Here is a 96,842-nt window from a genome sequence, read left to right on the forward strand (position 1 = left end):
GAGCGCGAGGGCGGCCTCGGGCGCGCCCCAGGCCGCGCAGAAGCCGGCGAGCGGCGGTGACGCGAGCGTCGCGACGGCCCGCGCGAGCTCCAGCGCCGCATTCGCGCCTGCCAGGTGCTGCCGCGGCACCAGCTGCGGCACGATCGAGAAGGCCGCCAGCACGCCGGGCACCACAGCGGAGGCCGCGAGAAAGGCGGCGAGCGCCAGCCAGCCCGCATCCGGCGCGGCCATCGCGACCAGGCACAGCAGCGTGGCACCCGCCGCCGCGCCGAGCAGCACGCGGGCGCGCGGCGCCCGATCGACCAGCACGCCGGCCGGCAGCGCGACCAGCAGCCAGGCCGCGCCCTGGGCCGCAACCAGCGCGCCCACGGCGCCGGGACCCGCGCCGAACGACAAGGTGGCGATCAAGGGAAGGGCCGCGAGCGCGATCTGGTCGACGGCATGCAGTCCGAGTAGCGTGAGGAGAAGCGGCTTGGGCGCGGTCTGTGACATGATCATCGGGGTCCTCGTTGCCACCGAATCTTCGGCCGCGATCGGTGCTGTCGGCCTTCCGCAAGTTGCCGTGACACGCACGCCCACGCAACTTAACCGAAACTCAGTTAACTGTCGTATTGCATTGCAATAGAAGGGTTTTCATTCCGCCCGCATCCTTGCGGTTTGCGGTCCGAGACCTTATTCAAGGGCCAAGAGAGTTCCATCAGACGGGAGGAGCGGCCGCATGGCCCAGGGCAGCGACACGGCAACCAAGCGCCGGGGCAAGGCAGCACCGCCCACCAATGCCAGCCGGGACACCCTGTTCCGCGCCTACCGCGACATGCTGCTGATCCGCCGCTTCGAGGAGAAGGCGGGCCAGCTCTACGGCATGGGCCTCATCGGCGGCTTCTGCCACCTCTACATCGGGCAGGAAGCGGTCGTGGTCGGCATGCAGATGGCGCTGCAGCCGGGCGACCAGGTCATCACCTCCTACCGCGACCACGGGCACATGCTCGCGACGGGGATGGAGGCGCGCGGCGTCATGGCGGAGCTTACCGGGCGCATCGGCGGCTATTCCAAGGGGAAGGGCGGCTCGATGCACATGTTCAGCCGCGAGAAGGGGTTTTTCGGCGGCCACGGCATCGTGGGTGCGCAGGTCTCGCTCGGCGCCGGCCTCGCCTTCGCCAACATGTACCGCGCCGATGGGCATGTCGCGCTGGCCTATTTCGGCGAGGGTGCGTCGAGCCAGGGCCAGGTGTTCGAGAGCATGAACCTCGCCGCCCTGCTGAAGCTGCCCTGCGTCTTCGTGATCGAGAACAACAAGTACGGCATGGGCACCTCGGTGGAGCGCGCCTCCGCCTCGCGCGACCTGTCCAAGAACGGCTCGCCCTGGGGCATCCCCGGCGAGCAGGTGAACGGCATGGACGTGCTCGCCGTGCATGAGGCCGGCGAGCGCGCCGTCGCTCACTGCCGCGAGGGCAAGGGCCCCTATCTGCTGGAGATGCGCACCTACCGCTACCGCGGCCACTCCATGTCTGACCCCGCAAAATACCGCACGCGCGAGGAGGTGCAGAAGATGCGCGAGCAGTCGGACTGCATCGAGACCGCGCGCAAGCTGCTGATGGAATCGCACGGCGTCACCGAGGCCGATCTCAAGGTGATCGACGACGAGGTGAAGGACATCGTCACCGACGCCGCCGAATTCGCGCAGTCCAGCCCGGAACCGGATGTGAGCGAACTCTGGACTGATATCCTCATCGAAGGGACCCGCTGAGATGGGCGTCGCGATCCTGATGCCGGCGCTCTCGCCGACCATGACCGAGGGCAAGCTCGCCCGCTGGCTGAAGAAGGAAGGCGAGGCGGTGAAATCCGGCGACGTCATCGCCGAGATCGAGACGGACAAGGCGACGATGGAAGTCGAAGCCGTCGACGAGGGCACGCTCACAAAAATTCTTGTCCCCGAGGGGACCGAGGGCGTGAGCGTCAACTCGGTCATCGCCGAGCTCGACGGCGGCACCGGCGACGCAAAGCCCGCACCCGCCGCCAGCCCGCCCGCGGCCGAGGCGCCCGCACCGGCGCCCGCCGAGGCATCGAAGCCCGCGCAGGCTTCGGTGCCCGCCACCGTCGCGACTGCCGCGCCCGAAAAGGATTGGGGCGCGACGGCGCCGATCACCGTGCGCGAGGCGCTGCGCGACGCGATGGCCGCCGAGATGAAGCGCGATTCCGACGTCTTCCTGATCGGCGAGGAGGTCGGCCAGTACCAGGGCGCCTACAAGATCAGCCAGGGCCTGCTCGACGAGTTCGGCCCCAAGCGCGTCATCGACATGCCGATCACCGAGCATGGCTTCACGGGCATGGCGGTCGGCGCGGCAATGACCGGCCTCAAGCCGATCGTCGAGTTCATGACCTTCAACTTCTCGATGCAGGCCATCGACCACATCATCAATTCGGCGGCCAAGACGCTGTACATGTCCGGCGGCCAGCTCGGCTGTCCGATCACCTTCCGCGGGCCCAACGGCGCGGCCTCGCGCGTCGCGGCCCAGCACAGCCAGTGCTACGCGAGCTGGTATGCGCATTGCCCGGGGCTGAAGGTTCTGGCGCCGTGGTCGGCCGCCGATGCGAAGGGCCTGCTGCGCGCCGCCATCCGCGACCCGAACCCGATCATCTTCCTCGAGAACGAGATCCTCTACGGCCAGACTTTTGATTGCCCGACGGATCCGGAATTCATCCTCGAGATCGGCAAGGCCAAGGTGGAGCGCGCGGGCACCGACGTCACGCTCGTCGCCTTCTCGGTCATGGTCGGGATGGCGATGCAGGCGGCGGACAAGCTCGCCGAACAGGGCATCAGCGCCGAAGTCATCAACCTCCGCTCGCTGCGCCCGCTCGACATCGAGACCATCGTCACATCGGTGAAGAAGACCAACCGCGTCGTGACGCTCGAGGAAGGCTGGCCCTATGCCGGCATCGGCGCCGAGATCGCGATGCAGATCATCGAGAACTGCTTCGATCATCTCGACGCGCCCCCGGTCCGCGTGCATGGGCTCGACGTGCCGATGCCCTATGCCGCGAACCTCGAAAAGCTGGCGCTGCCGCATGTCGACCACGTGGTCGATGCGGCCAAGCGCGTCACCTATCGCTGAGGGGTTCGCACCATGGCCACGAACATCCTGATGCCCGCCCTCTCGCCCACCATGACTGAGGGCAACCTGGCCCGCTGGCTCAAGGCCGAGGGCGACACCGTCAAATCCGGCGACGTGATCGCCGAGATCGAGACCGACAAGGCCACGATGGAGGTCGAGGCCGTCGATGAGGGCGTGCTCGGCAAGATCGTCGTCGCGGCGGGAACCGAAGGCGTGAAGGTCAACGCCGTGATCGCGGTGCTGGTGGAGAAGGGCGAGGCGGTGCCCGATGCCGCGCCGCCGCCCGCGCAGGCACCTGCCGCCGCGCCCGCTCAGGCGCCGGCTGCGGCTCCCGCACCGCCGGCTCCGGCTGAGAAGGTCGCGCTCAATCCGCAGCCGATCCCGCCCAAGGCGAACGGGCATGATGCCGGCGAGCGCGTCTTCGCCTCGCCTCTCGCGCGCCGCATGGCGCAGCAGGCGGGGCTCGCGCTGGATGGCATCAGCGGCTCCGGCCCCAACGGCCGGATCGTGAAGTCGGATGTCGAGGCCGCACTCGCGAAGCCCGTGCCAGCTTCGGCCTCCGCACCCGCCGCCGCGCCCGCCGCTGCACCGGCGCCGAAGCCCGCAGCACCGCCGGCCATCACCGCGCCGCACACCGCGATCCCGAACAGCTCGATGCGCAAGGTCATCGCGCGCCGCCTCGCGGAATCGAAGGCGACCATCCCGCATTTCTACGTGACGATGGACATGCAGATCGATGCGCTCCTGAAGCTGCGCGCCGATCTCAACGCCCGCTCGTCCAAGGACGGCCCCGGCGCCTTCAAGCTCTCGGTCAACGACCTGGTCATCAAGGCGACGGCGGCGACGCTCAAGCGCTACCCGGGCTGCAACGCGACCTGGACCGACGAGGCGACGATACAATACAGCGACGTCGACATCTCGGTCGCCGTCTCGATCCCCGACGGGCTGATCACCCCGATCATCCGCAAGGCCGACCAGAAGGGCCTCGCCGCCATCAGCGCGGAGATGAAGGACCTGGCCGCGCGGGCCAAATCCGGCAAGCTCAAGCCCGAGGAGTTCCAGGGCGGCGGCTTCTCCATCTCCAACATGGGCATGTATGGGGTGAGCGATTTCTCCGCCATCATCAACCCGCCCCAGGCCGGCATCCTCGCGGTCTCCGCCGGCGAGCAGCGCCCGGTGGTCAAGGACGGCGCGCTCGCGATCGCCACCGTGATGACCTGCACGCTCAGCGTGGACCACCGGGTGATCGACGGCGCGTTGGCCGCCGAGTTCATGCAGGCCCTCAAACGCACCATCGAGGACCCGCTGAGCCTGATGCTGTGAGCGGGTTCGGAGGGACGGTCATCCCTCCCGCCGCGCCCCTGGACATCGTCGGCGGCCCTGCGCATGCTAGGAAATTAATCCGTTCTTTTAACCGTACATCCGTGTCAGACCGCCTTTCCGCCCCAGGTGGGGAATATGTCCGAAAGCTGCATCGCGATGCGCTAGGGAAGTCTGAAAGTAAGGCGATCTCACTTCCTCTATTTCAAATTCAGAGGGTTACGCGGTCACCTTTGGCGTGGGCACCCTCGCCGTGACCTCCTTCACCCTTCGCGACGCGACGCCGGCCGACGTGCCGACCGTCGTCCGCCTGGTCCGCGCCCTCGCCGAGTACGAGAACCTCCTCCACGAAGCCCAGGGCACCGAAGCCGAGTTCCACCGCGCGCTCTTCGGCGAAACGCCCCGCGCCGGCGCGATGATCGCCGAGGTCGCCGGCATCCCGGTCGCGCTCTGCGTCTGGAACCGCACCTTCTCCACCTTCACCGCCCGCCACGGGATCTGGGTGGAGGATGTCTTCGTCGAACCCGCCCATCGCGGCCAGGGCATCGCGCGCGCCATGTTCAGGGCGCTCGCACGCCGCGTGCTCGACGAGGGCGGCGCCCGCCTCGAATGGAACGTGCTCGACTGGAATGCGCCCGCCATCGCCGCCTATCGCGCCATGGGCGCGCGCCCGCTCGATCCCTGGACCATGCAGCGCGTCGATGGCGCTGCGCTGAAAACCCTCGCCGGAGACTGACCCATGGCCGAGCAAACCTTCGACCTCATCGTGGTGGGCGGCGGCCCCGGCGGCTATGTCGCGGCCATCCGCGCCGCGCAGCTCAAGATGAGCGTGGCGCTGGTCGAGCGCGCGGAACTGGGTGGCATCTGCCTCAACTGGGGCTGCATCCCGACCAAGGCGCTGCTGCGTGCGAGCGAGATTAACCACACGCTGCACACGCTCGACGCCTATGGCTTCGCGGCGGACAATATCCGCTTCGATTTCGCGAAGGTGGTGAAGCGCTCGCGTGCGGTCGCGGGGCAGCTTTCGGGCGGGGTGAAGCACCTGTTGAAGAAGAACAAGATCACCGTCTTCGACGGCCATGCGAAGCTCGCCGGCGCCGGCAAGCTCACCGTGACCAAGGACGGCAAGCCGGTCGCGGACTTGGCCGCGAAGCACATCATCCTGGCCACCGGCGCCCGCGCGCGGGTGATCCCGGGGATCGAGCCGGACGGCAAGCTGATCTGGTCCTACCGCGAGGCGATGGTGCCGACCGCCATGCCGAAGAGCCTGATCGTCATCGGGTCAGGGGCGATCGGCGCGGAATTCGCCAGCTTCTACCGCAACATGGGCGCCGAGGTGACGCTGGTCGAGGTGATGGACCGCATCCTGCCGGTCGAGGATGCGGAGATCTCCGCCTTCGTGCAGAAGGCCTTCGAGAAGCAGGGCATGAAGATCCTCGTCAACGCCAAGGTGCAGGGTGTGCGCAAGGAGGGGGACGCGCTGACCGCCATCATCGAGACCGCGAAGGGTGTCACCGAGATCAAGGCGGACCGGCTGATCTCCGCCGTCGGCATCGTGGGCAATGTCGAAGATCTTGGCCTCGAGGGCACCAAGGTCGAGGTCGAGCGCACCCATGTGAAGATCGATGCAATGGGCCGCACCGGGGAGCCGGGGGTCTACGCCATCGGCGACCTCACCGGTGCGCCCTGGCTGGCGCACAAGGCGAGCCATGAGGGGGTGATGACGGTCGAGGCGATCGCCGGTCTGCACCCGCATGCGATGGACGCGCTGAACATCCCAGGGTGCACCTATTGCCGGCCGCAGGTGGCCTCGGTGGGCCTCACCGAAGCGGCCGCCAAGACCGCGGGCCATGAGGTGCGTGTGGGCCGCTTCCCCTTCATCGGCAACGGCAAGGCGATCGCCATGGGCGAGCCCGAGGGCTTCGTGAAGACGGTGTTCGACGCCAAGACCGGCGAGCTGCTGGGCGCGCACATGGTCGGGCCGGAGGTCACCGAGATGATCCAGGGCTACGCCATCGCCCGCACGCTGGAGACCACCGAGGCCGATCTGATGCACACGGTCTTCCCCCACCCCACGGTCTCGGAAGCCATGCACGAAAGCGTGCTTGATGCTTACGGGCGGGTGATCCACATCTAGCCCATGCGCGTAGAAATCGACCACAGGACCAGACCCGCTGCGGAGCCGCAAACCGTCAGGACCGGCGCCGAGCGGCACCCCGAAAAGGCCAACCGCCCGGACAACCCCATCCAGCGCAAGCCGGACTGGATCCGGGTGAAGGCGCCGACTCACCCGATCTACAAGGAAACCCGCGACCTGATGCGGGAGAACCGCCTGGTCACGGTGTGCGAGGAGGCCGCCTGCCCGAACATCGGCGAGTGCTGGTCGCAGCGCCACGCCACCATGATGATCATGGGCGACACCTGCACCCGTGCCTGCGCCTTCTGCAACGTCGCCACCGGCATCCCCCGCGCGCTCGACGCCGACGAGCCCCGCCGCGTCGCCGATGCGGTCGCCAAGCTCGGCCTGCGCCATGTGGTGATCACCTCGGTGGACCGCGACGACCTGGCCGATGGCGGGGCGCGCCACTTCGCGCAGACCATCCTGGCCATTCGCGCCGCCACGCCCACCACGACCATCGAGGTCCTGACCCCCGATTTCCTGCGCAAGGACGGGGCGATGGAGGTGGTGGTCGATGCCCGCCCTGACGTGTTCAATCACAATCTGGAAACCGTGCCTGCGCTATACCCCTCCATCCGCCCGGGTGCGCGCTACTACCACTCGCTTCGGCTGCTTGACCGCGTGAAGCAGCGCGACCACACGGTCTTCACCAAATCCGGCATCATGGTGGGCCTGGGCGAGACGCGGATCGAGGTTCTGCAAGTCATGGATGATCTGCGCAGCGCAGATGTGGATTTCCTCACCATCGGGCAGTACCTGCAGCCCTCGGTGAAGCATGCCGCGGTGGACCGCTTTGTGCCGCCCGACGAGTTCGACAGCTATGCCATTACCGCCCGTGGCAAGGGGTTCCTGCTGGTTTCGGCGACCCCACTGACGCGAAGCAGCTACCACGCGGATCGCGATTTCGCAGCACTCGCGGAAGCCCGCCGGTCGGGGGCGCGCGCCTGACATGCCGACACATGCCGAAAAGCGCATCCTCCGCGCCACGCCGGAGCAGGTGTTCGACGTGGTCGCCGATGTGCGCCGCTACCCGGAATTCCTGCCCTGGTGCGTGGGCGCGCGCGTCATCACGCGCACCGACACGGTGCTGACCGCGGACCTTACCATTGGGTTCAAGGTGTTCCGAGAGACCTTCCGCAGCGAGGTGACGCTGGACCGGCCCGGCCATGTGCAGGTGCGCTACCTGAACGGGCCCTTTCGCTATCTGAACAACCAGTGGCGCATCAGCCCGCACGCGCAGGGCTGCGAAGTGGATTTCTTCGTCGACTTCGAGTTCCGCTCGCGCCTGCTGCAGGCGGTGATCGGGACCGTCTTCAACGAGGCAGTCCGCCTGATGGTGCGCGCTTTCGAGCGGCGGATCATGGCGCTGCACGGCCGGGCTCTGGTTCCGAATGCGCCGCCGGAGCCGCTGCCGCAGGGCTAGCCCATCAGCTCGATCAGCGCCATTGCGGCTGCGGGGTTGCTCACCTTGTGGCCGCTGATGACGTAGACATAGATGTCCCGTCCCGCAGCCTTCGCCGCCGGTTTGCCAACGCGCTCCAGGCCCTTCGGCAGCTCGCCCTTCGCCCAGCTGCGTGCCCGCTCCGCCCAGAGTTTCAGGGTCGCCGCGGGATACCCGGTCGGCTCGCCCTCCTTCGTGCCCAGCAGCCGGGCATAGACGAACGGTGCGGTCAGGTCCGCGATCAGCGGGTATTCACCATCGAAGTCGGCGACGATCGCGACGCCATGCTCGCGCGCGAGCTCGATGAATTCCGGCGCGCGGAAACTCTCGTGCCGCACCTCGACGACGTGGCGCAACGCCTGTCCGTTGCGGCTCGACGGCAGCAGCTTGAGGAAGGCCCCGAAATCATCGGGGTCGAAGCGCTTGGTCGGCATGAACTGCCAGTTGATAGGACCGAGCTTCTCCTTCAGCTCCATCACGCCGCCGCCCAGGAACCGCTCGATGGTGTCGCCGGCCTCGGCGAGAACCTTGCGGTTGGTCGCATAGCGCGGCGCCTTGACGGAGAACACGAAGTCTTTCGGCGTCTCCTCGCGCCACTTGGCAAAGGTCTCGGGTTTTTGGGAACCGTAGTAGGTGCCGTTGATCTCGATCGAGCTTAGCTTTCGGCTCGCATAGGCGAGCTCGTCCTTATGCGGGTGCTTGTCGGGGTAGAACGCCCCGCGCCAGGGCTCGTAGGTCCAGCCCCCCACGCCGATGCGGATGTTTCCGGGTTTTGCCATGATGGCTCCTGAAATCAGCCAGGCCGGCGAAAGTTGCCCGGCCGTTTACCGTCTGCCGGATTGCAGGCTAGCCTGCGCGTCATGGTCCATGCCCCCTCCCGGCCACCCGCCGGCGCCCCGCCCGTCCGCATCAACCTGTATTCGGACACCCAGACCCTCCCGACGCCGGCCATGAAGGACGCCATGATGCGCGCCGAGCTGGGCGACGAGCAGCATGGCGACGACCCCACTGTGCACGCGCTCACCGACCGGATGGCAGCACTCCTGGGCAAGGAGGCGGCGATGTTCCTGCCCTCCGGCACGATGTGCAACGTGATCGCCATCCTCACCCATTGCCGCAAGGGCGACGAGGTCCTGGCGCATGAAACGGCCCACATCCTGTCCAGCGAGGGCGGCACCCACGCTGCGTTGACGGGTGCGCAGATCTACCCGCTGAAGGGTGCGCGCGGCCTGTTCACGCCGGAAACGCTGCGCGCCGCCATTCGCCCGCGCACCCGCTACGCGCCCCCCCAGCGCCTGCTGGAGGTCGAGCAGACCGCCAATATCGGCGGCGGTATCGTCTGGCCGCTGGAACAGCTCAACGCTGTCGCCGACATCGCCCATGGCCAGGGCTGGGCGACGCATATGGACGGCGCGCGGCTGATGAATGCCTGCGTCGCGGCCGGCATTCCGGCTTCGGAAATGGTCGCGCAATACGACAGCGTCTGGCTCGATTTCACCAAGGGCCTGGGCGCGCCGCTCGGCGCGGTGCTCGCCGGGTCCAGCGAGTTCATCGGCGAGGCCTGGCGTTGGAAGCAGCGCCTAGGCGGCTCCATGCGCCAGGCCGGCATCGTCGCCGCCGCCTGCCTCTATTCGCTGGACAACAACATCGACCGTCTCGCGGACGACCACGCGAATGCGAAGGCGCTCGCCCGCGGCCTTGCGCAGATCGAAGGCTTCAAGGTCGAGGCACCCGAGACCAACCTGGTGTTCTTCGACACCACCGGCGCCGGCTTCACCGCCGAGCAGCTCTCCGCCGCGCTGCGCATGGAGGGCATCATGATCTCCGGCCTCGGCGGGCGGCTGCGCGCGTGCACTCATCTCAACGTGACGGCACCGATGATCGAGGACGCGCTCACCGCCATCCGCGGCATCGTCGCGCGCGGGCATTGAGGCGCGTGGCCACCGCCGCCGAACGCCTCATCGAGTTTCTCGCCGACCAGGGCATCGACCGCGCCTTCTGCGTCCCCGGCGAGAGCTACATCGCGCTGCTCGACGCGCTGCACGCGCACCCGCGCATCGACCTGGTCATCGCCCGTCAGGAAGGCGGTGCGGGGTTCATGGCCGTCGCGGATGCGAAGCTCACCGGCCGCCCCGGCGTGGTGCTGGTCTCGCGCGGCCCCGGTGCATGCAATGCCGCGATCGCCGTGCACACGGCGGAGCAGGATGCCGTGCCGTTGATCCTGCTCATCGGGCAGGTCGAGAAGCGCGATCTGCGCCGCAACGCCTTCCAGGAAATCGACTACGCGAACATGTTCCGCGGCGTCGCCAAATGGGTCGGCGAGGCGACTGACCCCGAGCAGGTGCCGGAACTCATCGCTCGCGCCTACGCTGTGGCCATGCAGGGCGTCCCCGGCCCGGTGGTGCTCTCGCTGCCCGAGGATATCGGCGCCATGTCCTGCACTGCGCCCCCTCTGCCCGCGACGCTTGTGGCCCCTGCGCTCGCCGACGCCACGTCGATCGCCGAGGCGCTGCGTCGCGCCGGGCGCCCCATCCTGCTCGCGGGCTACGGTTTTGAAGCGCCCGGCGGCCGCGACGCGCTGCTCGCCCTCGCCGAACGCTGGCACCTGCCCGTCGCGGTCAGTTTCCGCCGCCAGGACCTCTTCCCCAACGCGCACCCGCTCTATGCCGGCGACATGGGCCTGCGCAATCCGGACGCGCAGCGCGAAGCCTTCGCCGAGGCGGATCTGGTGCTGGCCCTCGGGACGCGGCTGACCGACATCACGACACAGGGCTGGACCTGGCCCGCACCCGGCCAACGCCTCATCCATGTCTGCGACGAGCCGCGTTTCCTCGGCTGGCAATTCCCGGCGGAGGTTGCGCTGGCGGCCAACCCGCTGGCGGTGGCGCAGGCGCTGCTCGACATGCAGCCGGGCGCGCCGGCCACCCGCGTGGGCTGGAACAAGCGCCTGCGCGATCTGCAGACCGCCGACAGCCAAATCGGCACGCGCAGCTTCGATGACGGCATCGCCTTCGCGAAGGTCGCGGCATTGATCCATCGTGTCGCACCGGCGGATGCGATCGTCACGCTCGACGCCGGCACCTTCGGCGCGCCGTTCTACCGCAAGCTGCCCTGGGCGCCGCCGCAGCGGCTGCTCGCGCCCATCTCCGGCGCGATGGGCTTCGGCATGCCCGCCGCCGTCGCCGCCGCGCTGCGCCATCCGGAGCGCACGGTGATCTGCGCGCTGGGCGATGGTGGCGCGCTGATGACGGGCGGCGAATTGGCCGTCGCCGTCGCGCGCGGTGCCGCCATCAAGATGGTGCTGTCGGACAATGGCAGCTACGCCTCGATCCGCATCCACCAGGAGCGCCAGCACCCGGGGCGCGTCTCCGGCACCGACCTGGTCAATCCCGAGTTCGCCACCTGGGCCGCCGCCTTCCACGTCCCGGTGACGGTCGCCTCGACCGAGGCGGATTTCCCCGCCATCGAGGCGGCGCTGCTGGCACCCGGCCCTGCCGCGATCATCGTGAAAACCTCCCTCGCCGCGGTGCTGCCCTGACCCTGGACAGGCGCTCCCCTCGCTCCTAATCCAGGGGCAACGGAGGACCCGACCATGGACCAGCCCCTCATCGCCGCCGACCCGCATGCCGAGATCCGCGCCGAGGTCACCAAACTGTGTGCGCGCTTCCCGGGCGAGTACTGGCGTGAGCTCGACGCGCGTCGCGGCTACCCCACCGAATTCGTCACCGCGCTGACCGAGGCCGGCTACCTCGGCGCGCTGATCCCCGAGGAATTCGGCGGCGCCGGTCTGCCCCTCTCCGCCGCGGCTGCGATCCTGGAGACGGTGCACGCCTCGGGCGGCAATGGCGGTGCCTGCCACGCGCAGATGTACATCATGGGCACCATCCTCAAGCACGGGAACGCCGCGCAGAAGCAGGCCTACCTGCCCAAGATCGCGACCGGCGAGCTGCGCCTGCAGGCCTTCGGCGTCACCGAGCCGACCTCGGGCACCGACACCACCGCGCTGCGCACCACGGCGCGTCGCGAGGGCGAGAACTACATCGTCAACGGCCAGAAGATCTGGACCAGCCGCGCCGAGCATTCCGACCTGATGCTGCTGCTCGCACGCACCACGCCGCGCGATCAGGTGGCGAAGAAGACCGAAGGGCTGTCCACCTTCATCGTCGACATGAAGGCGGCACTCGGGAACGGTCTGACCATCCGCCCCATCCGCACGATGATGAACCACAATTCCTGCGAGGTGTTCTTCGACAACATGGTGGTCCCCGCCGAGAACCTGGTCGGCGTTGAGGGCAGGGGGTTCCGCTACATCCTCGACGGGATGAATGCCGAGCGTCTGCTGATCGCCTCCGAATGCATCGGCGACGCCAAGTGGTTCACCGAGCGCTCCATCGCCTACGCCAAGGAACGCGTGCTGTTCGGCCGCCCGATCGGGCAGAACCAGGGCGTGCAGTTTCCCATCGCCAAGGCCTATGCCCAGATGCGCGCTGCCGAGGCCATCGTGCAGAAGGGTCTCGAGAAGTTTGAAGCCGGCCTGCCCTGCGGCGAGGAAGCCAATATGGGCAAGATGCTCGCCGCCGACGCCAGCTGGGCCGCCGGCGAGGCCTGCATCCAGACCCATGGCGGCTTCGGTTTCGCCGAGGAATACGACATCGAGCGCAAGTACCGCGAGACGCGCCTGTATCAGGTCGCCCCGATCAGTACGAACCTGATCCTGAGCTACATCGGCGAGCACGTGCTGGGCATGCCGCGGAGCTATTGATTGCCATGCAAGCGACCGTCGCCATCGCCTATGATTTCGACGGGACCCTGGCGCCGGGCAACATGCAGGAGCATCGCTTCCTGCCGAAGCTTAGCATCGACGCTGTTGATTTCTGGAGGCGATCCACCGAGCTCGCTAAAGCGCAGCAGGGCGACCCGATCCTCACCTACATGCACTGCATGATCGAGGGCGCGCGCTACGCGGGCCTGTCAATGCGGCGGGAGGATTGGGTGGCACATGGGCGCGACCTTCCGCTTTTCCCCGGCGTCGAGACTTGGTTCGCGCGCATCAACGCCGCCGCCTCGGTGCGAGGCATCACCATGCAGCACTACGTCATCTCCTCCGGCCTACGCGAGATGATTGACGGCACGTCTATTCGGCCGCATCTCGGCGCCGTGTTCGCGTCGGGCTTCCTGTACGACGGATCTGGCGTCGCGGTCGGCGCTGCGGTCGGGGTCAATTACACCACCAAAACGCAGTACCTGTTCCGCATTAACAAGGGCGCCCTCGATCTCTCGGACAATGAGGCGGTCAATGCTTACCAAGCGCCCGAGGATAGGCCCGTGCCGTTTCCGAACATGATCTTCATTGGCGATGGCGACACCGACATCCCCTCCTTCCGCACAGTGAAGGAGATGGGCGGCCACTCCATCGCCGTCTTCCCGCCCGACGACGAGGCGCGCGCAGCCAAGGGTGCGAAACTCATCCACGAACAGCGCGTCCACTGCGCCGTGCTCGCCGACTACACCGCGGGCGCCGAGCTGGAGCGCCGCGTGCTGGCCGTGCTCGACCTCGTCGCCGCCCGCGCCATCGTCACCGCACCGTCCTCCGGTACCTCGGCGTGACGCCAGCGGCCGGCGCCTGGCTGCAATGGGTGATGGCGGTAGGCGGGGCGATGATCGGCGGGGTCGGCGTGGCTGGCGCGCTGTTCGGCGAAGGGCCGGTGCCATCCTACGTCCTGCAGATCTTCGCCGGCTGGTGCGTGCTGACGCCCTACTGGTGGTACTACGAGTACCGCACGCTCGCCCCTGCCGATCCCGCCGCGCTTGCCGAGTTCGAACGGCGCCAGCGCCATTCCCGCACCGTCTGGCTCGGCGTCGCCTTTGCCATGGGCGTGCTGATCCTGGCACACGCGCGGTGAACCCGATCAGCGCTTCGGCATGGATCCCAGCCCGATGAGACTGTCGCGCACCGCCTGGTCCAAAGCCGTGTGCGGCTCCGCCCCGAGCAGCGCCACGAGCCGCGCATTGTCGAGGCGCAGCGGCTCCTTCCAGAGATAGCGCAGCTCGCGCACCTCTCGGAAGAACGTGTTGAATGGCGCTCCGAGCGTCATCAGCCACCACGGAAAACGCCCCAGCTTCAGCGTCTCGTCGCCGACGGCGCGACGCACTGCGCCGGCCATCGCCGCGTCATCGACGAAGTGCCCGGCGAAATGCAGATCCTCCATCGCGCCGAGCTCCGCCTCGCGATCGGCGAGCAGGGCAAAAGCCTCGGCGAGGTCGGGCAGGTAGGCGAAGGCGTGGCCACCGCCCGTCACGCCCGGCCAGGTGATCCGCCGCACCGGCTTGCCGCCCTCGATGATGGCCTGGGAGAACCAGGAGCTTCGCGCCTCGGGACCGAAGAAATCCCCCGCCCGCAGCACAAGGGCGCGCGTTCCGCGCGCCGTCGCCGCGTGCAGCAGCGCCTCCATCTCGGCGCGCACCTTGCCCTTGCGCGTGAGCGGGTTTTGCGGCGCGCCCTCATGCAGCACGGGCCACGCATCGGGCCCGAAATTATAGATGGTGCCGGGAAAGATGAGCCTCGCACCGTGCGCCTCGGCGGCGGCGATGCTCGCGCGCAGCATCGGCAGGGCGAGGCCGCGCCAGTTGCGATAGCCGGGCGGGTTCGCGCCGTGGAAGATCACCTGCGTGCCCTCGGCGGCGGCGATGACATCGGCCGCGACCATGGCATCGCCGCGCACCCAGTCGATGCCGTTCTGTACGGGGGGCGCATCGCGGCGCGTCATCGCGCGCACCTGCCAGCCGTGTCGCAGGAGGGCGGCGGCAACCGCGCCGCCGATGCCGCCCGTCGCCCCGATCACCAAAGCCTTGCGTTCCGTCATGACCTGTCTCCTTCGTGCAGGTCCGCAGAATGACGTCCGGGCCGCATCAACGAAATTGCATATTGTCCTTCATCAGATATACAATTTCGTATGACCAACGTCGCTCCTGGATGGGAGCTCTATCGCTCCTTCCTCCATGTCGTCCGCGACGGCAGCCTCTCCGCCGCGGCGCGCGGGCTCGGCCTGACCCAGCCCACCATCGGCCGGCACGTGGAGCAGCTGGAGGCCGCCCTCGGCACGCCGCTCTTCACCCGCTCGCCGCAGGGCCTGCTGCCGACCGCTGCCGCCCTGGACCTCAGCCCGCATGCCGAGGCGATGGCCGATGCCGCCGCCGCCCTTCTGCGCGCCGCTTCCGGCGAGGCCGGCGCGGAGCATGGCACGGTCCGCCTCAGCGCCAGTCAGATCATGGGCGCCGAAGTGCTGCCGCCGATCCTGGGGCGCTTCCGCCGCGACCATCCCGGCGTCGTGATCGAGCTCTCGCTCTCCAACCGCACCGAGGATTTGCTGCGGCGGCGGGCGGATGTCGCGATCCGCCATTTTCGGCCCACCCAGACGGGGCTCGTCGCCCGCCGCCTCGCGACCGTCGCGGTGCATCTCTACGCGCATCGCGCCTATGCCGAGGCGCATGGCCTGCCCGAGACCCCGCCCGATCTCGCCCGCCACACGCTGATCGGCGACGACCTGGACGGGCAGACGCTGCGTGCCAGCGGCGGCCTCGGCCTGACGCGCGAGAGCTTCGCGATCCGCTGTGACAATGACCTCGGCAAGCTCGCGATGATCCGCGCCGGACTCGGCATCGGCGGCTGCCAGGCGCCGGTCGCGGCGCGCGACCCGGCGCTGCTGCCGGTGCTGGCCGACCGGCTGCGCTGGCCGCTGGAGATCTGGGTCGTCATGCATGAGGATCTCCGCGCCAGCCGTCGCGTGCGGCTGCTGTTCGACCACCTGGCCGCGTCGCTGGCGGCTTGACGGGTCCTGGCCGCGGACGGAAACACCCGGGCATGATCAGCCCCGCCGATGCCCGCAGGGACAGGGCCACCGCCAAGGTCGCGCCGCTGCGCGCGGGCGTTGCCGCGGCACTGCTGCTGCTGTTGGCCAGCCTGGGCGCCGTGGCGGGCGAGATCGAGACCGCCGTCGCCGATCGCGCCGCGGCGATCCAGGCCACGCGCGGCACGCGGCCGCACCATCGTAGCTGGCCCGATTGCCCGCCGCTCGGCGCCGCGTTGACGGAGTGGCGCGACGCACGCGGCGTCGTTCGGCGCGCCGTGCTCGCCCATGGCAGCGAGGACAGCGCGTTCCGTGTCGAGATGTTCCGCGACGGCGCCGGCCATCCGCGCCTGGCGCTGATCAGCGGCGGCGCGGTTAACGGCGCGCGCCTGGTCCAACGCATCGTCTTCGGCCCGAACGGGCGCCGGGTGCGCGAGGCGCGCAGCGTCTCCGATCCCGGCTACACCTTCCCCAATCCCTGGCCGGACGCGCTTCTGCCGCGCCCGCGAACTCCGGCCGGGCGCTGCCCCTGGCCCGAGCAAGGATGATTGATTCGGCCGCACAACCCCTCGCCGGCCTTCTCGTCATCGCCATGGAGCAGGCCGTCGCCGCCGCTCGCGTCATCAAGATTGAGCGACGCTGTGCATCTCTACACTCATCGCGACGACGCCGAGGCGCACGGGTTGCCCCAGAGACCGCCCGACCTCGCCCGCCACACGCTGAGCGGCGATGACCAGGATGGGCAGAGGCTGCGCGCCAGCGGCAGCTCGGCCTGCCGCGCGCGAGCTTCGCGCTCCGCTGCAACAATGACCTCGGCAAGCTCGCGATGATCCGCGCCGGACCCTGCATCGGCGGCTGCCAGGCGCCGGTCGCGGCGCGCGACCCGGCGCTGCTGTCAGTGCTGGCCGACTGGCTGCTGGCGGCTGGAGGTCTGGGTCGTCATGCATGAGGATCTGCGCGCCAGCCGTCGCGTCCGGCTGCTGTTCGACCATCTGGCGGATACCCTCGCCATGCCGCCGCTTGACGGCGCCTGAAGGCGGTCGGAAACAGAAACACGACACTTTGAAAGAACAGGGGCGGATCCAATGGCGACGGTGGCTGAGAACATGCACGGCGTCGGCGGCGTCGGCGCCTATATCGCCAAGCATTGGCGTGGTGGTTTCTCGCTGGGCTTTGCCTATTGGATAAACGGCGTGCTCGTCGCTTTGGTCAGTGTGGCGGTGCTGTACGGCATCGGCACCCTCATCGATGCGAACGCCGACTCCCTGAGCCTGAACCAGATGCGCGCCGCCGTCATCGGCTTCACCGCGTTGATGCTCGTCTCTCCCATCTGGCAATTTGTTGGCATCTGGCGCTCTGCTTCGGCGCATGTGTCGCGTGGCGGCAAGCAGGCCTGGGCCATCGCCGCCAAGCTCGCGGTGGCTGCGGCCGTCCTGCGAAACCTGTCGGAGCTGATCACCTTCGGCCGCGAGATTGCGCCGCTCTTCACCTGACCGCGCACGCCGCGCCGCCGCCCACACGAGGCTGACCCCCATGGACACCCAAGCCAAACCCCTCACCGGCCTCCTCGTCATCGCCATGGAGCAGGCGGTCGCAGCGCCCACCTGCTCCATGCGACTGGCCGATGCCGGCGCCCGCGTCATCAAGATCGAGCGCCGCGAGGGCGATTTCGCGCGCGGCTACGATCGCGCGGCGAAGGGGCAGTCGAGCTATTTCGTCTGGCTCAACCGGGGCAAGGAATCGGTCACCATCGACCTGCGCGACGATGCCGACCGCGCGCTGCTGGAGCGGCTGATCGCGCGCGCCGACGTCTTCATCCAGAACTTTGCCCCCGGCGCGATGCAGCGCGCCGGTCTGGGTTCGGCAACGCTGCGGGAGAAGCATCCGCGCCTGATCACCGTCGATATCTCCGGCTATGGCGAGCAGGGCGAATACGCGTCGATGAAGGCCTATGACCTTCTGGTGCAGGCGGAATCGGGCCTCTGCTCGGTCACCGGCCGCGCCGAGGGGCCGGGCCGGGTGGGGGTCTCGCTCTGCGACGTGGCGTGCGGGATGAATGCCCATGCCGCGGTGCTCGAGGCGCTGATCGCGCGCTCCATCACCGGTCGGGGCGCCGGCATCGCCGTCTCGCTGTTCGACGGCATGGCCGACCTGATGAACGTGCCGCTGCTGTTCCAGGAAGGCACCGGCGCCGCGCCGGCGCGCATCGGCCTCGCCCATCCCTCGATCTGCCCCTATGGCGCCTTCGCCACCGCCGACGCATCGCTGGTGCTCATCTCGATCCAAAACGAGCGCGAATGGGGGCGGCTGTGCAGCGTCTTCCTCCAGCAGCCGGACTTGCCGAGCCGGCCGGGCTTCACCCTCAATGTCGACCGGGTCGCGAATCGCGCGGAGGTCGACGCCCATGTGGGGCGGACCTTCGCCACGCTGACGCGCGAGGCCTGCGCGGCGCGGCTGCGCGAGGCCGATATCGCCTATGGATTCGTCAACGAGGTGAGCGACCTCGCGCGGCATCCGGCGCTGCGGCGGCTGCCCGTGCACACGCCGGCCGGCACGGTGGAGGTCGCGGCACCCGCCGCCATTTTCGCCGGGATCGAGCGCAGCTATGGACCGGTGCCGGCGCTGGGCGAACACGACGCCCAGGTACGGGCGGAATTCCTGGCGCCGGCGCCCGGCTGACCGGATTGGAGCTTCAGCAACATTTCGTTTCGTATTGCACCGCAAAAAAACGCTTGCATACGAACGATGGACGCCCTAAATAGGTTTCAGCAGCGACGGGCTTGCCCGTTCTCTGCTTTCTTGGACGTTTCCTCCCTAAACTTGGCGGTGCCCTCGGGCGCCGCCACTTTTTTTTGGCCGGGTCGCAACGCCGCGGACGCTCAGCTTCGCGCCAGGAAATCCCAATCCGTCGACGCAAGGGCCGCGATCACGGCGCCAAGGTCCCGGCGCAGCCGCGGAAATCCTGCATTCCGCTCGATCAGCGCCTCATCCATGTAGAGCGACCGCGCAACCTCGATCTGCAACGCGTGCTGGCCCTCGCGCGGGCGCCCGTAGTGGCGAGTGACATAGCCGCCCGCGTAAGGGTCGTTGCGGCGCACGCGGTAGCCGAGGTCCGACAGCAGCTCCTCCAGCAGCCGGGTCGCGCGCGGGGCGCAGGCGGTGCCATGGGCGTCGCCCAGCACGATGTCAGGCGCCGCGGCGCCATGGGCCGGGTGGGCCGGCATCGAATGGCAATCGATGAGCAGGGAGGCGCCGAATCGCGCCCGGGTCGCCGCGATCAGGTCCGACAGCGCGGCATGATAGGGCTGCCAGGCGGCGCGGACCCGCTCCTCGGCCTCGGCGAAGCGCAGCTTGCGGCGATAGACTGCCTCGCCGTTCGCGACCACGCGGGCGATGGTGCCGAGCCCCGCGCCGACCCGCACGCTGGCGCTGTTCACCCAATGCGGCAGCGGGCCGTCGAACATGGTGGGGTCGAGTTCCCAGGGCTCGCGATTCACGTCGCACCAAACGCGCGGGAAGCGGGCGGCGAGCAGCGGCGCGCCTTCGCCAGGTGCTGCGCCGAACAATTCCTCGACGAAGCTGTCCTCGCTCCGGCGCAGCCCATGGGCGTCGAGCCGCGCCGCGGCGAGCAGGGCAGGGGGGTATTCGCGGCCGGAATGCGGCGAGGCGAAGATCAGCGGCATCGTCTGCGGCGCCGGGCGCAGCAGCGAGTAGGGCTGGGGGTCTACGGGAATGTCCATCGGTAACCTTGTTCAAACCACAGCCGTGGTCTCATGTCATCCGGGCGCTCGACGCCTCGGCGCGTTTGCCCCAGAGGAATGGGCGAAAGGTTGGGACCAGAATGGCAAATATGCTCTCCCGCAAGCGGGTTCTCGTCACTGGCGGCGCCGGGTTCATCGGCTCGCATCTTTGTGCGCGGTTGCTCGCCGAGGGCAACCAGGTGCTCTGCGTGGATAATTACTTCACTGGCAGCCGGGACAATATCGCGACCCTGCTGCAGCACCCCCGCTTCGAGGCGCTGCGCCACGACGTGACCTTCCCGTTGTTCGTCGAGGTCGACGAGATCTACAACCTGGCCTGCCCAGCCTCCCCGGTGCACTACCAGTTCGACCCGGTGCAGACGACCAAGACCTCCGTCCATGGCGCGATCAACGCGCTTGGCCTCGCGCGGCGCACCCGGGCCAAGATCCTGCAGGCCTCCACCTCCGAGGTCTATGGCGACCCCGAGATCCATCCGCAGCCCGAGACCTACCGCGGCAACGTCAACCCGCTCGGGCCCCGCGCCTGCTACGACGAGGGCAAGCGCTGCGCCGAGACGCTCTTCTTCGACTACCACCGCCAGCACGCGCTGCGCATCAAGGTCGCGCGCATCTTCAACACCTATGGGCCGCGCATGCACCCCAATGACGGGCGGGTGGTGTCCAACTTCATCGTCCAGGCGCTGTCGGGCGACGTCATCACCATCTATGGCGACGGCAGCCAGACGCGCGCCTTCTGCTACGTCGATGACCTGGTCGATGGCCTGATGCGGCTCATGGCGTCGGACGACAGCGTCACCGGCCCGATCAACCTCGGCAATCCCCACGAGATGACGGTGCTGGAACTGGCCGAGCAGGTGATCGCCATGGTCGGCGGCAAGGCTCGGATCGAGCGTCGCCCGCTGCCGCAGGACGACCCGACGCGGCGCTGCCCCGACATCACGCTGGCGCGGAAAACGCTGGGCTGGGAGCCGCGCGTGCCGCTCGCTCAGGGGCTGGAAAAGACGGTCGCGTATTTCCGCCACCTGCTCGATGAGGGCCTGCCTGTCTGAGGCCGCTTGTCGGGCATGAAATTCCCGCCTAGAAGGCCGCTCCCCGGCTATGGGCGCTTAGCTCAGCGGTAGAGCACTACCTTGACACGGTAGGGGTCACAGGTTCAATCCCTGTAGCGCCCATGTTTCCAAGGGGTTAGGCGCGACGCAGCGCGCCTTTATCCGATGTCATCGCGCTGAACTTGTGACGCCGGGACCGGTCGGGTTCCCTCCGGCGCATCGTCGTGGAAACCACTCATGTCCAGCCCGCCGCCCACCATCCGGTCCGGCCAGATCGCGGCGCTGCGCCTGTTCGACATCGCCTATGCGATCGACCTCACGCGCGCCGAGACCCTCGCGGCCCGCCCGGGCGGTGAGCGCGCGCGCCTCGCCTCCACCCCGCCAAAGGCGGTCGCCTTCGATGTGCCGCCGCTGCTGCTGCCGCTGGGCCCGGCGACGCTCGAGCTCGACGGCACCCAGCACCAGGCCCAGGCGCGCGTGCGCCTGTACGATTTCGGCATCGCCGCCTTCGAATTGTCGCTGGCCGTCACCGACCTCGCCTGGCCCGCCTTCGTGGACCGCGCGAATGCCTTCGACCGCGCGGTGGGGCCGGCCGCGAACGCACCCGTATGGGCCGGCCTGCTCGCCACCCTGCGCGCCGAAATCGGCCCCGCGCTCGACCGCGCGAGCAGCGCCATCCTGCAGGAGGACTACCTGCTCGCCACCATCCACGCCTTCGACCCGCCGCTGAACGCAACCGAGGCCGAGGCGCGCATCGACCTCATCCCGCTGCTCTCGGGCGAGACCCGCCCGCTCTCGGCCGCCGCGCGCCAGGGCCTGCTCCGTCAGCGCTTCTCCTATTTCGAGGATGACCTGGTCATCCTCACCTGGGACCGTGCGGTCCTGATCGAGCCACGGCGCGAGACCGACGTCGCCGACGTGCTGGAGCTGGTCAACGCCCAGCTGCTCGAGATGCGCTACTACGACGAGCGACTCGATGACGAGCTGCCGCGCATGTACGACCTGGTCGAGGCTGCGCGCCGCACCACATCGCTGCTCGCCGCGCGCCGCTACGCCGCGCTGGCCCGCCGGCTCACCTCGATGGTCGCCGAGGTCACCGAGGTGACCGAGAAGGTCGACAACGCCCTGCAGGTCACCGAGGACGTCTACCTGGCCCGCGTCTACGCCGCGGCCATCGACACGCTGCGGGTGCCCGCGATCGGTGCCGCGGTGGACCGCAAGGTCGCGATCATGCGCGACACCTACACCGCGCTGTACAGCGAATCCCACGCCAACCGGGCGGAGGTGCTGGAGATCTCGATCCTGGTGCTGATCGCGCTCGAAATCGTGCTGTCCATCGTCCGCTAGAAAACCCCCGATGCGGGCGCGAACCGAATCGCGTTCCGCACCGCTTGGCGATAACCTTCACGGCCATGAAGGTGCTGTTCCTCGAAATCGACACCGAGAGCGACTGGGCCGTGGCCTCGCTCGGCCCCGGATTTCTCGCCGCGACCTTGCGCGCCCACGGGCATGAGGCGGCGTTCCTGCGCCTGGGCATCGCCATGGGCCTGCCCGACATCCTCGCCGCGCTGCGCGAGGAAGCGCCGGACCTGATCGGCATTTCCGCCACCACGCGGCAATGGCTGCGCGCGCGGGCCCTGCTGGTCGAGCTGCGCCGGGTGTCCAACATCCCCACCATCCTCGGCGGTCTGCATGCGACCTTCGCGCCGGAGGAGGTGCTGAAATGTCCCGGCGTGGACTATGTCTGCCTCGGCGAGGGCGAGTCGGCGTTGCTCGACCTCGTCGCCGCGCTCGCCGAGGGCGGCGATACCACGGCGATCGGGAATATCTGGGCCAAGGGCATGCCGCGCCCGAAGATCCGCCCACCCATCGAGCCCATCGACAGCATACCCTTTGCCGCGCGCGACCTGCTCGATGAGCGCTACGGCGTGGTCCATGTCTCGACCCAGCGCGGCTGTCCGTTTCCTTGCACCTACTGCGCCGCGCGGATGTATGACCAGCTCTATGCCGAACAATCCACCGGCGCCTATGGCCGAAGGCGCAGCCATGAGAACGTGCTGGCGGAACTGCGCGCCATCCGCGCGAAGGGCCCGCTGAACTACGTCATCTTCCTCGACGACACCTTCACCATCCACCATCCCTGGGTCACCAAGTTCTGCCGCGTCTATGGGGACGAATTCCGCACGCCCTTCTCGCTGCATGCGCGCGTCGAGACGGTGAACCAGCGCATGCTGGGCGAGCTCGCGGAGGCCGGGTGCAAGCACATCGTCTACGGCGTGGAGAGCGGGTCCGAGAGGGTGCGCCGCCAGATCATGCAACGCCACGCGACCAACCAGCGCTTCCGCGACGTGTTCCGCTGGACCAAGGAGGTGGGGATCATGGCCACCGCCAACTACATCATCGGCACGCCGGGCGAGACGCTCGCCGAGATGGAGGAGACCATCGACCTCCACCATGAGCTGGACCCGGTCGATTTCGGCTATTTCGTCTTCTACCCCTATCCCGGCACGGCGCTGTTCCAGCTCTGCCGCGACAAGGGCTACCTTCCGGAGGACTACCTGGAGCGCCCGGCCGTCCATAGCCGGTCCATTCTCAACCTGCCCGGCGTCACGCCCGAGCAGATCGAGGCCGTCTATGCGTGCTGGACTGCGATCCGCGCCGCCAAGACCCTCTCCCGCGCACCCACCGCCACCGCACCGCAGCGCGCCGAGGCGGTCGCGATGGTCGAGCATCGCGCCCGGCTGGGCTGACGACGCATCTTGCCAAGGCCGCGAACGTCTCCTTAATCCTCTCCGTCCAGATCGCGGCCGAGCGCCGTTGGAGTCTTCGATGCCGAGCCTGCAAGACCTTGGCCACGCGATCGCCCGGCACCCGAACCCGGTGAAGATGATCTTCCTCGGCTTCGACCTGTGGCTGGAGGTCCTGGGCTCGGGCAAGGTGAAGACCACGCTGTTCAAGAAGGGCGGCCTGCCGACCACCGAGGAAGAGCCGATCAAGACCGCCAAGGTCCCGTTGATGGCGGTGGGCGAGCACATGGTCGTCTCGGTCGACATCACACTGCCGCCGGATGGATTTCGCCTGGCGCCATGATGCACGGCGCGGCGGAGGACCACGCGCGCCCCCGCGCCGCGCTCGGCCTCGCTTTTTCGGTACGGTCCCGGTAGGCTTCGCGCAGGAGAGTGTCCCATGGGTATGCCGGCCGCACGTCTGACCGATCTCGTCCTGCAGGATGCGCCGCATTGCCACGCGCCGATCCACCCGCCCGCACCGACGCCGACGCCCGTCCCACACCCGGCCATGCCGCTGGCCATCGTCGCCCCCGGCGCGCCCACGGTGCTGATCGGCAGCATGCCCGCCGCACGCTCCACCGACATGACCGTGCCGTGCATGCTCATCCCCTGCGTCCCCGCGGGTCCGGGGATCATCGTCAAGGGCTCCGCCACGGTCCTGATCCTGAACCTTCCCGCCGCGCGAGCGAACGACCTGACGGCGCATGCCTCCTGCGTCGCGCCGATCCCTTCGCCGACCGGCAAGATCCTGCCGCCCTGCTGCCCAACCGTGCTGATCGGCGGCTGAGTGCGCCTGGGCCATTTCGAGGCGCTCGCCCCCGTCTGCCCCCGCTGCCGGCTCGAAGCCCGAACTGATCGCGCCCTCAGCCTCGGCAGGATCGACCGGCGCGATGGCGAGGTCATCGAGCACGGCACGCTGCTGTGCGCGGCGGCGGAGTGCCAGTGCGAATTCCCCATCATCGATGCGATCCCCATCCTGGTGCCGGACCCGGCGCGCTTCCTGGCCGACAGCCAGGCGCAGATCCTCGCGCGCGAGGACCTCATGCCCGACACGGTCTCGGCACTCGGCGACGCCATCGGGCCAGGTACGCCCTTCGAGGCGACGCGCCATCACCTCGGCGCCTATGCGCATGACCATTGGGGCGAGTTCGACCCGGAGCTCGGCACGCAGCCCTTCCCGCCCGGCAGCGTGGCGCGCGCGCTGCACGCCGGCCTGGTGCTGCTGGGTGAGGGGCTGCCCACCGGGCCGGCGCTGGATATCGGCTGCTCGATCGGTCGCGCGACCGCCGAACTGGCCGCGGGCGGCGACGGGCTGGTGCTCGGCGTCGATCTTAATTTTTCCATGCTGCGCCTGGCCGGCCAGGCACAGCGCAACGGGCGGGTGGCCTTCGCCCGGCGCCGCATCGGGCTGGTCTATGACGCCGTCGCCTTCACCATCCCAACGCCGCATGCCACGCGGATCGATCACTGGGCCTGCGACGCCATGGCGTTGCCCTTCGCGGCGGGGACGTTCGGCCGCATCGCCGCGCTGAACGTGCTGGACTGCGTGCCCTCGCCGGTGACGCTGCTGCAGGCGATGGTGGCGCTGCTGGCGCCGGGCGGCGGCGCGATCCTGTGCTCACCCTATGACTGGTCGCCGACCGCGACGCAGCCGCCCTACTGGATCGGCGGCCATTCGCAGCGTGGGCCGCACCGGGGTTCGGCCGAGTCCCTTGTCCGTGCGATCCTCACCGAGGGCGCGCATCCGCAATCCATCGCCGGCATCACCATCGCCGGCGAGATCGCCGACCAGCCCTGGGCGGTGCGGCTGCACGCGCGCTCGACCATGGTCTATGCGCTGCACCTGCTCGCACTCCGCAAGGACGCGGCCGTCGTTCAGGACCTGTAGCGGTAGCCGATGACGAAGGTGTTCGCGCCCTCGTAGACGGCGTTGAACAGGCCGAGCACGCCGCTGCAATGGATGTAGCGCAGCGAAATTGCGTTCCGCGGCCTCGCGATGCTCAGGATGCTGCGACGTCGCGCCACGACGATCTGTCAACGTTTGCCGCCGAGAGCCGCGGCTGCGGTCCTGAGACGGGCATCTTCCGGCGGCGTGGACGGCCACCGCAACAGCGGGGCGTCCGACAGTGGCAGCTGCGAGGGCCGCAGCACCGGTGAAGCGGCGTAGCCAAGGCCGCCAGGCGTCGCGGCTAGGCCGCGAGCGCCATCTCGCCATCCAGCACCGCGGCGGTCGCATGCACGACCGAGGCGATGCGCACCGCAGCCTGCACCTGCTCCTTCCCGAGGCCGCCATGCAGGACGACCTTCTCGTGGCTCTCCATGCACATGCCGCAGCCATTGATCGCCGAGACCGCCAGCGACCAGAGCTCGAAATCCACCTTTTCGACACCCGGCTTGGCCATGACGTTCATGCGCAGCCGCGCCGGCATCTGCGCGTAGTCGCCGCCGACCAGGTGGGTGAAGCGGTAATAGACGTTGTTCATGCCCATGATCGCCGCCGCCGACTTCGCCGCGACCAGCGCCTCGGCCGAGAGCTTCGGGGCGAACTCCGCCAGGATCGCCTGGATCACCGCCGCGTTGCGCGAGGCGAGGGCGGAGGCCACGAAGGTGCCGGCCAGCTGCTGCTGGCTCAGCACCGGCTCGGCGGCGAGGCTGCCGAGGTTGAGCTTCAGGTCCTTGGCATAGTCGGGCAGGGAATTCCGCAGGGCTTCAAGCGACATGGCCGATATCCTTCACGCGATCCGAAGAAAGGGCAGGGGGCATCGCCCCCCCGCCGGTTTGCTCACGCCGCCGCGGAGAACAGCTCCTGCGGCTTCAGCGCAGCCTGGCCCTTTTCCCAGTTGCAGGGGCAGAGCTCATCCGTCTGCAAGGCGTCGAGTACGCGCAGCACTTCGGCCGGGTTGCGCCCGACGTTCAGGCCGTTGACCGAAGCCCATTGGATGGTGCCGTGCGGGTCGACGATGAAGGTCGCGCGCAGCGGCACGCCCGCGTCCTTGTCGAGGATGCCCAGAGCGGAAGACAGCTCGCGCTTGATGTCGGCGAGCATCGGGATCGGCAGGTCGCGAATGTCGTCATTGTGCAGGCGCCAGTTCAGATGGACGAACTCGCTATCCGTGCTGACGCCGTAGACCACCGCGTCGCGATCGGCGAACTCGCCGGCGAGCTTGCCGAAAGCCGCGATCTCGGTCGGGCAGACGAAGGTGAAATCCTTCGGCCAGAAGAACACGATCTTCCACTGGCCCGCATCGGAGGCCGAGGTCACGTCGGTGAAGGACACGCCCGGACCACCGAGCCCCTCGGGGCCGCCCTTGACCGCGGTGAGCGCGAACTGGGGGAACTTGTCGCCAACGGTGAGCATCGGAATCATCCTTTGGTTGTTTGCCTACAAGTGACATAGTGCGGTGCAGCAATGCCGGCCAATGAATAGTTTTCGGGAAAACGATCGCTGGAATCGATGAAGACCCTGGCCTCCGGGCCGCTCCCGAGCCCGCAGCAACTGCGCTACCTCGTCACCCTGGGTGAGTTCGGCCATTTCGGGCGCGCCGCCGAGGCCTGCGCGGTGACGCAGTCCACGCTGTCCGCCGGCATCATCGCGCTCGAGCGCCAGCTCGATGCGCCGCTGCTGGAGCGCCGTGGCGCCAAGCGCCCGATCTTCACGCCGCTCGGCCTCGACATCCTGCGCGAGGCGCGGCACGCGCTGGCCGCGCTCGCCTCGGTGACCGAGGCGGCGGCCGCCGCGCGCGCCCCACTCAGCGGCCCGCTGCGACTCGGCGTCATTCCGACCATCGGGCCGTTCCTGCTGCCGCGGCTGATGCCGGCGCTGCGCGAGAATTTCCCGCGCCTCAAGCTCTGGCTGCGCGAGGACCTGACCGACCGGCTGCTCGACTCGCTCGCGGCCGGCAAGCTCGACCTGCTGCTGCTCGCCTTGCCTGTCGGAACGGCCGCCGATATCGACACGCTCGCGATCGCCGAGGATCCCTTCCTCGCGGCACTGCCCCTGAACCACCCGCTCGCTTCCCTGCCACGCATCCCGAGCACGGCGCTGGGTGGCGAATCGCTGCTGCTGCTTGAGGATGGGCATTGCCTGCGCGACCATGCGCTGTCCGCCTGCGGGCTGCCGGGCGCCTCGGCGGGGGAGGGGTTCTCCGCCACTTCCCTGCACACGCTGGTGCAGATGGTGGCGGGCAATCTCGGCATGACGCTGCTGCCCAGGCTCGCGGTCGATGGCGGCGTGCTGAGTGGCGCCGATGTCTGCCTCCGCCCCATCGATGGCGATCGGCCGAGCCGGACCATCGGCCTTGCCTGGCGCGGGCGCAGCGTGCGCGCCGGGGAGTTCAAGGGCCTGGCGCCGGTCATCGCCGCGGCGCTGCGACCGGCGCCGTGACGGAAGGCCGAAGGGCTAGTCGCGCGGCCGCGCCGCGGTACCGCCGGCGCCCCAGATCATCAGCCGCTTGGCCGGCCACGCCCAGGCGACGCCGACCACCACGAAATACAGCAGCTGGACCAGCCAATGCAGCGGCAGCACATGGTCGGCCAGGGCCACCACGGCGCCGACATAGAGCAGGAAGCCGAGAACGCCGGCGAGGCCGGCCACCGCGATGCGTGACATGGCGAGGCACATGGCACCGAAGTGCTGCATCGCCAAGCGCTTCGCTTGAGCAACAAATTTCCGCCATCCTTCAAAGCAAGGATAACATCCGTGGTGCGAATCATGCATGAACCAGGACTTGCAGCGCGCGACCCCCGGCGCCTTGTTACCATGGCGCCCGATCTCCCGCTTTCCCGATTGTCACGGACCCATTTCACCATGAATGACGATTTGCCCAGCCAGGCTGGCACCGCCGATCTGGACCTCAAGGCGCACATCCGTGGAATTGCGGATTTTCCGAAGCCGGGCATCCTGTTCTACGACATCTCGACGCTGCTCGCGCATGCCGCGGCCTGGCGCGCGGCGGTGTCCCGCCTCGCGGCGCTGATCCGCCCCTACGAACCCGAGCTCCTGGCCGGCATCGAGAGCCGTGGCTTCCTCGTCGCCGCCCCGCTGGCGCTTGAGCTCGGGCTCGGCTTCGTCATGCTGCGCAAGCCGCGCAAGCTGCCCGGCGAGACCATCGGGCTCGACTACGCGCTCGAATACGGCTCCGACCGCATCGAGATGCAGGCCGATGCGGTCGCGGCGGGCAAGCGCGTCGTGCTGCTCGACGATCTGCTGGCCACCGGCGGCACCATGGCGGCTGGCGTGTCGCTGCTGCGCCAGGCGGGTGCGGTGGTGCCGGCGACCGCCGCGCTGATCGAGCTCAGCTTCCTCGGCGGCCGCCAGCGCCTCGACACGCCGTTCGAATCGCTCGTCGCCTACGAAAGCTGAACCGGTGCGCGTCGTCACCCCGCGGCCGGACCCCCAGGACCTCGCCGCCGAAGCCATTGCCCAGGCCGAGAACGCGACGCTGGCCGCGGCGGTCGCCGCCGCGCCCACCGGGGTCGTGCTCGCCGATCCCCGCCAGCCGGACTGCCCGATCACCTTCGCAAACCCTGCCTTCCTGGCGATGACCGGTTACGCTGCGGAGGAGGTTCTGGGGCGCAACTGCCGCTTCCTGCAAGGACCGGGCACCGAGCCGGGCAAGGCGCTTGAGATCCGTCGCGCCCTGTCCGAGCGTCGCGCGATCGAACTCACGATCACCAACCACCGCAAGGATGGCAAGCGCTTCGTGAACGAGTTGCTGATCTCGCCGCTATTCGACGCCGACGGATCACTGCGCTGCTTCCTGGGCATCCAGCACGACGTGACGCTGCGCGAGAAGGCACGCCGCGCCGCCGACCGCGCCCGCCGCGATGCGCTGCGCGCCCATGCCGAGAAGACCGGTTTCCTCGCCTTCATGAGCCATGAGGTGCGGGTGCCGCTGAACGGCGTGATGGGGACGCTGGCGCTGCTGCTCGAGACCGGGCTCAGCGCCGAGCAGCGCGCCTATGCCGAGACGGCGCGCCGCTGCGGGCTGACCCTGCTCGACACCATGAACGACGTGCTCGACCTTTCGCGCATGGAAGCGGGCAAGTTCGTCATCGCGGCCAAGCCGTTCCGGCTCGCCGGCCCGGTGGCCGAGGTGATGGAGCTGCTCCGCCCGGCCGCCGACGAGAAGGGCCTGGCGCTGACCAGCTTCGTGGACCCCAAGCTGCCGGAGGGCGCAGTGGGCGATGCGCAGCGGCTGCGCCAGGTCCTGCTCAACCTCGCCGACAATGCGGTGAAGTTCACCGTGCTCGGCGGGGTTCACATCAGCCTGCACCTGACGCCGGAGGGGCGGATGCGCGGCGTGGTGAAGGATAGCGGCGTTGGCATCGCCCCCAAGGTGCAGGCGCGGCTGTTCCGCCGCTTCAGCCAGGGTGCCCAGGACATCACCCGGCGCTACGGCGGCACCGGCCTCGGGCTTTCCATCTGCAAGCGCCTGGTGGAGATGATGGGCGGGGCGATCTGGGTCGAGAGCGAGGCCGGGCACGGGGCCACCTTCACCTTCGACCTGCCGCTGCAGCCCATCCAGCGCGGCGCGCTGCCGCGCCTGCCCGCACCACCCGCAAGCCAGCCGCACCCGCTGCCACGGCGAAGGACGGCGAGCATGGCGGGGCGTATCCTGCTCGCCGAGGACGGCATCTCGAACCAGCTCGTCGCAGCGGCCATCCTGCGCAAGGCGGGATACGAGGTCGACCTTGTCCATGATGGCGACGAGGCGGTCGCGGCGGCGCGCGGCGGCGAATACGACCTGATCCTGATGGATATCCGCATGCCCGGCCGCGACGGCATTGCGGCGACGACGGCGATCCGCGCCCTGCCGGGGATTGCCGGACGGGTGCCGATCGTGGCGCTGACCGCCTCCGCCCTGCCCGAGGATCGCGAGCGGTGCCTTTCCGCCGGGATGGACCGGCATATCGCCAAGCCGATGGACCAGCACCAGTTGCTCGCGGTCGTCGCTGAACTCACCGCGCTGCGCCTGCCGCGGCCCGACGCGAGCGAGCCCGAGCCGCCGACGCGCCCGATCCTGCTCGACCGGCAGACGCTGGAGGAACTGCGCGCCGCCGTCGGCCCCGGCCAGTTGCCGCGCCTGTTGCGGGTCTTCGCCGAGGAGACGCGCGAACGCCTCGCCCGGCTTCTGTCGCTGCGCGACCTCGGCATGATCGAGGACGAGGCGCATGGGCTGAAATCCGCTGCCGGCACCTTTGGCGCGATCGCACTCCGGGATGCGGCACTCCAGATCGAGCTTGCCGCGCGGGCCGGAGATCGCGCCACGGTGGCGAGGCTGCTCGACGCGCTCACCGCGCTCACCGAAAACAGCCTTGCGGCCTATCCGCGGCCCCCGCCGCGGCCTGACGCGGCCTAGGCCGCGCAGCGCTCCGCCAAGGCGCGCTCGGCGAGCGAGGCGTGAATGCGGCTGGGCACCTGGCGATGCGCCTTGGCGCGCGGGATCGTCATTTCCTGGATGCTCGGGAGATGGCCGTAGAACGCCTCGTGCTCATTCCAGTTGTCGAAGGCGCAGCGGGCGACATTGTCGACGAAGGTCTCGGCCGGCGCGCCCTCCGCGAGGACCAGGCTGTGATCATGCAGCTCGATGTGGTGATAGGTGAAGGTCTCCGGCACGACGGGCTCGCGGGTGATGGAGGTGCCGTTCACCAGGGCGCCGGCTTGGATCAGGATGCCGTCCACGAGCATCGCGTGGTCGGGCGAGACGAGCAGGTCGCGCTCGGGCACCCCATCGGCGAGAGCGCCAGCGCGGATGCGGATGGGCAGGACGCGCAGGGGATCGCCGAAGCGGGTGGAGACGGTCTGACGGCCCATCCAGCGCACCCGTGTGGCGATGCCGGCGCTGGTGAGCACCAGGTCACCGATGGCGAGCTGCTCGACCGCGCAATGGCCGGCCGGGGTGGTGATCAGGGTGCCGGGATAGAAGCAGATGATGTCGAACTGGCGTGGCGCGTCGCCGGCATCGGGCGCGGTGCCGTCGGTGTCCTGGCTGCCGGGGCCGCCCTGTGTGATCCAATAGCCCTGGCTGGCTTGCGTCGGCGTGTCCTGGGTGCCTGTGACCGGTGTGGTGCCGTTGATCGCGGCCAGCGCCTCGGCGCGGCTGGTCGCCTGGTCGTGGCTGTTGTTGAAATCGGTCGGGCCCACGTAGCGCGCGACATCGACGCTGCCGGTCAGGCCCACCGCGTTGACGCCGAGCGTCAATCCCGTGTTGTCGAGCGAGCCGGCCGACTGGTTCGAGAAATTGTTGTTGGAGATGGCCGAGAGGTAGGTCGTGGGCGTCGTGTTGCTGGTGCCTTGGAATGCGTAGAGCGACTCGTCGGTGCCGCTGGGGTTGAAGCCGCTCGTCGCGGTGATTGAACCGGACGAGACGCTGCGCGTCCCGAGGATGACGTTGGAGAAGACAACCTCCTGGCCGGGCACGACGCCGCCGGCTGGCGCCGTCCAGGTGAGCGAGCCCTCGCTGGTGTTGAGCGATCCGAGGGCATTCGGCTCATTGTCGGTGAAATGGATGACGGTGCCGGCGGCGATCGCATCGACCGCGACGAAGGCGAAACCCTTGTTGCCGTCCGCGTCGAAGAAGGTGAACGCGATCGAGCCGGCGCCGAGGGATTGGGACATGGTCGCGACACTCCGGACAGGACGCCCCACAGCCCATCCGCCGCGGGCGGATCGCCGCGACCGAGGATGCCGTAAAGCTCTATGCCCGCTTGTGTCGTCAAAGACGCGGCCGCGAGAGACCGCGATAACATGGTGAAACGATTAAGCTTTCAGGACTCCGCGCCGAGTGCCGCGGGCTTCGGACCGCCTGCCATCCAATCCAGCAACTCCACCGTGTGGATCGTCGGCAAGCCGCCGCCGGCAAGCTGGGTGAGGCAGCCGATATTCCCCGCCGCGATCGCGTCCACGCGCAGCCGTGCGATATTGTCCAGCTTGCGCGCCTTCAACTGTCCCGCGATCACCGGCTGCATCAGGTTGTAGGTGCCCGCGCTGCCGCAGCAGAGATGCCCCTCCGCCGGTTCCTTCACCGCAAAGCCCGCCCGCTTGAGCAGCGCCTTGGGTTCGGCCGTGATCTTCTGCCCGTGCTGCAGCGAGCAGGCGGCGTGGTAGGCGAGCGTCAGCCCCGGCGCCGCGCGCGTCGGCGCGTAGCCGAAGCGCACCAGCACCTCGGTGACGTCGGCGGCCAGCGCGCTCACCTGCGCGGCTTTCGCGGCCAGCGGCGTGTCGCGGAACATGAAGCCGTAATCCTTCACCGTGGTCCCGCAGCCCGAGGTGTTCACCACCACCGCGTCCAGGCCCGCACCAGCGATCTCGCCCGACCATGCCTCGATGTTGGCGGCGGCCAGGCGCATCGCCGGGTCGTGGTGGCCCATGTGGTGATCGAGCGCGCCGCAGCAGCCGGCACCGCCGGCCACCACCACTTCGATGCCCATGCGCGTCAGCAGCCGGATCGTGGCCTCGTTGATCGAAGGCGCGAGCACCTGCTGCGCGCAACCGGCGAGCAGGGCCACGCGGCCGCGGCGCTCGTCCTGAGCCGCATGCACGCGCGCCCCGGCGAGCGGCGAGGCCGGCGGCACGCGCGATGGCGCGAGGGCGAACATGGCACGTAGCCGCGCCGCCAGCATGGACGTGCCGGGGATGAGTCGCGCGAAGGGGCGGCCAAGGCGCGCGCCGGACAGCGCCACGCGGAAGCGCGCGGGGTATGGCAGCACGAAGGACAGCACCCGGCGCAGCGCGCGCTCCGGCCACGGGCGCGTGTAGGTCTCCTCGATATGGCGCCGCGCGTGGTCGACAAGGTGCATGTAGTTCACGCCCGAGGGGCAGGTCGTCATGCAGGCGAGGCAGGAGAGGCAGCGGTCGACATGCTTGACCACATCCGGTGTCGCCGGCGCGTTCTGCTCGAGCATCTCCTTGATCAGGTAGATGCGCCCGCGCGGGCTATCCAGCTCGTCGCCCAGCAGCACGAAGGTGGGGCAAGTGGCCGTGCAGAAGCCGCAATGGACGCAGGTGCGCAGGATGGTGTTCGACTCGCGCGTGTCCGAATCGGCGAGCTGCGCTTCGGAGAAATTCGTCTGCATTCTAAAAGCCTGCCTGCATGCGCCCGGGATTGAACAGACCGCGTGGGTCCAGCGCCGCCTTCACGCGGCGCGCGATCGTGGCGAGCGCGGGCGCATCGGGCTTGATCACCGGCACCGCGGCGCGCAGCGCATCGGGCGCGCGAAACAGCAGGAAGGCGCCATCTTCGGCGGCCGCCATCACCGCGCGATGCGCAGCCTCGGTCGCTGGTCCGGCCACCCAGACGAGGCCGCCGCCCCAGTCGAGCATGAGCTTCGCATCGAAGGCGGTGCGCAGCGCGGCCGCGAGGCGCGGCCCTTCGCTGGGCTTGACCGAGACGCGCCACACCGCGTCATCCGGTGCGAGGTCGAGCGGCGTCGCCTCCGCGACGTCGCGCCACAGCGCGCGGCTCGCCTCGCCCTCGATGATCTCGGACGCGCCGTGTTCGGCCAGGTCTTGGCGCAGCTTCGCGATACGGTAGGCGACGCTCTCGGCGAAATCCTCGATCCGCAGCAGCGCGCGATGGCCGACGATCGCTGCGCCGCTGACGCCATAGGGCGCGCCGAGGCCGGCCGAGAGCACGCGCTGACCGGTGGCGAAATCTGCCGCGTTTACCGCGAGCGTCGCAGTCGCCTCGGGACGCGGCAGCACCTTCAGCGTCACCTCCGTGATGATGCCGAGCGTGCCATGGCTGCCGGTGAGCAGCTTGCACAGGTCGAGCCCGGTGACGTTCTTCAGCACACGGCCGCCGGAATGCATCACCTCACCCGCGCCGTTGACGAATCGAACACCCATGACGTGGTCTCGCATGGCTCCGCCGGTGATCCGGCGCGGGCCGGAGATGCCGGCTGCGACGGCACCGCCGATGGTGGCGTTGCCGGCGCCGAAGATGCCGGCATAGGAGGGCGGCTCAGCGATCAGCATCTGGCCCTTGGTCGCGAGCATCGCCTCGACCTCCGCCACCGGCGTGCCGGCGCGCGCCGAGATGATGAGCTCGGTCGGGCGATGCAGCGTGATGCCGGTGAGGTTGCGCGTGGAGATGGTCGCCGCCGCCTGCACCGGGCGCAGCATGGCGCGCTTGGTGCCCTGGCCCTCGATGGCGAAGGGCGCATCGGCAGCGGCCACCAGCGCGGCGAGCGCTGACTCCGTGTCGGGCGTCAGCATCGCGCGGCCTCAGCCATGCGCGCCGGCCACCAGCGGAAACACCTTCGCGCCATTCAGCAGCCACCCCGGATCGAAGGCCGATTTGATCGCGCGCTGCTGGTCCAGCTCGGCCTCGGAGAACTGCACGCCCATCAGGTCGCGCTTCTCCACGCCCACGCCGTGTTCGCCGGTGAGGCACCCACCGACCTCGACGCAGAGCCGCAGGATATCCGCGCCGAATTTTTCCGCCCGCGCGAAGCTGGAGGGATCATTCGCGTCGAACATGATCAGCGGATGCAGATTGCCATCGCCGGCGTGGAAGACATTGGCGACCTGCAGCCCGCACTCCGCGCTCATCTCGCCGATCCGGCGCAGCACGCGCGGCAATTCGCCGGTCGGGATCGTGCCATCCATGCAGAGGTAGTCGGGGCTGATCCGCCCGACGGCACCAAACGCGCCCTTGCGGCCCTTCCAGATGGCGGCAGATTCCTCCGGCGTCTGCGCGACCTTCATGCTCAGCGGCGCGAAGCGCGCGCAGATGTCGCGGATTTTTCCGAGCAGCGCATCCTGTTCGGCCACGCTGCCCTCGACCTCGATGATCAGCATCGCCTCCGCATCCAGCGGATAGCCGGCATGGGCGAAGGCCTCGCAGGCATGGATGCAGGGGCGGTCCATGAACTCGAGCGCCACCGGGATCACCCCCGCGCCGATGATGGCATCCACCGCCTCGCCGGCGACCTGGATCGAGTCGAACGCCGCCAGCATAGCGCGCGCCCCTTCCGGGCCGCGCAGGATGCGCACCGTCACTTCCGTGACCATCCCCAGCTGCCCTTCGCTGCCGGTGATAAGGCCCAGCCAGTCGTAGCCACCACCATCCAGATGCTCGCCGCCGATGCGCACCACCTCGCCCTCGATGGTGACGAAGGTGAGACCCAACAGGTTGTTCGCGGTGACCCCGTATTTCAGGCAATGCGCCCCGCCGGAATTCATCATCACGTTGCCGCCGATCATGCAGGCGAGCTGCGAGGACGGATCGGGCGCGTAGAAGAACCCATCGCCGGCGACGGCCTGGGTGATGCCGATATTGGTCACGCCCGCCTCGACCACCGCCAACCGGTTCTCGTAATCGACCTCCAGGATCCGGTTCATGCGCATCAGCCCGATCACCACCGCATCGGCCAGCGGCAACGCGCCGCCCGACAGCGACGTCCCCGCCCCGCGCGGCACCACGCGAATCCCCATCCGGTTGCAGTACCGCAGCACGTCGGCGACCTCGGCCGTCGTGCGCGGCAGAACCACCGCGAGCGGCACCTGCCGGTACGCGGAGAGCCCATCCGTCTCGTAGGGCTTGAGGCGCACCGGCTCGCCGATCACCGCATCCTCCGGCAGCATGGCGCGCAGCGCCGCAAGGATCGCGTCACGCTGGGCGAGGATTTCGGCCTTGGGCGGGGGCAGGGCGATCATGGGCGTGGCTCCGACGACACCGCCAAGATGTCCATCCTGCGACACTTCCACAAGCAGGCCGGGCGCGCCCTTGCCGAACGCCCCGCCGATGCACCAGTCTGGCGTCGCATCGAACGCCGGAACAAGGGCCAAACCCATGCAGCGCCTCCTGCTTGCCGTCATCCTCGCCGCAGTCGCCGCCGCGCCGGCCCTGGCGCAACGCTCGGGCACCTACGCGGTCGAAGGCGCGTCGCCCGGTGGTGCGCGCTACGAGGGCGCGCTGCAGCTGCAGGCGACCGGTCCGCAGACCTGGCGGATGATGTGGACGATCTCCGGCACCACCACGGTGGGCGTCGCGATCACCGCCGGCAGCACGCTGGTCGTGGGCTACTTCACCGAGGGGCAGCCGGGCGCGGCTTCCTACGAGGTCCAGCCTGATGGGCGCCTCGTCGGCCGCTGGACGCAGGGTCTGCAGGGCGGCGTCGGCACCGAGACGCTCACCCCGCGCTGATCATCGCCGCACCGGAGACCGCCGACCATGCGCCGCACCCTCCTTGCCCTGCTTTGCACCCTGGCATTCGCCATGCCTGTCTTTGCCCAGGCGCCCGCGCCGCTCAGCCTTGCGCCCGCGCCGCTGATCCGCTCGGGCACCTACGCGGTCCAGGGCACCGCCCCGGATGGCACCGCCTATGAAGGCGCGCTGGAGCTGCAGGCGACCGGTCCGCAGAGCTGGCGCCTCACCTGGCGCATCGCCGGCGACACCACGATCGGCGCTGGGCTCAGCGTCGGCGACCGCCTGGTCTTCGGCTACCGCTCGGAAGGCGAGGTCGGCACCGGCTTCTACGAGCCCCAGTCGGATGGCCGCATCACCGGCCGCTGGACCCAAGGCGCGCAGGGCGGGGTCGGCACCGAGGTCCTGTCGCCGCGCTGACCTGGGCCTTAGGCGCCGGCCACCGGGCGCCGTTGCATGGATGCGACGAGCGCCAGGCTGCCCAGTCCCACCAGCACCAGGCCCGCCGCGGCCGGCCCCAGCGCCTCGAAGCCGAAGCCGCGCAGGACCTGGCCGCCGGTCACCGACCCGACCGAGCCGCCGAGGTAGATCGCCGCCGCGTTCAGCGCGAAGAGCACCGGCGTGAGTGGCGGCGCCAAGGCCGCGAGGCGCGCCTGCTGCGGCACCATGAAGGCCCAGCAAGCCACCGACCACAGCAGCACCAGCACGAACAGCCCTGTCATCGGCAGCGGCAGCAGCGTCATCGGCAGCAGCGTCGCGATCTGTGCGCACCCCAGCAGCACCAGCGTGCGCAGCGGCCCGATGCGGTCGCTGAGAAATCCGCCCAGCGCATTGCCCACCACCGCACCCACGCCGAACACAAGCAGCAGCGCAGTGACGCCGTCGCGCCCGAGCCCGAAGCGCTGCTCGGCGAAGGGCCCGAGGAAGGTGAACACCACATAGGCCCCGCCCAGGAACAGCGCCGTATAGGCGACGGCGAGCACCAGCACCGGCGAGGCGAGCACGGCGCCGAGACTGGCGAGCGTGGTGGGCGGCACAGCGATGGCCCGCGGCAGGCTGCGCCAGAGCAGGCCCGCGCAGAGGAAGGTCATCACCGCGACCAAGCCGAAGGCGAAGCGCCACCCCAGCGCATAGCCGATCCAGGCGCAGGCCGGCACGCCCAGCGCCTGGGCCAGCGTCAGCCCGCCGAACACGATGGCCAGCGCCCGACCGCGCTGCTCGGCCGGCACCAGCGCAACCCCGATCGAGGCGCCGACCGGGGTGATGAAGCCGCCGCCGAGGGCCATGAGGGCACGCGCCACGAGCACAGTGGTGAAATCCGGCGCCACGGCGGCGAGCACGGCGCCGAACGCGAACACGACCAGGCCACCGGTGAGGATGAAGGCGCGGTCGAACCGCCCGGTCAGCGCCACCAGGACCGGCGAGGTGAGCGCATAGACGAGCGCATAGAGGCTCATCATCCACGCCGCCTCGCTGGGCGGGATCGCGAAGGCACCGGCGACCGGCGTCAGCAGGCCGATCACGCCGAAGGCGCCCATGCCCACGGCGAAGTTCCCAAAGGCGATCAGCAGCAGGACAGGGTTGCGCATGCGGTGCCTCGGGCTGTGTGCCCGAGCATGTGCGCGCAATGCCGCCCCCGGCAACCGCTCGTCGCCAGGGCGCTGCTATTCCGCCAGCTTCAGACCGACGATGCCCGCAAGGATCAGGCCGATGCAGGCAATCCGTGCAGCGCTCGCGGCTTCACCAAACAGCGCAATACCGATGATGGCGGTGCCGATGGTGCCGATCCCCGTCCAAACGGCATAGGCGGTGCCGATCGGCAGGGTGCGCAGCGCGAGGCCGAGCAGGCCCAGGCTCGCCACCATGCTGGCGACCGTGAGCAGGGTCGGCACGAGGCGCGTGAAGCCGTGGGTGTACTTCAGGCCGACGGCCCAGCCGATCTCGAGCAGTCCGGCGAGGAGGAGGGTAAACCAAGCCATGGGGAAAGGATCCCTTCACGTTGCCAGGACGTCCCGGCCGGAGAGGGATGGCCGCACGGTCGTCCGCGCGGGAGGATAAGGCATCGGACCTTCGGCCCTGACATGGAGCGGGGGGCCTGCGCCCCCCTCAGTCCCCGCTGAGCTGACGCTCTGCGTCAGCCTCTGCGCCAAGCCAACGCTGCTGCGCAGCCTAGCCTTGGCGCGCCTTGAGCCGCGGGTTCTTCTTGTTGATCACGTAGACACGCCCGTGCCGGCGCACGACGACGCAGTTCTTGTCGCGGATCTTGGCGGTCTTCAGGCTGTTGCGGATCTTCATCACTCAGGTCCTTGCGAGGGGCGCTCTCTACGGGCGACCACCTTCCCTGTCAACCGCCCAGCCGCGCCTCGATCGCACCCGCCGCCGCGCGATCGAGCTTCAGCGCGCGTGCAAGTGTGTCAAGCCAGCTGCGCTCGGCCTCGCTGATGGTGCCCATCGCGGCATAGGCGCCGGCGTAGAGCTGGGCCGCCTGCATCGGGTCGCGCACCTCCTTGGCCAGTGCGGCGGGCGTCAGCGGCGCGTCGAAATCGGCGAGGACGAAGTCGCGCTCGCCCGATGTCAGCCCCGCGGCGTCGAGCTGGCGCGCGATCGCCGCGCGCTCGGCCGCATCGATGCTGCCATCGGCGCGCGCGGCCGCGATCATGGCGCGGATCATCAGCAGCGCCTCGGCGGTCTCGGCCTCCGGCGCCGGGGAGGGAGGCGCCGGGCGCGGCGTCCAGGGCGAAGCGGCCGGACCCGTGTTCGGCACGCTTCCATGTTGCGCGGCCGGAGGCGGCGCAGAGGGGGCGGGCGCGCGCAGATCCGGCACCGGCCGGCGCGGCGCCGGGTCCGGCGGCGGCGGGCTCTGCCTATTCGACAGCGCCTCCATCGCGACCGTGGCCAGCCCCGTCAGCGCGCGCGCCAGCTGCGCATTGCTGGATCGCGAGGTGCCAAAGCCCGGGATGCTTCGCGCCCGGCTACCGCGCGTGGTGCGCCGCGGCGGCTGCACCGCGCCCTGCAGCACAGCGCCAAGAATGCGGGAGAAATCCATCGCGAAACTCCTCGGCGTGATCGCCCGGCACAGTCGATACTCCGCACCGGACGGTCAAGCCGGGCGCATCAGCCCAGGAACGGGTAGTCCGTGTAGCCCTTGGCACCACCGCCGTAGAAGGTGCTGCGGTCGTGCCGGTTGAGCGAAGCACCGGTCCGGAACCGCTCCGGAAGATCCGGATTGGCGATGAACAGCCGGCCATAGGCGATCGCGTCGGCGTTGCCGGCCGCAACCGCCGCCGCCCCGGTCTCATGCGTGAACCCGCCGGCCGCGATTACCGGGCCGGAAAAAATGCGCTTGAAACGCGAGGCCGCATCCGGCGCATCGGCGTGCAGGGCGTTCACGTCGCTGGTCTGGTCCGCGCGCGGCTCGACCAGGTGCAGGTAGGCGAGGCCGCGCGGGGCCAGTGCGCCCACCACATGGTCGAACAGCGCGCCCGTGTCGCTGTCGCGCATGTCATTGAAACTGCCCCAGGGGGAGAGGCGCACGCCGACGCGCTCGGGGCCCCAGACCTCGGCCACGGCATCGACGACCTCGAGCAGGAAGCGCGTTCGGTTCTCGAAAGACCCGCCATACGAGTCGCTGCGCTGGTTGCTGCCGTCGCGCAGGAATTGGTCGAGCAGGTAGCCATTCGCACCATGCACCTCGACGCCGTCGAAGCCGGCATCCTTGGCGTTGACGGCCGCCTGGCGGAACTCGGCGACGATCGCCGCAATCTCGCTCACGCTCAGCGCGTGTGGCGTCTCGAAGGCCACGCCCTCGCCGCGCGCATTCACATGCCCGCCCGCGGCCGCGATCGCCGAGGGTGCCACCGGCACCGACCCGTCCGGCCGCATCGAGGAGTGCGAGATGCGGCCGCAATGCCAGATCTGGTTGACGATCAGCCCGCCCTTCGCGTGTACCGCCGCCGTCACCAGCCGCCAGCCCGCAATCTGCTCGGGAGAATGAACCCCCGGCGCGCCGGGATAGCCGCGCGCATCCTCGGCGATGTCGGTCGCCTCGGTGATCAGCAGCCCGCCCTGGCTGGCGCGCTGGCCGTAATACTCGGCGTTGAGCGTGGTCGGGATGTCGCCGGGCTGGGCCGAGCGCAGGCGCGTCAACGGCGCCATCACGACGCGATGGTAAAGCTCGAGCGCACCGAGGCGCGTCGGTTCGAAAAGGGGATCGCTCATCGGGATCTGCTCCTGGGCACCGCCCGGGATAGGGCGGGGGCCATGTTGCAGTGCAATATATGAGGCGCGGGGTGGGTTTGAAGACCCGGGCGGCAACCCGCAGGAACCCTGGTCGGAGTGAGAGGATTCGAACCTCCGGCCCCTGCGTCCCGAACACAGTGCTCTACCAGGCTGAGCTACACTCCGAACCTTGCGGGAGCCGCGCTATAGCCCGCCCCCCGCGGCCCCGCAACACCTCGCGTCACATTCGCGCGCTTGAACAAGCACACGACTTGCTGCGAGGCTGTATCGCGCCGGCAACATCCCGGTCCATGGAGAGCAAACCCGATGCGGCTTCGCCTGATCGCCAGCGCCCTGCTGGCGACCCTGTCCCTCACCGGTGTCGCGCTCGCGCAGACCGAGGTCATCACCGCCCGACGGGAGGGTCTCCGCGGTGTCGGCGCGCACATGGAGGCGATGAAGGCGATCGCGGATGCGCGCGGCAATCCCGCACCGGCCGTCGAACGCATCGACGCGATGACCGCCTTCTTCACCACCTTCCCCACGCGCTTCCCGCCGGGCTCCGACGTGCCGCAGGGCACCAACCCCGGCCAGACCCGCGCGCTGCCGGTGATCTGGACCGACAATGCGGGCTTCCTGCAGGCAAACGCGAACATGCTCACCCAGATCACCGCGCTGCGCGGTGCTGCGACGGGTGGCGACCCGGCGGCCTTTGCAGCGGCCTTCCAGCAGACCGGCGCGACCTGCGGCGGGTGCCACCGCACCTACCGGGCACGGTGAACGGGATGGTCGTTCAAGGATGACCATCACGAGGCATCCAGGCATGAGGCAGCGCAGCCTCAGCCTGGCTGCCTTGTTGTGCCTGACCGGTGCGCTGCTTGCTTTCGCCAGCGATGATCGACTGGAGCCGGGCGCAAGGGATCAGCCCTCCGCTGAAGCGGCGGCGCACCGCGCCGGTACGCTCGACAGATATGCCCGCGCCCTGATCGAGCGCGCGAGCGACGAGCCTGTGACGCTCGGCATCCGCGCCGTGCGACGATGGGTAGGATCTGGCACCTCGATTGCGGCTGACGAGCGCATCGTCTTTCGACTGCGCGCGGCCGCGATCTCGCTTATCGACCTCAACGACCTGCGGGCTACCAATCAGCGGATTGGTTGGACATTTTGGAGCCGCAGCCTCGATCCGGTGCGATCCGACACGGAAGTCGATCGCGCCGCCTGCGCGCCGACGAACGGGGCCTGTCTCGCCCAGGGCCGTGTCTTCGCCCGCCGCCAAGGCTGCGAGTACGAGCTCAGAGTCGAGCTGACCGGCGTCATCGGAACAGCCGAGAATCGGCAGCGCGTGCTTTGGGCGCAGTCGGGCATGCGTGAGGGCGGTCACACCCGTTTGTACGGGCCCTGTGCCCACCGGCACGACGCTGCGCTCGACATGCTCTCAACCGATGAGCCGCTCGATTCGAGAGCTGCACAGGCGTGCCAGCTCAGCGGGTTCGTCGGTGTGGTCGGTCCGGATGGCCGGCGTCACCGTCCGGCCAACTTCCTCAAGCTCGAGCCCGACGGCACGCCCCGCTTCGTCGTGCGGTGCCAGGCCTATGTGCGCGATGCACCCGACGGCAGGGGAAGAACGTGCGAGCTGCAGGGCTATTTCGGCATCTGGCCCCTCTTCATGTGGGTGCCGAGCAATCGCGCCGCCGAGTGGAACGAGACCTTTTTACGCGTGCGCGACCACCTCGCACGACACGTCGTCAGCAGATCCGACCGATGATGCAACCCGCTGGAGGGCTTTCAAGCCGGCGAGCAGGCGCACGCCTTCTGAGGGCATGGTCCTCGGCGACGCCTTCGCGCCGACCGCCCGCCGACTGAGGCCATACACTACGCCCCGGCGCCGTACCGGCTGAGCGCCACCACCGCGCCGGCGATCACAGCGAAAATCACCGCGCCCCGCGCCATCGACACGATGCGCGGCGCCGCGACATCCGGCGGCAGCTTCTTCCGACCCGTCAGCATGGCCGCCACCAGGTCATGGCCCTTGAAGACGCGGTAGGCGAAAATCGCCGCCACATGCACGCCGACTGCGATCAGCAGCAGGTTGAAGTTGCGTGCGTGCAGCCCGTAGGCGGCGTAGCTGGTGGCGGCGTCCACCATGCGCGCGAACGGGCCGCGCACCACGAAGTCATCAGGGTCGGCGATGAGCCCGGTGCCGACCTGTGCGAGCAGCAGGAGCAACAGTCCCACCACCATCCAGGCGCCGGCGGGGTTGTGCGTCACATGGAGGTCCGGCCCCGGCCTGCGCACCTCGCGCAGATGCGCAAGCGCGCGCAGCGGCGTGCGCACGAAGTGGCCGAAGCGCGCGGATTGGGACCCGAACACCCCCCAGGCAAGGCGGAACAGCACCATGGTCAGGATCATGTAGCCGGAGAAGAAATGCAGCTTCCAATTGCCGCTCTTCGCCGAGCCCCAGGAGAGCAGCAGCAGCAGCACGACCGACCAATGGAACAAGCGCACCCAGCCATCCCAGACCAGCACGTAACGCCAGGCGCGATCCATCCAGGGCTCCTCTTCGCCGAATGCCGCAGCGCAGCACGACAGGGATCGCGGCGCCACCCCGCATCGGGCAATGTCGCGCCATGAGCCTCGATTCCCTCTGGACCCAGGCATGGCCGTGGCGCGGCAGCCTGATTGCGCTGCTGGTTGCGCTCGGCTGGGCGGCGGGGCTGCGGCTCGCGCGGCAGCCGGCGCTGGGGCCGGCGGCGGCGGCGCTGGGGCTCGCGGTCGGCTGGGTGGTGACGATGGGCCTGGTCACCGCATCGCCACGCCAGCTGGCCGAACGGCTTCCCGTGCTCGGCCTCGCGCTGGCCGTGCTGGCGCTGGTGCTCGCCGGGCTGCTGCGCGGCCGCGCCGGCGTGATCGGCTTGCTGATGGCGGCACTCGCCGTCCTGGGTGCGGCCTGGTGGATGGCGGGCGCCCCGATGCATGGGCCGAGCCTCGTCGCCGCGCTGCCGGTGCTGGCGGGCGTCGCCGCCTTCGGCGGCGCGATGCTGCTGCGGCTGGACGATGCGACGGATGGCGCGAAGGCGGCGCTTGCCTTGCTTGCCGGGCTGCTCGTGGCCGGCGGCTTCGGGCCGCAACCCATGCTCGCCGGCTGCGTGGCGGGTGCGGCGATCGGCGCGGCGCTGGCCGGGGCAGGGGGCGGGCCGGCGGTACGGGCTGCCCTCGCGCCGGCGATTGCGGCACTCGGCGCCTTGCCGGTGATCGCGCGCGGGCAGCCGTCGGACTGGGCGGCCGCTGCGGCGCCCTTGCTGGCGCTGTGGCTCGGCCCGGTCATCGGGCGGCGATTGCCGGCCCGGCTGGGGCCGGCCTTGGGCTGGGCGATCGCGGCGGCACCTGCGATCGGGCTCGCTTGGTACCTCGCACCCGGCCGCCGATGAGCGCCCTTGCCCGCAAACCCCGGAAACGGCTAGATTTTGAGCGGACTCGCGCGCTTTGGCGCGGGGCGGAGGCGTGATGCTGATCGGTTCTGTGCCGAGATTTCTGTTGCTCGGCCTCAGCGGGGCCATCGCCTTCGGTGCGACGGCCGTTGTGATGCGCGGCTGCACGCCCGTGGCGCCCGAATTGGCCGTCCCGCGCCAGGTTGCCGAGACGGTTCCGCCGGTCCTGGCGGCGCGTCCACCGGCCTCCGCCAGCGCCGCCGCGCGTGGCCCGGCGGCCGAGGCAGGTCCCTCCATCCCGGAGCGCCGCGCGGCGCTTCCGGAAACGCGCCCGGCCGAGCCGCAGCGCCAGCCCTCCGCGCCAGAGTCATCCAACCCGGCCCCGGCCGCGCGGCCCGTTCCCGCCGCCCCTCCGGCCGCCGCGGTTACGACCATTACCCCCGTGCCCTCCCCCACGCCGCGCACCACGCCACCCGTCGAGGCCACCGCCCCGGGCTTCCCAGCGCCACGCTTCGACGTGGTGCGGGTCGGCGCTCGCGGCACCGCGGTGCTCGCCGGGCGCGCCGCGCCGGGTGCGGAGGTGCTGCTCTTCGCCAATGGTGATCGCGAACTCGCCCGCACCCGCGCCGATCGGCGCGGCGAGTGGGTGCTGCTGCCGGCCGATCCGCTCGCGCCGGGGACCTATGTGTTCACGCTCCGCGCGCGTCTCGCCGGCACCGACATCGCGGGTCCGGATTCCGTCGTCGTCGTGGTTCCCGACGCCGCCCCGCCCGCGAGCGATCCGCCGCGCACCATGGCCGGCGACCCGGCGCGGCCGCCTGCCGCGGCTGGCGGCGCACTCGCCGTGCTGATCCCGCCCGGCGCCGATGCCGCGACGCCCCGCCTGCTGCAATCGCCAGGCACGCCCGCTACTGCCGCTCGCGGCACCACGCCGTCTCCGGCGCCGGCCACGACCGCGCCCAGCCGCCTCACGCTTGAGGCCGTGGACTATGCCGATGCGGGTGCGATGCGCTTCTCCGGCACGGCGCAGCCGGGTGCGGCGGTCCGCGCCTATGTCGGGGATCGCCACGCCGGCGACGCGGTGGCCGATGCCGAGGGCCGCTGGACGCTGGTGCCGGCGCAGACCCCCACCATCGGCCGCCACACGCTGCGGCTGGATCAGCTCGCCGCCTCCGGCACCGTCGCCGCTCGTGTCGAACTGCCCTTCCAGCGCGACCAGATCGCCGAGGAGAGTTTCGCGGGCGGGCAGGTGGTCGTGCAGCCGGGACAGAGCCTGTGGCGCATCGCGCGCCTGAACTACGGGCGCGGCGTCCGCTACACGACCATCTATGAGGCGAACCGCGCCCAGATCCGCGACGCCGCGTTGATCTTCCCAGGGCAGGTCTTCTCCGTGCCGGCCGCCGAGCCAGGCCCGCAGGCCACGCGCTAGCCGGCGCGCGGCTTGTCCTCACCGGGCCGAAACACCATAAGCTTCGCCCATGTCCATCCTGAACAGCATGAAACTCGTCCTGGCGCCGCCGCACCCCGCGGGCGCCCCGTTCCTGATCGGCGGCGCCGTCGTCGCGGTCGTCGGCGGGATCTTCGCCGGGGGCTGGCTGTTCTGGCCCGGCGCGATCTTCCTCGCCTTCTGCCTTTACTTCTTCCGCGACCCCGAGCGCGTGACGCCGCCGCGCCCGGGGATCGTCGTCGCCCCCGCCGATGGCCGCATCGTCAACATCGGCCAGTATCCGCCACCGGCCGAGCTCGACCTCGGCAGCGAGCCGCGCTGGCGCGTGGCGATCTTCCTCTCCGTCCTCGACGTGCACGTGAACCGCGCGCCGTGTGATGCGGTGGTGACGCGCATCGCCTACCATCACGGCAGCTTCCTCAATGCGAGCCTGGACAAGGCGTCGGACGAGAACGAGCGCAACGCGCTGGCGCTGCAGCTGCCCGATGGGCGGACCATGGCAGTGGTGCAGATCGCGGGGCTGATCGCGCGGCGCATCCTGTGTTCGGCGAAGGTCGGTGGCAGCCTGCTTGCCGGCGAGCGCTTCGGCATCATCCGCTTCGGCAGCCGCACGGATCTCTATTTGCCGCCGGGAATCCGACCGCTGGTCGAAGTCGGACAGACGATGATCGGGGGCGAGACCGTCATCGCGGAGCTGCGCGCATCATGAGCCGCGATCCACTCCGCCCCGACCCGATGCGTCCCGAGCTCCCGCGGCAAGGCCCGATCCGCCGCCTGCGTCGCCGATTCCGCCCGCGCACCCGGCCGCGCTTCGATGGGCTTTCGTTCAACCGGCTGATCCCCAACCTGATGACCATGCTCGGCCTCTGCGCCGGGCTCGTCGCGATCCGCGCCGCCATGGAGGACCGCTTCGCCATGGCCGCGGCACTGATCGTCGCGGCCGCGGTCATCGATGGCCTGGATGGCCGGCTCGCGCGGCTGCTGAAGGCCACGTCGCGCTTCGGGGCGGAGTTCGATTCCCTGTCGGATTTCCTCTGCTTCGGCGTCGCACCCGCACTGATCCTGTACCTGTGGACCATGCAGGATGCGCGCGGCATTGGCTTCGTGCCCTGCCTGCTGTTCGCGGTGTGCATGGCGCTGCGTCTCGCGCGCTTCAACGCTACGATCGATGTCGGGCTTACGCCCAAGCCGGCCTATGCCTACAACTTCTTCACCGGCGTGCCGGCCCCCGCGGGCGCGGCCGTCGCGCTGTTCCCGCTGTTCGCGGGCCTCGCGATCAATGATTGGGGGCAGGGCGCCTGGGTGCACCTGCTGCGCAACCCGATCTTGGTGGGCCTGGTGCTGACCGTCACCGCAGGGCTGCTGGTGAGCACGCTGCCGACCTGGAGCTTCAAGAACTTCAAGATCCCGCGCGCCGCGGTGCTGCCGGTGCTGCTCGGCGCGGGGCTGTTCCTCGCCTTGCTGCTGAGCGAGCCCTGGGCGGCGCTCGCGGCACTCGGCCTGCTCTATATCGGGATGCTGCCCTTCTCGGTGCGCAGCTACCAGCGTCTCAAGCGCGAGGCGGAGAGCCTGCTCGAGCCTGTTGTGGTTTCCGAAACGCCGCGCCCGCCTGCCTGATGCCCGCACTGCGGCTGCGCGGCGCTGCCACGCTGGTGGTTGCCGGGCAGGGTGTCCGCATCTCCGGCGGCCCGTTCGACGCGCTGCCGCCGGGCGCGAACGGGCTTTGCCTGGAAGCGGGGGCCGCGCGCATCGGCGAAGCGCGCTGGCGCCTCGATATTCCCGACTACCAGGTGCCCGAGCCCGAAGCACTGCGCCTGGTGCTGGGGTCCATGCTGGTCGCGATGACCACCGCGCCAGATGCGGCCTATCACATCGGCTGCCTCGCCGGCCTCGGCCGAACCGGACTTGCGCTGGCCTGCCTCGCGCGCATGAGCGGCATCGCGGGTGACCCGGTCCTATGGGTGCGCGCGAACTATCATCCGAAGGCCGTGGAGAACCCGGCGCAGGAGGCGTTCGTGCGCGGCTTCACCGCCTGAACACCCGCCCGTCGATCAGCGCGAGACCCGCCAGGATCAGCACCAGACCGGCGCCGTGCCGTGCCAGCACCGCCTCGCCGAGCACCAGGATGCCGAGCAGGATCGCGACCGGCGGGATCAACAGCGTCACCAGCATGACGTTCTGCCCGCCCGCCAGCGCGATGATGCGGAAGAAGATCGCATAGGCCAGCGCGGTGGATGCGAGCCCCAGCCCGAGCAGCGCCAGCACGGTGTCCATCGGCGGCAGGGCCGGCACCCCTTGCCAGAACGCCACGGGCGCGAGCAGCAGCGCCGAGGCCGTCACCTGCCCCGCCGCGGCCGCGAGCGGGGCAATGCCGTCCCGCGCCACCCGCCGTGCCCAGAGGCCCGACAGCGCATAGGAGAGCGTCGCACCCAGGATCAGCGCCACGGGAAAGGCTTCCGCCGCTGATGGACCGCCCATCAGCACCACGACGCCGAGCACGCCGCAGACCATGCCGGCGAGTCGCAGCGCGCCAGGCCGCTCGCCGAAAAACACCAGCGCCAGCAGCACGCCCCAGACCGGCGTGGTCGCATTCAGGATCGAGGCGAGCCCCGCCGGCATGGAGCGCTGCGCCAGCGCGATCAGCGTGAAGGGGATGAGGTTGTTCAGCACCGCCATGCCCGCCAGGGTGACGATCGCGGCGCGACCGCGCGGCAATCGCACGCCCAGCGCCGCGACCACGGCCCAGAGTGCCACCGCCGCAATCGCGACGCGCGACCACACGATCAGCACCGGCCCGACGTCGCGCAGCGCCAGCGCGGTGAACAGGAAGCTGCCGCCCCACAGCACGGCGAGGCCCAGCAACAGGGCCCAGGCGCGCGGCGGGATCATCTCGGGCATGGCGGTGGCGTAGCAGGGGGATCGGGGGTCGGCCATCCGCATCGTGCGGCCGCGTAACCTCGAAGTTGTCGCTGGCGAAGATGTCCGACACCCGGCTAGCCTCCGCTCCATCGCAATCCAGGGACGCCCCACATGACGCTCCGCCGAAGCCTGCTTGCCGCCGCCGCCCTGCTCCTCGCGCTGCCGGTCCAGGCCGCCGATCCGCCCTCGCCCGATGCGATCGTCGATGCGTTCGAGGCGGTGCTCGGCCCGATCACCAATTACCGGCCGAGCCATCCCAAGGGCACCTGCGCGGTCGGCCACTTCACCGCCACGCCCGATGGCACCCGCCTCACCGTCTCGCCGGTGTTCAGCGGCCAGCGCATTCCCACGTTGATCCGCTTCGGCGTCGGCGGCGCGAACCCCAACGCATCCGACGTGGCGCGCTCCACGCGCAGCCTGTCGATCCGCTTCGACACGCCGAGCGGCGACGTGTGGGAGATGGCCAACATCTCCGCCCCGATCTTCGGCGCGCCGACGCCCCAGGCCCTCGTCGATGGCCTGCTCGCGCGCCGGCCGGACCCGGCGACGGGGCAGCCCAATGCCGAGCGCGTCGCGGCCTTCGTCGCGGCCAACCCGGCGACAACGCTGCAGGGCCGCTGGCTTGCCGCAAACCTGCCGCCGGCGAGCTGGGCCACGACCCCCTATTGGGGTGTGAACACCTTCATGTTCCGCGGCCAGGACGGTCAGGTGCGTCCCGCGCGCTGGGTGTTCGAACCGCGCGCCGGCGTGCAGCGTCTGACCGAGGAGCAGGTCCGCACGATCGGCACGAATTTCCTCGCCGACGAGATGCGCCGCCGCGTGGCGACCGCGCCAGTCGAATTCGACATGGTGCTGCAGTTTCCGGGGCAGGGGGATGACCTGCTGAACCCGACCATTGCCTGGCCGGACGACCGGCCCCGCACGGTCGTCGGCCGCCTCGCGGTCACCGAGGTGTCCGCCGGCCCCGGCGGCCCCTGCGACCCGGTCAGCTTCCTGATCCTGGACCAGGCGCCGGGCATCACGATGAGCGACGACCCGACGCTGCAGGCGCGTGCCTCGGCCTATGCGGTGTCGCTCTCGCGCCGCACCCGGTAGCGCTCAGCGACGGCGTGCTTCCACGAGCACGCCGTCGCGCGCCAGCGCCTCAATCTCGGCCTCCGAGAATCCGCGCGCGCGCAGCACGCTCGCGCCGTGTTCGTTGAAGCGAGGCGGCTTGGTGCGCGCGCCACCGGGCGTGCGGCTGAGCTTGATCGGCGTGCCAAGGCCGCGGAAATCGCCGATATCGGTCACCATCTTGCGGTGCAGGGTGTGCGCCGCGGCCATCGCTTCGTCGACATTGAGCACCGGCCCCGCCGGCAGACCGGCGGCGAGCATCCGGCGGGTCAGCTCATGGCCATCCTCATCGGCGAAGCGCGCATTCAACGCCTCGGTCAGGGCGGGCTTGTTCACGACGCGCGCGCCGTTGGTGGCGAAGCGCGGGTCACGCGCCATCGCCTCCAGGCCGAGGAAGGCACAGAATTTCTGGAAGGCGGGGTCGTTGCCGGCGGCGACAAAGATCTCGCAGGTCCGCGTCTGGAATTTGGAGTAGGGCGCGAGGTTCGGGTGCGGGTTGCCGGTCGCCGCCGGACGCTTGCCGTTGAGGAAGAAATTCGCCGCGTGCGGATGCAGCAGCGCCATGCCGCAATCATGCAGCGTCATGTCGCAATACTGCCCCTGGCCGGACCGCTCGCGCTCATGCAGCGCCATCAGGATGGCGATGGCGGAGAACAGCCCCGTCGCGATGTCCACGATCGGCGTGCCCATGCGCGTGGCGCCGGAATCCTCGGTGCCGTTGATGGACATCAGCCCCACCATCGCCTGCAGCACCGCGTCATAGCCGGGAAACCCGCCCAGGGGCCCATCCGCGCCGAAGCCGGAGACGCGGCAATGGATGAGGCGCGGAAAACGCTCGCGCAGCACGTGGTCGTAGCCGAGGCCCCATTTCTCCATGGACCCTGGCTTGAAGTTCTCGACCAGCACATCCGCGTCTTCGAGCAGGCGCAGCAGCACCTCGCGCCCCGCGGGCTTGCCCAGGTCCAGGCCCACGCTCTTCTTGTTGCGGTTCACGCCAACAAAATAGCTGGCATCGCCATCCGCATTGAACGGAGGCCCCCAGTCGCGCACCTCGTCGCCCTGCGGCGGTTCGAGCTTGATGACTTCCGCGCCGTGGTCGGAGAGCAGCATGGTGCAGTAGGGGCCGCCCAGCACGCGGGTGAGGTCGATCACCCGCAAGCCGGCAAGTGCGCCTGACCCCTGCGAGACCCGCTCGCCCGGTTGCGCCATGTCATCCATCATCGGTGCATCCTGAACATTCGGAGAAGAAAACTGCCTGACCGCGCGCGGGTTGTCGAACCTCACTTCAGACCGATCAGGACGACAATGCCGCCCATCGCGGCAGTGATGCCGGCCAACACATGCTCCAGAGGGCCGATATGCCACCGCAGCGCCAGCGGATCGCCCGGCGGGTGGGTCACGCGCACGCGTGTCCCCGGCGATGGTGTGTAGTCCTCAGACCACCGCAGACTGCCAAACCGCTTCGGCTCGCCGAGACTGACCGTCACGAGGCCGGCCGCGGGGCTGTACGCGATCACCACCGCCTCTTCCTTGACCCAGCTTCGGCGGGTCCGGGCGCGCCAGAGCCCACCGACGCCGGCAAGCAGAAACGCACCGCCGATCAGCAGGGTGCCTAGCGTCACGCAGCCTGCGCTCGGCCCCAGACGCGCGCACAGAATTCGGGATAGGTTTCCGCCATCTCATCGCAGACGGCGCCGCGCAGGATGGCGAGTTCGGCCTCGCTCGGCTCGGGTGCCGCGGCGAGGCCAGGGGCCACGTCGAAATCGAACCCTGTCGCCGCCCGCACGCTGGCCTCTGTCTCGCCCGGCATCAGAGACGCCAGCGTGAAGCGCGCGCGCGCCGCGTCGAAGGTGAAAACGCAGCGTCCCGTTACCAGCGCCTGCGCCGTGCCGCGCCGGAACACGCCCGGCGGCGACACGCCTGGCGCGGAGATCATGTCCACCTTCTCGACCAGCACGCGCGGCGAGTGCTCCTCGCGGAACAGGATGGTGCGCGGCGTCATGAAATACATGAACGCGCTGCCAAAACTGCCGGGGAATCGCACTCCCGTGCCCGGCCATTCGCCCGTGCCGACCAGGTTCAAATTCGCCTGCCCGTCGATCTGCCCGCCGCCGAGGAAGAACAGATCGATCCGCCCCTGCCCGGTGAGATCGAACAATTCGCGCGAGCCCTCCGTAAACGGATTGCCGCTGCGCTTGTGCAGCAGCGACAGCCGCACCGCGTGCCCCTGCTTCTTCACCAGCCAGCAGGCCGCCGCCGGGATGGGCGACGCCGCGCCCACGGCGATGTGGCGGGCCGGTGGTGCCGCCGGGTCCAGGATCAACCGCGCGAGTGCGCATGCCAGGCGCTCTTCCGGCTGCACGCTCATTCGGCGGCGGCCTGCAGGTCACCGAACACGTGCTCGGCGCACCATTCGGCAAAGCCCGCATCGGTCTTGGCCATGCGCGCGTAGTTTGCGACATAGGCGGCGTCGACGCCGTATTCATCCAGCAGCGCCACCGGCTGCGCGCCGCGCTCGGCGATCGCCACCGCCTCGACGTATGTGCCGCTGATGGTGCCCGGCGCAAGGCGCTCATCTTCGAGGAAATTGCCGGCGACCACGCGCTCCACCGTCACCAGCGCGCGCTTGGACGCATGCGCCACCGTCGCGCATTCGCGCCGCCGCCCGACCCAGACATTGCCTTCCGCATCGGCCATCACCGCGTGGAACACCGCGATATGGGGGCTGAGCGCGGGCAGCAGCAGGATCTCATCCGGCGCATCGCTGAAGGGGTTCTGGATCACCCGCCAATCCGGCCGGTGGGCGAGGATGTCGGACCCGATCACCCCGCGCAGCGGCATGAACGGCACGCCCTTCTCGGCGGCCTGGAGCATGGTGTGGATGGCGGGGCAGGTGGCATCACGCACGGTGATCGTCCCGGCCTTCAACGCAGCCGAGAAGCGCGGCGCGAAGCCCGCCTCGCCCAGCGACACGGCCGAGGTCTGCACCTCCACCACGCAGCCCGCACCGATCAGCACGTCGGTCGCGAAGCCCGAGACCGGTACGCCCAGCAGCCGCAGCCCGCGCGCCCCGCGCCGCACCAGCGCCTTCGCGAGTGCGACGGAGGGCAGCGAATTGTCCGGCGGCAGCGCGATCAGCGCGCCATCGGGCACGCTCGCGGCCATCGCTTCGAGGCTGATCGGGTCCATGGTCTTCTCCTCCGCCCCCCTCCATAGCCCCATGGCGGCCAGCGAGGCTAGGTTGCGCCACCATGGACCAAGTGACCCTGCAAGGCCCGCGCCTGATCCTCCGCCCCTGGCAGGCGGGAGACACCGAGCCGCTATACATCCTCAACGGCGACGCTGACGCGATGCGGCATTTTCCCTTCGTGCCGACCCGGTCCGAAAGCGACGCCTGGGCCGCGCGGCTGCAGGCCCATATCGCCACCCATGGCTGGGGGTTCTGGGTCGCCGCGCACCGCGCGACCGGCGATTTCCTCGGCGTGGTCGGGCTGATGCATGTCGCCTGGGAGGCGCGCTTCACCCCTGCGGTCGAGATCGGCTGGCGCATCACGCCGGCGCAGCAGCGCCACGGCTATGCCGAGGAAGCCGCGCGCCTCGCGCTCGGCTTCGCCTTCGACACGCTGCGGCTGCCCGAGATCGTGGCCTTCACCATCCCCGCCAACGAGCCCTCCTGGCGGCTCATGGAAAAGCTCGGCATGCGCGCGGATGGGCGTTTCGAGCATCCGCGTGTCGCCGAGGGACATCCTAAGCGCGAACATCTGCTCTATCGCAGCGCCATCATGCCAGGCGCAGCCGCCCCGCGCTGAGCCCCGCCTGCGCGGCCTCGGTGAGGATGCGCCGCCATTTTGGCGCGGTATCCTCCCAGCTGCCGCGACCGGCGATGTCCAGGCGCCGGCGCGTGATCCGTTCCGCTTCGTTTGCGGCGGCATTGGGTAGCGGATCGACCACGAGCAACCGCGCCTGCGTGCCGGGAAGGTAGGCGTCGAGCGCTGCGAGGAGCGCCGCATCGTCCGCCGCGGGCTGGCCCTTCTGCACGAACAACACGGGTGCGCCGGCCGCGCTGAGCGCAAACAACCGCGCCGCGAGTGCCGTGTATTTCTCCGCAACTCGCGGCGCGTGCGGCCGGAACTCGGGCGTGTCCGGGAAATCATGGTGGAACTGCGTCCCGGTCGCCGAATCGATCACGATGTGCCGGTCACGTCCGAGATTGGCGTCGTGCACCGCGCTGGCTTCGAGCGCCGCACCGTTCACCATTGCCGCGCAAGCATTGCGCAGATGCGCAATCACGGCCGTGGGCGGCACCACCAGCCAGTCGAACGGATAGGCCTGCGGCTGATCGAAGATGTGGCGGATCGCCCAAGCCACCTCGCAATCGCCGCCGAGGCTGATCACGTGGGTGAAGGCCGGCGGCTCGGTCCTGGGGTTGGCGAACGTGTCCTGCATGCCGGCGCTGGTAACGCGATCGGCGCGGCGGCGGCAAGCCGCTGCCTTCAATCGAAGGGGCTGGCGCCTAGCGCCGCCAGCGCGACCCAGGCCGTCGCGCCCAGATGGGCGCGGTCGGGATAGGTGAAATCCGCCACACCCGGCGTGATCCCGGTCTCCAGCCCCGTCGTCAGCGCCGGCACGCTCGCTGCCCGCACCCAGCCCGCGCCGGTCATGTGCCGCGCGATGGTGGCGGCGTATCCGCGCGCCTCCGCCTCGCGCCCCAGCCGGCGCAGCAGCAGCGCGGCCTGCGCGGTCCCCTCCAGCCAGGCGCCGTCGCGGTCCTGGTCGAAATCGAGCCCGCCCGCCGCGCCGTGCCGCGCCAGCACCCAGTCGAGCGCCGGCGCGAAGCGCGCCTCGCGCGGCCAGGCGAGCAGCGGGAACAGGTTGGCGTCGAGCGCGGAATGCCCGTTCCGCGCGCCGCTCGGCGTGAGGCCCGCGACGAAGCGCGCTTCGGCCGGCTCCCACATGGCGCGCACGAAATCGGCGGCATGCGCGGCCGCCGCCTGCCGGCCGACGCGCGCAAAGGCGATGGCGAGGTCGATATTCTGCTCCGTCGAGCGCCAGCGCAGCGCGGCGGGGCTGGGCTCATGGCCGATGACGCCGCCGGCGAAGCCGCCATCCGCAACGCGGAAGCCCGCACACCAGTCGGCTGCGGCGCGCGCTGCCTCGAGAAAGGGCGCCTCGGCCATCGCGGTCCAGAGCAGCATGGCGAAGGCCACCGGGCCCACCGCGCTGCCGACCTGATAGGCATCCTCGCGCCAGGCGCCGTCCCACCAGCCGGGTGGGCGGGCGCTTGCCGGCGCATCGGCGAATTGCCGGCCCGCCGCATAGGCGTTGCGCAGCCTTCCGTCGCGATAGGAGCGGTCCTGGGTCTGCGCGAGGCGCAGGCCCTCCGCGAGGCACCAGGCGCCGTCGCGATCCCCCGCTGCGAGCAGCGCAAAGCCCGCCAGCGCATTGTCGTAGGTGAAGGCGGCCTCGGCCTGCACCCGGTCGAAATCGCCCCCGCGCCCGATCTCCCAGCTGCGCAGCAGGCCCGGGCCGCCGAGTGCGGCTACTCCGGCGCGGATCGGTGCGAGGGCGCGCAGCGCGAGCGGCGTCCAGGGCTCGCCCGCCGCGATCAGCGCCGGGGCGGCCAGCAACACGCCACGCCTTGCGATGCACAATTCCAACGCACGCCCCCACGCATCGCTTGTGACGCCACGCTGTAACATGGATAAAACGGGATGCGCGCCTATGCCGTCTCCGCCGTGCTGCTCTGCTCGCCGCTCATCGGCGGGTCTGCGGCGCGCCAGGACGCGGCGCCGGACCTCGCCGCGGCGGGCTGGCGCGCCGGCACCTGGTCGGGCGTGGCGCCGGCGCAGTTCAATGCTTTGCCCAATGAAGGCGTCCGCGTGCGCGGCCAGGGGCAGGGCAGTTTCGTCTGGCGGCCGCAGCGCGGCGCGCCGCAATGCCTGTTCTGGCGCTGGCGCGTCGATGCCGGTCCGCCGCCAACGCGGCTCGATCGCCAGGGCGGCGATGATCGCGCGCTCACTCTTTCGGTCGGTTTCAGCGGCTGGCCCAAGGATGCCGGCTTCTGGACGCGCACGCAGTTCCAGGTTGCCCAGGCCGCCGCCGGCGAGCACCCGCTGCCGCGCAGCGTGCTGATCTACGCCTGGGGCGGCACCGGCGCCGAGCCCAACCCGTTCCCGAGCCCCTACCTCCACGGCCTCGGCCAGGTTCGCATCCTGCAGCCGGCAAGCGCGCAGCGCGGCGCCTGGGTGGAGCAGCGCGTCGACCTCGCCGCGGACTGGCGCGCGAGTTTCGGTGCCGACCCGCCGCCGATGCAGGAGCTCGCGATCGGCTCGGATGGCGACGACACGCGCAGCGCGGTGGATGCAGCGGTGGAGCGGATCCGCTTCGGGCCCTGCTGAGTTTCGTGCCCTGAATCGGCGGGCGCCGCCTCCGGCGGCTTGCTGCGCCGGACTTTCCCGGCGCGGCGGACCGGAGACCTTTCTAGCGCGGCAGCCCTTGCACCGGCCGGCCCTGCGGCGCGCTCACGGCATGGCCGAAACGGATGCGCCGCTCCTCGTTCGGCCGCGCCGTCCAGGTCCAGGCGACCACACCCGGCCGGTCCTCCACGTCGCGCGCCGTGGGCGCCGGCTCGGCGATCATCTCGACAGTCAGCTCGGCGTCGCCCGAGACCGGCACGCGGTCGAGCACGGTGATCTCGATCGGGCGCGCATGGGCGCTTCTCACCGTGGTCAGCGCGGTGCGCGTCATCACCGTGCGCCGCCCCGACATCACCCAGCCGCCCCTCGCATTGGCCTGCAGCTGGGGCAGGTGGCTGACCACCACCCGGTCATCGGCGCCGAAGCCCAGCGGCAGCGGCTGCTCGGCGGCGATCAGCGGGATGGTCGTTCGGCCCACGAACACGCCGTCGAGGTAGAGCGCCACATTGCCCGGCAGCAGCGGCGCCGGCCCGGCATGGGTGAAGCGCGCCTGCAGGTAGGCGCGCGGATCGACGGCGGGCACCACGCGCGCGGAGAGCGTCGCGTCGCGCACCGCCTCGCCGATGCGCACGCGGCGCTCGCTGCCATCGCCGGCGATGAAGGATTCGCCGGTGATCGCGTATTCGACGGAAAGCCCCTGGACCACGACCTCCGAGGTCGCGACGGCCGCGTCCTGGCGGCGCGGCGCCTCCGCCTCATCGGCGAGGCTGTCGATGCCGCGGCCTCTGACCGAGCCGCCCAGCACCGGTGCGGCGGCGCTCGCCGGGGGCTGCATCGGCATGGGCGGCGGCGCGAAGGCGATGCGCCAGGGCTCCAGCGCCGGCGGCTGCGTGCGCCCCGACGGCCGCGTGGTGGACAGCACCAGCGCCACGCCGCGCCAATCCTCCCCGGTGGTCTGGCGCAGGATCGCCTCCTGCCGCAGCGTCACCTTGCCCTCGCGCGTGTCGAGCCGCGCCTCGTAGACCGGGCGCCAGGTGACGCCGGGGATCTGGTAGGTGACGTCGAGTTCCAGGCGCGTCGCCTGCGCCGCCTGCACGGCGACCACGACCTCGAGCGCCGGGCGCCCGGGCCGGCCGAGCGGGGCGGCCTCCTCGGTGAGCTTCTGCAACTGCTCGCTCATGCCGCGCCGCGATGCCTGGGCAACGCGGATCGCCTCGCCGGCCTCGGCGGTCGCGTTGCGTACGGCAAGCATGGCCTCGCGCCAGGCACCGGGTTCGTCGGCGAGGCCGCGTGCCGTCCCGGCCGGGCGCTGCCCCACGCCGGCGACCAGGCGCTCGCTCATCTGGGCCTGCGCGGTCCAGGCGCGGATCTCGACATCGAGCGCCTCGATTCGCGTGGCGATGTCGCGCCGCTCGCGCTCGATCTCGGCGAGGCGCGGACTGCTCGAGACCGCGCCGACCGGCGCCTCGCGCAGATCCACCGCGCCGATGGTGACCGCGCCGAGCGCCCGGCCGCGCGCGGTGACGCTCTCGCGCAGGATCGTGGTGGGCAGGCCGGACAGCACGAGCAGGCTCTCGCCCGCCGGCAGCGCCACCTCGGCCGTGCGGGTGATCGTCGCCTGGTCGGGATAGGCAACGACGCGCGAGACCTGGGCGGCGACGGCGATGCGCGCGCCCTCCTGGCCCTGCGCCAGGACCGGCAGCGCCAGCAGCGCCGCGACCAGCATCGTGCCGAACCGGATCATCACCCAACCCCCCTTGTTGCCGCCCGATATAGAGGCCCGATGCGCAAGGCTGCGCCAGCCACCATTGTCCCCTATACGATCCGGCCTACCCTTTGCTTGTCTGCCGCACCAACCTGCCACACCAACCCGCGCGAGAAAGCTGCATCGCCATGACCGTTTCCCGTCAGGAATTCCGCGACGCCATGGCCCGGCTCGGCTCGGCGGTGAATGTCGTCACCACCGCCGGCGCCGAAGGCGAAGCCGCCTTCACCGCATCCGCGGTCTGCTCGGTGACCGACGACCCGCCGACGCTTCTGGTCTGCCTCCGGCGCGGCAGCTCGGTCTGGCCCATCGTCACCGGCAACGGCGTGCTTTGCCTCAACGTGTTGGCCCATCCCCAGCAGGCGGTGGCGGAGCTGTTCGCCAGCTCCTCGGGCCCGGCGATGCATGAACGCTTCGCGCATCACCCCTGGTCGCGCCTCGTGACCGGCGCACCGGTGCTCGACGGCGCGATCGTCTCGTTCGACTGCCGCATCGCCGACGTGTTCGAGAAGGGCACCCACAGCGTGCTGTTCGGCGAGGTCCAGGCGATCCGCCAGGGCAATCCCGACGATGCCGCGTTGCTGTATTTCGGGCGTGGGTATCACGCTCTGGCGAGCAATGTTTCCATCAAGCAATAAGGTGCAGCGCAGCAATGCGCATGCGGCAAACCTCCGCTTAACCTGATTGCGCTTCAATGGTGGCGAATCACATGAGGTGAGCCACTGATGACTGAATTGACCGTGACGCTGTCGACCGAAGCCGCCGAGGCCATCGCGCGCCGTGCCGAGGCGCTTGGTTGCTCTGCCGATGCCTGGCTCGCCGCCATGGTCGAGGATATCGCCGCCGACCTGCCGGAGAGCGTCGAGGATGACGGGCCGGACGGCTTCATCTGCCGCTGAGAAGTTTTGTTTAGCTACAAGTAAATAACGAATTCCGTTTAACGGGAGTCGCTTTACCATGAATTGGTCTCGATTATTTCCTGGTGGAGGGGTGAAGCGCCATAACTTGAATTGTCATTTCCGCTGCGTGAACATTGGTATGCTGCGAAGGAGCTACTCAATGAAGGATTATTTTCGAGCGCGAGGCGAAATATTTATTGACAGTTATCGCGGTATCCTACAGAACAGTGAGGAACAGGAACACGGTTGGCTTTAGTTTCGACCCAGAGTTAGATCTTACATGTAGCGACCGGGCGTTTTGGGCAATGGAATACGCCGCATGACCGAGGAGTGCCTTAATCTTGGCGCCGGCAAGACCATCCGGCTGAGCAGCTACTGGCGTGGGAGGGAGCCCGCTGCAGAAAACGTGCTGACCGGTAGGCCTACGGGACGATTCTCTTTCCACACCACTATAGAGACGGACCCTTGGATTTTGGTCGATCTCCACCGTGCGGTCCCGGTTGCCCGCATCATGCTGTGGAACCGTGAAGACGCCGGGCTGGATGGATTGCTACGCGCCGTGCCGCTGCGTATCGAAGCAGCCGCGGAACATGAGGCTTGGTGCACGCTCGCCACCATCGGCATCGCCTTCGGAGGTGCGCTGTCGAACACGCCCTTCGACTTTCGCTTGCCGCATCCGATCCTTGCCCGCTTTATCCGCCTCACGGCGCTGGGTATTGGCGCCCTTCACTTGGACAAGGTTTTCATCTTTTCCCCCGACCTCACACCTGGCACCTCTCCGCGCTATGGCAGGCTTACCAACCTGCGCTTTCTCGACGGATGGCCTACGGCCGATATCGCGGTTCGTTGGAACCAAGGCTTCTTTTCCAACTGCTCCGTCGCACTCCAGATGGCGATGAGCGCGGCGGCACGCGGCTTCACCATTTCCGAGATTGATTTTTCAGCTTCCATGTGGGGTTTTCGTGAAAAATCTAATGGCCAACCGCACCTCTTCGTGGCCGACACCGCCATTTCCTTGCCAGTGCCCGCGACCGGCCAGCGATTATTCAACGCTTGGGATGTTCATAATCACTATCGAGACTTTCGCTTCGATACACTAACACCCTTCATCCACCGCCTTTTTCGTCCGCATCCTGAAGTTGCGGAGATTGAACAATCCCTTGTTGCCCACTACGCCGTCGATCAGTCGAATACCATCGTCATCCTGTACCGCGGCACCGACAAGAGGACGGAAATCTCGCCAACCGACATCGCCGAATACCTCGCCTTGGCAGACCGTCTGCTCGCCACACGCCCCGGCCACCGTGTCTGCATTCAGACCGACCAAAAGCAGATCCAGGACCAAGTGAAGGCGCATTTCGGCGAGCGCTGCTTCGCCTTCGATTCCCTGCCGGTCACTGAAGGCAGTGTTGTGATCCATCGCACAGATGTCTCACGCCACGGCCTGGACCGCACTACCTTCGGCCAGACCCTGCTCGCCGCCATCCACCTGCTGGCCGCGGCGGACATCGTGATCACCCATACCGGCAATGTGGGTGCATGGATCAGCCTCTATCGCGGCCATGCCCGCAACCTCTTCCAGTTCGACAGCAAGCAGGCTCTGATTGCCCCCTACAACACCTCCTGAAACGCAGAAGGCCCCGGCGGTTGCCCGCCGGGGCCTTCACATCGCGTGGCAGGTGGCCTGCCCACGACTACCCAGGTGACCCGTGCGACTAGACCCGCACGATGATCCGGGCCGTGGCCAGAGCACGCCCATGATTGCGATGAGACACCGGATCACCTCCTTTCGGTTGTTGACGCACCGAGCCTGCACGGCGCGCTCGGCGCCGCGCAAGCAAATAAACCGAGACTACGAAATTTCGGCGTAGCTGCCGTTGCGCCAGATGTAGAAGACGTAGTCCGGCACCGTCACGTCGCCCTTGGCGTCGAAGCTGATCGGCCCCAGCACCGTCTGCCACGGCCCACCCGACTTCAGCAGCGAGGCGATGGCACGCGGATCCACCCCGTTCGAGCGCGTCGCCGCGGCGGCGAAGATCTGCACCGCGGCGTAGGTGTAGAGGACGTAGCCCTCGGGATCGACGTTGCGGGCGCGGAAGCGGGCCACGACCTCGGCCGCGGTCGGGCGCCGGCGCGGGTCGGAGGCGAAGGTCATCAGCGTGCCCTCGCCCGCAGCGCCCGCGATCTGCCAGAACTCGTTCGTCACCAGCGCATCGCCGCCGATGAGCGTGACGTTCATGCCCTGCTCCTTGGCCTGGCGCAGGATCAGGCCGGCCTCGGTGTGGTAGCCGCCGACATAGATGACCTGGATGTCGGCGGCCTTCATGCGGCTGACCAGCGCGGAGTAGTCGCGCTCGCCGGGGGTGTAGGCGGCGTAGAGCGTCTCCTGCAGGCCGGCGGCGTTCATCGCCTTTTTGGTCTCGTCGGCGAGGCCTTTGCCGTAGGCGGAGTTGTCATGCAGGATCGCGACCTTCCGGCCGGTGAAGTTGCGCGCGATGTAGGCGCCGGCGACCGCGCCCTGCTGGTCGTCGCGCCCGCAGACGCGGAAGGTGTTCCACTTGCCCTCGTCGGTGAAGCGCGGATTGGTCGAGGCCGGGGACATCTGCAGCACGCCCTCCTCGGCATAGACGTCGCGCGCCGGGATCGAGCTGCCCGAGCAGTAGTGGCCGGCGACGAAGCTGACGCGGCGCCCGGCGAGCTGGTTCGCCACGCTCACCGCCTGGCGCGGGTCGCAGGCATCGTCACCGACCTCGAGGGCGAGCTGGCGCCCGAGCACGCCGCCGGCCCCGTTGATGTCGGTCACCGCCTGCTCCGCACCCGCGCGCATCTGCGCACCGAACGCCGCGTATTGCCCGGTCATCGGCCCGGCCGTCGCGATGCGGATCGGCCCGGTCCCTTGCGCAAGCGCGCCGCGCGCGCCGAGTACCACCGCGCTGCCCGCTGCCATCGCCATACGTCGCGTGAATTCGACCATCGCTCATTCCTCTCGCCTCGCCCGCATTGTGCGGCGCGTCGGCGCGAAGCCTAACCGCGCAACCGGCGCTGTTCCAGCGCTTCCAAGCGCATGGCTGGCCGAGTGCGCAAGTATCTGTTACTTTCCCGGAAGGTCGAGTTTTGCAACATAGCCTTCACTCTCGGGGCCTCAAAATGCGCTTCATGCATCGTCCGGTGGCGCTCATCGCCAGCGCCTCCCTCTTTCTCGCCGCCTGTACGACCCAGTCCGGGCGCATCGGCACCGATGACGGCAGCGATGCCTGCCGTCCGCAACTCGTACAGCTCGACAGCACCGGCAATTATTTTGCCGAGGACATCATCCGCGGCGCCGCGATCGGCGTGGCGGGCGGCGCCATCCTCGGCGGCATCGTCGCCGCGGCGCGCGGCGGCAATTCGCGTAACGTCGCCGTCGGTGCCGGAATCGGCGCCGTCGCGGGCGGCGTCGCCGGCGCCGCTGCCGGCTACATCAGTGCCCGTCGCCAGCAATACAGCGACCAGGCCCAGCTGAACCAGGCGATCGCCCAGGACGTCTCGGCCGAGAACCAGCAGATCGACCGCAGCCAGCGCGCCTTCGACCTGCTGCTCGATTGCCGCATGGCGACCGCGGCCCGCATCCGCAGCGACTTCGCCGCCCGCCGCATCAGCCGCGAGCAGGCCCAGGCCGCCATGCAGAACGTGCGCGCTCGACTCGCCAACGACGTCGCCGTCGCCCAGCGCATCAACGAGCGGATGGGCACGCGCGGCGCCGAGTTCGACACCGCCTTCACCGAGGTCGCGCCCGCGGCGCGCAACCAGGCCGGCGCGCGGATCGGCAACCCGAGACCCGTCACCACCGCGCGCGTCATCCCGCTGCGGCTGCGCCCGGACACTGCTGCGCCGGAATTCACCCAGGTCAGCGCTCGTGAGCGTGTGACCGTTCGCCCGGCGCACAGCGGCTACGCCCTCGTCGAGACCGAGCAGGGGGTACGCGGCTATGCCCCCGCCGCGCTGTTCGGCGGTGCCGCGGGCGCGCAGTCGCGCCAGGCCTCGCCCAACGCGGCGCCGGTGACCGGCGATGTTCGCCAGCTCGCGGCCACCAACATCGCCCGGCGCGAGAACTTCTCGGAATCGGTTGCCACCGCCAACGCCGCCGCGTCCGGGCAGGGCTTCGAGCTCGCCAGCTGATGCGCTGCTGGCTGGCCTTCGTCGCGCTGCTGCTGGCCTGGCCGGCGGCGGCGCAGGAACCGCCGCAGACGCCATTCCTCCGCGTCGAAGCGCAGGCCCATATCGCGCCGGTCAATCGGCTGGCCGTCGATGCGGCCGGGCGGCTGCTCGCCTCGGTGTCGGACGACAAGACGCTGCGCCTGTGGTCGCTGCCCGATGGCCAGCCGCGCGCCGTCCTGCGCCCGCCGATCGGTACCCGGCTGGAGGGCGAACTCTATGCGGTGGCGCTCTCGCCGGATGGCACCCGCGCCTATGCGGCGGGCCAGACCGGGCTGGGCTGGGACCGGCTCTTCTCCATCTACGTGTTCGACACCCGCACCAACCGGATGGCCAACGTGCTTCCGCAATTGCCGGCGGCGGTCCATCACCTCGCGGTCTCGCCCGATGGCCAGATGCTGGCCGCCAGTTTCGCGGGCCGCGCCGGTGTCCGCGCCTGGGACACCGGGACGGGGCGCGAGATCTTCCGCGACCAGGAATACGGCGGCACCGCCCGCATGGTGGCCTTCGCACCCGATGGTCGTCTCGCCGTGACCTCCGCCGATGGTCGCGTGCGTGTCTACACGCCGCAGGGCCGCAAGATCGCCGACCGCATGGTGGTGCCCAATGGCCGTCCCTATGGACTCGCCTGGTCGCCCGACGGCGCCCTGCTCGCGATCGGCTTCGAGGACCGCCTGCGGGTTGAGGTCCTGGCTGCGTCTGATCTGCGCACCCTGTTCGTCCCCGACACCTCCGGCATGGCCGGGGACGGGCTCTCCGCCGTGACCTGGGCCTCCGATGGTCGGGGCGGGGTACAGCTCTACGCCGCCGGCTATGCGCTGGTCGCCGGTGCGGCCGGCGCCTCCGCGTCCGGCGGGTCGATCGGCCAGGGGCCGGGCGGGCGCGGCATCGCCGTGCGTGAGCAGCAGCCGCGCGTCGGGGCGGAACCCGATGCGCTCGAATACATCATCCGCCGCTGGACCGATTTCGGCCATGGACCGCCCACCGATATCCCGGCCGCGCGCGATGGCATCAACCACCTCCTCGCGCTGCCCGGCGGCGGTGTGGCCTTCGCCTCGGCTGACCCCGGCTGGGGCCGGGTGGAACCTGGCGGCACACTGGCCTTCCCGGCGCGTCCGCCGGGCGGGGATTTCCGGCGCACCGGCGCCACGCTGGCCATCTCGCCCGACGGCACCCAGGCGCGTTTTGCGCTGCGTGCCGGGTCCGCGCCCATCGTGTTCGACGCGGTGGCCGGCCAGCTCGCCAGTGGCGACGTTGCCGGCTACATCCCCGCGCGTGTCACCGGCCGGCTGTCCATCACCGGCGCGCGCAACACCAGCGCGCCGCGGCTGGGCAACACCGCGCTGGCGCTGTCCCCCGGCGAGTTCTCCCGCGCAGGTGCGCTGCTCGATGGCGATCGCGGCGCGCTGATCGGCACCGACAGCTTCCTCCGCCTGTTCGACGCAGCGGGGCGGGAGGTGGATTCCGTCCTGCTGCCGGCCGCCGCCTGGGGTGTCGCGACGGCGGGCGAGACCGCCATCGTGGCGCTGGGCGACGGCACCATCCGCTGGTTCCGCATCACTCCGCGCCTGACCGAGCTCGCCGCAGTCTTCATCCATGCGCCGACGCTGCGCTGGGTCGCCTGGACGCCGGAGGGCCTGTTCGACCACAGCCCCAATGGCGGGCAGGAGCTGGTGGGCGTGCATCTCAACGGCACCCGCACCCAGACCCCGGAATGGGCGAGCTTCCAGCAGGCCTATCGCGCGCTCTACGCACCCGCCGCCCTGCGCGCGCGCATCGCCGGCGACAGCGCGCCGGCGCAACAGCGTCTGGCCCAGCTGGGCGAGCTGCGCGCGCGTATCGGCCAGCTTCCCGTCCTCGCCGGCGCGACCGCCTGCGCCGTGACCGATGAGGGCTGCACTCCCGTCGCCTGGGATGCGAGCACCGTGCCCTCCGGCACCCGCGCCGTGCGCCTGACCTTCGCGACCACCGATCGCGGGACGGGCTTCGGCCCGCTCGACATCCTGGTCAATGACCGCATCGCGGCGCGCGCCGAGCCGCGCGTGGGCGATGTCTCGGTCGAGATCCCGCTCGACCCCGGCCCGAACCGCATCGCGAGCCGCCTCTACGCCGAGGACCGGGCGCTGTTCTCCGAAGGCCCCACGCTGTCGCTGCGCCGCGCCGGCGAGCCGCCGCCGCTGGCCGGTGCCGGGCGCCTGGTCGTGCTCGCGATCGGGGTCAACACCTACGCCATCCCGTCGATGAACCTGCGCTACGCGGTCCCCGATGCGCGCGTGGTCGCCGAGACGCTGCGCGCCCAGGGCTCGGGCGTCTTCCGCGACGTCCAGACCACCGTGCTGGTGGACCGCGAGGCGACGCGCGCCAACATCATGGAGGCGCTGGACCGCGCCGCGCAGACGCTGCAGCCGACCGACACCTTCGTGCTCTACATCGCCGGTCACGGCATCCGTACCGATACCGACCAGCGCTTCGTGTTCCTTCCCCACGACGTGCGCGACCTCTCCTCGCAGCAGGTGGTCCGCCGGCAGGGCATCGATGACGGGACGCTGGTCGCGGCCCTCGCGCGCATCCGGGCGCGCGACGCCTTTCTGCTGCTCGACACCTGCCACGCCGGGCAGCTGACGATGGACCAGCTTTCCGCGCTGGGGAACGAGACCGGCCGCTTCCTGCTCGCGGCATCATCCTCGGTGCAGGAGGCGCTCGACAGCTATGACGACCGCAACGGCGTCTTCGCCTACGCCTTTCGCGAAGGGCTGACCGGACGCGCGGCCTCGGATGGCGAGGGACGGATCAGCGCGCTCGCCATCGGGGAATGGGTTATGCGGCGCGTGCCGCAACTCGCCGCCGAGAGGAACCACCGCCAGGATGCGGTGTTCCGCACCGCGCAGCGGGATCTGCGGAGTTTCTCGCTGGGGCGCGTGAACCGCAACTAACTGGAGCCGGTCGCGAGCGCGGCCAGACGGCACTCGAGCAGTTCCTCGAAGCTCCCGAACGTCTCGCGCGCGTCGGCTGAGCGCGCCCGCGCAACCCCCGCACCACCGATCCGTTTCACTCGCATGAACGAGCCCAAGAAACCGACGCTGCCGGACCCCGAAACCACAAAGGCGCCGCCCTCGCCACACCCGCTCGACCACCCCGATGAGCGCAAGGAGGGTGGCCCGGATCACGGCAAGGCCGACAAGCAGCACGAGAACAAGCGCAAATCGGCCCAGGATGCCGAGGACGCGGAAAGCCCCTGAACCGTCACACGTCCAAGTGCCGACCGCGGATTGCCCAGCTCGCTGTTCCTCCGTAACGTTCGCGGAGGCGTGGCATGATCCCGATGCCTCCCATTCCACGAACACACGGAGGCACCATGGTCACCCGTTACGTTTCAGAGCGCGAGCTTGTCTATTCCCCGGACGAGCTGGGCTTTCCCAGCATCATGGGCTGCCACGGTATCGTCTACGCGACCAATGCCGGGCTGTTTGGCTTCCACAACTACGGCGGCGAAACGCCCGCGCAGTACAATGATCGCGCGGCCGCCTTCGCCGACTTCGTGACGCATCACCCGGCCGGGCCGGGCGTGGGTACAGCACTGTTCGGCGCCTGCTACCTGACCCAGGCGGGCGCCACCGTGCGCGCTTACGGCGCGGGGCCGCGGCCGAAATGGATCGCCGAGCTCGTCGCCTTCGCGGCCGCGCTCAACTTCAACGGTCCGATCTACGGCTATGATTTTGGCACCTTCCCCGGCATCGGCGCCTCGGCCTACAGCGAGTTCTCCCGCGTGAACGCGACCTGCGTCATCCAGGCCAAGACCTGGACCGCGGTCGGCGCCACGAGCGCGCCGAACACCGACCATGTGAATATCCGCTACAACCCGCGCCTGAACGTGCTGGAGAACCAGGCTCGCAACACCATCAACTTCGTCCCGACCGCGGGCATGCGCACCGTCTATCCGCAACAGCTCCGCTAAGCAGCGCAGCCACCTCCCGCACCCGCCGGCTGATCGGGCCTTCCCGTCGCGCGATCAACGGGTTACAGGTCTCGGCCCCCCGCATCCTGGCCGAGACATGAGCAGCAGCAACGACATCCGCGCCACCTTCCTCGAATACTTCGCGCGCAACGGGCACCAGGTCGTCGCCTCATCCCCGCTGGTCCCGCGCAACGACCCCACGCTCATGTTCGCCAATTCGGGCATGGTGCAGTTCAAGAACGTCTTCACGGGGCAGGAAAAGCGCGCCTATTCGACCGCGACCACGGCGCAGAAATGCGTCCGCGCGGGCGGCAAGCACAACGACCTCGACAATGTCGGCTACACCGCGCGTCACCACACCTTCTTCGAGATGCTGGGCAACTTCTCGTTCGGCGACTATTTCAAGCCGCAGGCCATCGAACACGCCTGGACGCTGCTGACGCGGGACTTCGGCTTGCCGCGCGAGAAGCTGCTCGTCACCGTCTATTCCGAGGATGAGGACGCCGCCAAGCTGTGGCGCGACATCGCCGGCATGCCCGACAGCCGCATCATCCGCATCCCGACCTCCGACAATTTCTGGCGCATGGGCGACACCGGTCCGTGCGGGCCATGTTCCGAGATCTTCTACGACCATGGCGACTCCATTCCAGGCGGCCCGCCCGGCTCTCCCGATGAAGACGGCGACCGCTTCATCGAGATCTGGAACCTGGTCTTCATGCAGTTCCTCGAGGAGCCCGCCGGCACGCGCAACCCACTGCCCCGCCCCTCCATCGACACCGGCATGGGACTCGAGCGCTTCGCCGCGATCCTGCAGGGCAAGCACGACAACTACGACACGGACACGCTGCGCGCGCTGATCCTGGCCTCAGCCGAGGCGACCGGGCAGGACCCGGACGGGCCGTTCCGCTCCTCGCACCGCGTCGTCGCCGACCATCTTCGCGCCGGCACCTTCCTCATCGCCGACGGCGTCCTCCCCTCCAACGAGGGCCGCGGCTACGTCCTCCGTCGCATCCTCCGCCGCGCGATGCGCCACGCCCACATGATGGGCGCGCGCGACCCGCTGCTGCACCGCCTGGTCCCCGCCCTGGTCCGCCAGATGGGCGCGGCCTACCCCGAGATCGTCCGCGCCGAGGCCCTGGTCATCGAGACCCTGCGCCTGGAGGAAACCCGCTTCCGCTCGCTTCTCGACCGCGGCCTGCACTTGCTCGCCGATGAAACAGCCCGCCTCGGCCAAGGCGCGACCCTGCCCGGCGACATCGCCTTCCGCCTCTACGACACCTACGGCTTCCCCCTCGACCTCACCCAGGACGCGCTGCGCGAGCAGGGCAGGGCAGTCGACCTCGACGGCTTCAATGCCGCGATGGCGGAGCAGAAGAAGCGGGCGCGGGCCGCCTGGGCCGGCACCGGCGAGGCGGCCACCGAAACCGTCTGGTTCGACCTCAAGGAAACCCTCGGTGCGACCGACTTCCTCGGCTACGCCACCGAAACCGCCGAGGCCGAGATCAAGGCCATCGTCACCGGCGGCAAGGTCGTGGGCGAAGCGCCCGTTGGCACGGACGTCGCGATCATCCTCAACCAGACCCCCTTCTACGCTGAGAGCGGCGGCCAGGTCGGCGACACCGGCATGATCACCGCCGCCGATGGCACGCAGATCACCATCCGCGACACGCAGAAGAAGCTGGGCGACCTGTTCATCCACCTCGGCACGGTCTCCGCCGGCATGGCGCGCGCTGGCCAGCCCGTCACCGCCGCCGTGGACCACGCGCGCCGCACCACCATCCGCGCCCACCACTCCGCCACCCACCTGCTGCACCACGCGCTGCGCGAGCGGCTCGGCACCCATGTCCAGCAGAAGGGCTCGCTCAACGCGCCCGACCGGCTGCGCTTCGACGTCTCGCACCCCAAGCCGATCGAGCCCGACGAGCTCGCCCATGTCGAGGCCGAGGTGAACGCGCTGATCCGCGCGAACGCCGAGGTCAACACCCGCCTGATGACGCCCGAAGCCGCCGTCGCCGAAGGCGCGATGGCGCTGTTCGGCGAAAAATACGGCGAGGAAGTCCGCGTCGTCACCATGGGCCCGAGCACTGAGCTTTGCGGCGGCACCCATGTCGCGCGCACCGGCGACATTGCGCTGTTCCGGATCGTCTCCGAGGGTGCCGTCGCCGCCGGCGTGCGCCGCCTCGAAGCCGTCACCGGCGAGGCCGCGCTGCGCGCCATGGCCGAGCAGGAGACCTACCTGCGCGACGCCGCCGCGCTGCTGAAGACCCGCCCGCAGGACTTGGCCGAGCGCATCACCTCGCTGCTCGACGACCGCAAGAAGCTGGAACGCGACATCGCCGAGCTGCGCAAGCAGCTCGCGACCGGCGCCGGTGCCGCCGCGGTCGAGGAGGTCGCCGGCTTCCGCGTCGCGCTGCGCAACGTGGGCGAGGTGCCGCCCAAGGACCTCAAACCCCTCGTCGAGGCGATCCTCGGGGGCGACACCGCCGACATCGTGGCGCTCGTCTCCACTGCCGACGGCAAGGCCTCCGTGATGGTGGGCATCGGCCCCGCGGCGAAGGGCCGCGCCGATGCCGTTACCCTGGTGCGCGCGGCGAGCGCAGCCCTCGGCGGCAAGGGCGGCGGCGGCAAGCCGGAGATGGCCCAGGCCGGCGGGCCGGACGGCACAAAGGCTGAGGACGCGCTGGCGGCGATCAGGGCCACACTCGCCGCCTGAATGTGTCCGGGCGCGTCGTTTCCGGTTGATCCGGGACCGATTCATATGGCCTAACACCGTACCAGGGCACCAGCGCAACCGTGCCCGACGCCTCGCCGGAACGCATCGCCATGGCCGAACGCCTGCTTGCCTACGTCGTCACGCGCGAGCCGCCGCCGCTGCTCCGGCCCGAACCGCTCATCGATCGGCTGCGCGAGATGATGGCGCCGCTTGGCGTGGAGGTCGGGCTGCGCCCGGTGAACCTCTCCCCGGCCCGTGCCTTGGGCGAAGGCTTCACCCTTAGCATCGACAACACGGCGATCATGGTTTTGTTCGCGCGCACCAGGCTGCCGGCCGAGGCCTATGAACCGGGATTGCGCCTCAACCGCGTCTGGCCCGATGCGCAACCCGCCATGGCGGCCGGGCAGGGGCACGTGGTGCTCGCCACCATCGACGAGGTCATCACCCATGGCCAGGCGCTCAACGGCTCGGGCTATCTCAGCTTCATCGCGGCCGCGCTCATCGAGATGATCCCGAGCATCGGCGTGATGTGGACCAATGGCGAGGCGTTGAGCGAGGCGCAGGCCTTCCATGCCGGCGCGCTGAGGCTGCTGGAGCGCAAGATCCCGGCGCTGAACTGGCTTGGCTTCTGGTTCCTCTCGGCGCCGCCCGACGCCATCGGCCAGCCGCAGATGATGATGATGACCAGCGGCATGCGGCCCTTCATCGGGCGCGAGGTCGAATGGATGCCGAGTTCGCAGCCGCGGACCGCGGTGCTGGATCGCCTGATCGGCACCTGCCTCTACCTCATCGAGAACGGGCCGGTGATCAAGGACGGGGAGACGCTCGGGAAGACGCATGCGGAGCGCGTGCGCGTCCGCTACGCCGCGCAGGGGCAACGCTCCGGGGTTCCGGTCCTTCAGTTGGGCGAGGAGACGGCGCTCGCGCCACCGCCGGGATTCGAGGGCTCGCCCTGGGGCGCCTCAACCCAGGCACGGCCGCCTTCGCCCTGGGACCAGGCGCGGACAGCGCCGGACCTGCCGCCCTCCTGGAGCGAGGGCGCCGCACCCCGCGCCTTCGGCCGCAAGCGGGACTAGGCGCGAGGCGCCCGCGACCCCTCCTGCACCGCCTCGCGCACCGCGGAACGGAACTCCCGCCGGTGAAGTTCCCGCAGCACCAGCAGGCTCGCGGCCATCAACGCCACCGGGTGCACGATCCAGCCCAGCGCCGCCAGGCCAAAGTAGTATGCCCGCAGCCCCGTGTTGAAATGCTGCGCGGCCCGGTTCACCACCCGGGCCGCCTGCGCCGCCTCCGCGATATGCTGCGTCCCGAACCCCATCGCACCCAGCAAAATCGACCCATAATTGAACTGCCTCAACGCCCAGGTCAGCTCGAAGAACGCCCGCACGAAGATCAGAACCAGCAATCCGATCCGAGCCTCCCAGGCCCCATCGCTGATCACCACCTCCGCGAACGGCATCGCCGCCACGATCCGCCGGCCCAGATCCGGCGCCGCAAACAGCGCCAGCAACCCACCCAGAATGAAAATTGAGGTATTCGCCAGGAACGACGTGCTCGACATCAGGTTCCCGATGATCGCCGCATCCGCGATCCGGTTCTCCCGCGTCAGGGCGCGCTGCATCCAACGATGGCGATGCTCGTCCATCGCGGCGATCACGCTGACTGCGCGGATGCGCGGAACGCGGTCCACCACCGCGGCATAGCCGACCCAGCACAGGACGAAGACCGCGAGGCCGAGCCAGTCCAACAAGCCAAATGGCAACACTAAAAAGCAAGACTGGGGGAAATGAATTTCCCCCAGACCCCCATTCTTTTACTTTTGCGACTTGGCACCGCCTGGAAGGCCAGCGCCGACAGACTTACGCCATCGCCTTGATCAGGTTTTCGTCGAGCTTGGCGAGGAACGCTTGCGTCGTCATCCAGGGCTGGTCCTTGCCGATGAGCACGGCCAGGTCCTTGGTCATGAAGCCGCTCTCGACCGTGTCGATGCAGACCTTCTCCAGCGTCTCGGCGAAAGCCACCACGTCCGGCGTCGCGTCGAACTTGCCGCGATAGGCGAGGCCGCGCGTCCAGGCGAAGATGGACGCGATCGGGTTGGTGCTCGTCTCGCGGCCCTTCTGGTGCTCGCGGTAGTGTCGCGTCACCGTGCCATGCGCGGCCTCCGACTCGACGGTGTTGCCGTCGGGCGAGAGCAGCACCGAGGTCATCAGGCCGAGGCTACCGAAACCCTGCGCCACGATGTCAGACTGCACGTCGCCATCGTAGTTCTTGCAGGCCCAAATGTACCCACCTTCCCACTTGAGCGCGGAGGCCACCATGTCGTCGATCAGCCTGTCCTCGTAGACGATGCCGGCCGCCTTGAACTTGGCCGCGAACTCCGCGTCGAAGATGGACTTGAAGATGTCCTTGAAGTTGCCGTCATAGGCCTTGAGGATCGTGTTCTTGTGGCTGAAGTACACGGAATACCCGCGGCTCAGACCGTAGTTGAAGGACGCCCGCGCAAAGCCCTCGATCGAGGCGTTGAGGTTGTGCTGGCCCATGAACACGCCGGCATCCTTGAACACGAACTCACCGATCTCCTGCGCCGCCCCGCCCGTGGGCGTGTAAGTCATCTTCACCGTGCCGGCACCCGGCACCTTCATCTCCACCGCGCGGTAGATGTCGCCGAAGGCGTGGCGGCCGACGACGATGGGCTTGGACCAGTGCGGCACCAGGCGGGGCACGTTCTGGCAGATGATCGGCTCGCGGAAGATGGTCCCGTCGAGAATGTTGCGGATCGTCCCGTTCGGGCTGCGCCACATCTTCTTGAGGTTGAATTCCTTCACGCGGGCTTCGTCGGGCGTGATGGTGGCGCATTTCACGCCCACCCCATATCCCTTGGTGGCGTTGGCCGCATCCACTGTGACTTGGTCATCGGTCTGGTCACGGTATTCGACGCCCAGGTCGTAGTACTTCAGGTCGATGTCGAGATAGGGAAGGATCAGCTTGTCCTTGATGAACCCCCAGATGATGCGGGTCATCTCGTCGCCATCCATCTCGACGACGGGGGTCTTCACTTTGATCTTGGCCATGGCTGTCCTCGGGGCAAAGGCGCGCCGCAGAGGAATTCGGCTGGCACGCGACGGCGGGACATTCGCACCGCAACAAAACCGCCGCAAGGCTTGGAGGCCCACCATGACGCGCCACCCCGCGACCGCAATCGCGCAAACCCTCGATGCCGCGACCTATGCCGGATACCGGGCGGGGTTCGAGGCCGCGCGCGCGGAAGCGGCCGCAATCGCCGATCACGCCGGCCAGGCGGCCCTGGGCACCCTCATCCGCGCAATGCGGGCATTGCCGGACCGCACGGAGCGCCCGGCATGAACGCGGACGGGACGGAGACCGGCGCCGCGCAGCGCCGCGAGCCCATCCTCTGCCCGCACTGCGCCGAGCCGACCATGCCCAACCGGCTGGCCGATGGCGTACTCGTCTGCTCCTGCGCCGCCGAGCGTCCGCTGCCCGAACCGCCGCCCGAAAAAGCCTAGAGCTGGCCGCCCGTCCCCGGTGCGGGGCCGGTGGTGCCGGTGCCGCCCGGCACGCCGAACCGGCCGACATTGCCGAACAGCTGCTGCAGGATGGAGCGGTCGGTGCCCGGCACCGGCGTCTCCCGGTCCACCAGCGCGACGTCCTGACCATCGGCCTCGGTCATGATCCGCACGCCCTCCACCACGCCGGCGCGGTTGAAGCTCACCGCCACCATGCGCCGGTCGTCCATCTGGATGCGCCGGCCCGGCGCGGTGCGAGACGTCGCACTCAGATAATACCAGTTGGCATCGTCGAAGGTGCCGGCGAAGGAGGGCGAGCCCAGAAGCGCCTGCACGTCGCGCCGCGTCTGCACGCCGGGCGAGATCTGCGCCAACTGGTCTTCCGTCACGCGGTTGCCGCGCGAGATGGGGGCGGCCTGGAAGAAGCTGCACCCGCCCAGCATCCCTGCCAGCAGGAGCGCCACGCACGCATTGGCGGAACGGCGATTGACCGAAGGGGGGTGCTGGACCATGTGCACGGCATAGCGAGCCCAGGCGCGCGGGGTCAACCCGCCTCGCACCTGGCGGCCCGCGACAGACGGGGATGTGCTGCCATGGGCCTGCTCGCCCTGTTCCGACGCAAGCCGCATGAACGGCCCGGCTTTGCCCTCTATACGGCCGCCGTCGGCGCCGCGCGCGACCCCTCCCTGTTCGGGGAGCTGGGCGTGCCGGACACGCTCGACGGCCGCTTCGACCTGATCAACCTCTACACCGGCCTGCTGGTCCGCCGCCTGCGCGCCGACCCGGACCAGCGCGGGGCGGCGCTGGCCCAGGCCGTATTCGACGCGATGTTCGCCGACATGGACATGAACCTGCGCGAGATGGGGGTCTCCGACCTGGTCGTGGGACGCCGGGTCAAGAACATGTGGGAAGCCTTCCACGGCCGCGCCGTGGCCTACGAGGCCGCGATCGACGCCGGCGACGCGCCGGCCCTGGCCCTCGCCCTCGCCCGCAACGTCTGGCGCGGCGCGGCGCCGGGCGCTGTGGGGGAGGGGGACGCCCTGGTCGCCGGACCCGCGGCCGAACGCCTGGCAAGCCTCGCCATCGCCCAGGCCCGCTTCCTGGCTGCCCAGCCGCTGGCGTCGCTCCTGCGCGGCGAGGTGCGTTTCCTGCCGGTCCCCGCGTGAGCCCGGAATTCAGCCGGCCGCTCGCCATCGCGCGGATCGGCCCGCCGGGCCGGCGCGAAAGCCTGGTCGCGACACCCGCCGAATGCGCCGCCTTGGCCGAGCGCTTTGCCATCCCGGCCATCCACAGCCTGGAAGCGGAGCTGTCGCTTGCCCCCGCCAACGGCGGCACCGTCGTTGCCGAGGGCCGGCTGCGCGCCGAGGTCGTGCAGTCCTGCGTTGTCACGCTCGACCCCGTCGACCAGGCCGTCGACGTCGCTCTCCACCTGCGCTTCATCCCCGAGGGCGACGAGCCCTCCGACGATCCCGACACGCCCGACGAGATCGAGATCCAGGCCGGCATGATCGACCTGGGCGAGGCGGTGGCCGAGCAGCTCTCCCTCGCACTCGACCCCTACCCCCGCGCGCCGGGTGCTGCGCTGCCCGCCCACCTGGCCCCGCCGGAGGAACCGGTGCGGGAGCCGGCCAAGGTGCATCCCTTCGCCGCGCTGAAGCCGCGGGGGCAGCCGGAATGAGCAGCTTGTGCCATGAAGAATCGCACCGCCGCGCTTGCACCCCCCAGGCCCCGGTGCTAATCCCCGCCGCTCGCATCACGCCCGCATGTTTAAGAAGAGAGTCCCGGCACCATGGCCGTTCCCAAGAGGAAAGTTTCGCCTTCCCGCCGCGGCATGCGCCGCAGCCATGAGGCCCTGCCCGTCGCGGCCCATCACGAGTGCGGCAATTGCGGCGAGCTGAAGCGCCCGCACAATGTCTGCGGCCATTGCGGCCATTACGATGGCCGCGAAGTCGTCGCCGCCGAGAGCGTGAAGTCCGCGATCCGCATCTGATGCCTGCGGGCGAGGCGCGGCATTGATCATGGCCGATGGTCCCGCGGCGCAACCGGCTTTTTCCCTCGCGATCGACGCCATGGGTGGCGATTCCGCGCCGGAAGTTGTGCTCGATGGCCTGGAACTCGCGGCCGAGCGCCACCCCAATGCGCGTTTCCTGCTCGTCGGCGATGAATCTCGCGTCGGCGCCGGTTTGGCGCGGCGGCGGCGCGCGGCCCGCATCTGCTCCGTCCGCCACGCGCCGGAGGCCATCCCCGGCGACATGAAGCCCACCGTGGCGCTGCGCATCCGCGGCTCCTCGCTGCGCATCGCGATCGACGCGGTCGCGAGCGGCGAGGCGTCCGGCATCGTCTCGGCCGGCAATACCGGGGCGCTGATGGCGCTATCGAAGATCGTGCTCAAGACGCTGCCCGAGGTGGACCGCCCGGCCCTGGCGGCCATCGGCCCCTCCGCGCGCGGGGACGTGGTCATGCTCGACCTCGGCGCCAACGTGCAGTGCGACGCGCGCAACCTGGTCGAATTCGCGGTGATGGGCGACGCCTTCGCTCGCGCGGTGCTGGGTCTCACCGCGCCCTCGATCGGCTTGCTCAATGTCGGCTCGGAGGAGCTCAAGGGCGATGACCGCGTGCGCGCGGCCGCCGAGACGCTCCGCGATTCGCATCTCGGCCCCAATTTCCGCGGCTTCATCGAGGGCCACGACATCACCGCCGGCACCGTCGACGTGGTCGTGACCGATGGCTTCACCGGCAATGTCGCCCTCAAGACCGGCGAGGGCGCGCTGAAGCTGATGCGCGACCTGCTGCGCCAGGTCTTCACCAGCTCCGTCCCGGCGCGCCTGGGCTACCTGCTCGCGCGGCCGGCGCTGGACCGGCTGCGCGAATGGATGGACCCGCGCCGCTACAACGGTGCTATCCTGATCGGGCTTCGCGGCGTGGTGGTGAAAAGCCACGGCGGCACCGATGCCGTGGGCTTCGCCCACGCCGTGGACGTCGCCATGGACATGGTCACCCACGGCTTCAACGCGAAGATCCGCGATGGCATGGCGCGCATCGCGGCCGCTGCCCCGTCCACGGCGCCCCCTGTCCCGGCACCCTGAGAGCCATGATCCGTTCCGTCATCACCGGCTGCGGCGGCCACCTTCCCGGCGAGCCGGTCACCAACGACGCGCTCGCCGCGCTGCACGGCCTCGACACCTCCGATAGCTGGATCGTCGAGCGCACCGGCATCCGCCAGCGCCACATCGCCGAACCGGGTGTGACCGCATCGGACCTCGGCACCATCGCGGCGCGCGAGGCGATGGAGTCCGCCGGCATCGCGGCGGCCGATGTGGACCTGGTCATCGTCGCCACGGCGACGCCCGACAGCGCCTTCCCCGCGACCGCGGTGCGCATCCAGCAGAAGCTGGGCGTGACGCGCGGCTTCGCATTTGATCTCGCCGCCGCCTGCGCCGGCTTCATCTACGCGATGGGCGTGGCCGATTCGCTGATCCGCACCGGCCAGGCCCGCTGCGCGCTGGTGATCGGCACCGAGGTCTACAGCCGCATCCTGGACTGGACGGATCGCGGCACCTGCGTGCTGTTCGGCGATGGCGCCGGCGCGGTGGTCCTGCGCGCCGATGAGGGCCGCGGCAATGCGTCGGATCGCGGCATCCTCTCCACCCACCTGCACGCCGATGGCCGCCACGGCGACATCCTCCAGGTCGAAGGTGGGGCGGGGTCCACCGGCGGCCCGGGCCTGCTGCGCATGGCCGGGCGGGACGTGTTCCGCCATGCGGTGCAGAAACTCGCCGGCGTGGTTGACGAGGCGCTGGCGGCCAACGGCCTTGGGCATGGCGACGTGACCTGGCTGGTGCCGCACCAGGCCAACATCCGCATCATCGAGGCCGTGGGCAAGAAGCTGCAATTGCCGCCAGGCCACGTGGTGGTGACCGTGGATCGCCATGCCAACACCTCCGCCGCCTCCATCCCGCTGGCCCTGAACGAGGCTTGGCGCGATGGCCGGATCCGGCAGGGCGACCTGGTGCTGATGGAGGCGATCGGCGGTGGCCTCACCTGGGGTGCTGCGCTCGCGCGGATCTGAGGCTATCGTTGCGCTGGGAGAACCCTGGAAAGGACCTGCCGATGCAACGCGCCCTGATCCTGCTCGCGGCCCTGCTCATCGCCGCGCCGGCCATCGCCCAGACCACGACGACCCGCGATCCGAGCGGCCGCGTGGTCAGCACGCGCTCCACCGACAGCACCGGTGTCACCACCATCCGTGACGCGCAGGGCAGGGTGATCGGGACCGAGCGCACCGACACGACCGGAACGACGACACAGCGCGACGGCCATGGCCGCGTGACCGGGACGTCGCGGTAGCGACCGTATCGCCGCGCGCCGGCACTCCGCCGGCGCGCACGCCATCACGCGGCTTGGAACAGCCCGCCCGCTTCCGACAGGGCGGCCAGGTGATGCTCGGCATCGCCGAACTGCGTGTCGATCACCGTCAGACGCTTGAAGTAATGCCCCACGGCATACTCCATCGTCATGCCGATGCCGCCATGCAGCTGGATCGATTGCTGTCCGACGAACTTTTGGAACCGCCCCATCTGCAGCTTCACTGCGTGCATCGCACGCGCCCGCTCATCGGCATCCGGCTCGTCGGTCATCATCGCCGCGTACATCGCCATGCTGCGTGCCTGTTCCAGCGCCACCATCATGTCCGCCGCGCGGTGCTGAAGGGATTGGAAGCTGCCGATCGCACGCCCGAACTGCTTGCGCGTGCGCAGGTATTCGAGCGTGAGTTTCAGCGAGGCGTCCATCGCGCCGACCGCTTCGGCAGCCAGCGCAGCGATGGCGTCATCGACCACGCGCTTGACCAGCGGCAAGCCGTTCGCGGCATCGCCCAGCACCGCCTCCGCGCGCACGCCATCGAGCGTGATCTCGGCGGCGCGCAGCCCGTCGGAGGTCGCATAGCCGCGACGCGTCAGCCCAGAGGCGGCCGCATCGACCAGGAACACGCCGATGCCCGCCTCGTCGCGCACGCCACCGGCGCTGCGCGCGGTGACGAAGAGCTTCCCCGCAACATCGCCATGCAGCACCACGCCCTTGCGGCCGCGCAGCACCCAGCCATCGCCATCCTTCGTCGCGGTGGTCTCCACGTGATGCAGGTCGAAGCGCGCATTCGGCTCGGTATGCGCGAAGGCGAGCAGCAGGGAGCCATCGGCCACCTGCGGCACCAACGTCTCGCGCAATCCCGCATCGGCGCCGTGGCGGAGGAACCCGCCACCCAGCACCACCGTCGCGAACCAGGGCTCCAGCCCCAACGCGCCGCCGAGCGCCTCGGCCACGATCATCGTCTCCACCGCGCCGCCGCCGAAGCCGCCATCGGCTTCCGCAAACGGCAGCCCCAGAATCCCCATCTCGGCATAGGCGGCCCAGATCTCCCGGCTCCAGCCCTCGGGCTGCTTCGCATAGGCCTTGCGGTTCTCGAAGCCGTACCGGTCCGAGATGAGCTTGCCGAGGCTGTCGGCGAGCATCCGCTGTTCTTCGGAGAAATCGAAATCCATGTTCGTCAGAGCCCCAGGAAGGCTTTCGCCATGATGTTGCGTTGGATCTCGTTGGATCCGCCATAGATGCTCTGCTTGCGCCAGTTGAAGTAGACCGGCTGCGCGAGCGTGGCCCATTCGGGTGCCAGCTCCGGCTCGTTCCAGCGATCCTGCTCCGGGTCAGCGCCGACCAGGCCGTAGGGGCCGGCGGCTTCGACGAACAGTTCCGAAATCGCCTGCTGGATCTCGGTGCCGCGGATTTTCAGCACGCTCGACGCCGGGTCCGGCTTGCCCTCGCCCAGGCGCTTGTTCTCGTTCGCCAGCACGCGGAGCGTGGTCATCTCCAGCGCCTTGAGCTGCGTCTCCACCTCGGTCAGCTTGTCGCGGAAGCGCGGGTTGGCGAGCATCGGCGTGGCACCGCCCGGCGCCTCGGCCGCGATGCGCTTCAGGCGCCGGATACGCTCCTTCGAGGCACCCACGCGCGCCTGCCCGGTACGCTCGTTCGAGAGCAGGAATTTCGCGCAATCCCAGCCTTTGTTCTCGGTGCCGACCAGGTTCTCGACGGGCACCTTCACGTCGTCGAACCACACCTCGTTCACCTCATGCGCGCCGTCGATGGTGATGATCGGACGCACCGTGATGCCCGGTGACTTCATGTCGACCAGCAGAAAGGAAATGCCCTCCTGCGGCTTGGCCGCGGCGGGGTTGGAACGCACAAGGACAAAAATCCAATCCGCGTGCTGGGCCAGCGTCGTCCAGGTCTTCTGCCCATTGACGATGAAGTGGTCGCCCTCGCGCTTCGAGGCGCATTTCAGGCTCGCCAGGTCGGACCCCGCACCAGGCTCCGAGAAGCCCTGGCACCACCAGTCATCGAGGTTCTTCATGCGCGGCAGGAAGTGCTGCTTCTGCGCGTCCGTTCCGAAGGCGCAGATCACCGGGCCGACCATCGCGCAGTTGAAGGCGAGCGGCGTCGGCGTCGGCCATTGCTGCATTTCCTCGTTGAGGATGAAGCGCTTGATGGCACTCCACCCCGTCCCGCCATGCTCCACCGGCCAGTGCGGCACGGCCCAGCCCTTCGCGTTCAGCGCGCGCTGCCACTGCACGACCATGTCCTTGGTCGGCGTGCGGCCGGCGGCCATGCGCTCGCGCGTTTCGGGCGGCAGGTTGGCCTCGATGAAGTCGCGTACTTCCTGGCGGAAGGCGCGCTCCTCGTCGTTGAAGCGAAGGTCCATCACGTCTCTCCCTTGGTCTCTTCTTCGATCAGCATCAGCTTTGACAGCTTGCCCACCGCCGTGCGCGGCAGGCTATCGCGGCGTTCCAGCGCCACCGGCATCTCGTGCCTGCCCACGCGGTCCGCAAGGAAGCCGCACAGCGCATCGAGCGTCAGCGCCGCGCTACCCGGCCGCAGCACGACGAACGCCTTCGCCGATTGCCCGCGATACGCATCCGGCACGCCGATCACCACGCATTCCGCGACGTCGGGATGCTCATAGATCGCTTCCTCGATGACGCGCGGATAGACGTTGAACCCACCCGACAGGATCATGTCCTTCTTCCGGTCGGTGAGGAAGAAGAAGCCGTCCTCGTCCATGTGCCCGACATCGCCGGTGAGGAAATAGCCGTCCGCGAAGGCGGCTTTGTTCTCCTCAGGCTTGTTCCAGTAGCCGGCCATCACATTCGGGCCGTGGATGCGAAATTCACCGGTCTCGCCCGGCGGCAGCACGCGATGCGGGTCATTCAACGCCACCACCTGCATGTCCACGTTCGGCAGCGGCAGGCCGATGGAGCCCATCTTGCTCTCGCCGCGCGCTGGATGCCCCGTTCCAGCCGGCGCCGTCTCCGTCATCCCCCACCCGCCGCGCAGCCTGGTGCCGGTGATCCGCGCAAACCGCGCCTCCACCTCCACCGGCAACGGCGCCCCGCCGGAGGAGGGATAGCGTAGCGACGACAGATCCCGCGTCTCGATGCTCGGATGGTTCGCCATCGCGATCCACATCGTCGGCACGCCCGCGATCGTCGTGGCGCGGAACTGCTCGATATCATCCAGGCACTGGCCGACCTCGAAGCGCTGGCGCAGCAGCACCGTATTCCCCATCCCCAGATGCCGGTTCAACGACGTCAGCGCGAAGATGTGGAACAGCGGCAGGACATGGATTACCCGCTCCCCATCCGGCTCCGGCCCGCCACGCCAATAGCTCTGGATATTCGCCGCTGCGGTCAAGTTCGCATGCGTCAGCATCGCGCCCTTGGGCAGACCCGTCGTCCCGCCCGTGTACTGCAGCAGCGCGACCGCATGCTTGTCCACCACCGGCAACTCGCCCGCCTCAGCCGCATCCAGCAGCGCTGCGAAATCCGTCGCGCCCTCCGGTACGCCAACCCCCGCCGGGCCGCCCCAATGCGCGTCGTCCGCCACCAACAGCCGATCCACCAACCCGCGCGCCTGCAACGCTCTCGCCCGCCGCAACAACCCTTCGTCCGCCAGCGTCACCAACACCCTGGCCCCACTATCCGCCAGCTTGTGCGCCAGCTCCCGCTCCGCATCCAACGGACTCATCTGCATCAGTCGCAAACCCGCCGACGCCGCGCCAAAAAACGCCACGCTGTGCCAGGGCGAATTCGGCAGCAGCAAGCCAACCCCCGACCGCGCCTCCGCCATCCCCAAAAACGCCGCCGCCGCGCGACGCACCATCCCCCCCAACGCCGCATACGAAAGCCGCGTCTCGCGATAAATCAACGCCACCCGATCCGGATGCCGCGCCACCGCCGCGGCCAAATGCTCGCCCAGGCTGGTCGTCGCAATCGGCGCATCCCAGGCAATGCCAGGGGGGTACCGCGCCTCCCACGGGAAGGGGGTGCGGGTGGTCATGGAGCAAGGCCAGGGGCTCTGCCCCTGGACCCCGCCAGGATCGTGTCGATCCTGGACCTCCATGTGTTGGTTCTTGAGTCTGGGGAGGCGTTCTCGCCGGAGGCGAGCCGGGTTTGGGAGGGGGCGCAGCGTGCTCGTGCCCCACGCGAACGCCCTCGATGCGCCCCCTCCCAAACCCGGCGCTTCAAGCAGGGACATCCCTCCCCAAACCCAGAATCAGCACTTGCAGGGGCCCGGGGATCGGCGCGATCCCCGGCGGGGGTCCAGGGGGCAGCGCCCCCTGGCCTTGCTTCCTGCACCACCCTCACCCCATCGCCGGGGAGAAGCGTCCCCCCTCGCTTGCGAGGGTTTCGATGAGGGCGGCGGGTTTCAGGTCGGGCGAGTTGGTGGTCTGCGCGTAGTGTGCCAGGCGGTCGCGCACGGTGGCGAGGCCGAGTTGGTCGGCCCAGAACATGGGTCCGCCGCGCCAGGCGGGCCATCCGAAGCCGTTGACGAAGATGACGTCGATGTCGATGGCGCGTGCGGCGATGTGTTCTTCGAGGATGCGCGCACCTTCGTTCACCATGGGCAGCATGAGGCGTTCGATGATCTCCTGGTCGTCGATGGTGCGGCGGCGGATCTGCAGCTTCTCGGCGGTGTCGAGGATGATGCGTTCGACCTCGGGGTCGGGGATGCGGGTGCGTTTCTCGTCGTAGCGGTACCACCCTGCGGAGGTCTTCTGGCCAAAGCGTCCGGCGGCGACCAGCGCATCGGCGATAGGGGCGGTGGTGCCGCGCGCGCGGCGCACCGCGGCGCCGATGTCGAGGCCGGCGAGGTCACCGGTCGCGAGCGGCCCCATGGCCATGCCGTAGGCTTCCATGACGCGGTCGATATCCTGCGGCAGGCAGCCTTCCTGCAGCAGTTTCTCCACCTGGGGGGATCGCTTGCCGGTCATGCGGTTTCCCACGAAGCCGTCGCAATTGCCGACGACGACTGCGAGCTTTCCGATGCGCTTGCCGAGGGCCATGGCGGTGGCGATGGCGACGTGGCTGGACGCCTTGGCGCGCACGATTTCCAGTAGCCGCATGACGTTGGCGGGGCTGAAGAAGTGCATGCCCACGACGAGCTCGGGCCGCCTGGTGACGCTGGCGATCGCGTCGATGTCGAGCGTGGAGGTGTTGGACGCCAGCACAACGCCGGGGCGCGCGAGGCGGTCGAGTTCGGCGAAGACGGTCTTCTTCGCATCCATGTCCTCGTAGATGGCCTCGATGACGAGGTCTGCTTCGGCGACCACGGACATGTCGGTGCTGCCGGTCAGCAACTTCGCGCGGGATTCGTAATCGGCCTGAGATAGGCGGCCGCTGGTGACAGTGCGTTCCCAGTTCGCGCGGCACCGCGCAAGGCCCTTTTCAAGCGCGCCGGCATCGCGTTCCACCACCGTCACCGGCACGCCGAAATTCGCGAAGCTCATCGCGATGCCGCCGCCCATGGTGCCGGCGCCGATGACGACGGCACGGTTGACGGGCAGGGGCGCGGTGTCGGCGGGCATCCCCGGCACGCGCAGCACTTCGCGCTCGCCGAAGAAGATATGCCGCAGCGCGCGGCTCTGCTCGCCGGCGACGAGTTCGGCGAACAGCGCGCGTTCCTTCGCGAGGCCTTCCTCGAATGGCAGGGTCACGGCCGCGCGCACGGCTTCGACGCAGCCGCGCGGGCTCGCCTGGCCACGGGCGCGCTTGAGCAGCGTGGCGGCCTTGGCGTCGAAGGCGGCCATGTCCTGCCCCGCGATGCGGTCCGTCCGCTCGGCGGCCAAGGTGAACTTCGCACCGACCGTCAGGGCGTTGCGCGTCCAGACGAGGGCGGCGTCCTCCAGCGGGCCTTCCAGCACCGCGTCGATGAAGCCCAGCGCCAGCGCCTTCTCCGCGCGTACCGGCTCGCCGGTGACGATGATGTCCATCGCCGCCTCGGCACCGATCAGTCGGGGCAGGCGCTGCGTCCCCCCCGCACCGGGCACGAAGCCGCGCTTCACCTCGGGCAGGCCGAGCGAGGCACCGGGCGAGGCGACGCGCGCATGGCAGGCCAGCGCCAGCTCCAGCCCGCCCCCCAGCGCATTGCCATGGATCGCGGCGACGACGAGGCCGGGGAAGGTCGCGATCATGTCGAACACCTCGGTCAGCGAGGGCGGCACGCGGCCCTTGCCGAACTCGGTCATCTCGGCGCCGGCGGAGAAGCCACGCCCTTCGCCGATGATGAGCACCGCGCGCGCCCCGGCGGCCGCAGCGATCCCCGCGGCCAGGCCAGCGCGCACCTCGGTCCGAAGCGTGTTCACCGGCGGGTTGGCGATGCACAGCACATGGGTCTCGCCCAGGCGCTCATGCCGCACGAATTCGCTCATTGCATCGTTTCCTGTCCCGTTGGCGGCATTCTCCGGCAAGGCGCCGCACCCGGCAACCCATTGCCCGGCGCCCCCCGCCATGGTGACCTGCGGCCCAAAGCAGGAGGAAACCGCATGTCGCTGTTCGACTTGACCGGCAAGGTCGCCATCGTCACCGGCGCGAGCAAAGGCATCGGCCGCGCCATCGCCGAGCGCATGGCCGAGCAGGGCGCGATGGTCGTTGTCTCCTCCCGCCGCATCGAGGCCTGCGAGGAGGTGGTGTCGGGCATCGCGCACAAGGGCGGCACCGCCTTCGCCATGGCCTGCAACATCGGCCGCAAGCCGGAGCTTCAGGCGCTGGTGGACGCCACACTCGCGCGCTGGGGCCAGATCGACGTCGCCGTCTGCAACGCGGCCATCAACCCGCATTTCGGCCCGGCCGAGACCATGCCGGACGAGATCTTCGACAAGATCATGGCGTCCAACATCAAGTCGAACATGTGGCTGAGCCACATGGTCATCCCCGGCATGGCAGAGCGCGGCGGCGGGTCGATCATCATCGTCTCCTCCATTGGCGGCTTCCGCGGGTCTCCGGTGCTGGGCGCCTATGCGATTTCCAAGGCCGCCGACATGCAGCTGGTGCGCAACCTGGCCGTCAGCCACGGGCACCAGAACATCCGCGCCAATGCCATAGCACCCGGCCTGGTGCGCACCGACTTCGCCCGCGCGCTATGGGAGAATCCGGACATCTACAGGAAGCGCACCCGCGACACGCCCCTGCGCCGCATTGGCGAGCCCGACGAGATCGCGGGCGCGGCGGTGTTCCTCGCCTCAGCGGCGGGGTCGTTCATGACCGGACAGACCATCACCATCGATGGCGGCGTCTGCGCTGGCGTGCCGATGCGGGATGACGACTGACCCCGGCCCAATTAGCGCTTGCGTGCCACCCAGGGTGAAGGCATTCCCGGCCCCTCATGTCCTTCCCGCGCGCCCTCCTGCTGGTGATGCTTGCCCTGTTCGCGTCCCCCGCGTGGGCGAACCTGATCTATGTGCTGAATTCGGGCGACGCGACCATTTCGCTCATCGACAGCGTGACGCGCGCGGAGATCCGCCGCATCCCTGCCCTGCGCGAGCCGCACCACCTCACGCTCACGCCGGATGGCCGCGATCTGCTCATCGCCGATTCCGGCGGCAACGAACTTTACGTGATGGACCCCGCGAACGCCGAGGTGCGTCGCCGCGTGCGCGTCTCCAACCCCTACCACCTGGCCTACTCGCCCGACGGCAAATACCTCGTCGTGGCCTCGCTGCGGCGCGACCAGGTGGATATCTACGACGCGCGCGACCTGTCGCTGCTGCAGCGCCTGCGCGTGGGCGACAAGCCCAGCCACATCGCCTTCGACCCGGAGAGCCGCTTCGCCTACGTGACCCTGCAGGGCGTGCGCAGCGTCATGGCGATCGACATGGCGACGCGCCAGCCGGCCTGGCAGGCCGAGGTCGGCCGCGAGCCCGCCGGCATCACCTGGAACCGCGGACGCCTGCTCGTGGGTGTGATGGGCGAGAGCCACTTCGCCGTGCTCAACCCCGAGACGCGCCAGGTGGAGCGGCAGATCCCCACCGGGCGCGGCGCGCACACCATCTTCCCCTCGCCCGATGGCTCCGTGCTGTACGGCACGAGCCGGGTCGATAGCCGCATCATCGCGATCAACCCCGAGACGCTGGAGATCACCCGCAGCTACGAAGTGCCGGGCGGTCCCGACTGCATCGCCTTCGACCCGGAAGGGCGCATCTGGGTGTCGCTGCGCTGGGTGCAGCGTGTGGGCATCCTCGACCCGCGCAATGGCGACCTCGAGACGATCCGCGTCGGCCGCTCGCCGCATGGCGTCTTCGTGCAGCCGGTGCGCGGTGAGTAGGCGGGCACTACTGGCGGGAGCCGCGTTGGCCCTGGCGCGCCCGGCGATCGCGCAGGCCCGTGGCCGCGTGTACCTCACCATCGACACCGGCTGGGGGCGCGAGGCCGAGCAGATCGCCGCCATTCTCCGCCGCCAGGATGTGCGCGCCACGCTGTTTGTGGCCGACGAGCCCACCCATACCGGCGAGCGCAGCCTCTCCGACGCCTGGGCGCCATTCTGGCGCGCACGCGTGGCCGAGGGGCATGCCTTCGCCTCGCACACCTGGCGGCACTGGTATCTCCGCGCTGACCCGTCGCCCGGCCAGGTGCGCTACGCCCAGCGCGGCGGTCCGGGGGTGGAGCTGCTCGACCAGGCCGGGCTCTGCGCGGAGCTGGAGCGGCCCCTCGCGCGGCTGCGCGCGCTCGCGCCCGGCGCAAGGGTACTGCCGCTGTGGCGCGCGCCGGGTGGCATCACCACGCCGGGCGCGCTCGCGATGGCGCGGTCCTGCGGCCTCACCCACCAGGGCTGGACGCGCAACGGCTTCCTCGGCGACGAACTCGACAGCACCGCCTCGCCCAACGCCACGTTGCTCGCCCGCAGCCTGCGCGCGATTGGCGAAGGCGAGGTGCTCGTCATGCACTGGGGCGTCGCGCGCCGGCGCGATCCCTATGCCGGAGTTCTGGAGTCGCTGATCACCGGCCTCAAGGCGCGCGGCTTGACCTTTGACCTGCTGCCCGCAACTGGGGTCGCATGATCGACGGCATCTTCTCGGCCTATGGCGATTTCATCGGCTGGCTCTACACCGCCGGCCTGCAGCCGATGCTGTATGCGCTGGGCATGATGGATTATGCCGACGACCTCTACCGCTGGCTCGACTTCGCGGTGTTCGGCCTGATCGGCATCATCGTCTCCTGGGTGGTCTGCCGCCCGCTCGAGGCGGCGAACCCGGTGGAGCGCTGGGAGAACCGCGACCCCGTCCACACCGACATCATCTACACGGTTCTCTCGCGTGTCGGCGTCTTCCCCTTGCTCGCCTTCGTCCTGCTCAACGGCGCGCAGAGCTGGCTGGAAGGCACCATCGCCAATACCGGCTTCGTCGCACCCACGCTCGAATCCCTGGTACCGCCGCTGCGCGACCATCCGCTGCTGGCACTCGCCTGCTACGTCGTGATCCTGGATTTCGGCGAGTATTGGCGGCACCGCTTCCAGCACCGCTTCGGCTGGTGGTGGGCGCTGCATTCCGTGCACCACGCCCAGACCCAGATGACGTTCTGGACCGACGACCGCAACCACATCCTCGACGATGTGCTGGCGGCACTCTGGTTCGGCGCGCTCGCCCTGCTGATCGGCGTCCCGCTCGGCCAGTTCCCGGTGATACTGCTCATCCTGCGCCTGGCCGAGAGCATGAGCCACGCGAATATCCGCATGTCCTACGGCAGCGTCGGCGAGCGGCTGGTGGTCTCGCCGCGCTTCCACCGCCTGCACCACGGGCTGCTGAGCGCCGGCCAGACGGGGAAGAACTACGGCGTGCTGCTGCCGGTGTGGGACTGGATGTTCGGCACCGCGGATTTCGACCGCCGCGTCTACCCGCCGACCGGGGTGCCGGATGGGCCGGAGGGGTTGGCGACGGGGAGCTGGTTTCGGCAACAGGTGCTTGGGGTGCGCAGATTGGCGCAGGCTCTCACGGGGCGTGGATAGAAAAGGTCGGGGAAAAGAATTTCCCCGAACCCCATTCTTTTGTTTTTGGGTTTTTGGTGCCGGTTGGTGGGGCAGTGCTTGTGTGGCGACGGGGTGCTGGTTGGCAGCACGCCTCAAAGCAGCCCTGCCTGCCGACGCAGTTCGCCCTGACAACCCGCACCAATAGATAAAAATAAAAGAATGGGGTCTGGGGAAATTCTTTTCCCCAGCCTTTCTTCCTCACCCCAGCGTAAACGCCTCATGCACCGCCGACTGCACGGCGCCGCCCAGCACCGCTCCACCACCGGCCACGTACACCCAATCCCCGATCGCCACCGCCGCCACCGCGTGACGCGGCGTGATCATCGGCGCGTGCTTCTGCCAGGTGTTCGTGGCCGGGTCGTAGCTCTCCATCTGGCCGAACACCTTGGCGTCGCGCGGGACGCCGTTCTCCAGGATGCCGCCTTCGCCGCCCATGCAGAAGAAGCGGTCGCGGTAGATGACCATGCCATGGCCCGAGCGTGCGGTCGGCAGCGGCGCCCGCTCCTCCCAGCTGTCGCGCGCGGGCAGGTACACGTGGTGCATGTCGGTGTTGTACTGGAAGGTGTTGAAGCGCCCGCCGATCACGTGGATCGAGCCGTTCCAGGTCACGCAGCCGACATGGTCGCGCGCGGCCGGCAGGGGGCGGCGCAGTTCCCACTTGTCGGCGGCCGGATCGTAGACCTCGTGCCAGCTGACGCTCGCGCGTTCGGGCGCGGGGTCCGAGGCACCGCCGATCAGGTGCAGCTTGCCGTCGAGGAACACCGCGGCCGCGGCACCGCGCGGGCGGGGCAGGGAGGCGATCTCGCGCCAGCGGTCGGCGGCGGCCTCGTAGACGAAGGCCTTGTTGTCGCACAGGCGATTCTGCTCGATGAAGCCGCCCAGCGCATAGACGCGCCCGGCCTCGGCGACCACGGCCACGTGGTTGGCGCCGCGGGGCAGGGGGGCGGCGTCGAGCCAGCGGTCGGCGGCGGGGTCGTAGACGGTGTGGTAGGCGCGGTTGACCTGGCCCTCGCCATAGCCGCCGACCACGTGCATGCGGCCATCAAGCGCGGTGGCCCAGGCCATCTCGCTGCGCGGGATCGGCATGGCGGCGCGCGGCACCCAGCGGCCGGGCGTGCCGGCGGGGGCATTGGAGTCGATGAAGCGCTGGGCTTCCTGCTGCGGCGTCATGTGATGAGGCGCGCCGCCCTGGAACAGGTTGTTGTAGGGCACGGTCGAGGGGGTCATCGGGCGCAGCGACGGCCCGTGCTGGTGCGCGGCGGTCTGGGCGAGCGCGGGCGCGGTCAGAAGCGCCGCGCTGGCGCCCATCAGGTGGCGACGGTTCATGAAGCCCTCATTGGGTGTTGCTGGGCGAGGGTATGGTGCGCGGCACCGCCTCGCCAAGCCCGCAGCGCCACGGCTTCATGAAAGATTCCGCGGCCGGGCGGGGCGGTCGCTCCGCCCGGCTGTTGAGCACGCTGCGTTCAGACGTGCTCACGTCGCTGCTTGAACTTCGTCGGGTCACGGGCTTGCGGCGGTTTCGCCTCAACGCATCCCGCTCTCGTGCGGCAGGCGCGCCTCGTACTCCGCACGCAGCTTCAGCCAATGGCTCCAGAAGGGCGGCAGGGCCTCGCCCTTCGCACCGGCCACGAGCAGGTCCAGATGCGCGTGCCAGCCGGCGCCGACCATGACCATCATCGCGCGGCTGGGCAGGCGGCGATGGGTGAGCGTCAGCCGCACCTCGTCCCCGGCGGGTTCCAGCTCGAAGGTGACCTCGGCGCTCTCGCCCCAGCCGAAGGCGAGCAGGCGGGGCGCGTCGATGCGCGTGATCACGTTCTGCATCCGGTGTTCTTCGTCGAAGCCTTCGGGGCGGGTCTCCTGGTGGTCGGTGAGCTCGTCATTGCGCCAGATGAGATCGACGCGGCCGCCGACGCGCAGGTCCATCTCCCCGGCAGCGAGCCAGCGCCGGCGGAGATCGGATTCGGTGAGCCAGGCCCAGGCGCGCTCGATCGGGCCCGGCAACATGCGTTCGATGCGCACCGTCATGGGCTCGGTCGGGACGGCGTAGCTGGAGAGGATTTCGGCCTCGGGCATCGTCAGTCTCCTTTCGGGGGGGTGGTGGCGTCCTGCTGTCGCAGCAGGGCCTCGAGGGTGTCGAGGCGGCTGGTCCAGAAGCGTTGGTAATGGGCGGTCCAGGCGTGGGCGGTCGCCAGCGGCCCGGCGTCCAGCCGGCAGAGGTGGGTGCGGCCCTGGATGGTGCGTCGGACGAGCCCCGCGCGCTCCAGCGCCTTGATGTGCTTGGACGCGGCGGCGAGCGACATGGCGAAGGGCGCGGCGAGGTCGCCGACGCTGCGCGGGCCTTCGGCGAGCTCGTGCAGCATGCGCCGGCGGGTGGCGTCGCCGAGCGCGTGGAAGATGTCGTCGAGAACTGGGGCGTCTAATTCAACCATGTGGTTGAGGATGGACGCGAGCAGCGCGATTGTCAACCCGATGGTTGAGGATCAGCTCGCCCGATGGCGTCGGCGCGGGAACGCGTCTCGCTCGGCGAGTCCCGTCAGGCGTGTATGAACGAGGAAGGTGGCGCCAGCGGCGGGCCTAGGATGCCAAGGCCGTGCGTGGGGTGCCGTCGAGGATCGCACCGGCCGGGCAATCCAGGCGCCAGGCAAAGCCGTCGGGGGCGAATTCCAGAGTCGCGGTACCGCCGAAGCTCATCTCGACCAGCTGGCGGAGCACGGTCGAGCCGAAGCCCGCCTGCGTGGGGCTGGAGACCGGCGGCCCGCCGGTCTCGACCCAGTCGAGGGTGAAGCGCGGGCCGGTGCCGGGATCGGCCGTGACATCCCAGGTGATCGCAACCTGTCCCTTGTCGTTGGACAGCGCGCCGTATTTCGCCGCGTTGGTGGCGAGCTCGTGCAGCGCCATGGCCAGCGTCTGCGACGGCGCAGCGGTGATGTCGATCGCCGGCCCCGAGACGGTGATGCGGGTGTCGAGCAGGTCGCCGAAATGGGCAAGCTGCGAGCGGATCAGCTCGGCGAAGGGCACCGCCCGCCACTGGCTCTCGACCAGCAGGTTCTGGTTGGCGGCAAGGGACTGGATGCGCTGGCCGAACCGCTCGACGAAATCTTCAGGCCGGGTCGCGGCCGTACGGCGGGCTACGATATCAACCAGTTGCAGCATGTTTTTGGCGCGATGGTTCAGCTCCTGCATCAGCAGCTGCACCCGCCCCTCATGCTTGTTGCGGTCGGTGAGATCGTAGAAATGGCACACCACGCCCGGCTCGCCATCGGGCATGACGATGCGGTCGATGCGCCAGTCATAGGTCTCGACCAGGGCGCTCGCGGCGCGTCGCTCGCTGTTCTGCGCGGCATGGGGCTCGCCGGTCGCGAGGGTGTGGCGGAAGCGCGCGGTAGCGTCGTCGGCGAAGGGCTGCGTCCAGAGCAGGCGCAGCACCTCGCCCAGGTCCCGCCCGATCAGGGGGTGGATGGTCTCGAAGGTCTTCTGCGCCCCGTCGCTCACCTGGATGATGCGGAAGGCGTGGTCGATCTCGAAGATGCCGAAGGGGGAGCGGTCGACCAGCTTGCGGAAGGTGTCCTGCGCCGTGCGCAGCGTCTGCTCGGCGTTCGACGGCTCGGCCATGACCCGCAGGATCAGCTGGTGGCGCCCATCGGCCATCCGGCGCCCGATCACCTCGCCCAGGAATGTCGATCCGTCCCGCCGGCGGAACCGCCATTCGCTGGTGTGCGCCGACCCATCGGTCTGGCTGTTGAGCTCGGCGAGGAAGCGGGACGGCTCATCGGCCGCGAGCAGGTTCTCGAAGCTGTTGCCCAGCACCTCGTCGAGGGTGAGACCCAGCATGCGGCAGCCGGCGGGATTGGCGTCGACGCACTGCCCGACGCCATCGGCCACGAAGATGCCGGCCACGGATTGCTCGAACAGGATGCGCAGCCGCTCCTCGCTCGCCTGCAACGCCGCCTGCGCCTGCTTCTGGCCGGTGATGTTCACCGCCGCGCACAGCACGCCCACAATCGCGCCGGCCTCGTTGCGGCGCGGCTCGACGCAAAGGTCGAAATGCTGCTCGGGCTTTCCGGGGGCGTGGGCGACGACCTCCTCGCGGCAGGCGAGCCCGGTCTCGATGACGCGGCGCTTGAGCGCCTCCAGGCGCTCGGCCGCGGCAGGGTCCATGATGTCGGCCTCGCTTTGGCCGATGATGTCCGGCCTCGCGTAGCCAAGCGCGTTGTGGATCCAGCTGTAGCGCAGGTTCATGTCCTGCTCGAACAGGGTCACCGGCGAATTGGCCAGCGCCAGCTCGAAGCGGCGCTTGGTTTCGAGAAGCTCTCGCTGGGCAGCGCGCGAATCGGTGATGTCGGTGATCATGCCGATCCATTTGACGAAGGCGCCGGCGCCGTCGCGCACCGGCGTCGCCGTCACACGCATCAGCCGCCAGGCGCCATCGACGCGCAGGAAGCGATACTCGTCCTGATAGAGGCGCTGGGTCCGCACCGCGGCGCGCCAGCCGGCGATTGCGCCGGCGCGATCCTCATCATGGACGGCCTCGGCCCAGCCCTGGCTCGCCCAGTCCTTCGGAGACTGCCCGCTAAAGGCGCGCCAGAGAGGCAACTCGCCAATCAGTTCTCCAGCGGCATCGGCCTGGAACAGGATCTCGGCGATGGAGGCGATCAGGAGTTCGGATGAGTCCCCGCTGTGGAGGAGGCCATCCGGCGCCTGCTCGGTTTTCAAGTCCTTGTCGGGCATTGCATCTGTTTTGGCTTCCGACGGTTGAGCTATGGACGGGGCCGGCTCCCGTCAAGGTGAGGTCGGTCCCTCAGCAGAAAGCGCGCGGTCGACAAAATCCAGCCGGTCCTGCCCCCAAAAGATTTCCGACCCGATCACGAAGGTGGGAGCACCGAACACCCCGCGCGCCAATGCGGCCGCGCTGTCTGCGCGACGCCGCTCCGCCCAGCGCGGATCCTCGGCCAAGGTGAGCAGCGCCGCGGCGTCGAGCCCGCATTCGGTGATCAGCGTGGCGAGCGTGGTGGGAAGCCCCGGATTCGCCTCCTCGGACCAGACCGCCTGCATGACCCGGTGCGCGAGGCGGATGGCGCCCGCATCGTCGCCGCCCTCGCGGAGCGCGATGACGGCGTGGGCCGCCAGAGGCTCGGCGAAGGGCGAGGCGGCGGGCCGCAGGGTGAGCGGAACGCCCAGATGCGCACGCCAGCGCGCCAGCTCCTGCATGCGGTAGGCCTGGCGCTGCGGCGAGCGCTTGGGCAGCGGCAGCCCGCCCGAGGCGGGGAAGATGATGGAGAAATCCACCGGCCAGATGCGCAGCGCCGCACCGTGGCGCGCCGCGATCGCCTCGATCCGCGCCGAGCCCAGATAGGCCCAGGGGCTGTTGAGGGAGGTGTAGTAGTCGATCCGCACCACGGCCGCCCCCTCAGCGCTCGGCGGTGCGGATCGCCGAGGGCCCGCCGCCGACCGCGATCCGCTGGCGGGTGTCGATCAGCCGCGATCCATCGAAGCGGAACACGGCGAGGTTCCGGTCCACCATGTTCTGCACCACGATGGTGCGCCCATCGCGCGAGAAGGCGATGCCCTGCGCCCAGGCGCCGATCGGGGCCTGGGTGATGCGGCGGAGGCGCCCGGCCTCGATGCGCAGGATCACCAGCTGCGCCACGCCCAGCAACGGGTGCCCTGGCGGCCGCGCGGAGCCATTGTGGATGGTGACCGCGACGTGGCGGTTATCCGGGCTGACCTGGATGCCCTCGGGGGTCGGGCCGACGCTGATGGTGTCCGCGGTCAGGTAGAAGTCGCGGCGGAGGTCGATGAGGCTCACCGTATCGGCGTCGCCGGTACCGCGGCCGATATTGGCGACGACGGCCCATTGCCCGTTGGGCGTGATGCCCATGCCGTAGGGGCGCGTGCCCACGGTGAGATCGCGGTCGGTCTTGGTGACGGTCTCGCCATCGATCGCGAGGACCGAGACGCGGCTGTCGGTTTCGCCGTCGCGCGTCACCAGGGCGCGGCGCCCGTCAGGGGTGAACTGCACGTGCGATGGCCCGGAATTGGCCGGCCCGACAGTGACGGTGGAGACGGGGGCGAGCTGGCCGGCGGCGAAGCGGAACACGCTGACGGAGCCGGCGTTGCGGTTGGCGACGAGAACCAGGTTGCCGGCGCGGTTGATGGAAATGCCCGAAGGCCCGGCGCCGGCCTCGACCGTCTGCACCACGCGCGGCGGGCTGGAGCGGAGGTCGACCACGCTCACACGATTGTCGGGAATGGTCTTGGTCGCGTCGGCGGGGTCGATGCGCTGGGCGGAGGTGACGAATGCGTATCGCTCATCGGGGCTGATCGCGACGCCGGTCGGCGGGCCGACGACGGAGTGGGGAACAGCCAGTTCCGCGATGGGACGCGGGGCGCGGCCGCCGAGGTCGAGGATGGTGATGGTGTCGGGCGGCGGGTTCGCCACGATCGTGACCACGCCATTGACCAGGCGCGCCTTGTTGTCGTTGCCGGAGACCGCGATCTGGGCCGAAGCTGTGCCGGCGGCGAGCATCAATGCCAGCGCGGCGCCGGTGCGTGAGGCGGTTCTCATGTGTGTTCCTCCCATCGGGCTTTGTTGCCCGTATTGGCGCAGTGTTGGCTGCGCAACGTCGCTGGCGCAAGGGAAAGGCGGGCCGCAATCGTGCCCGGAAGGCGAGCATGATCGGCATAGATTGGGGCACCACCAACCTCCGCGCCTGGCGCTTCGGCGCCGCAGGAATGGTCGTCGAGTCGCGCGAGGCGCCCTACGGCGTCACCCGCCTGCCGCCCGGCGGCTTCGATGCCGCTTTTGCCGAGGTGGTGGGCGAATGGCTCGCCGATGGCGAAACGGGCGTGCTGATCGCCGGCATGGCCGGCAGCCGCCAGGGCTGGCTTGAAGTGCCCTATCTGGAATGTCCCGCCGGCGTCGAGCAGATCGCCGGCGCCACCCGCCTGCTGCCCATCGCGCCCGCCGCCGTGCGCATCATCCCCGGCCTGCGCACCCGCGATGCCGACGGCGTGCCCGAGGTCCTGCGCGGCGAGGAGACGGCGCTCATCGCCCTGCTCGCGCGGCGCGACGCGCACGAGGCGACCATCTGCCTGCCCGGCACCCACACCAAATGGGCCCATGTCGGCGGCGACCGCGTGCTCGGCTTCACCACCGCGATGACCGGGGAGGTATTCGAAGCCCTCTCGCAGCACACCATCCTCCGCCAATCCTGCGCCCCGCCCTCGGCCGACCCGGTGCCGCCGCCGGGCTTCATGGCCGGCGTCGCGCAGGCGAAGCGCCCCGGCGGGCTGCTGCACCAGGCCTTCGGTCTGCGCGCGCGCTGGCTGATGGGCGAGATGGCGCAGGGGGAGGGCACGGGCTTCCTCTCGGGCCTGCTCATCGGGCACGACGTTGCGGCCGCGCTCGAGTCGGGCGTCTCCCCGCCGATCATTCTCTGTGGTGCCGATGCGCTGGTGCGCCTTTACGCGGCCGCGCTCGAGGCCTTCGGCATCCCGCACGAGGTCGCGACGGGCGAGCCCGTGGCGGAGGGCCTGGTGCTGGTCGGCCGTCGGCTCGGCCTGGTCGGTTGAGGGTCGGGGCTGGCCGGGGGCGCGTTTTGCCCTAGGCTCCGGCCCCGATTTCCGGAGATCGACCGATGCAGACACGTGCCGCCATCGCCTGGGCCGCCGGCCAGCCCCTGAGCGTTGAGACCATCACCATCGGGGGCCCGCGCGCGGGCGAGGTGCTGGTCGAAATCATGGCCACGGGCATCTGCCACACCGACCAGTACACGCTGTCGGGCAAGGACCCGGAGGGCCTGTTCCCGGCCATCCTGGGCCATGAGGGCGCGGGCATCGTGCGCGAGGTCGGCGCGGGTGTCGCGTCGCTCAAGCCCGGCGACCACGTGATCCCGCTCTACACGCCCGAATGCCGGCAGTGCAAAACCTGCCTGAGCCAGCGGTCAAACCTGTGCACCGCCATCCGCGCGACGCAGGGCAAGGGCGTGATGCCGGATGGGTCCAGCCGGTTCTCCCGCGACCAGGGGACGGTGTTCCACTACATGGGGTGCAGCACCTTCGCGAACTTCACCGTGCTGCCGGAGATCGCACTGGCGAAAGTCCGGCAGGACGCCCCATTTGAAAAAATCTGCTACATCGGCTGCGGCGTGACGACCGGCATCGGCGCGGTCATCAACACCGCGAAGGTCTGGCCCGGCGCGAACGTCGCGGTGTTCGGCCTGGGTGGCATCGGGCTCAACGTGCTGCAGGCGGCGCGCATGGTGGGCGCCGACAAGATCATCGGCATCGACCTCAACCCCGCGCGCGAATCGATGGCACGCAAGTTCGGGATGACCGACTTCATCAACCCGAACGAGATCGGCACCGACAAGGTGATCCAGGCCATCACCGACCTGACCGGCGGGGGTGCCGATTTCTCCTTCGAATGCATCGGCAACGTCCACGTCATGCGCCAGGCGCTGGAATGCACCCATCGCGGCTGGGGCACCTCCATCATCGTGGGTGTGGCGGCGGCGGGGCAGGAGATCGCCACGCGTCCCTTCCAGCTCGTCACCGGACGCAACTGGCGCGGCACGGCCTTCGGCGGCGCGCGCGGGCGCACCGACGTGCCGAAGATCGTGGACTGGTACATGGAGGGCAAGATCGAAATCGACAGCCTCATCACCCACACCATGCCGCTCGACGACATCAACCGCGGCTTCGAGCTGATGGAGAAGGGCGAGAGCATCCGCTCGGTCGTCATCTACTGACGGCATGGCCTGGCGCGCCGCCTGGCTGATCCTGCTGCTGGCGGCACGGCCCGCCTTCGCCTTCGATGTCGGGATGATCCTCGAAGCCCGGCGGCTGCAATCCTTCGGCGCCGGCCCGGCCGAGGAAGTGCTTGCCGCGGGCGCACCGCGCCCCGCGCAGCCCGCGCTCGCGGTGGGGCGGATCGGCCGCCGCTGGGGCTATTTCTGGCTGCACGAAACCCCGGCCAGGCGCGTCGCGCGGTTCGGCCCGTTTCCCTTCGCGCGCTGCGGCGATTCGCGGCCGAACCTGCGCCTGGCGCGGTTCGGCGATGGCGGCTGGAGCGTGGCCTTCGCGGGCTGCCCGCCCGGCACCGAAGCTGTCTGGCTGCTGGGGCCGGGCGGCGACGTGCTCTCGACGGATCCGTCGCAGCCGGGCCTGCTCACCCGATGGGCGGGCGCCACCGTCGCGCCCGAGGTGATCGCGTGGGTGCAGGCGGGCTGGGCCGCCGCCCCGCCGCGCGATGCCGCC

The 96,842-nt window shown here is 69.6% G+C and carries 101 protein-coding genes and 2 tRNA genes; 62 read left to right on the forward strand and 41 right to left on the reverse strand.

Going from position 1 to position 96,842, the window contains the following annotated elements:
* On the reverse strand, positions 1–498 hold a 498-nt coding region (locus GXW79_RS16020), incomplete at its 3' end, for an MFS transporter (RefSeq protein ID WP_211875446.1).
* A gap of 220 nt (positions 499–718) precedes the next feature.
* Between GXW79_RS16020 and pdhA the strand changes: the two genes are divergently transcribed.
* From pdhA to GXW79_RS16055, 7 genes are all read left to right on the forward strand, one after another.
* Positions 719–1,747 carry a pyruvate dehydrogenase (acetyl-transferring) E1 component subunit alpha gene (gene pdhA / locus GXW79_RS16025; RefSeq protein WP_211875447.1) on the forward strand — a complete coding sequence of 343 codons (1,029 nt, stop codon included), beginning with the start codon at positions 719–721 and terminating at the stop codon, positions 1,745–1,747.
* Position 1,748: 1 nt separating this feature from the next.
* The gene (locus GXW79_RS16030) at positions 1,749–3,113 is read left to right on the forward strand and encodes a pyruvate dehydrogenase complex E1 component subunit beta (RefSeq protein ID WP_211875448.1); all 1,365 of its coding nucleotides are present in this window, start codon (positions 1,749–1,751) and stop codon (positions 3,111–3,113) included.
* A gap of 12 nt (positions 3,114–3,125) precedes the next feature.
* A complete protein-coding gene (locus GXW79_RS16035; RefSeq protein WP_211875449.1) occupies positions 3,126–4,436 on the forward strand; it encodes a pyruvate dehydrogenase complex dihydrolipoamide acetyltransferase in 1,311 nt (436 codons plus the stop codon).
* A gap of 250 nt (positions 4,437–4,686) precedes the next feature.
* On the forward strand, positions 4,687–5,169 hold the full coding sequence (locus GXW79_RS16040; protein ID WP_367614934.1) for a GNAT family N-acetyltransferase: 483 nt from the start codon (positions 4,687–4,689) through the stop codon (positions 5,167–5,169).
* Between the two features lie 3 nt (positions 5,170–5,172).
* Positions 5,173–6,570 (forward strand): dihydrolipoyl dehydrogenase, encoded by a 1,398-nt coding sequence (gene lpdA / locus GXW79_RS16045; RefSeq protein WP_211875451.1) that lies wholly within the window; start codon positions 5,173–5,175, stop codon positions 6,568–6,570.
* Between the two features lie 3 nt (positions 6,571–6,573).
* Positions 6,574–7,560, forward strand: coding sequence for a lipoyl synthase (gene lipA, locus GXW79_RS16050; RefSeq protein WP_211875452.1), 987 nt, complete (start codon positions 6,574–6,576; stop codon positions 7,558–7,560).
* A gap of 1 nt (position 7,561) precedes the next feature.
* Complete coding sequence (locus GXW79_RS16055) at positions 7,562–8,035, forward strand: type II toxin-antitoxin system RatA family toxin (RefSeq protein WP_211875453.1); 474 nt, start codon at positions 7,562–7,564, stop codon at positions 8,033–8,035.
* Here GXW79_RS16055 and GXW79_RS16060 read toward each other — a convergent pair.
* Complete coding sequence (locus GXW79_RS16060; RefSeq protein WP_211875454.1) at positions 8,032–8,832, reverse strand: DUF72 domain-containing protein; 801 nt, start codon at positions 8,830–8,832, stop codon at positions 8,032–8,034. The genes GXW79_RS16055 and GXW79_RS16060 overlap by 4 nt on opposite strands.
* An 81-nt stretch (positions 8,833–8,913) precedes the next feature.
* Here GXW79_RS16060 and GXW79_RS16065 point away from each other — a divergent pair, with 81 nt between their 5' ends.
* From GXW79_RS16065 to GXW79_RS16085, 5 genes are read left to right on the forward strand one after another with little or no spacing between them, the layout of a single operon-like run.
* Positions 8,914–9,984 (forward strand): threonine aldolase family protein, encoded by a 1,071-nt coding sequence (locus GXW79_RS16065; protein ID WP_211875455.1) that lies wholly within the window; start codon positions 8,914–8,916, stop codon positions 9,982–9,984.
* A 5-nt stretch (positions 9,985–9,989) separates the two neighbouring features.
* Complete coding sequence (locus tag GXW79_RS16070) at positions 9,990–11,591, forward strand: thiamine pyrophosphate-binding protein (protein WP_211875456.1); 1,602 nt, start codon at positions 9,990–9,992, stop codon at positions 11,589–11,591.
* 54 nt (positions 11,592–11,645) lie between these two features.
* On the forward strand, positions 11,646–12,815 hold the full coding sequence (locus GXW79_RS16075) for an acyl-CoA dehydrogenase family protein (protein ID WP_211875457.1): 1,170 nt from the start codon (positions 11,646–11,648) through the stop codon (positions 12,813–12,815).
* A gap of 5 nt (positions 12,816–12,820) precedes the next feature.
* Positions 12,821–13,660: an HAD family hydrolase gene (locus tag GXW79_RS16080; protein ID WP_211875458.1), complete on the forward strand. Its 840-nt coding sequence runs from the start codon at positions 12,821–12,823 to the stop codon at positions 13,658–13,660.
* Positions 13,657–13,956 (forward strand): hypothetical protein, encoded by a 300-nt coding sequence (locus GXW79_RS16085; protein ID WP_211875459.1) that lies wholly within the window; start codon positions 13,657–13,659, stop codon positions 13,954–13,956. The genes GXW79_RS16080 and GXW79_RS16085 overlap by 4 nt, the downstream gene beginning before the upstream one ends.
* A 6-nt stretch (positions 13,957–13,962) precedes the next feature.
* On the opposite strand, the gene GXW79_RS16090 is transcribed toward GXW79_RS16085, so the two are convergent.
* Positions 13,963–14,916, reverse strand: a complete 954-nt coding sequence (locus tag GXW79_RS16090; RefSeq protein WP_211875460.1) for an NAD-dependent epimerase/dehydratase family protein — start codon at positions 14,914–14,916, stop codon at positions 13,963–13,965.
* Positions 14,917–15,006: 90 nt separating this feature from the next.
* Between GXW79_RS16090 and GXW79_RS16095 the strand changes: the two genes are divergently transcribed.
* From GXW79_RS16095 to GXW79_RS16110, 4 genes are all read left to right on the forward strand, one after another.
* Positions 15,007–15,882, forward strand: a complete 876-nt coding sequence (locus tag GXW79_RS16095; protein ID WP_211875461.1) for a LysR family transcriptional regulator — start codon at positions 15,007–15,009, stop codon at positions 15,880–15,882.
* A 32-nt stretch (positions 15,883–15,914) separates the two neighbouring features.
* On the forward strand, positions 15,915–16,448 hold the full coding sequence (locus GXW79_RS16100) for a hypothetical protein (RefSeq protein ID WP_211875462.1): 534 nt from the start codon (positions 15,915–15,917) through the stop codon (positions 16,446–16,448).
* Between the two features lie 537 nt (positions 16,449–16,985).
* On the forward strand, positions 16,986–17,393 hold the full coding sequence (locus tag GXW79_RS16105; RefSeq protein ID WP_211875463.1) for a hypothetical protein: 408 nt from the start codon (positions 16,986–16,988) through the stop codon (positions 17,391–17,393).
* Between the two features lie 40 nt (positions 17,394–17,433).
* The gene (locus GXW79_RS16110; RefSeq protein ID WP_211875464.1) at positions 17,434–18,579 is read left to right on the forward strand and encodes a CaiB/BaiF CoA transferase family protein; all 1,146 of its coding nucleotides are present in this window, start codon (positions 17,434–17,436) and stop codon (positions 18,577–18,579) included.
* A gap of 200 nt (positions 18,580–18,779) precedes the next feature.
* Here the strand turns inward: GXW79_RS16110 and GXW79_RS16115 are convergent, their stop codons facing one another.
* Positions 18,780–19,640 (reverse strand): N-formylglutamate amidohydrolase, encoded by an 861-nt coding sequence (locus GXW79_RS16115; protein ID WP_211875465.1) that lies wholly within the window; start codon positions 19,638–19,640, stop codon positions 18,780–18,782.
* Positions 19,641–19,741: 101 nt separating this feature from the next.
* Between GXW79_RS16115 and GXW79_RS16120 the strand changes: the two genes are divergently transcribed.
* The 7 genes from GXW79_RS16120 to GXW79_RS16150 all read left to right on the forward strand — a co-directional run bounded on the left by GXW79_RS16120 (position 19,742) and on the right by GXW79_RS16150 (position 25,387).
* On the forward strand, positions 19,742–20,710 hold the full coding sequence (locus GXW79_RS16120) for a UDP-glucuronic acid decarboxylase family protein (RefSeq protein WP_408901560.1): 969 nt from the start codon (positions 19,742–19,744) through the stop codon (positions 20,708–20,710).
* Between the two features lie 51 nt (positions 20,711–20,761).
* Positions 20,762–20,833 (forward strand) — tRNA-Val (locus GXW79_RS16125).
* A gap of 114 nt (positions 20,834–20,947) precedes the next feature.
* Entirely contained in the window at positions 20,948–22,057 is a 1,110-nt protein-coding gene (locus GXW79_RS16130) for a hypothetical protein (RefSeq protein ID WP_211875466.1), read from the forward strand.
* Positions 22,058–22,122: 65 nt separating this feature from the next.
* Complete coding sequence (locus tag GXW79_RS16135) at positions 22,123–23,460, forward strand: B12-binding domain-containing radical SAM protein (protein WP_211875467.1); 1,338 nt, start codon at positions 22,123–22,125, stop codon at positions 23,458–23,460.
* Positions 23,461–23,539: 79 nt separating this feature from the next.
* Positions 23,540–23,800, forward strand: a complete 261-nt coding sequence (locus GXW79_RS16140; protein ID WP_211875468.1) for a hypothetical protein — start codon at positions 23,540–23,542, stop codon at positions 23,798–23,800.
* 96 nt (positions 23,801–23,896) lie between these two features.
* Positions 23,897–24,286 (forward strand): PAAR domain-containing protein, encoded by a 390-nt coding sequence (locus GXW79_RS16145; RefSeq protein ID WP_211875469.1) that lies wholly within the window; start codon positions 23,897–23,899, stop codon positions 24,284–24,286.
* A complete protein-coding gene (locus GXW79_RS16150) occupies positions 24,287–25,387 on the forward strand; it encodes a class I SAM-dependent methyltransferase (RefSeq protein WP_211875470.1) in 1,101 nt (366 codons plus the stop codon).
* Here the strand turns inward: GXW79_RS16150 and GXW79_RS16155 are convergent.
* From GXW79_RS16155 to GXW79_RS16165, 3 genes are all read right to left on the reverse strand, one after another.
* Positions 25,375–25,524 (reverse strand): hypothetical protein, encoded by a 150-nt coding sequence (locus GXW79_RS16155; RefSeq protein ID WP_211875471.1) that lies wholly within the window; start codon positions 25,522–25,524, stop codon positions 25,375–25,377. The two genes, GXW79_RS16150 and GXW79_RS16155, sit on opposite strands and share 13 nt — an antisense overlap.
* A 164-nt stretch (positions 25,525–25,688) precedes the next feature.
* Complete coding sequence (locus GXW79_RS16160; protein WP_211875472.1) at positions 25,689–26,219, reverse strand: carboxymuconolactone decarboxylase family protein; 531 nt, start codon at positions 26,217–26,219, stop codon at positions 25,689–25,691.
* Between the two features lie 62 nt (positions 26,220–26,281).
* Positions 26,282–26,857: a peroxiredoxin gene (locus tag GXW79_RS16165; RefSeq protein WP_211875473.1), complete on the reverse strand. Its 576-nt coding sequence runs from the start codon at positions 26,855–26,857 to the stop codon at positions 26,282–26,284.
* A 96-nt stretch (positions 26,858–26,953) separates the two neighbouring features.
* Here GXW79_RS16165 and GXW79_RS16170 point away from each other — a divergent pair, with 96 nt between their 5' ends.
* Positions 26,954–27,883 carry a hydrogen peroxide-inducible genes activator gene (locus GXW79_RS16170; RefSeq protein WP_211875474.1) on the forward strand — a complete coding sequence of 310 codons (930 nt, stop codon included), beginning with the start codon at positions 26,954–26,956 and terminating at the stop codon, positions 27,881–27,883.
* 15 nt (positions 27,884–27,898) lie between these two features.
* Here GXW79_RS16170 and GXW79_RS16175 read toward each other — a convergent pair whose 3' ends face one another.
* Positions 27,899–28,138, reverse strand: coding sequence for a DUF2842 domain-containing protein (locus GXW79_RS16175; protein WP_211875475.1), 240 nt, complete (start codon positions 28,136–28,138; stop codon positions 27,899–27,901).
* A 207-nt stretch (positions 28,139–28,345) separates the two neighbouring features.
* On the opposite strand from GXW79_RS16175, the gene GXW79_RS16180 reads away from it, so the two are divergent.
* A complete protein-coding gene (locus GXW79_RS16180) occupies positions 28,346–28,861 on the forward strand; it encodes an adenine phosphoribosyltransferase (RefSeq protein WP_211875539.1) in 516 nt (171 codons plus the stop codon).
* Between the two features lie 4 nt (positions 28,862–28,865).
* Positions 28,866–30,860, forward strand: a complete 1,995-nt coding sequence (locus GXW79_RS16185) for an ATP-binding protein (protein ID WP_211875476.1) — start codon at positions 28,866–28,868, stop codon at positions 30,858–30,860.
* Here GXW79_RS16185 and GXW79_RS16190 read toward each other — a convergent pair.
* From GXW79_RS16190 to GXW79_RS16205, 4 genes are all read right to left on the reverse strand, one after another.
* On the reverse strand, positions 30,857–32,119 hold the full coding sequence (locus GXW79_RS16190; protein ID WP_211875477.1) for a Hint domain-containing protein: 1,263 nt from the start codon (positions 32,117–32,119) through the stop codon (positions 30,857–30,859). The genes GXW79_RS16185 and GXW79_RS16190 overlap by 4 nt on opposite strands.
* A 149-nt stretch (positions 32,120–32,268) precedes the next feature.
* Positions 32,269–33,576: a glycolate oxidase subunit GlcF gene (gene glcF / locus GXW79_RS16195; RefSeq protein ID WP_211875478.1), complete on the reverse strand. Its 1,308-nt coding sequence runs from the start codon at positions 33,574–33,576 to the stop codon at positions 32,269–32,271.
* 1 nt (position 33,577) lies between these two features.
* Positions 33,578–34,717 carry a glycolate oxidase subunit GlcE gene (glcE, locus tag GXW79_RS16200; RefSeq protein WP_211875479.1) on the reverse strand — a complete coding sequence of 380 codons (1,140 nt, stop codon included), beginning with the start codon at positions 34,715–34,717 and terminating at the stop codon, positions 33,578–33,580.
* 9 nt (positions 34,718–34,726) lie between these two features.
* On the reverse strand, positions 34,727–36,160 hold the full coding sequence (locus tag GXW79_RS16205) for an FAD-linked oxidase C-terminal domain-containing protein (RefSeq protein WP_211875540.1): 1,434 nt from the start codon (positions 36,158–36,160) through the stop codon (positions 34,727–34,729).
* 136 nt (positions 36,161–36,296) lie between these two features.
* Between GXW79_RS16205 and GXW79_RS16210 the strand changes: the two genes are divergently transcribed.
* Both GXW79_RS16210 and GXW79_RS16215 read left to right on the forward strand, forming a co-directional pair.
* Positions 36,297–36,650: a hypothetical protein gene (locus tag GXW79_RS16210; RefSeq protein WP_211875480.1), complete on the forward strand. Its 354-nt coding sequence runs from the start codon at positions 36,297–36,299 to the stop codon at positions 36,648–36,650.
* Between the two features lie 27 nt (positions 36,651–36,677).
* Complete coding sequence (locus GXW79_RS16215) at positions 36,678–37,070, forward strand: hypothetical protein (RefSeq protein WP_211875481.1); 393 nt, start codon at positions 36,678–36,680, stop codon at positions 37,068–37,070.
* Between the two features lie 8 nt (positions 37,071–37,078).
* Here the strand turns inward: GXW79_RS16215 and GXW79_RS16220 are convergent, their stop codons facing one another.
* From GXW79_RS16220 to GXW79_RS16245, 6 genes are all read right to left on the reverse strand, one after another.
* Positions 37,079–38,239 carry an MFS transporter gene (locus GXW79_RS16220; protein ID WP_211875482.1) on the reverse strand — a complete coding sequence of 387 codons (1,161 nt, stop codon included), beginning with the start codon at positions 38,237–38,239 and terminating at the stop codon, positions 37,079–37,081.
* A 75-nt stretch (positions 38,240–38,314) separates the two neighbouring features.
* Complete coding sequence (gene sugE / locus GXW79_RS16225) at positions 38,315–38,629, reverse strand: quaternary ammonium compound efflux SMR transporter SugE (RefSeq protein ID WP_211875483.1); 315 nt, start codon at positions 38,627–38,629, stop codon at positions 38,315–38,317.
* Between the two features lie 190 nt (positions 38,630–38,819).
* Positions 38,820–38,945, reverse strand: a complete 126-nt coding sequence (gene ykgO, locus GXW79_RS16230) for a type B 50S ribosomal protein L36 (RefSeq protein WP_211857688.1) — start codon at positions 38,943–38,945, stop codon at positions 38,820–38,822.
* Between the two features lie 49 nt (positions 38,946–38,994).
* Complete coding sequence (locus GXW79_RS16235; protein ID WP_211875484.1) at positions 38,995–39,696, reverse strand: DUF533 domain-containing protein; 702 nt, start codon at positions 39,694–39,696, stop codon at positions 38,995–38,997.
* Positions 39,697–39,764: 68 nt separating this feature from the next.
* Entirely contained in the window at positions 39,765–40,868 is a 1,104-nt protein-coding gene (locus GXW79_RS16240; protein ID WP_211875485.1) for an alkene reductase, read from the reverse strand.
* A gap of 109 nt (positions 40,869–40,977) precedes the next feature.
* Positions 40,978–41,054: transfer RNA gene (locus GXW79_RS16245), tRNA-Pro, on the reverse strand.
* A gap of 141 nt (positions 41,055–41,195) precedes the next feature.
* Here GXW79_RS16245 and GXW79_RS16250 point away from each other — a divergent pair.
* Together GXW79_RS16250 and GXW79_RS16255 are read left to right on the forward strand one after the other, a co-directional pair.
* Positions 41,196–41,648, forward strand: coding sequence for a c-type cytochrome (locus GXW79_RS16250; RefSeq protein WP_211875486.1), 453 nt, complete (start codon positions 41,196–41,198; stop codon positions 41,646–41,648).
* 43 nt (positions 41,649–41,691) lie between these two features.
* Positions 41,692–42,633, forward strand: coding sequence for a hypothetical protein (locus GXW79_RS16255; RefSeq protein ID WP_211875487.1), 942 nt, complete (start codon positions 41,692–41,694; stop codon positions 42,631–42,633).
* A 107-nt stretch (positions 42,634–42,740) separates the two neighbouring features.
* Here the strand turns inward: GXW79_RS16255 and GXW79_RS16260 are convergent, their stop codons facing one another.
* The gene (locus GXW79_RS16260; RefSeq protein WP_211875488.1) at positions 42,741–43,415 is read right to left on the reverse strand and encodes a cytochrome b/b6 domain-containing protein; all 675 of its coding nucleotides are present in this window, start codon (positions 43,413–43,415) and stop codon (positions 42,741–42,743) included.
* A gap of 80 nt (positions 43,416–43,495) precedes the next feature.
* Between GXW79_RS16260 and GXW79_RS16265 the strand changes: the two genes are divergently transcribed.
* The 5 genes from GXW79_RS16265 (at position 43,496) to GXW79_RS16285 (ending at position 47,779) form a co-directional block, all read left to right on the forward strand.
* Entirely contained in the window at positions 43,496–44,296 is an 801-nt protein-coding gene (locus GXW79_RS16265) for a hypothetical protein (RefSeq protein WP_211875489.1), read from the forward strand.
* 76 nt (positions 44,297–44,372) lie between these two features.
* Positions 44,373–45,725 carry a LysM peptidoglycan-binding domain-containing protein gene (locus GXW79_RS16270; protein WP_211875490.1) on the forward strand — a complete coding sequence of 451 codons (1,353 nt, stop codon included), beginning with the start codon at positions 44,373–44,375 and terminating at the stop codon, positions 45,723–45,725.
* 49 nt (positions 45,726–45,774) lie between these two features.
* The gene (locus tag GXW79_RS16275; protein ID WP_211875491.1) at positions 45,775–46,452 is read left to right on the forward strand and encodes a phosphatidylserine decarboxylase; all 678 of its coding nucleotides are present in this window, start codon (positions 45,775–45,777) and stop codon (positions 46,450–46,452) included.
* On the forward strand, positions 46,449–47,360 hold the full coding sequence (locus tag GXW79_RS16280; RefSeq protein WP_408901561.1) for a CDP-alcohol phosphatidyltransferase family protein: 912 nt from the start codon (positions 46,449–46,451) through the stop codon (positions 47,358–47,360). The genes GXW79_RS16275 and GXW79_RS16280 overlap by 4 nt, the downstream gene beginning before the upstream one ends.
* Positions 47,360–47,779 carry a protein-tyrosine phosphatase family protein gene (locus tag GXW79_RS16285; RefSeq protein ID WP_211875492.1) on the forward strand — a complete coding sequence of 140 codons (420 nt, stop codon included), beginning with the start codon at positions 47,360–47,362 and terminating at the stop codon, positions 47,777–47,779. Before GXW79_RS16280 ends, GXW79_RS16285 begins: the two co-directional genes overlap by 1 nt.
* On the opposite strand, the gene GXW79_RS16290 is transcribed toward GXW79_RS16285, so the two are convergent.
* On the reverse strand, positions 47,769–48,677 hold the full coding sequence (locus tag GXW79_RS16290; protein ID WP_246504053.1) for a DMT family transporter: 909 nt from the start codon (positions 48,675–48,677) through the stop codon (positions 47,769–47,771). The genes GXW79_RS16285 and GXW79_RS16290 overlap by 11 nt on opposite strands.
* Positions 48,678–48,773: 96 nt before the next feature.
* Here GXW79_RS16290 and GXW79_RS16295 point away from each other — a divergent pair, with 96 nt between their 5' ends.
* Positions 48,774–49,757, forward strand: a complete 984-nt coding sequence (locus GXW79_RS16295; RefSeq protein WP_211875493.1) for a catalase family peroxidase — start codon at positions 48,774–48,776, stop codon at positions 49,755–49,757.
* Between the two features lie 3 nt (positions 49,758–49,760).
* On the opposite strand, the gene GXW79_RS16300 is transcribed toward GXW79_RS16295, so the two are convergent.
* The 4 genes from GXW79_RS16300 to GXW79_RS16315 are packed head-to-tail and all read right to left on the reverse strand — an operon-like array spanning position 49,761 to position 52,964.
* A complete protein-coding gene (locus GXW79_RS16300) occupies positions 49,761–50,996 on the reverse strand; it encodes a CaiB/BaiF CoA transferase family protein (protein WP_246504054.1) in 1,236 nt (411 codons plus the stop codon).
* A 59-nt stretch (positions 50,997–51,055) separates the two neighbouring features.
* The gene (locus tag GXW79_RS16305; protein WP_211875494.1) at positions 51,056–51,397 is read right to left on the reverse strand and encodes a hypothetical protein; all 342 of its coding nucleotides are present in this window, start codon (positions 51,395–51,397) and stop codon (positions 51,056–51,058) included.
* Entirely contained in the window at positions 51,394–52,143 is a 750-nt protein-coding gene (locus GXW79_RS16310) for a CoA-transferase (protein WP_211875495.1), read from the reverse strand. The genes GXW79_RS16305 and GXW79_RS16310 overlap by 4 nt, the downstream gene beginning before the upstream one ends.
* Positions 52,140–52,964: a CoA transferase gene (locus GXW79_RS16315; protein WP_211875496.1), complete on the reverse strand. Its 825-nt coding sequence runs from the start codon at positions 52,962–52,964 to the stop codon at positions 52,140–52,142. The genes GXW79_RS16310 and GXW79_RS16315 overlap by 4 nt, the downstream gene beginning before the upstream one ends.
* Before the next feature lie 62 nt (positions 52,965–53,026).
* Between GXW79_RS16315 and GXW79_RS16320 the strand changes: the two genes are divergently transcribed.
* Complete coding sequence (locus GXW79_RS16320; protein ID WP_211875497.1) at positions 53,027–53,584, forward strand: GNAT family N-acetyltransferase; 558 nt, start codon at positions 53,027–53,029, stop codon at positions 53,582–53,584.
* Here GXW79_RS16320 and GXW79_RS16325 read toward each other — a convergent pair.
* Positions 53,556–54,221: a DUF1796 family putative cysteine peptidase gene (locus GXW79_RS16325; protein WP_211875498.1), complete on the reverse strand. Its 666-nt coding sequence runs from the start codon at positions 54,219–54,221 to the stop codon at positions 53,556–53,558. The two genes, GXW79_RS16320 and GXW79_RS16325, sit on opposite strands and share 29 nt — an antisense overlap.
* Positions 54,222–54,268: 47 nt before the next feature.
* Positions 54,269–55,402 (reverse strand): hypothetical protein, encoded by a 1,134-nt coding sequence (locus GXW79_RS16330; protein ID WP_211875499.1) that lies wholly within the window; start codon positions 55,400–55,402, stop codon positions 54,269–54,271.
* An 84-nt stretch (positions 55,403–55,486) separates the two neighbouring features.
* Here GXW79_RS16330 and GXW79_RS16335 point away from each other — a divergent pair, with 84 nt between their 5' ends.
* Positions 55,487–56,173, forward strand: coding sequence for a DUF3047 domain-containing protein (locus tag GXW79_RS16335; RefSeq protein WP_211875500.1), 687 nt, complete (start codon positions 55,487–55,489; stop codon positions 56,171–56,173).
* Positions 56,174–56,255: 82 nt separating this feature from the next.
* On the opposite strand, the gene GXW79_RS16340 is transcribed toward GXW79_RS16335, so the two are convergent.
* Positions 56,256–57,935 carry a mucoidy inhibitor MuiA family protein gene (locus GXW79_RS16340; RefSeq protein ID WP_211875501.1) on the reverse strand — a complete coding sequence of 560 codons (1,680 nt, stop codon included), beginning with the start codon at positions 57,933–57,935 and terminating at the stop codon, positions 56,256–56,258.
* 149 nt (positions 57,936–58,084) lie between these two features.
* Between GXW79_RS16340 and GXW79_RS16345 the strand changes: the two genes are divergently transcribed.
* The 3 genes from GXW79_RS16345 (at position 58,085) to GXW79_RS16355 (ending at position 60,482) form a co-directional block, all read left to right on the forward strand.
* Entirely contained in the window at positions 58,085–58,594 is a 510-nt protein-coding gene (locus tag GXW79_RS16345; RefSeq protein WP_211875502.1) for a flavin reductase, read from the forward strand.
* Between the two features lie 87 nt (positions 58,595–58,681).
* Positions 58,682–58,855 (forward strand): hypothetical protein, encoded by a 174-nt coding sequence (locus tag GXW79_RS16350; RefSeq protein ID WP_211875503.1) that lies wholly within the window; start codon positions 58,682–58,684, stop codon positions 58,853–58,855.
* Positions 58,856–59,174: 319 nt separating this feature from the next.
* A complete protein-coding gene (locus GXW79_RS16355; protein WP_211875504.1) occupies positions 59,175–60,482 on the forward strand; it encodes a discoidin domain-containing protein in 1,308 nt (435 codons plus the stop codon).
* A gap of 225 nt (positions 60,483–60,707) precedes the next feature.
* Here GXW79_RS16355 and GXW79_RS16360 read toward each other — a convergent pair whose 3' ends face one another.
* Positions 60,708–61,829, reverse strand: a complete 1,122-nt coding sequence (locus tag GXW79_RS16360; RefSeq protein ID WP_211875505.1) for a branched-chain amino acid ABC transporter substrate-binding protein — start codon at positions 61,827–61,829, stop codon at positions 60,708–60,710.
* Positions 61,830–62,011: 182 nt separating this feature from the next.
* Between GXW79_RS16360 and GXW79_RS16365 the strand changes: the two genes are divergently transcribed.
* From GXW79_RS16365 to GXW79_RS21830, 6 genes are all read left to right on the forward strand, one after another.
* On the forward strand, positions 62,012–63,013 hold the full coding sequence (locus GXW79_RS16365; protein ID WP_211875506.1) for a hypothetical protein: 1,002 nt from the start codon (positions 62,012–62,014) through the stop codon (positions 63,011–63,013).
* A complete protein-coding gene (locus GXW79_RS16370) occupies positions 63,013–65,982 on the forward strand; it encodes a caspase family protein (RefSeq protein ID WP_211875507.1) in 2,970 nt (989 codons plus the stop codon). Before GXW79_RS16365 ends, GXW79_RS16370 begins: the two co-directional genes overlap by 1 nt.
* Before the next feature lie 123 nt (positions 65,983–66,105).
* The gene (locus tag GXW79_RS16375; RefSeq protein ID WP_211875508.1) at positions 66,106–66,288 is read left to right on the forward strand and encodes a hypothetical protein; all 183 of its coding nucleotides are present in this window, start codon (positions 66,106–66,108) and stop codon (positions 66,286–66,288) included.
* Between the two features lie 116 nt (positions 66,289–66,404).
* Positions 66,405–67,004, forward strand: a complete 600-nt coding sequence (locus GXW79_RS16380) for a hypothetical protein (protein ID WP_211875509.1) — start codon at positions 66,405–66,407, stop codon at positions 67,002–67,004.
* Between the two features lie 97 nt (positions 67,005–67,101).
* Positions 67,102–69,717 (forward strand): alanine--tRNA ligase, encoded by a 2,616-nt coding sequence (alaS, locus tag GXW79_RS16385; RefSeq protein ID WP_211875510.1) that lies wholly within the window; start codon positions 67,102–67,104, stop codon positions 69,715–69,717.
* A gap of 80 nt (positions 69,718–69,797) precedes the next feature.
* Complete coding sequence (locus GXW79_RS21830) at positions 69,798–70,793, forward strand: DUF4261 domain-containing protein (protein WP_211875511.1); 996 nt, start codon at positions 69,798–69,800, stop codon at positions 70,791–70,793.
* Here GXW79_RS21830 and GXW79_RS16395 read toward each other — a convergent pair.
* Both GXW79_RS16395 and GXW79_RS16400 read right to left on the reverse strand, forming a co-directional pair.
* Positions 70,790–71,467, reverse strand: coding sequence for a DUF599 domain-containing protein (locus GXW79_RS16395; protein WP_246504055.1), 678 nt, complete (start codon positions 71,465–71,467; stop codon positions 70,790–70,792). The genes GXW79_RS21830 and GXW79_RS16395 overlap by 4 nt on opposite strands.
* A 109-nt stretch (positions 71,468–71,576) precedes the next feature.
* Entirely contained in the window at positions 71,577–72,788 is a 1,212-nt protein-coding gene (locus tag GXW79_RS16400) for an NADP-dependent isocitrate dehydrogenase (RefSeq protein WP_211875512.1), read from the reverse strand.
* 103 nt (positions 72,789–72,891) lie between these two features.
* On the opposite strand from GXW79_RS16400, the gene GXW79_RS16405 reads away from it, so the two are divergent.
* A complete protein-coding gene (locus GXW79_RS16405) occupies positions 72,892–73,080 on the forward strand; it encodes a hypothetical protein (RefSeq protein WP_211875513.1) in 189 nt (62 codons plus the stop codon).
* Positions 73,077–73,241 (forward strand): hypothetical protein, encoded by a 165-nt coding sequence (locus GXW79_RS16410; protein ID WP_211875514.1) that lies wholly within the window; start codon positions 73,077–73,079, stop codon positions 73,239–73,241. The genes GXW79_RS16405 and GXW79_RS16410 overlap by 4 nt, the downstream gene beginning before the upstream one ends.
* Here the strand turns inward: GXW79_RS16410 and GXW79_RS16415 are convergent.
* Positions 73,238–73,705, reverse strand: a complete 468-nt coding sequence (locus GXW79_RS16415) for an outer membrane protein assembly factor BamE (RefSeq protein ID WP_367614935.1) — start codon at positions 73,703–73,705, stop codon at positions 73,238–73,240. The two genes, GXW79_RS16410 and GXW79_RS16415, sit on opposite strands and share 4 nt — an antisense overlap.
* A gap of 129 nt (positions 73,706–73,834) precedes the next feature.
* Between GXW79_RS16415 and GXW79_RS16420 the strand changes: the two genes are divergently transcribed.
* From GXW79_RS16420 to GXW79_RS16445, 6 genes are all read left to right on the forward strand, one after another.
* Complete coding sequence (locus GXW79_RS16420) at positions 73,835–74,407, forward strand: ubiquinol-cytochrome C chaperone family protein (protein ID WP_211875516.1); 573 nt, start codon at positions 73,835–73,837, stop codon at positions 74,405–74,407.
* A complete protein-coding gene (locus GXW79_RS16425; protein ID WP_211875517.1) occupies positions 74,404–74,919 on the forward strand; it encodes a YceD family protein in 516 nt (171 codons plus the stop codon). Before GXW79_RS16420 ends, GXW79_RS16425 begins: the two co-directional genes overlap by 4 nt.
* 111 nt (positions 74,920–75,030) lie before the next feature.
* Positions 75,031–75,231 (forward strand): 50S ribosomal protein L32, encoded by a 201-nt coding sequence (gene rpmF, locus GXW79_RS16430; RefSeq protein ID WP_211875518.1) that lies wholly within the window; start codon positions 75,031–75,033, stop codon positions 75,229–75,231.
* A gap of 28 nt (positions 75,232–75,259) precedes the next feature.
* On the forward strand, positions 75,260–76,327 hold the full coding sequence (gene plsX, locus GXW79_RS16435) for a phosphate acyltransferase PlsX (RefSeq protein WP_211875519.1): 1,068 nt from the start codon (positions 75,260–75,262) through the stop codon (positions 76,325–76,327).
* 5 nt (positions 76,328–76,332) lie between these two features.
* A complete protein-coding gene (locus GXW79_RS16440) occupies positions 76,333–77,310 on the forward strand; it encodes a beta-ketoacyl-ACP synthase III (RefSeq protein ID WP_246504056.1) in 978 nt (325 codons plus the stop codon).
* Positions 77,311–77,351: 41 nt separating this feature from the next.
* Positions 77,352–77,588 (forward strand): hypothetical protein, encoded by a 237-nt coding sequence (locus GXW79_RS16445; protein ID WP_211875520.1) that lies wholly within the window; start codon positions 77,352–77,354, stop codon positions 77,586–77,588.
* 44 nt (positions 77,589–77,632) lie between these two features.
* On the opposite strand, the gene GXW79_RS16450 is transcribed toward GXW79_RS16445, so the two are convergent.
* The 4 genes from GXW79_RS16450 to GXW79_RS16465 all read right to left on the reverse strand — a co-directional run bounded on the left by GXW79_RS16450 (position 77,633) and on the right by GXW79_RS16465 (position 83,994).
* Entirely contained in the window at positions 77,633–78,778 is a 1,146-nt protein-coding gene (locus tag GXW79_RS16450; RefSeq protein WP_211875521.1) for an acyl-CoA dehydrogenase family protein, read from the reverse strand.
* Between the two features lie 5 nt (positions 78,779–78,783).
* Positions 78,784–79,989: an acyl-CoA dehydrogenase family protein gene (locus tag GXW79_RS16455; RefSeq protein ID WP_211875522.1), complete on the reverse strand. Its 1,206-nt coding sequence runs from the start codon at positions 79,987–79,989 to the stop codon at positions 78,784–78,786.
* The gene (locus tag GXW79_RS16460) at positions 79,989–81,623 is read right to left on the reverse strand and encodes an AMP-binding protein (RefSeq protein ID WP_211875523.1); all 1,635 of its coding nucleotides are present in this window, start codon (positions 81,621–81,623) and stop codon (positions 79,989–79,991) included. Before GXW79_RS16460 ends, GXW79_RS16455 begins: the two co-directional genes overlap by 1 nt.
* 304 nt (positions 81,624–81,927) lie before the next feature.
* Positions 81,928–83,994: a 3-hydroxyacyl-CoA dehydrogenase NAD-binding domain-containing protein gene (locus tag GXW79_RS16465; RefSeq protein WP_211875524.1), complete on the reverse strand. Its 2,067-nt coding sequence runs from the start codon at positions 83,992–83,994 to the stop codon at positions 81,928–81,930.
* 114 nt (positions 83,995–84,108) lie between these two features.
* Between GXW79_RS16465 and GXW79_RS16470 the strand changes: the two genes are divergently transcribed.
* From GXW79_RS16470 to GXW79_RS16485, 4 genes are read left to right on the forward strand one after another with little or no spacing between them, the layout of a single operon-like run.
* Positions 84,109–84,891, forward strand: a complete 783-nt coding sequence (locus GXW79_RS16470; RefSeq protein ID WP_211875525.1) for an SDR family NAD(P)-dependent oxidoreductase — start codon at positions 84,109–84,111, stop codon at positions 84,889–84,891.
* Between the two features lie 56 nt (positions 84,892–84,947).
* Positions 84,948–85,886 (forward strand): YVTN family beta-propeller repeat protein, encoded by a 939-nt coding sequence (locus GXW79_RS16475; RefSeq protein WP_211875526.1) that lies wholly within the window; start codon positions 84,948–84,950, stop codon positions 85,884–85,886.
* Between the two features lie 25 nt (positions 85,887–85,911).
* On the forward strand, positions 85,912–86,619 hold the full coding sequence (locus GXW79_RS16480) for a polysaccharide deacetylase family protein (protein WP_246504057.1): 708 nt from the start codon (positions 85,912–85,914) through the stop codon (positions 86,617–86,619).
* Complete coding sequence (locus GXW79_RS16485) at positions 86,616–87,563, forward strand: sterol desaturase family protein (RefSeq protein WP_211875528.1); 948 nt, start codon at positions 86,616–86,618, stop codon at positions 87,561–87,563. Before GXW79_RS16480 ends, GXW79_RS16485 begins: the two co-directional genes overlap by 4 nt.
* Positions 87,564–87,782: 219 nt before the next feature.
* On the opposite strand, the gene GXW79_RS16490 is transcribed toward GXW79_RS16485, so the two are convergent.
* The 6 genes from GXW79_RS16490 to GXW79_RS16515 all read right to left on the reverse strand — a co-directional run bounded on the left by GXW79_RS16490 (position 87,783) and on the right by GXW79_RS16515 (position 94,149).
* Entirely contained in the window at positions 87,783–88,910 is a 1,128-nt protein-coding gene (locus GXW79_RS16490) for a Kelch repeat-containing protein (protein WP_211875529.1), read from the reverse strand.
* 198 nt (positions 88,911–89,108) lie between these two features.
* Positions 89,109–89,657, reverse strand: coding sequence for an SRPBCC family protein (locus GXW79_RS16495; RefSeq protein ID WP_211875530.1), 549 nt, complete (start codon positions 89,655–89,657; stop codon positions 89,109–89,111).
* Between the two features lie 2 nt (positions 89,658–89,659).
* The gene (locus GXW79_RS16500) at positions 89,660–90,013 is read right to left on the reverse strand and encodes an ArsR/SmtB family transcription factor (protein WP_211875531.1); all 354 of its coding nucleotides are present in this window, start codon (positions 90,011–90,013) and stop codon (positions 89,660–89,662) included.
* A 145-nt stretch (positions 90,014–90,158) separates the two neighbouring features.
* Entirely contained in the window at positions 90,159–92,312 is a 2,154-nt protein-coding gene (locus tag GXW79_RS16505) for a PAS domain S-box protein (protein ID WP_211875532.1), read from the reverse strand.
* 51 nt (positions 92,313–92,363) lie between these two features.
* Positions 92,364–92,981 (reverse strand): 2-hydroxychromene-2-carboxylate isomerase, encoded by a 618-nt coding sequence (locus GXW79_RS16510; protein WP_211875533.1) that lies wholly within the window; start codon positions 92,979–92,981, stop codon positions 92,364–92,366.
* 10 nt (positions 92,982–92,991) lie between these two features.
* On the reverse strand, positions 92,992–94,149 hold the full coding sequence (locus GXW79_RS16515; protein ID WP_211875534.1) for a lactonase family protein: 1,158 nt from the start codon (positions 94,147–94,149) through the stop codon (positions 92,992–92,994).
* Between the two features lie 107 nt (positions 94,150–94,256).
* Here GXW79_RS16515 and GXW79_RS16520 point away from each other — a divergent pair, with 107 nt between their 5' ends.
* The 3 genes from GXW79_RS16520 to GXW79_RS16530 all read left to right on the forward strand — a co-directional run.
* The gene (locus tag GXW79_RS16520; RefSeq protein WP_211875535.1) at positions 94,257–95,156 is read left to right on the forward strand and encodes a 2-dehydro-3-deoxygalactonokinase; all 900 of its coding nucleotides are present in this window, start codon (positions 94,257–94,259) and stop codon (positions 95,154–95,156) included.
* A 65-nt stretch (positions 95,157–95,221) separates the two neighbouring features.
* A complete protein-coding gene (locus GXW79_RS16525; RefSeq protein WP_211875536.1) occupies positions 95,222–96,334 on the forward strand; it encodes an S-(hydroxymethyl)glutathione dehydrogenase/class III alcohol dehydrogenase in 1,113 nt (370 codons plus the stop codon).
* A gap of 4 nt (positions 96,335–96,338) precedes the next feature.
* The coding region (locus GXW79_RS16530) for a hypothetical protein (RefSeq protein WP_211875537.1) at positions 96,339–96,842 on the forward strand (504 nt) is incomplete at its 3' end.

Origin of the sequence: Plastoroseomonas arctica (genome assembly GCF_018128965.1) — a bacterium.
Taxonomy (GTDB): Bacteria; Pseudomonadota; Alphaproteobacteria; order Acetobacterales; family Acetobacteraceae; genus Plastoroseomonas; species Plastoroseomonas arctica.

Excerpts from the sequence above, each read along its gene's own strand:
- GXW79_RS16250 (WP_211875486.1), top strand. The coding sequence starts at position 41,196 with ATGCGGCTTCGCCTGATCGCCAGCGCCCTGCTGGCGACCCTGTCCCTC.
- GXW79_RS16105 (WP_211875463.1), top strand. The coding sequence starts at position 16,986 with ATGGCGACGGTGGCTGAGAACATGCACGGCGTCGGCGGCGTCGGCGCC.
- GXW79_RS16135 (WP_211875467.1), top strand. The coding sequence starts at position 22,123 with ATGAAGGTGCTGTTCCTCGAAATCGACACCGAGAGCGACTGGGCCGTG.
- GXW79_RS16080 (WP_211875458.1), top strand. The coding sequence starts at position 12,821 with ATGCAAGCGACCGTCGCCATCGCCTATGATTTCGACGGGACCCTGGCG.
- GXW79_RS16165 (WP_211875473.1), bottom strand. The coding sequence starts at position 26,857 with ATGCTCACCGTTGGCGACAAGTTCCCCCAGTTCGCGCTCACCGCGGTC.
- alaS (WP_211875510.1), top strand. The coding sequence starts at position 67,102 with ATGAGCAGCAGCAACGACATCCGCGCCACCTTCCTCGAATACTTCGCG.
- GXW79_RS16420 (WP_211875516.1), top strand. The coding sequence starts at position 73,835 with ATGGGCCTGCTCGCCCTGTTCCGACGCAAGCCGCATGAACGGCCCGGC.
- glcF (WP_211875478.1), bottom strand. The coding sequence starts at position 33,576 with ATGCAGACGAATTTCTCCGAAGCGCAGCTCGCCGATTCGGACACGCGC.
- GXW79_RS16065 (WP_211875455.1), top strand. The coding sequence starts at position 8,914 with ATGGTCCATGCCCCCTCCCGGCCACCCGCCGGCGCCCCGCCCGTCCGC.
- GXW79_RS16375 (WP_211875508.1), top strand. The coding sequence starts at position 66,106 with ATGAACGAGCCCAAGAAACCGACGCTGCCGGACCCCGAAACCACAAAG.
- GXW79_RS16355 (WP_211875504.1), top strand. The coding sequence starts at position 59,175 with ATGACCGAGGAGTGCCTTAATCTTGGCGCCGGCAAGACCATCCGGCTG.
- GXW79_RS16235 (WP_211875484.1), bottom strand. The coding sequence starts at position 39,696 with ATGGATTTCTCCCGCATTCTTGGCGCTGTGCTGCAGGGCGCGGTGCAG.
- GXW79_RS16075 (WP_211875457.1), top strand. The coding sequence starts at position 11,646 with ATGGACCAGCCCCTCATCGCCGCCGACCCGCATGCCGAGATCCGCGCC.
- GXW79_RS16300 (WP_246504054.1), bottom strand. The coding sequence starts at position 50,996 with ATGATGGATGACATGGCGCAACCGGGCGAGCGGGTCTCGCAGGGGTCA.
- GXW79_RS16495 (WP_211875530.1), bottom strand. The coding sequence starts at position 89,657 with ATGCCCGAGGCCGAAATCCTCTCCAGCTACGCCGTCCCGACCGAGCCC.
- GXW79_RS16190 (WP_211875477.1), bottom strand. The coding sequence starts at position 32,119 with ATGTCCCAATCCCTCGGCGCCGGCTCGATCGCGTTCACCTTCTTCGAC.
- GXW79_RS16095 (WP_211875461.1), top strand. The coding sequence starts at position 15,007 with ATGACCAACGTCGCTCCTGGATGGGAGCTCTATCGCTCCTTCCTCCAT.
- GXW79_RS16490 (WP_211875529.1), bottom strand. The coding sequence starts at position 88,910 with ATGAACCGTCGCCACCTGATGGGCGCCAGCGCGGCGCTTCTGACCGCG.
- GXW79_RS16350 (WP_211875503.1), top strand. The coding sequence starts at position 58,682 with ATGACTGAATTGACCGTGACGCTGTCGACCGAAGCCGCCGAGGCCATC.
- GXW79_RS16275 (WP_211875491.1), top strand. The coding sequence starts at position 45,775 with ATGTCCATCCTGAACAGCATGAAACTCGTCCTGGCGCCGCCGCACCCC.
- GXW79_RS16035 (WP_211875449.1), top strand. The coding sequence starts at position 3,126 with ATGGCCACGAACATCCTGATGCCCGCCCTCTCGCCCACCATGACTGAG.
- GXW79_RS16520 (WP_211875535.1), top strand. The coding sequence starts at position 94,257 with ATGATCGGCATAGATTGGGGCACCACCAACCTCCGCGCCTGGCGCTTC.
- GXW79_RS16260 (WP_211875488.1), bottom strand. The coding sequence starts at position 43,415 with ATGGATCGCGCCTGGCGTTACGTGCTGGTCTGGGATGGCTGGGTGCGC.
- GXW79_RS16360 (WP_211875505.1), bottom strand. The coding sequence starts at position 61,829 with ATGGTCGAATTCACGCGACGTATGGCGATGGCAGCGGGCAGCGCGGTG.
- GXW79_RS16270 (WP_211875490.1), top strand. The coding sequence starts at position 44,373 with ATGCTGATCGGTTCTGTGCCGAGATTTCTGTTGCTCGGCCTCAGCGGG.
- GXW79_RS16115 (WP_211875465.1), bottom strand. The coding sequence starts at position 19,640 with ATGGACATTCCCGTAGACCCCCAGCCCTACTCGCTGCTGCGCCCGGCG.
- glcE (WP_211875479.1), bottom strand. The coding sequence starts at position 34,717 with ATGCTGACGCCCGACACGGAGTCAGCGCTCGCCGCGCTGGTGGCCGCT.
- GXW79_RS16445 (WP_211875520.1), top strand. The coding sequence starts at position 77,352 with ATGCAACGCGCCCTGATCCTGCTCGCGGCCCTGCTCATCGCCGCGCCG.
- GXW79_RS16205 (WP_211875540.1), bottom strand. The coding sequence starts at position 36,160 with ATGATCGCCCTGCCCCCGCCCAAGGCCGAAATCCTCGCCCAGCGTGAC.
- GXW79_RS16110 (WP_211875464.1), top strand. The coding sequence starts at position 17,434 with ATGGACACCCAAGCCAAACCCCTCACCGGCCTCCTCGTCATCGCCATG.
- GXW79_RS16215 (WP_211875481.1), top strand. The coding sequence starts at position 36,678 with ATGCGCCGCACCCTCCTTGCCCTGCTTTGCACCCTGGCATTCGCCATG.
- GXW79_RS16470 (WP_211875525.1), top strand. The coding sequence starts at position 84,109 with ATGTCGCTGTTCGACTTGACCGGCAAGGTCGCCATCGTCACCGGCGCG.
- GXW79_RS16325 (WP_211875498.1), bottom strand. The coding sequence starts at position 54,221 with ATGCAGGACACGTTCGCCAACCCCAGGACCGAGCCGCCGGCCTTCACC.
- GXW79_RS16220 (WP_211875482.1), bottom strand. The coding sequence starts at position 38,239 with ATGCGCAACCCTGTCCTGCTGCTGATCGCCTTTGGGAACTTCGCCGTG.
- GXW79_RS16145 (WP_211875469.1), top strand. The coding sequence starts at position 23,897 with ATGGGTATGCCGGCCGCACGTCTGACCGATCTCGTCCTGCAGGATGCG.
- GXW79_RS16175 (WP_211875475.1), bottom strand. The coding sequence starts at position 28,138 with ATGCAGCACTTCGGTGCCATGTGCCTCGCCATGTCACGCATCGCGGTG.
- lipA (WP_211875452.1), top strand. The coding sequence starts at position 6,574 with ATGCGCGTAGAAATCGACCACAGGACCAGACCCGCTGCGGAGCCGCAA.
- GXW79_RS16100 (WP_211875462.1), top strand. The coding sequence starts at position 15,915 with ATGATCAGCCCCGCCGATGCCCGCAGGGACAGGGCCACCGCCAAGGTC.
- lpdA (WP_211875451.1), top strand. The coding sequence starts at position 5,173 with ATGGCCGAGCAAACCTTCGACCTCATCGTGGTGGGCGGCGGCCCCGGC.
- GXW79_RS16460 (WP_211875523.1), bottom strand. The coding sequence starts at position 81,623 with ATGACCACCCGCACCCCCTTCCCGTGGGAGGCGCGGTACCCCCCTGGC.
- GXW79_RS16345 (WP_211875502.1), top strand. The coding sequence starts at position 58,085 with ATGACCGTTTCCCGTCAGGAATTCCGCGACGCCATGGCCCGGCTCGGC.
- GXW79_RS16285 (WP_211875492.1), top strand. The coding sequence starts at position 47,360 with ATGCCCGCACTGCGGCTGCGCGGCGCTGCCACGCTGGTGGTTGCCGGG.
- GXW79_RS16400 (WP_211875512.1), bottom strand. The coding sequence starts at position 72,788 with ATGGCCAAGATCAAAGTGAAGACCCCCGTCGTCGAGATGGATGGCGAC.
- GXW79_RS16475 (WP_211875526.1), top strand. The coding sequence starts at position 84,948 with ATGTCCTTCCCGCGCGCCCTCCTGCTGGTGATGCTTGCCCTGTTCGCG.
- plsX (WP_211875519.1), top strand. The coding sequence starts at position 75,260 with ATGGCCGATGGTCCCGCGGCGCAACCGGCTTTTTCCCTCGCGATCGAC.
- GXW79_RS16240 (WP_211875485.1), bottom strand. The coding sequence starts at position 40,868 with ATGAGCGATCCCCTTTTCGAACCGACGCGCCTCGGTGCGCTCGAGCTT.
- GXW79_RS16505 (WP_211875532.1), bottom strand. The coding sequence starts at position 92,312 with ATGCCCGACAAGGACTTGAAAACCGAGCAGGCGCCGGATGGCCTCCTC.
- GXW79_RS16405 (WP_211875513.1), top strand. The coding sequence starts at position 72,892 with ATGACGCGCCACCCCGCGACCGCAATCGCGCAAACCCTCGATGCCGCG.
- GXW79_RS16370 (WP_211875507.1), top strand. The coding sequence starts at position 63,013 with ATGCGCTGCTGGCTGGCCTTCGTCGCGCTGCTGCTGGCCTGGCCGGCG.
- rpmF (WP_211875518.1), top strand. The coding sequence starts at position 75,031 with ATGGCCGTTCCCAAGAGGAAAGTTTCGCCTTCCCGCCGCGGCATGCGC.
- GXW79_RS16465 (WP_211875524.1), bottom strand. The coding sequence starts at position 83,994 with ATGAGCGAATTCGTGCGGCATGAGCGCCTGGGCGAGACCCATGTGCTG.
- sugE (WP_211875483.1), bottom strand. The coding sequence starts at position 38,629 with ATGGCTTGGTTTACCCTCCTCCTCGCCGGACTGCTCGAGATCGGCTGG.
- GXW79_RS16525 (WP_211875536.1), top strand. The coding sequence starts at position 95,222 with ATGCAGACACGTGCCGCCATCGCCTGGGCCGCCGGCCAGCCCCTGAGC.
- GXW79_RS16160 (WP_211875472.1), bottom strand. The coding sequence starts at position 26,219 with ATGTCGCTTGAAGCCCTGCGGAATTCCCTGCCCGACTATGCCAAGGAC.
- GXW79_RS16320 (WP_211875497.1), top strand. The coding sequence starts at position 53,027 with ATGGACCAAGTGACCCTGCAAGGCCCGCGCCTGATCCTCCGCCCCTGG.
- GXW79_RS16440 (WP_246504056.1), top strand. The coding sequence starts at position 76,333 with ATGATCCGTTCCGTCATCACCGGCTGCGGCGGCCACCTTCCCGGCGAG.
- GXW79_RS16340 (WP_211875501.1), bottom strand. The coding sequence starts at position 57,935 with ATGATCCGGTTCGGCACGATGCTGGTCGCGGCGCTGCTGGCGCTGCCG.
- GXW79_RS16170 (WP_211875474.1), top strand. The coding sequence starts at position 26,954 with ATGAAGACCCTGGCCTCCGGGCCGCTCCCGAGCCCGCAGCAACTGCGC.
- GXW79_RS16310 (WP_211875495.1), bottom strand. The coding sequence starts at position 52,143 with ATGAGCGTGCAGCCGGAAGAGCGCCTGGCATGCGCACTCGCGCGGTTG.
- GXW79_RS16295 (WP_211875493.1), top strand. The coding sequence starts at position 48,774 with ATGACGCTCCGCCGAAGCCTGCTTGCCGCCGCCGCCCTGCTCCTCGCG.
- pdhA (WP_211875447.1), top strand. The coding sequence starts at position 719 with ATGGCCCAGGGCAGCGACACGGCAACCAAGCGCCGGGGCAAGGCAGCA.
- GXW79_RS16450 (WP_211875521.1), bottom strand. The coding sequence starts at position 78,778 with ATGGATTTCGATTTCTCCGAAGAACAGCGGATGCTCGCCGACAGCCTC.
- GXW79_RS16335 (WP_211875500.1), top strand. The coding sequence starts at position 55,487 with ATGCGCGCCTATGCCGTCTCCGCCGTGCTGCTCTGCTCGCCGCTCATC.
- GXW79_RS16265 (WP_211875489.1), top strand. The coding sequence starts at position 43,496 with ATGAGCCTCGATTCCCTCTGGACCCAGGCATGGCCGTGGCGCGGCAGC.
- GXW79_RS16455 (WP_211875522.1), bottom strand. The coding sequence starts at position 79,989 with ATGGACCTTCGCTTCAACGACGAGGAGCGCGCCTTCCGCCAGGAAGTA.
- GXW79_RS16515 (WP_211875534.1), bottom strand. The coding sequence starts at position 94,149 with ATGAGAACCGCCTCACGCACCGGCGCCGCGCTGGCATTGATGCTCGCC.
- GXW79_RS16290 (WP_246504053.1), bottom strand. The coding sequence starts at position 48,677 with ATGGCCGACCCCCGATCCCCCTGCTACGCCACCGCCATGCCCGAGATG.
- GXW79_RS16315 (WP_211875496.1), bottom strand. The coding sequence starts at position 52,964 with ATGGACCCGATCAGCCTCGAAGCGATGGCCGCGAGCGTGCCCGATGGC.
- GXW79_RS16255 (WP_211875487.1), top strand. The coding sequence starts at position 41,692 with ATGAGGCAGCGCAGCCTCAGCCTGGCTGCCTTGTTGTGCCTGACCGGT.
- GXW79_RS16055 (WP_211875453.1), top strand. The coding sequence starts at position 7,562 with ATGCCGACACATGCCGAAAAGCGCATCCTCCGCGCCACGCCGGAGCAG.
- GXW79_RS16410 (WP_211875514.1), top strand. The coding sequence starts at position 73,077 with ATGAACGCGGACGGGACGGAGACCGGCGCCGCGCAGCGCCGCGAGCCC.
- GXW79_RS16090 (WP_211875460.1), bottom strand. The coding sequence starts at position 14,916 with ATGACGGAACGCAAGGCTTTGGTGATCGGGGCGACGGGCGGCATCGGC.
- GXW79_RS16365 (WP_211875506.1), top strand. The coding sequence starts at position 62,012 with ATGCATCGTCCGGTGGCGCTCATCGCCAGCGCCTCCCTCTTTCTCGCC.
- GXW79_RS16500 (WP_211875531.1), bottom strand. The coding sequence starts at position 90,013 with ATGGTTGAATTAGACGCCCCAGTTCTCGACGACATCTTCCACGCGCTC.
- GXW79_RS16130 (WP_211875466.1), top strand. The coding sequence starts at position 20,948 with ATGTCCAGCCCGCCGCCCACCATCCGGTCCGGCCAGATCGCGGCGCTG.
- GXW79_RS16280 (WP_408901561.1), top strand. The coding sequence starts at position 46,449 with ATGAGCCGCGATCCACTCCGCCCCGACCCGATGCGTCCCGAGCTCCCG.
- GXW79_RS16060 (WP_211875454.1), bottom strand. The coding sequence starts at position 8,832 with ATGGCAAAACCCGGAAACATCCGCATCGGCGTGGGGGGCTGGACCTAC.
- GXW79_RS16485 (WP_211875528.1), top strand. The coding sequence starts at position 86,616 with ATGATCGACGGCATCTTCTCGGCCTATGGCGATTTCATCGGCTGGCTC.
- GXW79_RS16120 (WP_408901560.1), top strand. The coding sequence starts at position 19,742 with ATGGCAAATATGCTCTCCCGCAAGCGGGTTCTCGTCACTGGCGGCGCC.
- GXW79_RS16380 (WP_211875509.1), top strand. The coding sequence starts at position 66,405 with ATGGTCACCCGTTACGTTTCAGAGCGCGAGCTTGTCTATTCCCCGGAC.
- GXW79_RS16210 (WP_211875480.1), top strand. The coding sequence starts at position 36,297 with ATGCAGCGCCTCCTGCTTGCCGTCATCCTCGCCGCAGTCGCCGCCGCG.
- ykgO (WP_211857688.1), bottom strand. The coding sequence starts at position 38,945 with ATGAAGATCCGCAACAGCCTGAAGACCGCCAAGATCCGCGACAAGAAC.
- GXW79_RS16030 (WP_211875448.1), top strand. The coding sequence starts at position 1,749 with ATGGGCGTCGCGATCCTGATGCCGGCGCTCTCGCCGACCATGACCGAG.
- GXW79_RS16140 (WP_211875468.1), top strand. The coding sequence starts at position 23,540 with ATGCCGAGCCTGCAAGACCTTGGCCACGCGATCGCCCGGCACCCGAAC.